Source organism: Legionella sp. JM-2024 (assembly GCF_055389095.1).
The window spans coordinates 777,843-893,185 of the sequence record NZ_AP039388.1 but is presented as its reverse complement, the minus strand read 5'-3'; the positions used below and the strand labels follow the sequence as shown (position 1 = coordinate 893,185).

Genomic DNA, 115,343 nt, shown 5'->3' with positions numbered 1-115,343 from the left:
TCTGCTAATCGCTTCTTAGGATCACTTGGTACAGCCATGTAGGAATGTACGAAATACACTGATGAATTTACAGGGACATTTTTTAATATTGTGCCTTCCCAATCCTCTCCAAAAGGAGTTGTAACCAACTCATTCCATCCGATATGTGGGATTTTATGCTGTTGACCATCAACTCCATGTATTGGGATGTTAACTACTTCTCCAGCTATTAAATCAAGTCCTTCATGTTCACCAAACTCCATGCTCTTAGTCAACATCAATTGCATACCAAGACAAATTCCCAGAAAAGGTTTTCCACTATGTGCAAATTGCTTTATAGGTTCTATAAAGTTTAAAGTAGTTAGCCCCTTCATCCCATCTTCAAACGCGCCTACTCCTGGTAAAACCAAGCGATCAGCACGCATAATTTCTTCTGGGGTATTTACAAAATTAACTAGGGTATCAAAATACTGAAACGCTCTTGCTACGCTTAATAAATTACCAATACCATAATCTACAATTGAAACTGAACTCATATTGTTCTCACATGAATACCTTTAGCTAATGCATAATTTCGTATCTCTGACAAACTAAGTCGCTTATAATGCAATACATCGGCCATCGCTACTGCATCAGCTTTAGCACCACAAACTACATCAGTTAAATCTTCCAAACATCCCATTCCACCACTTGCAATCACGGGAATTGAAACCGCTTGAGAAACTTGTTTCACTAATTCCAGATCAAAGCCTTTACGAGTGCCTTCCTGATCAATAGAAGTTAAGAGAATTTCACCTGCCCCAAATTCCTCGCCATTTGCAGCCCAATCGACAACATCCATTCCTGTGTGTTCGCGACCATTATCTGTCATTACTTCCCATCTTCCATTTGAAGTTCGCTTAGCTTCGATTGATAAAACCATACACTGCGAGCCAAATCTTCTTGCTATATCAGATATAAGAGTGGGATTTTTAGTTGCAGCTGTATTAACTGCCACTTTATCAGCACCACAGCGCAATAATTGCTTTACGTCATCAACACTCCGAATACCTCCTCCAACGGTGATGGGTATAAATACATTTTCAGCGGTCTTTTTTACAATTTCAGATAAATTATTACGCCCATACAACGAAGCAACCGTATCCATGTATATTAATTCATCAGCACCTTGTGCATAATATGCCATAGCATATTCATTAGGATTTCCTACAACCCTCAGACCCTCCAAATGTACCCCTTTAATCAGATTAGGACCTTTGATATCGAGTCTTGCAATTAAACGGACATTACCCATTAAACCGTCTCCAGATAATCTCTAGTTTGTTTCGCGTGATTAGTAACTTGATGTCTCAATATCCATTGATCACCCTCCTTTTTCCATAAATGAGGTGATCTGAAAGTGTCCGCCAAAGCCATGAAGTATGCTCTGTCCATAATCGGTTGCTCAAACATTTTAGAAGCAATTGGAAACTCTTTAGGATCCATACTTAAGTATTTAAAGATTTCTTCAGCAAAACGCTCAGGAAACTCTTGATCAAAACGTTTTACCAAGGCAACACCTTCTTCACGGGTAATATCCCCTGAACGTATTTCCTGAGATGCATCGTATGTTGCTCTGCCTATACCAAATTTGGTTAACGTAGTGTAATAATGAAAATCATCAATTTTATCATCAATGCTATTGTATTTACTGTAGGTTCCAGGGGTTCGCTCTGGAGACGCTTCAAATCCACCGTGCTCTACCGAATAATAATAGCAACTTTGTGGATGCCACTTCAGATAATAGCCTAAATAATGCACTTCCACTTGTTGATCTTCAATATGTTGTGGGTCTGCTGGAAGATAGGCATCCAAATCATTATCATTTAAGCCGAAATCACTTTTTAACTCTTGAACAGAGGTACCACCTAAAAAGATTTTACTTTTATCCTCTGCAGTAAAATATTTCCAGTCTCTTTTAGCAGATTCAGTATCACCTATCGGATTACCATACTCCGCTTCATTTTCTCCATAAACTACCAATTTGATTTTATGCAATAAAGCCATTTTGGGAGCATAGGCTTTTTGACCTATCATAAAAGGCTGAAAGGGATGGAACAAATTTTCAACCGCAAGTCTTGTCAATAATCTATGGACTCGACCATTAGGAGTAAACAGGAAATTATCAAATCCGGCATGTATCCAGGATTGAAAATTCCTCCACCCCCAAGGGGTATACATATGCGGAGCCCAAGTAACAGTTAAGGGGGTCATCCCATATTTATACTTTAATACATGGGCAGCATAAAAACTATCTTTTCCACCAGAGCCAGGAACAACACAATCATAGGAACCATCTTTGCTTCTGTAACGATCACAAAGCTCCCTCAATTGCCTATCTCGCTCTTCCCAATCAATAGTTGATTTTTTGCGTTCTGCCACACGGCAGGCATCACAAATACCATGCTCATCGAAATGTATAGTGTGTTTTTTTGACTCTTTCTTATGTTCATACTCAACAGCGGAATTAGGCCTTTGATTTGAAATAACACAACTTCTGCAAAATTCTACATTATTGGGCAACCCATATTTTGTTTGAAGCTTTTCATCTGGAAGTTGAAAACTTGATAAATCAATGGACTTTGGTGAATAAATTTTGCTCATATCAATTCCTATCCCGACTTTATATATTTTTATAAAAACGGCAGTATACAATAAAAATTACAGGTATTAAACAAATCCTATTTTCACTGTGTGAAGTCCGTTAAAAACAAAAGATTTCTCAAAATCAATAGTCGCCAATCGCCGCCTTTAAGGATATACTTGAGAAATCGTATTAAACAGGAATTTTGCATGTCCTTGCGGGCCATGTATAACCAAATCGCTGAAAATTACGCGACAGCTAATCGTTTTGGTTCAATTAGCGAAAGTCATCACGTTGCCATTGAACAGATGAGGAAATTTCATTTGGGGTTAAAACCTCATTATAAAATCCTTGATCTGGGAGTTGGTAATGGATCGTTTCTGCAAAAATTACACCAATTAATGCCAAAAGCCGATTTCACGGGGATTGATGTTTCATCAGAAATGTTGAAACGAGCGAGTGAAGCATTGCCTCTAACAACTATTGAAGGGAGCGCTGCGGAAGCCAATAAGTTTTTGCCCGCACATAGCCAGGATTTGGTTCTGGCTCATTTTATTAATGCCTACATCCCTATTAATGTCCTCTTTGATGAGGCGAAATATTTAACACGAGCCAACGGTCACTTTTCTTTAATCACAACTACGTATGACTCTTTTCCTGTAGCCCAACAACAGTTGGCTAAATTTATTGCTCAGGATACTATATTAAGCAGGGTTGTTGGGCATTATTATAAATCCATAGTCAAAAATACAACCGTTGCTGCAAATCGTGAAGAGCTCTTGCTGGCCTTCAAGCAAAATCAATTTAATATCCTTGATCATCAACGCATTGAAATACCCATTACTCTTAATAATATTGATGAATTGGCACTGTTTGGTATCGAGGGCACCTGGTTTCTTAATACTTTATCGATACGTATGCTACCAAAATATTTTTTAATTCAACGCCTTAAACGACTTTTCAGTAGGATATTTACTTTTCCTTACCATGACACTCATATTATTGATGTAGTTCTTGCCAAGAAATGATAACCTTGAAGACTGATGTATCGATGCATTTTTGCAGTCATCATCTCAAGCACTCCAGGGTATCGGGGACAAACATCAGAAAAAATGTCATTCTGAGCAAAGTGAAGGATCACACTCTGAACGATGTCATCCTGAATGAAGTGAAGGATCTCACCACGAATCAGGAGATCTCTCGCTAACGCTCGAGATGACAAGAAAATTTATATCTTGATATTAGGAATGAGGTGTGAAATTGATTTCTCAAGTAGTTAAAAATTATCTTCCAGAACTAAGTCTTCGCCAGAAACAAACCAATAATATTATTTTTATTACTTTTTGGAGCCAATTTTCTGTTTATGCCCTAAATACGGTTCTGGTTTTATTTTTAACTCGTCCTTTAATAGCTCAGGGACTAGGCTACAGCCAAGCCAAAGCCTATGCTTTTATCGGTGTCACCCAAGCGACAGGATACTTAATGCCTATTTTGGGTGGCTACATGGCAGATAACATCGTTGGCGTCAGAAGATCTATTCTCTTGGGTAGTATCATGCTGGCATGTGCTTATTTATTAGTCATGTTAAGTGGATACACTATCAGCTCCCTTGGGGATCAATTATTTATTATTGCCTTTGCCTTTATTCCAGCAACTAACTCCTTGTTAATGGGAACAGCATCAAGCATGGTTTCTCACATTTATTCCGATGATGCCATTAAAGCCAAATCGGCCATGACTTATTATTATATGGCCATTAATGTTGGTGCATTACTAGCCACTATGATCGCACCCGTGTTATTGGAAAGTCGTTATGGTCCACTTTCTGTGCTTACCTTAACTTTTATTGGTAAATCGATTGCTGCCTTGAATTTTGCAAAACGTTACTCGATATATGACAGTGTGATTTGGGGTAAGGATAAATCCCAATTTTCTAATCAAGGCCTATTGCGCTTGATAGCTTATATTGCAGCCATCTACTCTCTTACCTTATATGCCTATACCCATGTTTATATAGCCAGTACATTAATAGGTGCAGGATGCGCGTTAGGAATTCTTTGGTTTTTAATCAAAACCATTATGCTTAAAGGAGAAATTCGTAATAAACAAATGATAGCTGTATTACTGATAATCGAAGCGATAGTATTCTTCATTATATATAACCAAATGAATAGTACCTTGGTTTTATTTGCAGAAAGCAACTCCGATTTAAGTCTTCTTTGGTTTAAAATTTCTGCAGCTCAATATCAGATGCTTAATCCCTTGCTCATTTTACTGATTGGCAGTCAGCTTCCCCGTTTTTATAGATTTTTTTCTAGCTTCACTATTCCCTATCAATTTTCTGCAGGCACCATGCTTTCCGGCATTGCCCTGCTGGTTATGGCCTTTGCAGCTCAAAACGCTACGAATGGATTAGTTAATGGCAATTATATTGCTTTGACTTATATTTTAATTTCAATTGCTGAATTGTGGGTCAGTGCCATTGGTCTTAGCATGATTGGATTATATTGTGATGGACGTGCTATAGCCTTTGCCATGGGAGTATGGTACTTGGCCAGCTCCATGTCCAATGCCATTTCAGGACGAATAGCGGGTTGGGTTGCCATACCGGAAAATATTAATTCTGCTATTGAGAGTTTACCCTATTATAAAAATTATTATTTGATTATGGGTATTAGTGCTTTAGGGATTGGCCTGCTGATGTATTTTGTAGCTTATTATTTACATAAAATCATGAAAAGACGAGGTATTGAGTTAGCGTAACGTAAAAGTTGAGGGCGAACTTTGTTGCATTCGTGTATGCTTCGAGACGGTGCTTCGCACCTCCTCAGCATGAACGGATCGATAAAATATCTAATTTATTCAATTAATTATGGATAATTGGAAGAGGGTTCACATAAAAACCCAAGGGCGAATTACATAAATTGGATTTCTCATCAGGCCGTTCATGCTGAGGAGGTGCAAAGCACCGTCTCGAAGCATACGTAACATTAAGTATAGGAAGTTGGCCAAATGTTTTGGGTTTATATTCTTCAATGCAGTGATAAAAGTTATTATACAGGTCAAACGGATAATCTGGAAAAACGCCTTGCGCAACATCAAGATAAAATGATTCCTGGTTGTTATACAAGCACAAGATTACCGATTCAATTAAAATACAGTCAAGAATTCATATCTCGTGAAGAAGCCTTGATTGCTGAAAGACAAATCAAAGGATGGAGTCGGAGAAAGAAAGAGGCTTTAATAAATGGGGATTGGCAAGCATTATCAGATTACTCAAAACGTAAAAGTTAAGAGTGTATCGTGTTACATTTGACTGTGCTTCGAGACGGTGCTTCGCACCTCCTCAGCATGAACGGTTTAACGGTTTAATAGAATATCTAATTTATTCGATTAAGAGGAAAAATTATTTATGCCAATTGGAAAAATATAAACAGGACAATGTGCTAACATCAAACATCAAGTCCTAAATTATCCCTCTTGAAAACTCGGTCAGCCCTATAGCTTGATCGAACCAAGGGACCTGAAGCCACTTCAAAAAAATCTTTTTTCAAACCTATTTGTCTTAGTTCAGCAAAAGTTTCAGGAGTTACATAACGTGCTATAGGTAAATGATTTTTAGTGGGTTGTAGATATTGTCCCAGAGTTAAAATATCCACATGATGGGCACGCAGATCATCCATCGTTTGCACAATTTCCTCATCGGTTTCACCTAATCCCAGCATTAAGCTGGTTTTGGTCAAAACATCGGGTCGATATTTTTTTGCAAAAGCAAGAACATTCAAGGTTTGCTGATAACCCGCACGGTTATCTCTTACCGGGTGAGTCAAGCGCTCAACAGTTTCTACGTTTTGCGCAAAAACATCGACACCGCTATCCAGCAAGACAGCAACGTCCCTCTCATTACCTTGAAAATCTGGTGTTAAAGCCTCTACTTTAGTTCGAGGTGAACGCTTTTTAATCGCTCTAATGGTTTGTGCGTAATGATTCGCTCCTCCATCCGGTAAATCATCCCGATTAACGGAAGTTAAAACCACATAATCCAGATTCATTAATGCAACAGTATTAGCGGTATTTTCCGGCTCTTCTGCATCAAGCCAACCATGAGGATTTCCTGTATCTACAGAACAAAATCGACAAGCACGTGTGCATACTGATCCCATTAACATAATGGTTGCTGTACCATGAGACCAGCATTCAGAAATATTCGGACATTTTGCTTCTTCGCAAACTGTTGCCAAACGATGCTTTTGAACCTGTTCTTTAACTTGGTGATAAGCAGGAGTTGTATGGTTGACGATACGTAACCACTTTGGTTTTGGGATTCGTTCATGACTTTGGCCAGAGGACTTTACGCCATCTTTGATAGCCGTAACACCCTGTGATGTCTTGTATTTTTGCCCACTTTCCACTACCACGGGAATATCAATCAGTTTGCTCATGGCACCACCTGAAATAAATAATTTACGATGATCCCAAATCATAAGCACAAGATCAAGTTCATTTACAAACGATATCAGTCTAGAGTCTTATCCTTCAAACCGTATACTCTAAAATATTTGGAATATATTCCACTATAACACTTCAACCCTGTTTCTCCCCGCATTTTTAGCTTTATACATAGCATTATCTGCGCGCATAAATAAGGATTCAATGTCATCACTTTCAATAACAGTGGTTAACCCAAAAGAAACGGTAACATCTACTTTTTTGTCACGATAATAAAACAAACAATCTTCCACTAATTTACGTAATTTCTCCAAAACTCTGAATGCTTCCTTACTGTTAGTTTGTTCAAAGATAAATACAAACTCTTCCCCTCCAATTCGGGCTATAAAATCAACGGTCCTGGTTGACGATTTAAAAATCATAGCCACCTTTTTAAGAACTTTATCTCCTGCAAGATGACCAAAATTATCATTAATACGCTTAAAATGATCGATATCACATACAGCGAGGGATAATACTTTTGAACTTCGTTTCCAGCGCTGCAATGAATCCAAAATATGCTCATCATACGATTCGCGATTAGGCAAACCAGTTAAACTGTCATGGTTGATTCTATATTTCTGAAAAGAAAGCAAATTCTTTATTTCATCAGCATTTTGTTCGGATTCCTGCAATCTTGCCTGCAACTCAGTCACTTGCTTTTCATACTCTTCCTCTCGGATTTTTTCATTGTGGCGATATTCCTTTAACCTATCACCAATCATTTTTATATTTTGACTGACCTTGGAGGATAACTCCTCAATTGTTTTAGAACTGTCAAGATGGTTCTTAATCTGATCAAGATTGTCTTGGATTCCTGATTCTAACTGACGACTGTCTTCAGAAGCCTTTTTACGAGAATCACAGGATGCTCTTAAATAGAGATCGAAATCGTTTAACTGATTGGTCAACTGTTGAAGAAATCCTTTGAATCTGTTCTGTTCAACATTAAATGCATCAACTACCAACTCCGTTAAACTGTCAATAACTTTAGTAAGTTCTTCATCAGTTAGGCCATGTTCTAAATTAACTTGTATGTTTACTCTCTTGGAATCCAAATCCTGAGGAATAGATAAATGATTAAGTAATTGCTGCAAGCTGTCATTTACTTTTAAGCTAATCTCATTTTGAACGGTTTTTTTGGAACCATTTGCCGTTGCTGTTTGTGGTAACTCTTCCAGATCTTTAATAATTGAAGAAACACATTGCGTTAAAACTTGATTAAAATGGATCAGGATCGCATGACTTTCCATCTCGGTATCCAGCATTTTTTGTAATTTGGTAACAGCCCTTTTATCTTGAGATTTATTAGCAATACGACTAATAGATTCAGTCCCTTGTCTAATTAGTCCATTAACCAGGCGTGAATTTTCTGCCTTTTTCTTTTGCATCCTGGAAAGCATTTCTGCTAAACGCTTCACCTTTTTTTCTATCACGACAGGATCAAACTCAGTATCTAGATAATTTCTTAATTGTGAAAGACGATCATCCAATTCATAGTTGATTCCAATAGGATTGATTATCAATTGATTAATGACACTTCTCAGTGTATTAATTTGGTTTTGCATTTTGTCGCATTTGTGTTCATATTGACTGATTGTGTTAACAATCTTTTTCTTTAATTCGTGATCTATCATTTAAGGATTCCCTTCCAGTTCATTAGACTTCTTTCTAAATTCTACTGCAGTGGGAAATTGCTTCGTCGATACAGTGCTCAAATTCTCATATACTAAGGTGTACACTCCAGTTCCGTGCTCCGTTTCTAATCGCACTTTCCCACATCAGCAAGTTTGGAAAGCAGTCTATTTTTTTTGCCTATTTTTAACTACTTCAAGCAAAATTTTTGCATGTGATCCATCACAAAAAGGTGGATTTTTGGTTTGTTTGCAATTACAAAAATAAACCTCCTCTGTTAAGTCCGCTATAAAAGAAACTGCTTTCTCACCACAGTTCTCTTTATCACAGAACGGTTGCGTTTCGCTTTTACCACAACCACACCACTTGTAGCTCCTTCCTTCTACAACATCCACAGCAATTGGAAATAAATGCTTAAATTCTGAATTATCATCCATGGTCAGTATTTCTCCATAAGCTATAGACTTATGCGACACCCAATTTATGTTAATTGTATGCCAAAAATATAAAGATAATCAGAGTTTACAATTTATTTTTAATCCTTTTAAATTTCAACTATTTCTGGATTTATTAAACCAGGTTAATAACAAACCCGAAATACTTAAAAGGACAATTAAAAATAATGATAATGCCAGGTTAGATAATGCATATGGATAAATTATTAACAAGAATGCAATAGCTAAAATATATAACAACCCGATAGTAGCTAATTTTGGCTTAAATTTTTCGAAAAAATGAACCTTGATTAAAACCAAATACAATCCCATCAGAATAATTAAAGGTAAGACGTACATCATCTGATAAATAAATTGATATAGTCCGGCTCGAACTCCTGATATGTTTTGGTTATGTACCCATTGTTCAAAAACATAGGACCAATTCATCAAACAGGTTTGTTGAAACAGTTGAACCATAAGTGCTAATAAACAAGCCAACACGATAGATAAATGCTGAACGGAGCGTTTTCTATGGTATTGGCCAGTAAAATAAAAGGCAAACAAACCTATCAATGCTGCTGGAACACGTAACCATGGGAGCAATTCAAAAAATACATTTGGATAGACCTGTTGGAAATAATGAACAACCCCAACCGTTAAAATAAATATTAAGCCTGTAATTAATTGAAGCTTTCTCCTGTCCAGCATAAATAAAAAAGCGAAAAATGCTGCTATGGTAAAGAAAGCGCATGGGCTAACTGCATCGATTAAAGCCACAACAAAAATAAAAGTATTTGCAGTCGGAGCCCCAGTTATACTGGAGTCAAATAAATTCGCATTTCCCCATCGGTTTAGCACACTCTCTGTGGCAGAGGTTAATTTTCCATTTTTCTCAATTTCCTGTTTACAGTATTTAATGCCATTTAACAGATCTTTCCCAGTTGTCTTTGCAGTAGCAAATCCAACCCAACGTGAATTACAAAAAAATATGGAAGGTACTGCAAAATCATATCGATTAAGTTCTGTTAATAAATTACTAAAACGCTCTAAAGCCTTTTTATCTTTATCAATGGTATAACGCTCCACATGCAGCCACGGATAATCTGTTTCGATTTCCTTGAAAAATTCATCCGCCTTATGGCAATGTGGGCAAGTCGAAGAAAGGTATAATTCCACATTAATAACAACCCCTTTGCCTTTTTCTTCTGAGTACCAGGGAGATGAAGATTGAATTGCCCATAACTGGCTACTGAGCAAAAGAAAAACAAGTGTCCATCGAAAGATTAGCTTCATAGTTTCAGGCATTATTTATAGTAAATGATTACTATAGCACTGTGTTTCGATTAGATAAAATAGTCCTGCCACGATAACAGGGCAAAATCATATTTTGCCTACAATATAAACAAAACGATGTCATCCTTAGCGAAGGAAGGATCTACTGAAGATAATATTCCAATGTTCAAGTGAGGGGAGTTTCTTCGTTTCGCTCAGGATAACGATTACTAGAGCAAAATAAAGGCATTAAATTAACTCAAAATGGTATGATCTTGCCCTGGTCAGGGTAAAAGCTTAATTTAATATCTCACACATAAGGTTGTCATTCAGAACTCTTCTTTAGTTAAGGAAAGAGCTAGAGAACCATATGATTTAATTTGACTGAAACAGATCAAATATATTGATATATACACAATTTCCACGTCCCTAGGTATAGGCATTTTAGAGTATATTATAAAATGAAATGTCAAAGAGACTTTAATTAATCCTTAAAATAAAATCTTATGACTCATTATTTAAATAGAAGAGTTTATCGATTACGTATGAATATAGTTTTCTAAATGCTCAATAACCCTCATTTTATCTTCCAAGATATGATACAACACATCCCCAATTGACAATATTGCTAATAATTCACCCTCTTCTTGTATTAACACATGCCTTCTTTTGGTTTCTGTTATGACTTGCATGGCTTTTTCTACAGAATCATGTGGACTTAAAATCGAAACATCCGTATAAACAACATCAAGTACTTTTGCAGTTTCCAAATTAAGCTCTTGATGAAAATAGCAACGAAGTATATCTCTTTCACTCACTATACCAATCAAGTTACTATCATTATCAAAAACAACTAAAGCACCAATATCCTTTTCTACCATCAGTTTAATACATTTTTTTACACTATCTTCCGGATGAATATAAGCAATTTTCCTTGGAGGGACTGGTAATATACTATGAATTAAGTGAGCCATTTCACTCTCCCTGAGAAAAACTAAATTAATAACTCGCTGTATAAATATAGCACAAAACAAGGGCTGTTAAGTCCAATTGATGAAATAAGGAAGCTTTTTTTCTAAGAGAATTGACAAGGAACAGAAGGAGTGGAACATGATTAGACTTCTTTCCAAACTCTATTGAGGTGGGAAAGAAGTCTATTGCTGGGTCTAACGACTACCCAACAATCGTAAGTATGAATTAATTCACAACACGCCAGGACCCGTCAGCCTGACGACAGGCTTTACCATAAATTTGCTGGGTTTTACCACCAATCATAGCTTTTGTGATGTATTCTCGACAAGGTTGCTGAGCTTGATAGTAAGTTCGTGTTGGTTGTACGGTATAACGATAACCTGTGTCTGGATTTGACCATGCCACAGCCTTACCAGTTGGAGCTGTTTCCAAGGCTCGCTGCATTTCAAGCCTGTCTACTTTGTCCATAGTCTTTCCAATTTGACCACCCAGGAAAGCCCCTAATAATGCACCAGCCCCAGCAGCTGCAACCTTACCTGAACCACCACCAAACTGGCTACCAAGCAATCCGCCTACTACACCACCAGTAATTGTACCCACGCCTTCCTTATTCATCGGAGCGCAGCCAACTAACATAAATGATAAAGATAACGATGCAACAGTTAATTTTTTCATTACAGTTCACCTGATTAAAGAGTTACAAAATCGGTTGCCATTCTATCATCACGAACAGTTATTATCCATAGTTTATTTATAGCGCACTCGTTCAGAAATTTGACACAACAATTCATATCCTATCGTCCCCGCTGATTTGGCGATACGCTCCACTAAAATATGAGTTCCCCAAAGTTCAACGGGATCCCCAATTTCAACATCGGTATGATTGGTCAAATCAATAGCCAGCATATCCATAGAGACTCTACCCACAATAAAAACTTCTCTTCCTCTTACCCAAACAGGGGTATTCTCGGAAATATGTCTTGGATACCCATCACCATAACCTGCCGCAACAATCCCGATTCGCGTGGGTTTATCGCTTTTCCAGGTTCCACTATAACCTACTTGAGCTAAAGAAGGATTCTCATGAATCGCGCTAATTGCAGAAATAAAGCGCATAACAGGAATCAAGCCTAAGTCTCTGGCTGTTTGATTGGCAAAAGGAGAAACACCATACAACATAATTCCCGGCCTCACGACATCGGCTTGCGAGTCAGGAAAAGAAATGATTGCAGCAGAATTAGCAATACTACGTTGGCTAAATCCAGGGATAGATATCTCCTGAAACAAAGAGATCTGTTGTTGATTTTCAGGTCTATGGGATTCATCAGCACAGGCTAAATGGGTCATTAACCCTATCTCTTTATCCACCCAAAAACAGGCCTGTAATGCCTTCATCACTTTTTGCAATTCATGAATTTTAAATCCAAGCCTGTGCATGCCAGTATTGACCTTAACCCATATTTTTAATGGCTTAGGTAGTGAGGTATTGATTAGCCATTGTACTTGCTGTGGGTGATGGAGAACGCAGGCGAATTCATTCTCAGCTGCTACCAACAACTCATCAGAACTAAATACCCCCTGAAAAAGAATACACTGGGTTTCAACCCCTAAAGCTCGAATAGCAAGCGCTTCCTCAAGACAAGCCACACCAAAAGCGTCAATACGCCCATCAAGAACAGGGGCAACTTCCTTTACCCCACAACCATAGGCATTCGCTTTAACCATAGCGATAATTTTCTTGCCTGGAGCCAAATGTTTTATTTGTGATAAATTATGCAATAAAGCACTAGGCTCTATTACCAAACGTGTAGGTCTTGACACCCTATTCTACCCCTTGATAACCATTAAATGCCAAATCTTCAAATCGCGTGTATTTACCCAAAAAGGCCACTCTGACTTTGCCTATAGGTCCATTTCTTTGTTTGGCAACAATGATTTCAGCAGTACCTTTATCAGGACTGTCTTCATTATATACTTCATCTCTATAAATAAAACAGATTAAGTCAGCATCTTGCTCAATTGCTCCTGACTCTCTTAAATCGGACATGACTGGTCTTTTATCTGCTCGCTGCTCTAAACTTCGGTTCAGCTGGGATAAGGCAATCACTGGAACTTGCAGCTCCTTTGCCAGAGATTTTAAACTACGGGAGATTTCGGAAATTTCAGCTGTTCTGTTGTCAGCATTAAAACCAGGTACTTTCATCAATTGCAAATAATCCACAACAATAAGTCCCAATGAGCCTTGCTCTTTTGCTAAACGCCGAGATCGAGCTCTCATTTCCCCAGGACTTAAAGCAGGAGTATCATCTATAAATAAAGGAGCTTCAGAAAGCATATGTACTGCCGACGTCACACGAGGCCAATCATTGTCATCCAATTTACCAGTACGAATCCGATGCTGATCGATACGTCCCAGGGAAGACATCATTCGCATTGCCAAGGAATCAGCTGGCATTTCCATAGAGAAAACCAATACGGGCTTACTGGCCTTTATTGCGGCATGTTCAGCCATATTCATTACTAAAGTTGTCTTTCCCATTGAAGGCCGACCAGCAACAATAATCAAGTCAGAAGGTTGCAAACCTGAGGTCATTTCATCCAAATCAGATAAGCCTGTGGCAAGACCTGTAATGGCATCACCATTATGATAAAGGGCGTCAATTTTTTCTACTGCCCGAACCAGGATCGATTTAATATTCTCCGGGCCACCATCACCTGCTGTCTGTTCCCCGATAGCAAAGACTTTTGTTTCTGCCATATCTAATAATTCAGGTACTTCTCTTCCCGCAGGATTATAGGCAGAATCGGCAATTTCCGTTGCTACGGCTATAAGTTGTCTTTGTACTGATTTTTCTCGAACAATATCAGCATAGGCCGTCACATTAGCCACGCTTGGAGTATTATTAGCCAATTCAAATAAATAGGCTTCTCCACCAGCATCATCCAGCTCATTATGAGATTTCAAAGCATCAAGAAGAGTTACCACATCAAAAGGCTGATCTTTTTTAGCTAAAGCAGAGATGGCTCTATAGAGAATTCTATGTTCTGTACGATAAAAATCGGCTTCACATAGTTTATTACTTACCTTATCCCAAACCTGGTTGTCCAACATTAAACCACCAATGATGGATTGCTCAGCCTCAACCGAATGCGGGGGACGTTTTAGTGGATCAACTGTTTTTTTGGGTATTTGCAAATCAAGCATGGTAATAACAATTTATTAGGGAATTAGTGAATAGATAATCTATTTAAAAATATTCTTAATTCAAACTCAAATTATAATAACACCAAAAGCAAAATGCAGGTTAGTGTTTAACTCTGGTTAACGGAGAGTTTAGCACTAACCTACACTCATATGTTAAAAAATCTTAAAAACGACTTTTATCGAATCCAGGTTTGAGTACGTCCCAGAGCAGATATTCCAACATATCCTCTTACATAAAGCTTATTACCTTCCAGTGTCATTTTGGCTTTATAAATTTTTCCTGTTTTAGGATCAAGGATAGAGCCGCCACTCCAAACCCCGTTGCCTTCGTCTTTCAATCCCCAAACAAAAGTCATACCTTGGATTTTTTTATCTTTAAATGCGCCAGGACATTTAGAGCAAATTCCGGTATCGCCGGGTTGAGGATATACTTTAACGATAGTGCCACTTAAAGTACCATTTGAAACATGAAGATTAACTACTGCCCTTTTAGCTCCTGTTTTATCATCAATAGTTGTCCAGGTACCTGCAGGAGACTGTGATGCTGCAAAGGCTAATGGTAAATAACATACAGCAATTACAAAACTACACAACACTTTCCATAATTTCATAACCGATCTCCGTAATTGAATCAATAAGCCTTTGCATAATTGATAGATATTTCTGGAACTAACGTAACTTACACAAAAGCTTAATAAAGCATAAGCTATGATAAACAACTTTGCTACTGAAATCTTTAATAAATGTATGGCGGATGTTAGGCCGCATTATCCGCTCCCTTACGGTCGCTGCTCGGTTTGATTCATAATCTGAGCCGCGACCGCCCGGTTTGAACCATAATCTGAGCCGCGACCGTAAGGGAGCGGATAAGAAGCTCTATCCACAGTTATTTTTATTCATAAAGGCATAAAAAATTGATTCAAATCGTCTTCACTCAAACTCATTGATTTAGAAGCATCGGCAGACAAGATTCCATCGACTAACTGCCTTTTCTTCTCTTGCATCCCAAGAATTGCTTCCTCTACAGTTCCTGATGTAATCAATTTATAAACAAAAACAGGGTTTTCCTGTCCTATTCGATGTGTTCGATCGGTAGCCTGATCTTCAACAGCAGGGTTCCACCAGGGATCATAATGAATTACTGTATCCGCTCGGGTTAAATTAAGCCCTGTACCACCAGCTTTCAAACTAATTAAAAATATTGGTGTATTACCTTGTTGAAATCGCTCTACCAAAGCCTGCCTGTTTTGCGTTTGTCCAGTCAATTTTAAATAATCATATTGCTTTGCGATTAATAGTTCTTCAATTAACTTCAGCATGGAAGTAAATTGTGAAAACACCAATACCCGTCTTCCTTCTTCGACTAAATTATCAAGTAACTCCATTAAAGCATCGAGCTTGCATGATGTGCCATGAGCAATAGCTGCTTCAGACATTGATAACAATCTTGGGTCACAACACACTTGGCGTAATTTCAGTAATGCATCAAGTAATAATATATGGCTTTTTCCTAAGCCTTGTTTTGCAATAGCATCTCTGACTTTCTTCTCCATACTCATGCGGATTGCTTCATACAAATCTCGTTGTGCACCCACTAATTCTATAGTTCGAGTCATCTCCGTTTTGGGTGGTAACTCATTGGCTACTTGATTTTTGGTTCGACGTAACAAGAAAGGCTGTACTCTTCTTGCTAGCAAATCTCTTCTTTCCATATCCGCATATTTTTCTATAGGTGTTCTGAACCAAAGTCTAAATTGCTTTGCATCGCCTAAGAGTCCTGGCATTAAAAAATGAAATAAAGACCACAATTCTCCTAAATTATTCTCTAAAGGAGTTCCAGTAAGACATAAACGATGTAAAGCCTTTAATTGCTGAATGACTTGAGTAGTTTTTGTCCGGGCGTTTTTAATAAATTGCGCTTCATCCAAAATAAGATAATAAAATGGGTAACCAACAAATTTCTCTTTATCCCGGTGGATTAATCCGTAAGTAGAAATAACCAAATCATAGTCATCAAAATTGTCCTGATGCCTATCAATACCGTGATAGACTAATACCCTTATATCGGGTGTAAATCGCTTGGCTTCTGCCAGCCAATTACCAACAAGACTGGTAGGAGCTATTATCAAACTGGCTTTATTTAGCCTTGATTGCTCCTTTTCATATTGTAAGTGAGCAAGCGTCTGTACCGTTTTACCTAGTCCCATATCATCCGCCAACACACCATTAAATCGACTGACACGCAAAAACTGTAACCAGTTTAATCCGTAATGTTGGTAATCTCTTAAATGAGCTTTTAAACCAGATGGAGCTATTATTTCTGGTAAATCGGTTAATTTGACTAATTTCCTTAACTCTTCTCTTAACGACTCTGCCCCTCGCCAACGCGATTTAGTGGCAGCGATAGCTAACTCCGCTTCCTGCATTAATATGAATTGGTATTTATCAATCTGCAATTGTTGGTTTTGATCAATTTGTCGCAAGCCAAACTGTAATAATAAACGTACCAAGGGTTTAATTCGCCCCATTTGCAATTGCAATAAACGACCATCCTGCAATGGAAGTTTCACTAATTGATTATCAGGCAAATTATCTAAGTCATCTCCTCCATAGCGTTGAATTAAGTCAGCAACCAGAGGCACAATACTCACTGGCCTGCCCTCAACCAGAATACCCAGTTGATAAGAAAAAAAATCGGTCGTACTTTCCTGTAAGTCGGAATACCATTCCACTTCATCAGCGGAAACAACCTCTTGATAAAATGGGCTTGCAAACTCCACACGCCATCCCTGACTCTTTAAATACGGTAGTGCTTGGTGGTAAATACTTTCCAAATCAGAAACTGTCTCCACATTTTTTAAAACAAAGATGGAGTGTTCAGGCAAATCCCAATTATATTTTTCCCACTGATGAAACACTCCCAAATCAATGGAATTTTTCAACTCTTCAATTTTCAACTCTTCAAATTTTTGATCACGTTGATATTCAATTAAGACTCCTTCTTTCAAAGAAACCACTTTGTCACATTCTTCTTCAAATGGTATGAGCAGTCCTTCGTAATCAAAAATAATTTTTGCAATATAAAGTGGTGCATTTTCTTCTTTATCATAAATCCAGCTGTCCTCATCCGGTTTATTTACTGTATCTAAAATCAGCACGGGAACAGGCTTTACTTGTCTCGTTTCCTTTTTATTAAATACATTTGGCATGGGAAATTCAGGACAATTTTTGGCCATTTTTTTAGCCAATAACTCAGATTGATCAAGGGGAATGGGAGGAGCATCTAACAAATGGCGTAATTGTTTCACTGGATATGGAGAATCCAAGTGCCCCATTACTGAATTTGTAATATCAAAATACCAACTGTCATCCAATAATAATGGCTCGATATCTTGATTATCATGTCTCAATTTTAAAATCTGATTGCCATTCCAGGATAAAATCCACTGGCATTTACCTGTCAATCTGGCTCCTTTCTGAATAGGGGTATCCTCATTTTCAATAAAAAATGCTCTTCCAGTTGAAATGATCCTGTCAAGAAGCTCACTATTCCGAATCGTAAGATTGTCAAACCAGCCAGATACATTACATTTAAATAACAACTGCGCCACTATGTCATTATCATCGCCTATAAAATGTTGTTTTTTTGAATTCGCCAAAGTATTGAAAATTATTTTTTTTCCATAACCGCCTCTTTTTAACAACTTGGCCAATGCTAATTTGATGCTTACCTTGTGTTCGTAACCCCCGAGTTTTAAATCAACTAAATAAGTTAGATGATGTGTGGCCTCTTGCTTTTTTATTTCTGAGGCTTCCTGGGCACGCAAATTTTTTAACCAGGTATCTAATTTTCTATCTAACTTATTAGATGTATGTGACTGCAAACTAATTTTTTCTCTATCACGTAGGGCGAAAAGACAAGCTGCTGCATGTTTACAATTATATTGATAATGACATGTACATCGAGATGGTTTCGTTGGCCATGATTTTAAGTCCATATGCACATCATAAATTTGGCTCGAACTACCTTTCACTCTCCCTTTGATAAGCCCTTCACTTAATCGAATATTGAGTACCTGACCTTTTTGAAAATACTCTTCCCCCCGAAGCAATATTTTAGCTTCAAAAGCCTCTGGCATTGTTGATATTGCTTCATTTAACATACTTTGGATTTATCTAGGAAAAATCGTATATTGTAGTCACTTTTTAAGCTTATTGACAATTATAGAATATCAATATTGTCATGATTGGCTGATTTTTTCTGCGAAATTGGTTTCATTTATCCACTCCATTTCGGTCGCGGATCGGGTTCCAGCTCAAATCGAACCACTTAGGATTATGGCATAAACCGAGCCGCGACCGTAAGGGAGCGGACAAAATGCAAATCCCTTTCGTTCAACGCTAACTGACTGCAAAAAATAAAAAATTGTTAAATTAACACGAATGACATCACCTCAAGTTGTAGCAATATCAATGTCCCCTAAGCTACAATTTCAATATACCAATTATTTAACAGACTTTCATGAATGCACCCTTGACAGTACTTATGGCTCAAATCAATCCTACGGTAGGAGCTATTGAAGCGAACGCCAATAAAATTATCGAAATAATCAAAACCCACCAAGCGAATCATGATGTCATTATTTTTCCAGAATTGGCTCTATCCGGTTATCCAGCAGAGGATCTTCTCTTTCGTAAGGAATATCATGATAAAATAATGCAATATCTCAAGAATATTCAGGATACCATCAAAGATTGTTATGCTGTCGTTGGACATCCAATGATGCATAAAGAAAACTGCTACAATAGTTTCAGCATTTTTCATCAAAGGCAAAAGATTAGAGAATATCATAAGCAAAAACTCCCCAACTATGGAGTCTTTGATGAAGCCAGATATTTTACACCTGGTATAAAAGATCCTTGTGTATTATCAATTAAAAATCATAAATTGGGGATCTGCCTATGCGAAGATCTGTGGCAAAAAGGTCCTGTCGACGATTTGATTAAAAGTGGTATTTCTGTTTTAGTAAGCTTGAATGCCTCTCCTTTTGATTATCGTAAGTACCAGTTCAGAGAAGAACTTTTAAAATCCTATGCTCAACAAGGAGTTTCAAGCATTTACGTCAATCAAATAGGTGGGCAGGACGAATTGCTTTTTGATGGACAATCTTTCGCTATGGATAATCAAGGCACCATCTGTGCCCTTGCTCCAGCCTTCGAAGAGAATTTATGTACTGTTCATATAGATAATACCAGGGTAAAAGGGCCAATCACCCCATACCTGGACAAAGAGGCCCTAATTTATAAAGCATTGGTTTGTGGCACCAGAGATTATGTCAGAAAAAACAATTTTCCTGGTGTATTGCTCGGTCTTTCGGGAGGTGTTGATTCCGCCTTAACATTGGCAATAGCTGTAGATGCCCTGGGAGCAGAACAAGTTCATGCGGTCTTGATGCCTTCTCAATATACCGCTTCCATCAGCAATGAAGACGCTTTAGAGCAATTGATGACACTTAAGGTGGCTTATTCTATTCTACCAATTGAGCCGGTGTTTCTATCCATGATGGAAACACTCCATCCTGTTTTTAAAGATTTACCTGCTGATATCACCGAAGAAAATATTCAAGCAAGAATACGTGGCATGTTGCTTATGGCTTTATCTAATAAAACTGGGAAAATGGTGCTTACCACCAGTAACAAGAGTGAGACTGCTGTTGGTTATGCTACTTTATACGGCGATATGGCTGGTGGATTCGCCGTATTAAAAGATGTGCTCAAAACTCAGGTGTATGAATTAGTAAAGTATAGAAACCAAACTTCACCTGTCATACCTGAGCGCGTCATTACCAGACCTCCTTCCGCTGAATTGAGACCAGACCAGACTGACCAGGATAGTTTACCGGAATATAATATACTTGATGCCATTATCATGGCTTACATGGAACAGAATTTAAGTCCCACTGAAATTATCGCGAAGGGATTCGAACCCCAAGTGGTCAATAAAGTCATTCAATTAATTAAACGTAACGAGTATAAGAGACGCCAGGCTGCTCCAGGGATAAAAATCAGCAACCTGGCTTTTGGTAAAGATTGGCGATATCCTATAACCAATGGTTATAATTAACCTGGGTTCAATCTAAAAGCCATTCGATGGCTTTTAGATCACTAAACAGATGTTATAGATCCATTACTCAGTTTTGATTGTTGGCCTTCTTGTTGCTCTATGTCTTTAGCCCGGTTACTAAACAGGGTAGAAAGATTTTCATATTTTTTTAGATTAAGTTTTTCTGGATTTTTTGATCCAATCTTTTCTTCCTGTATTTTACTTAGCTTACCACCCAAACAACGCTCAATATCCCCAAATAAACGCAAATCCAATTTTTTCACAGTTGTAGTTTTGATTGTGCTACTAACAGGAGGTATTTTCGATTTTGGCCCAGCAGCTAAACATTCTTGCAATTGAGCTTTAAATTCCTTCATATCCTCCTTGACATCAATGGACTTGATAGTATTTACATTCAATAAATAAGTCTTAAGTTGAGGAATATGTTCTTCCTTTAACGGATGACTTTGATCATTTAACCATTTTTTCATTGATGAATAGGATTCTAATGAAATTTCATGTGCGGAACCTAATGTATTTATCCACCAGAGCGAATACTCATTAGGTTTACCGCGCAAAACAAAAGTAGCGGAAGTACCATTTTCTTTTAACATATCATTAGTCAGATCAACTTGAGACCTCGGATCTTTCGGATTGATCAGTAGTTGAACTCGTCCTAAAAGTGTCTCTCTGGCTTTTACACATTCTTGTTTAAGCTGCTTCAAATGCAAAACACTTAGATTATCAATATCCTTGATTTTTCCATCTATTAGAATTTGAATTAACTCTTCCCCGGGCTCCAGAGCATACACTTTCCCTGTTGCATCTATCCAGGAAAGCTTCCAAATATCATTTATAAAAATCAAACAAAATTGGATAACACTCTTATTTTCTTTTGCTGATTTTTTAGCTGATTCCAAATTATTAGCAATCGAAACATTATCGACAAATTTCTGAGCACTTTGATGGGTCTGTAACAATTCTCGCTTTCGATCTTCTATTAATTTTTGATTGACTCGGAATTGCGACATAAACTCATCAATTCTTTTATTTATTTTTTCTCTGAGCTTTAAAATAATTGGATGCACTAATTCGCTTTCCAAGGGTTGATACCCAGGTACTAATTTTATCAATTCATCAAATAAATAATAATTAAATGAACCATGGTTCCACTCACCTTTCCCGACCAATAACTTAAATTCTTGTAATCGGGTATAGGAGTCGGGGTCTGCCTCAATGCCCACAATAGCAGAATCGATCTCTTGCCCACGAGTGCGGGTAAATTTATAAATCCAACCCTTGATCCAGGAATCGATAGGTTTCTTGTAACGTTCCTTTGCTGCGTCGATAGCACTAATTAATTGCTTACATCCCTCTTCGGACTCATCAGCAATTCGATTCAATAATTTTTCAGCAAATTCGTTTAAATTGTCTACTATATCCAGTAATCTCTTTCCATCCTTTGAGGGCATATAACACTCCTTGTTCCTAGTCCAAATTTCATCTTACCCTAATGAGATTTTTATACAAGTAACAAAATCCTTGAACTAACTGAGATTTAAAATTTAAATTGCGCAATAAAGCACAATAGAAAACTTGCAAATTTAAGGCAAACCGCTAACATGAATCAGTTAAAAATAATAATAATAAAAAAAGGGATGTCATGAGAATTACATTACTTACTACAGCTTTATTAGCTACTGGTGTTGCTTCTGCTGCAGTACCTGTAGACGGGTGGTATACCAGCGTCTTTGGAGGTTATACTTATATACCCCCTAATATATACAATTTTGCTTATGGGGTATTCCGCGATGAAGTAGGATACAATAACGGCTATAACGCCGGGGGACGAGTAGGCTACCAAAGCAACCCCATCCGTTATGAAGTAGAATACACTTACCTGAGAGCTGAAACGAAGCATTTTAACCTTAATTTTATTACGCAGCTTGGTGTTACAGGCTTTACAGCCGCCAATCTTATCATGGCCAATATATATTATGACTGCCCAGAAATGTTACCCGCCATTTCACCATTTATTGGTTTGGGTATTGGATATGCCAACCTTAAAGCAGAACTTGACAGCATAGGTCCATTTTTCCCTTCCTTCTTTAGCACCACGGATAGCGCTTTTGCCTACCAGGGGACTGTTGGCTTGACTTACAATTTTTCAGAAAATTATGCTGCAAACCTGGCTTACCGCTATGTTGCAACGGATAATTCAAGTAATTTTGGAAAAGTATACCAGGCTCATATGGCCAGCGTGGGGGCTATCTATCGTTTTGATCAAGGAAATTATAAGTAAGGATGCGTGATGAAGCAGTTAATTCAACTCTCGGTACTATCCAGTCTGCTATTAAGCAGTTCAACTTTTGCTTTCAACCAGCCTCAGGGTTTTTATGTTGGAATATTAGGTGAAGTCAGTCATGGACCTTCTGGTGAAGATATCATGTTTACTTATGAAGATAATAATATATATACGGGAAGCATCAAATATAGCTCAATTTCTGGAGGGGGAGGTGCTGTTTTAGGTTATAAAATAAGTCACTACCGTATTGAAGGTGAAATACTCTATAACCGAATATCAACTGGTCCTTTAACTATAAGCTCATGTACTCTGCAAAGTCCCAATGTTCTAACACCAACTGGATTTTGCCCTCCTGGAGCCCCCCCTGGGGGATATGACAATTTTCAGGTGAATGGAACAGGTTATGATGGGAGTAGCGCGGCTCTCTATGGCCTGCTCAACCTGTACTATGATTTTTTTAGTTCGGTACAGGAAAGTACTTATGTCCCTTATATTGGTTTAGGGGCAGGGCAAGTGCGCATCCAAAACAGAAGTAATTTTGTAAAAACAGTATTAGGCCGTCTACCACCCTCTTTTGGAGCTAGTGATACTAAAGTTACTGGAGCTGGGCAAGGCATTATAGGTGTAGGCTATCTGATGGACGATTTCGCCTGGCTTGCCATGGACTTCCGCTTTCTCACGACCAATAGTATGTCTGACTTCAATAACAAACGATATACTCTCAGTACGTTCAATGTCGGTATCAACTTTACCTTTGACAAATCAACTTGATGCTCGTCTGTGGCCTTGTGGTTCCTGCCACAAGGTTACAAACAAAACCATCACCATAGGACCTAAAAACAAACCTAATAAACCCAAGGTCTCAACACCGCCTAAAATACCGAACAGCACGGCCAGAAAAGGCAATTGTATGGCTCCACCTATTAGCACCGGCTTTACAAAATGATCAGCAACGAACATAACCAGTGTTCCCCAAACCAGCACGATAATGCCACCGACCAAGCTGCCGACTGAAAGTAAGATCAAAGCTACAATAACGAAAACCACTGGAACGACAAAAGGGATCATGGCGGCTAATGCTGTAATAAATCCAGTTAATGTAGGCGCTGGGAAACCAACCAGGGCATAACAAACCCCCATTAATACACCGACCCCTATACCAACCACGATCGTTCCATTTACAGTACCTCGTAGTGCACTGGGAAGCCTATCGGAATAGCGGAACCATCTGTCCCCTAGACAATATTCCCCTACGTGCTGAATTTGTAATAGCAATTTATCCCCGTCGCGATAGAAGAAAAAGAGAGTCAACAAGGTGAATCCTACTTGAAAACTACGATGAGCCAGATTGACTCCAATTTGTTTAATGTAATAACTGGTTGGGGTTAAAGTTAAATGCAAATTGGATAAGAACTCTTTGATATTTCCTGGCTTACCAATCTTTTCATCCCAATATTGAATTAAATCACTTCCCACCAATGGAATATTTTTAAAAAATTCAGGGGCGGCACCTCCCTCTTTATTAATATGTTGCAAAAAATTAATAAATAATTGAGATTCTTTAATCAGAATCCCTATCAGCCAACTCAAAGGAATAAGAAAAAGCAAACCCATCAATGTAGTAAATAAAAAAGCAGATACATTGTGTTTTTTGCCAAATAATTTACGCCATCTCGCATACAAAGGATACGTTGCTATCACAATAATAGCAGCCCAAATCATGGAAGGGATGAATTTATGAATGATATACAGTGAGAAAATAATAATACCAACTGTTAGCCCTATACTAATCAGTTCTTTATGATTCTCATTCATCAAGTGAGGCTCCAGGCTAAAATTTGCATAATACACCAGGCAGGTACAGCAGCTAAAACATCATCAAGCATGATCCCCAATCCTCCATGCACCCGTTGATCTATCATACGTATTGGCTGTGGTTTCCAAATGTCAAAAATGCGAAATAAAATAAAACCGGTTAACATCCATGAGAGTCCTTTGGGGGCTAAGAACATAGTCAATAAATAGCCAACGACTTCATCCCACACAATTCCCTTGTAATCATGCACACCCAGATCGCTTGACACTTTATCACTTACCCAGACTCCTAGCACAAAGGCCAAAATAGCCCATAATAAATAAACGCTCCAGTGCGCGTCTATCATTAATAAATAAAGTGGAATTGCCGCCAAAGTTCCCCAAGTGCCTGGAGCAATTGGCATCAAACCACTTCCAAAACCAAAAGCGATGAAGTAAATAGGGTCCTGCCATACTCGATTTGCTAAATTCACTTGGTTCATACTCGCCCCCTATTCTAACTGCCGCTATCACACTATTCCCAAATTTTGCTGTTATACTGTCATCCCGAGTGTTAACGAGGGATCTCCAAAATAGCCTCGCGGTAACTCATGGAGGTCTCTCGCTAACACTCGGGATGGCAGACTTGAGGATTCCAGTTAAAAATGTCGTAGAAACCTCTCATGAGCAAACGTCAACATACCAACATCTCGTCAGCATTTACAACTAAATTGTCAATACACCTTACTATAGAGGCGAGATTTAAAAATGTGAATAGCCCCTTGGTCTCAATTTTTCACTTTGGCTACCAGAGGATTGTATTCTTAATCCTGGTTTCTCTTCTATCACACCGATAGGAAAACAAACCAAATTTTCTTTTTGAAGTTCCCGATTAAAAGAATCCAGTTGTTGTGCTGATACTGTAAAACATAATTCGTAATCATCACCTCCTGAAAGAGCCAAGTCAATAGCTTGTTCAGGGCAATATTTATTTAATAAAGGATGCACTGGTATCGCTTCTTTAAACAAACTGGCTCCAACACCACTGGCAACACAAATGTGATTTAAATCAGCACTCAATCCGTCTGAAATATCAATAGCAGCAGTGGCGTATTTCCTTAGCAAAGGACATAAATCAATGCGTGGCTTGGGGTGTAATAGTTTATCCATTAACTCCATTTTATCTTTGGAGTTCACTTTTTGATCATCTAGCAATTTTACAGCTAATCCTGCAGCACCCAGCTGACCTGAAACCAGGATTACATCACCTGCCATTGCTCCACAACGTCTGATTGATTGACCTTGAGGTGTAATGCCCATTATGGTCAACGTCATTGATAATGGACCCTTAGTGGTATCACCACCGATCAGATCGACATTAAATAAACCAAGTGAATCTTTTATTCCTTTTGCAAAGGAATCAAGCCAGCTTTGATTCAATTCGGATAAGGTCAATGCAAGAGTTATCCAGCAGGGCTGTGCTCCCATTGCAGCCATATCGCTGATGTTTACCATTACTGCTTTATAAGCAATATCGTAGGGATTCCACTGGGGAAGAAAATGAACTCCTGAAACCAAGGTATCCGTGCTTACTAACAAATTCATCCCTTCAGGTATTTGCAAACACGCGGCATCGTCCCCTATCCCCAAAAGAACATCATTTCTCTTAGGTGGAATGGATTTAAAATAATGTTCAATAAGACTGAATTCATTCATTATCAATGCTGACTTCAACAGAACGAACCTGTTTTGCCAAATTGTTCAATACACCATTAACGTAGCGAAATCCTTCTTGAGAACCAAACTCCTTGGTTAAAGATACCGATTCATCAAGAATGACTTTGTAAGGTATTTCCGGACAATGGAACAATTCAAATGCTCCTATTCTTAAAGTGGTCAGCTCGATGGGATTCAAGGCATTAACTTCTCTATCTAGGAAAGGGAGTAAACTCGCCTCCAAAGCGTCTACATGAGTGGGGACACCATATAACAGTCGGCAAAAATAGTCACCATCTACCTTATCCATATTATTAATTGCTCTAAATTGAGCTTCAATTTCATGAAGATCGGTGCCAGACATTAGCCATTGGTAAAGGGCTTGCAATGCAAGTTTTCGAGCTCGCCTTTTTCCACGAATTGATTGTTTTTCCACAATTACCTCATATTTGTTTTAGGATTTAGCCAAGACTTCTCCTTATCTACTTTGTGGCTATTCACCTGGAATTTTTTTCTTCTATAATCTTAAAAAATCCGAGTCACGACCGTAAGGGAGCGGATGGTCTTACATCCGCTCCCTTACGGTCGCGGCTCGGATTAATGCGCCCGGATTATCAAACCTTAACTTATCCTACCTTCCTTTAAATTATAAGAGTCGCATAGAGAGTCACGGTTAACTGTTATTCTTCTTTTTTCATTTGATCTATTGTTTGCCTAAAATCACTAACGTCTTTAAATCGTTTATACACCGATGCGAAACGCACATAAGCAACGTGATCAAGTCTGAATAATTCCTTCATTACTAACTCGCCAATGACTTGGGAATCCAGCTCTCGATCACCTCTTCTGCGAATTTCCTGAGTAATGGAAATGATGGCTTTTTCCAAATCATCGACGCTAACAGGCCTTTTCTCCAAAGCCCTTAACATACCCGAACGTAAGTTCTCAATGTTGAATGGTTCTCTTCTTCCATCGCGTTTTATAATTAATGGCATAATCAGCTCAGCCGTTTCAAAGGTAGTGAAACGCTCATGACACTCTAAACATTCACGTCTTCTGCGGACCTGAGCACCATCAGCAACCAGACGTGAATCGACTACTTTTGTTTCTTCTGCATGGCAAAATGGACAGTACATGATTAGGCATAAACCGGAAATTCACGACATAAAAGCAATACTTGAGTTCTCACTCTGGAAATATTGGTCTCATCATTAATATTATCAAGTACATCTGCAACCCAGTTAGATAAGAGAGTAATTTCTTTTTCTTTAAAACCTCTTGTAGTTGCAGCGGGAGTACCTAATCGTAAACCACTGGTTACAAAAGGTGAACGTGGATCATTTGGAACTGAATTTTTGTTTACCGTTATATTGGCTCTGCCTAAAGCAGCATCGGCTTCTTTGCCTGTAATTTCCTTATTAATTAAATCAACTAGCAGAAGATGATTATCTGTTCCACCAGACACAATATCGTACCCTCGACTTTGCAACACCGAACACATAGTTCTGGCATTGATCAAGATTTGTTGTTGATAAGTTTTAAATTCTGGTAATAGGGCTTCTGCAAAAGCTACTGCCTTAGCTGCAATAACATGCATTAAAGGACCACCTTGCATACCGGGAAATACAGAAGAATTCAACTTTTTTTCAATTTCTTCATTTTCTTTACAAAGAATTAAACCACCTCGAGGCCCCCTTAACGTTTTATGGGTTGTAGTAGTGACCACATCCGCATAAGGTAGCGGAGAGGGATATAATCCAACTGCAACCAACCCTGCAACATGAGCCATGTCGGCCATCAAATAAGCCCCTACTTTGTCTGCTATCGCTCTAAATCTGGCCCAATCTAAAGTTCTTGAATAAGCTGAAAAACCAGCTATGATTAATTTCGGTTTATGTTGAAGAGCAAGTCTCTCCAATTCATCGTAATCAATCAAGCCTGTATTAGTATCAACACCATATTCTATAGATTGATATAATTTACCTGAAAAATTTACTTTTGAACCATGAGTCAAGTGTCCACCATGGGGCAAAGCCATGCCAAGAAAGGTATCGCCTGGAGATAGCAATGCCATCATAACGGCCGCATTAGCTTGCGAACCAGAATGTGGTTGAACATTGACGTAATGAGCTCCAAAAAGCTGCTTTGCTCTTGAAATAGCCAGCTCTTCCGCCACATCAACAAACTCACAACCACCATAATAGCGTTTACCAGGATATCCTTCAGCATACTTGTTGGTAAGCACAGAGCCTTGTGCTTGCAACACTCTAGGACTTACGTAATTTTCAGATGCGATTAATTCAATATGTTCTTCCTGACGTCGTTTTTCATCAGAAATTGCTTTAAAAAGAACATCATCAAAATTTTCTATAGTATAACTTCCGTTAAACATGAATGTTCCTTGGTTTAGGGGTTATATTTACCTTGATTTTACAATAATGTCGTTACGAACGCTCTTAACGCCATCTACACCTGCTGCGATGATACCTGCTCGTTTTTTTATCCTTCGGGAATCAACAAAACCACTAAGCTGAACTTGATCCTTATACGTTTTCACTTTTACGGCAAACCCTGTAGTTCCCAATTGATCAACCAAACTGGTTTTTACCTTGGTGGTTGTCGTTGAACTATCAAGATATTCCCCTGTACTTTCTGACAGAGGGGAAGCAGCGCATGCAATAATTATCATGGATATAGATCCCACTAATAACATCTTAAGTGAGTCACGCATAAAGGCCCCTTAAAGATAAAAACGTTATTAGAGTACCATAAAATTTATCCAGATACGAAGAGGATAATAGTACAATTTGAGTTCTTATGAGAAAAAAATATCCCACATTTAACCGCTTTAACTCGTGTTAAGCGAGGCCTTAAATGTCAGCTATGCCCATGAATTTTTTTCCGCTCCTCGGGAGGTGCCCCATAAGATGGCTCTACCTGGACTGTTGCTCCCTGATTTGTATCATGCCCATGAATATTAGAATTGGGATGGCCATGGGTAGTGCCATTATTAGAAGAATGTCCGTGCACATAACTATTATTTGTATCGTGCCCATGAACATTTTTCTGGACTTCTGCTCTAGCTTGCGTTGGAGGAGGACTGACTGCAACAGCATTACCTCGAGTTTCAACATGATCATGATAAACTCTTGCTTTTGGCGCTGTATAGTATCGATTATTACTATGATATCGCTGATTGTAATGGCGATGATTATGTCCTTGGGGATAATACCGATTGACCTCGACCCGAGGAGCAGGACCCCAAAATTCTGGTGGATAAATATCTTCTTGGACAACAGTACAGGATGAAAGCAAGGGAAAAAATAAAACGCAGGGAATGAGGTATTTCATGTACAACTCCTCAAAAAAGAAGGGAAAGCTCTCAAAGAATCAAGCTTCCCCTATTTTCATGAATTATCTGGTGGATAATTCAGCTTTAGCTTCTTTCAAGTAAGGAACAACTCGGATGGTGCTGTTAACATTTGTCCAACCGGAATAAATAGTGTAATAAGGAGATTGGATAGTAATGTACATACCACTATGGCAATAGAAATTATAAAAGAGGCTTATATAATGAGGTGACTCATAGCGATAAATATTAAAATCCAACGTTGAGCCATCGTCAAAAGTACCGAATACACGAACGTCTGTGAAGCTTTGATTAATGATTTCAATTTGACAATAACCAGGATAGGTTACGCTTTTTTGTATTGATTTCTTGTCTGCATTATCAGCTTTAGGATGTAAATGAAGATTGGCAGCGAAAACATTAGAGAATAAACTGAAACATACAACAAATAACAATGATTTTAACTTCATGTGCTTCCCCTTAGTAAGATGGAAGTCGCATAGTATCAGAGTATCCAATTTAGTCAATAGGATTTTTTTGTACCCATAAAACAAGCCTTCTTCACAAGTCCATTCTGTTAATAATCGCGGCACTAATAATCAGGAAATTGCGCTCCTCCTCAGTGCTCAGCCTGAACGGTTTCGCGATAATTTCATTCTAAAATTCGTAGGTATAAGTCAGCTCAGGATGACATCGTTTTGTTTATATTGTAGACAAAATATGATTTTACCCTGTAAGTATTCATAAACAATAAGGTGATAAAGTATATGTTTATGTTATATTTGATAAACAGGACTTACGAAAGACTCCAATCTCTTCATCAAAAAGGTTTTTAATTCGGCCATTTAGTTTATTTAAACTCCCTCATTAAAAATTTTTTTGCCTCGACCTTGGCGTTTTTCGTAAGTCCTGTAAACTAATTTTTTTTGCATCTCTTCACCGCCTTTAAAATCCTGGTGAGAAGCCAGACTTGAGTGTAGCTTGAGCACCAAATGCGGCTTTTCGGTGAACTGTGCTGAATAATTATAATTTTTTTGAGTATTAACAGGGGAAGAAAATGAATAAGCGATTGACTATCATGGGGATAACCTTATTGGTTGTTTTCGGTGGAATCATTGCTTTTAATCTAATTAAGGCATTTATGATTAAACAATTCTTCGCCAGTTATGAACCTCCTGCCGTTACTGTTTCGTCTGCAGTTGCACAATCAGTGGATTGGAAGCCAACCATTGATGCTGTAGGCAATTTCGTTGCAATCAATGGAGTAGATGTGAACTCCGAGGCATCGGGTAATGTCGTTAAAATTCATTTTGAGTCAGGTCAATACGTAGAAAAAGATGAGCCATTAATCACTATTGATGACAGCATTGATCAAGCCTTGCTTAAATTTAACCAGTCCGAATTAACTCTGAAAGAGCTTAGTTATAAACGGCAAGCTGATTTATTTAAACGCGGCGCTACCCCAAGCTCCAGTGTTGACGAAGCCAAAGCGAACTTGCAACAGGCACAAGCAAAAGTAGAACAAATTCAGGCTCAAATTCAACAAAAACATATAGGAGCCCCCTTCTCTGGTCGCCTTGGTATTCGCCAGGTCAACCTGGGTCAATACGTCACACCAGGCCAAACCTCCATCGTCTCTTTACAATCACTAGACCCACTCTATCTAGAGTTTTATTTACCTGAGCAATATTATAAGAGGGTTCATGTGAATCAACCTATCACCTTCAGCGTAGAGGAATTCCCTAATATTCTTTTTGAAGGAACTATTTCTGCAATCAACTCTAAAGTCGATTTAACCACTCATAACGTTCAAGTTCAGGCCATTTTGCCAAACTGTCCTGCTGATGCAATTAAAGACCCAACCAAATCACCTCTTATCAAAACACGTAAACAAATTAGAGGAGATAAACTCAGTGTCAGCTGCAATTCAGAATTGAACAAGCAAAATAAAATAAAGAACTTTGTCTTTATACCCGGTATGTTTTCCTCTATTGAAGTGGACCAGCCTGCCGAACCGAACACGATTATAGTACCATCCACAGCAATTTCTTATAGTCTCTATGGAAATGCTGTCTATATCATTGAAAAAAACAAAGAGGGCAAGAAAAATAAGGATGGCACTGATCAATTGGTTGTAAACCGGATTTTCGTCACTACTGGGGAACAACAAGGAAATTATACAGTCATCAAGTCAGGCATTAAGGCAGGTCAATTGGTTGTAAGTACCGGTGACTTAAAATTACAAAATGGAACACCTATTGTTATTAACAACAGTGTTAATCTTGATTCTGACAGTGAGCCAAATAAGATAGGGCAATAGACCGTGTTGATAATTCGGTTTTTAAAATTCTTTAAGATATCAACGTGCCCAAATAATAAGCTCAATTGTTTTTTATTCACAATTTGGATCATCGTCAGTTTTTTAGCAGGATAACTTATGAAATTCACAGATCTATTTATCAAACGCCCAGTTCTTTCCATAGTGGTAAGTCTGCTGATTTTTTTATTCGGGATAAATTCCATATATAAAATGCAAATTCGTCAATATCCCAGAATGGATAATACTGTCATAACTGTTATGACCAGTTATCCTGGTGCTGATGCTGAACTCATAGCAGGATTTATCACAACTCCACTTGAAAGTGCGGTTGCCAGTGCTGAGGGAATAGATTACATGACCTCTTCCAGCGCCCAGGGACTGAGTACAATTACCTTAAATATAAAATTAAACTTCGATCCCCAGATCGCTTTTACTGATGTCATGAGTAAAGTACAACAAACTCTCAACCAATTGCCCAGGGAGTCACAACAACCAGTCATCTTAAAAAAATCAGACTCGTCAACGGCATTGATGTACATTAGTTTAGACAGTAAGGATATGACTCCACAACAAATTACTGATTACGCCACTCGAGTAGTTCAACCACAACTTCAAACCGTCGCAGGTGTTGCAAAAGCCGATATTTTAGGAGGTCAAACCTACTCCATGCGGATATTTATGAATCCAATTAAAATGGCTGCTCTTAATGTCACTCCTTCTGACGTATCAACCGTTTTAGCGAGCAATAATTTCCTGACTGCGGCTGGAAGTACCAAAAGTGAATATGTAGCAATTAATTTGACTGCTAAAACTGACTTGAATAATGTTGAAGGATTCGAAAAACTTATCGTCAAAAGTGATAAAGGCTCAATAATAAGGTTACGAGATATTGCCAAAATAGAATTAGGTTCTCAAAATTATGATAGCTCAGTGACTTTCAATGGTAAAAAAGCTGTATTTATATCAATTACTCCAACACCAACAGCAAACCCGCTTACAGTAATTAATGAGGCAAGAAAACTATTCCCTTCAATTGTCAAAGAATTTCCACCGTCCTTAACAGGTACCATAGTTTACGATGCAACTGCCTTTATTCGAGCTTCCATTCATGAAGTAATAGAAACAATCGTTGAAGCTGCGGTGATTGTTATTATTGTTATCTTTTTATTTCTAGGATCTATTCGCTCGGTTTTTATTCCGATAGTTACCATTCCACTATCATTGATTGGCGTTTGTACTTTGATGCTCATGCTTGGCTATAGTATTAACCTGCTTACCCTTCTTGCTTTTGTATTAGCTATTGGATTAGTAGTGGATGATGCTATTGTCGTGGTAGAAAACGTTCATCGACACTTGGAGGAAGGAAAAACTCCATTTGAAGCCGCAATGATAGGTGCGAGAGAAATAGCAACCCCAGTTATTGCAATGACCATTACTCTAGCAGCTGTCTATGCACCGATAGGATTTATGGGTGGCTTAACAGGTGCCTTATTCAAGGAGTTTGCTTTTACATTAGCCTGCGCAGTTATTATTTCGGGAGTCATCGCCCTAACGCTTTCTCCCATGATGTGTTCCAAAGTTTTATCTATAGAAGCCAGTAGTGGAAAATTCTCTCTTTTTCTCGATGATTTTTTTAACAAACTTAAAAATATATACAAAAATACACTTCACAATTTATTAAACACACGAGAGATTATACTTCTATTCGCAGCAGTAGTTATTTTAATGTTACCTTATTTATACACTAATACTGCTGCCGAAACAGCGCCAGATGAAGATCAAGGGTTCTTTTTTGTGATAGCCAATGCGCCGCAATATGCGACATTAAATTATATAGAGGCGTTTACAAAACCCTTTGATTCTATTTATAAAAGTTTTCCAGAAACAGAAAACTATTTTACCGTTAACATGAGTCAACCCATTTCTGGAATGGTTCTAAAACCTTGGGATGAAAGGAAAAAAAGTCAATTTGCTTTAAAAGAACCTTTACAGAATAAATTATCTCAAATTGCTGGACTCAAAACCTTTGCTGTTGTCCCTCCCCCACTTCCAGGCGGCGGTGGTGGTACTCCCGTGCAATTTGTTGTTACAACAACCAATGATTTCCAAAGCTTAATGGACGTATCTAATAAATTAGCAGAAAAAGCAAAAAACAGCGGCCTATTTATTTATATAGATAACTCTCTTAAATTCAACCAACCACAGATTGAATTTGACATTAACCGCGCTAAAGCATCGGAAATGGGCTTGGATATGCGAGATATCGGAAGCAGTTTAACCAGCGCTCTTTCTGGCAATTACATCAATTATTTTAATCTGGAGGGCAGGAGTTATCAGGTAATACCCCAACTTTCACGTAAATTTCGCCTTACCCCAGAGCAACTGGGTCAAATTTATGTTAAAACATTAAACGGAAAAATGGTTCCATTATCAACAGTAGTAACCCCTGTGGAAAAAACACAACCAAATGCGGCAACTCATTTCCAACAATTGAACTCCGCAACTATTCAGGCGGTTATGATGCCTGGTAAAACACTAGGGCAAGGATTGGAATTTTTGCAACGAGCCGCAGCAGAAGTTCTACCCAAAGGATTTACTTATGATTATGGAGGTGAATCCAGACAATTTATACAAGAAGGTAGTGCCCTGGTTTTTGCATTCCTGTTTGCAATTATTGTTATCTTTTTAGTGCTTGCAGCCCAATATGAGAGTTTTCGCGACCCATTAATTGTTCTAATTAGTGTACCGATGTCCATATGTGGAGCCCTGATTCCCCTTAATTTAGGACTCGCTACAATTAACATTTATACTCAAGTTGGTTTAATCACTTTAATTGGGCTCATCAGTAAGCATGGAATATTGATAGTAGATTTTGCCAACCACTTACAGCGCGAAAAAAATCTTGATAAACGCACTGCCGTTGAGGAGGCTGCTGCCATCCGATTGCGACCTATATTAATGACTACGGCAGCTATGGTATTTGGAGTAATACCTCTGCTTATTGCAAGTGGGGCAGGAGCAGTAAGTCGATTTGATATAGGATTAGTTATCTCTTCAGGATTATTAATTGGGACATGCTTTACACTGTTTGTGGTACCTACTATGTACACTTATATAGCTGAAGATCATAGACCTAAGCCCAGTGAACCAGCCGAAATAGCATAATCATAGAAAAAGCGATTCAAAGCTACTGCACTTGCCATGCCTTGTACTGCTTTTTCCAGGATAATTTCACTTTTTTAAAAATGGCTAAATTCCCGTACTCTATGATAAAATTCTAAGTTTTTACCAGTACAGGCTTTACAATGATGGATAAAACCTATTCTCCCGAAGCAATAGAACAATCAATTTATAAGAAGTGGGAAAGTCATCATTACTTTCAACCCCGTGGTGAAGGTAAACGATTTTGTATTATGCTGCCGCCTCCCAATGTTACTGGGAGCCTCCATATGGGTCATGGATTTCAACATACTATTATGGATGCTTTAACCAGATACCACCGTATGCTTGGTGATAAGACTTTATGGCAACCAGGTACTGATCATGCTGGCATCTCAACTCAACTTGTTGTAGAACGCCAATTAGAAGCAGAAGGAATTTTAAGGAAAGATCTGACTCGTGAACAATTTCTGGATAAAGTGTGGGAATGGAAAAATGAATCAGGTAATACCATAACTCAACAAATGAGACGTTTAGGTGCTTCGGTGGATTGGAGTCGAGAACGTTTCACCATGGACGAAGGATTATCTGCAGCTGTACAAAAAGTGTTTGTACAACTTTATGAAGAAGGTTTGATTTATCGTGGTACTCGCCTGGTGAACTGGGACCCCAAATTAGGTACCGCCGTTTCAGATCTTGAGGTGCTGTCCGAAGAAGAAGATGGATTTCTTTGGCACATTCGTTATCCAGTTGTTGACTCTAAAGAGTTTTTGGTAGTCGCTACAACACGTCCTGAAACCTTGCTTGGGGATTCTGCTGTAGCAGTTCATCCTGATGATTCACGCTTTAAACACCTAATAGGAAAACAAGTTCAACTCCCTCTATGCGACAGAACAATACCTGTAATTGCAGACGAGTATGTTGATAAAGAATTTGGGAGCGGGTGCGTTAAAATCACCCCGGCTCATGATTTTAACGATCATGAAGTGGGAAAACGTCATCAATTACCACAGATTAATATATTCACTAAAAAAGCAACCATTAACAAAAATGCCCCTTTAAAATATCAAGGCATGGATAGATTTGTTGCCAGAGATCAAATCATTAAGGATTTGGAAAATGAAGGTTTTCTGATTAAAACAGATCCTCATAAATTAAAAATACCCAGAGGTGAAAAATCCAATGTTATTATTGAGCCCTTATTGACTGATCAATGGTATGTTAAAACCAAGCCACTGGCTGAGCCTGCCATTGCAGCCGTAAAAAAAGGAGACATTCGCTTTATTCCTGAAAGTTGGGATAAAACCTATTTCCAATGGATGGATAATATTGAAGACTGGTGTATCAGCCGCCAACTTTGGTGGGGGCATAGAATTCCTGCATGGTATGATAATCACGGTAATATTTATGTAGGTTATAGTGAAAACGACGTCCGTTTTAAACATAAGATTGAAGAGTCTACGCCTCTAAAACAAGATGAAGATGTTTTGGACACTTGGTTTTCATCAGCCTTATGGCCCTTTTCAACATTAGGTTGGCCAGAACGTACCCCTGAGCTGGAACAATTTTATCCTACCTCTGTATTGGTAACCGGATTTGATATTATATTTTTCTGGGTTGCCCGTATGATCATGATGGGCTTAAAATTCACTGGAAAAATTCCTTTTAAGGAAGTGTTTATAACGGGTTTGATTCGTGACAGCGAAGGCCACAAGATGTCAAAATCCAAAGGCAATGTATTGGATCCTCTGGATATTGTTGATGGAATTGATCTTGACTCTTTAATAGCCAAACGAACTTCTAATCTTATGTTAAACTCAGTTCGCGATAAAATTATAAAAGCAACCCGCAAAGAGTTTCCTGAAGGAATCAGCGCTTATGGGACAGACGCATTACGATTTACTTATTGTTCTCTAGCATCAACTGGACGTAACGTACGTTTTGATGTAGGACGAGTCGAAGGATATAGAAATTTTTGCAATAAATTATGGAATGCTGCTCGTTACGTTTTATTAAATACTGATGAAGAGCAGGTTGACTTTGGAGACGGGGCCTTTCAATACAGCCCAGCGGATCAATGGATATTATCCCGTCTACAAAATACAATTAGTAAAGTACATCATTATTTTGAAACTTACCGGTTTGATCTGTTGGCAAACACACTTTATGAATTTGTCTGGCATGAATACTGCGACTGGTATCTGGAACTATCCAAGCCCATACTACAAGATGAACAAGCTTTAAGTGCCATGAAAAGAGGCACGCGAAGAACGCTAATTCATGTTCTGGATCAAATATTAAAGCTACTTCATCCTTTGATGCCATTTATTACCGAAGAAATTTGGCAAAGGACCACAAAATTTACCAGTGAAAATGGGATCAGTATTATGCTAAGCACTTATCCCAAGGTCAATGAAGAGTTCATAAATCCCTCAATAGAGGACGAATTGGATTGGCTAAAATCAGCAATTCAGGCTCTACGCACCATACGTAGTGAAATGTCCATTTCTCCTGCCAAACTAATACCATTACATATACGTAATATTACTCCTTTACTTAAGGAGCGCCTTGTAAAATATGAAAAGCTCCTAAAGACTCTTGGTAAGATAAATAACATCAATTATTTAAGTTCAGATGAAAAAATCCCGGTTTCGGCAACCGCCGTATTAGGTGAAATAGAATTACTGATTCCAATGGCGGATTTGATTGATAAAGAAGCAGAATTATCAAGACTGAATAAAGAACTTGCGAAACTGGATAAAGATATTGATCTTGCTCAAGGAAAGTTAAATAATCCTAAATTCACTGATAAAGCTCCTGATGAAATCATTGCCAAAGAGAAAGAAAAATTAGCCCAGGCTCAATTGGCCAAAGAAAAGCTATTACAACATAAAATCAGGATTGAATCATTGTGATTAAATGAGTTAGAACTCACATTCTAATGGATAATCAAATAAATTATCTCTAAGAAGGCACTCATTCAAAAGTGCGGCTCGGTTTAAATCATAATCCGAGCCGAGCCTGTAAAGGAGCGGACAGCGTAAACAATTACCATTATTTTAAAGAAAGGATGTCTTCCAGTGACAACTCAATTTAACACTCTTAAATCCTATATTTTTCCCATCATTTTACTTTTGTCTATTCTACTTGGGGGATTATCTGGATATGTTTTCAATCAAAATGTTGCGTGGTTAAAACCATTTGGTGATATTTTCCTTAATTTGATTTTTACTACTATCGTACCTCTTATTTTTTTCAGTGTATCCTCCGCCATTGCAAGAACCGGCTCTTTTGGAAAGCTGGGTAAAATATTTTACTCTATGGCAGTTGTGTTCCTATTCACAGGCGTAATAGCTGCTCTTTATGCCATTTTTATTGTACAGCTTTTTCCTCCTGCGCAAGATATGTCTTTGCCCTTGGAAACATCCAAGCAGCTTTCCTCCATCAATATCTCTAATCAATTTATAGACATTTTTACAGTTTCTGATTTTTCAAAGTTATTCTCACATGAACATATTCTGGCATTAATCCTATTTTCAATATTAGTAGGATTAGCTGCGGCCCATTCCAAAGACAAAGGGGCTATTTTTAATTCCTTCTTAAAAGCAGGTGAAGAGATATTCATGTATGTGTTTCGCCTGATTATGTATTATGCTCCTATCGGTTTTTTTGCCTATTTTGCAGTCATAGTCAGTGAAATCGGACCTAAATTATTGGAGAGTTATCTACGCATCGCCATACTCTATTATTCTGCTTCAGTGGTCTACTTCTTTCTTGCTTTAACAGGATATGCTTATTTGGCTGGAAAATCTCAAGGCATCCGGCTATTTTGGAAAAATATCTTCCTTCCTGTGGTTACTTCAATCGCAACATGCAGTAGTGCTGCCAGCATCCCTGCTAATTTGATGGCAACAAAAGCCATGCGTGTTCCTCCCGAAATTTATGAAACCACAATTCCTTTAGGTTCTATAATTCACAAAGATGGATCAGTAATAGGTGGGGTTTTTAAAATTGCCTTTTTATTCGGAATATTCCATTTACCTTTTACCAGCCTGCCGGTCCTTTTTACAGCACTGGGTGTTTCCCTTTTAGTTGGTACAGTTATGGGAGCCATACCAAGCGGAGGTATGCTTGGAGAGTTGTTAATTCTGTCAGTTTATGGGTTTCCTCCCTCTGTTTTAATTGCGGTAGCTGCCATTAGCATTATCATTGATCCCATAGCCACAATGGTCAATGTAACATGCAACAGCGCTTGCAGCATGATGATTGCACGCTTCGTTGAAGGTAAAAATTGGTTTCTGAAACCCTCCAATGGAAATAGCCTATAATCTATATATCATAGGCCCCATATACAAATCACGTCATGTTTTTTATAAATGGGCTGTTTGGAGGAAGTAGTAATGAAAAAGATATTATGGATTATCCCGAATCTTTTATTTATCTCAAGTTCTTTTGCTATTGAAATGCCTGCGAATATTCAAAACCCCAATAAAGAGTTACTGCCTTCACCTTTTCCAGTTTATGTCATTGAAGGTTCTGGGGTTATCAATCATCCTTATCCTGGAGCAAAAAAAGTACTCTTACCTACCGACAACAGCTACACGGATTATCCAGGATGCTATATTGCTTGTTATTCTCATAATAGTGGTGCCTATGCCATTTCTGCGACAATCTCAGTCATGGGACAAATACGAGTTAAAGGCGAATACGAGGCTCGAATTTGTCAGCCTGATGGTTATAAGAATCAAGACATTAGTGCATCATACCAATTCAAGCAACTTTGTTCTGAAAAAATTCCCTCTTGCAGCAATAACAGCTGTTGGGCTGGTGGCGATACTGGTGGGTGGTTTGGAATTCAATAAAGAGACAATAGGATAATATAAGAGTTTATTAAAATGTGTTTCATCTGTCCGCTCCCTTACGGTCACGGCTCGGATTATAATATCAACCGAGCCGTGACCGTAAGGGAGCGGATATGAACTAAATTATTTAGGATTTAGGCAAAATTCCAAGATCGAGGCAAAAAATGTTTTTAATGAGGGAGTTTAAACTAAATGACGAATTAAAAACATTTTTTAACAAAGAGATTGGGATTTTGCATCCTATTATTGACTTTAATAGGGCGTAAGCTCGTCCCAGTCCACACGACACTGACCTACAATAAATAAAATCGTCAGAAATGATTAATCAATTAACTCAGATTTTACTTCTACATACGCGACGATTTATCCACCATGCTAGAAGAATAGTAGAAACCACACCTAAATATACGCCATAATGTTTCCACGAAGATCCAACCAATTGTAATGCATCTGGACTATGAAAAATAGAAAATGGTATAGCCAGTAACACATCCATGATCGCTGATCCTGCCACTAAACCACAGGCAATAAGAGTACCTTTTTGTTTCCTAATTATAGATTCTTCCGATGTAATTTTCACTCGCCCTAAACGTTTTTGAACAAATAACGCAATCATTCCTCCAATAAACAAAGGAAAGGAGGAAGAAAGAGGTAAATACATGCCAATTGCAATACCTAAAATTGATAAATTAAGAAAGCGCTTTATATTTAAAATTCGATTGAGAAAAATAGCCAGTAAAATAATACAGGCTCCAGCCAGCATCATATTCCAAGGTAATGAGTTTCTAAACACTGCTTCAGTAATAGCAGCCATTAATGCAGCCGTTGGGGCAGGCAACGATTGCGCCACATCCATACCCGCACGCGGCATTACCCCTGCGATACCATAGACATTAAACAGAATCTGCATTACTGGAGGAATGACCAACGCAGAAATAATGACCCCCACTAACAACATGACCTCTTGTTTCCATGGAGTTGCGCCGACTAATTGCCCTACCTTTAGATCCTGAGTATTGTCATTAGCTATGGCCGCTATACCCGTCACCACTGCGCCAATGATAATCGTAATAGCTTCTGCTGCCTGAATTTGTTGCAGGCTTAAAGGAAGAGGTAATAAATGGTTAATTGCAGAAACCAATAACCATGCCGCAAAAAGCATACCCGAAATAACTACTGAACTTCCCGGACTTGCAGTCACACCTACCATTCCGGAAAAATAAGCTGTAATTACTGAGAATAAAAAACCTATGACTAAAACATAAATCACGCCCAAAAATACTATGGTTGGTGAATAATCATTCTCTAAACCAACTTGCCCTAATGGAAAAATAACTTGAAAAAACAAAAACATTATTCCTGCCATTAATCCAATACCCATTAGTATAAATGGCATAGGAATATCTTTCTCAGTACGTGGAAATTGCTCTCCAGTCCTGCTCTTGGAGATGTAAGACCTGAATGATGTTCTAACACTTCTGGCTAATGGCTTCACTAATTTTATAAAGGTCCAAATACCAGCAAACAGCATAGCTCCTATTCCCAAATAGCGCATTTCGCTATTCCATAATAAGGTAGCAGCTTGCTCTGCTGGATATTGATTTAAAAATTCAGGATAAAATTGACTAACTATGGGCAAAGCAACCAACCATGAAATAACTGCTCCCAGAAAAATACTAATTGCCATATCATGGCCAACCAGGTATCCAGCACCAATCATGGTTGCTGAGAAACCAGCACCTAACCCGAAAAGCGATCGCTTGACGACAAACCAATAACCCCAGCTGTTAGCAATTAACTTGAATCCAACTTGCAATAACTCAATAAATCCACCTACAACACCACCAAGAAATATGTCTTTAATACCCACCTTATCGGCTGAGGATTTCAATACTTCTGCAATAGCTCTTCCTTCAGGAAATTTGAGTGTTTCATCGTTCACTAAAATACGCCGCAAAGGAATAGAAAACAGAACACCCAAGATCCCACCACAAACTGCAATAAAAAAGTTAGTGATGTAATCAAAGTGATTCCAAAAACCAATGATAATGAGAGCAGGTATAGTATAAACAATGCCCCCTGCGACCGCCTCACCGGCTGAGGCTGCTGTTTGAACTGCATTATTTTCAAGAATAGTCGAGTTCTTGAAAAATCTCAGAATTCCCATGGAAATGATGGCTGCTGGAATGGAGGCCGAGGTTAGTATTCCTAGCTTTAAAGCCAGATAGGCATTTGACATTGCCAATAACACAGTCAAAATTATTGCTAATAGAATGACTCTTAAAGTTAATTCAGCTACTTTTGCATTAGCTGGAATAAAAGGGGTATCAGACATTAATTACCCCACACTGCTTTGGAAATTTCAGGTTTAACCATAGAAGAAATCAGTGATAATGGAACATTCACTGTTTGCTCACCATAAACGTAGGCTGCTACTTGATAAGTGTTAAATACGATAGCGATTCCATTTTTAGTGAAATGCCAAATACTATAATTTTCCACAGTAGGCTTAGTACCATCCTTGATCCAGTTTTCGTCTGAAATCTTTTTTTCAGTCATTTCTTTTTCGGCGAGCTTAGAGATTGGTTGTAAATAATCCGCACCTGAAACGAACAAATCGGCTAACTGCACAGGTTTCCCCTTAATAAAATTCAAAATCGCTACTGAATTGGAAGGATGTGCTGCACCTCGATGATAAATGGAAACATTAAACCAAACACTCAATGCATTTGTTGATTGATAAGGAATTGTATAGGTAATAGTTAAGCCAGTTTTACCAGGAGCATCGGCTGGGGTATCCGCATCCTCTGATAATTCATTCATAAAACTCTTTTGCTGATTAGTAATAAATTCCTTTACCGTCTGATTTACTCCATTAGTTGGCAATCCCTGAGGATATTTAATATCTAATATATAATCCGCAGTTTCATTTTTAATGACTTCCGTTGTAACCGCTGTAGCAATCAATGAATAACATAAAATACTAAATGCCAGACCAATTTTATTCATTAAATTCAATCGTATAAGCATCTTTTACCTCCGATAAAATATCCTTTCAGGATATCCATTCTCCAGCCACCATAGTTTGGTGCGGTAATGGATACGCAAAATAATAACATAGTGCCGCACTATCTTTTACAGACCATAAAATCAAATCAGCCATCTGACCTATCTCAATGCTTCCAACTTCCTTTTCAAGCCCCAAAGCCCTCGACGCCTGGTATGTCACAGCCGATAAGACTTCTGGAATAGACATCGAAAAAAATTGGCAAGCCATGCTCATCATTAATAATAACGACGTTGTTGGTGAAGAACCCGGGTTTGAATCAGTAGCAATCGCCATACCAACACCTGCTTGACGTAACAAATCAATGGGTGGTTTTTGCTTTTCTTTAAGAAAATAGAAAGCGCCTGGTAGTAAAACAGCTACAGTATTGGCTTTCGCCATAGTCAAAGCGCCCTTTTCATCCAAAAACTCCAGGTGATCACAAGATAACGCCCCGTATTGAGCAGCTAATGCGCTGGCGCCCATGTTGGATAACTGTTCTGCATGACATTTTACAGGTAAGCCCAAATCCTTAGCGACTTGAAAAACTTGTTCTGTTTGTTTTAAAGTAAATGCTATGGATTCACAAAAAACATCCACGGCATCGGCCAAGTCCAGTTCTCTAGCAGCAGGCAACATCTCTTTGCAAACAAAATCGATGTAAGCCTGACTATCTCCCTTAAATTCAGGGCCTATCGCATGAGCCCCCAGAAAAGTGGTTTTTATCCTTAATCCGGACATCACTCCTAGTTGCCTCGCAACTCTAAGCATCTTCAATTCGTTTTGCAAATCAAGGCCATAACCTGACTTAATTTCGACGGTAGTTACCCCTTCATTTTTTAGAGCAAGAATTCTTGGCAGGGATTGCTCAATCAATACTTCTTCCGAAGCCTCTCGAGTCATTTGTACCGTTGATAAGATGCCTCCCCCGGATTTAGCAATATCAGTATAACTGACTCCCTCCAATTTTAATCGAAATTCAGCCGCCCTATTACCTGCATAAACCAAATGGGTATGACAATCAATTAATCCCGGTGTAATGAGTTGTCCTCGACAATCTTTCTTGGATTTGGCATTTTCATTAAAGCCAGATGGTAAATCTTGCCCAGGCCCACACCATACAATTCTCCCTTTTCTGATAGCAATAGCCTGGTCAAAAAGTTGTAAGCCAGAGGCATTAATAGTAGTAGCATTTAGCAATAATTTATCACAGGCAAACATTAAAAATCCCAATGAAGAACTTGATGAGGTGGTTTTAACCAAGCAGAATGGTGGGTGGTATCATATATATCCCATTCCTTAGATACATAAGTTTTTTTATCAACATCCAATAACAACCAAATAAAAAATTCAGCCACTGTTTCAGGTGATATCAGACGATTATGTTCTTTTAGGCGTCGATAAAAATTCACCTGCTCCATATCCAGATTAAGTCCCTGTCTTGCTATTGCCTGCATATGAGTATCAATAATCCCTGGCATCACACTGGCAAATGCAATAGACTCCGATTCAATCTGCCAGCATTGGGTCAACATGGCCAATGCGGCTTTGGATACGCAATACGTACCCCAACCTTTGATAGGGAAATACGCCGCACCTGATCCAACATTCAACACCCGCCCCCCTGATAATTTATCATATAGAAGTTGTGGCAAAAAAAGGGCTGGGTCTACATTAGTATTTAACGCCTGATGCCAATTACCAAAAGATATTTCCTTTAATGGAACTGTCGGCTCTAAAGTACCTGCATTATTGATTAAGGCATGAATGTGGGGAATATGGTTCAAACCGGATTTAATTAACTCTCTGCCTTGAAAAGTAGAGACATCAGCACACAAATAACCAATATTTGAAGACAACGAAGCTGTTTCTTGTAATAAATTTTCCCTGCGACCAATAATGAATACTGGTTTATTACGCTTTGCCAATGCAAGCGCAAGAGCTTTTCCTATACCGCTACCACCACCAGTAATAAGATACACAATTCCCTCATCCACTAGAAAGCAATAGGCGCAATCATATCAGACATTGAACCTCTTGCATAACCTGTGGGCTTTGTTTTAAAGCAAAAAATGAAGTAATCACTTGAGAATTTGTTATTTCTCCCGGAAACTGAGCTTTACCAAGATATTTCAAAATGCGATATTTTAAGGCATATACTTTTTACTTCCATGGTTTTGGAAAAAACAAGAAATAGTCAGCTCTATTGAGAGTTTCTTCCAAAACCATGGGTGGAAAAAATATCTATATAGTCACATTTTGTGAGTTTCTTAGTAATTTACCTTAGGACTTACGCAAAATTCCAAGATCGATGTAAAAAATGTTTTCATGAGGGAGCTTGGATAAACTAAATGACTGAATTAAAAACATTTTTTAACAAAAAGATTGGGGTTTTGTGTAAGTACTGTACCTAAAAGGAGAATTGGATGTTTGAAGACTTAAGCAACTATCAACCGGCCAACCCTTCACTTTGGCAAGGCCGAGAAGATACCATTAATCAAGAACGTTTTTTTCAAAAAATTTCTTTTATTGAAAATAAAAATGAACTCATTACAAACGACAAGAAAACAATATTTATTGGATTTGCCAGTGATACAGGCATCAAACGCAACTTAGGCAGAACAGGAGCAAAACTAGGACCTGATCAAATTAAAACTCAACTAGCTAAACTACCATGTCCTAATAATAAGATTTATGTCGATATTGGTAATATTGTTTGCCAAAATGATGATTTGGAATTAGCACAATCTGATTTGGCAAAAATAATCCATTTTTGTCATCAAAATGGCCATCAAACCTTTGCCTTTGGTGGTGGTCATGAAATAGCATGGGGACACTATCAGGGATTATCTACACTATACCCTAAATTAGGGGTTATCAATTTTGATGCTCATTTTGATTTACGCCCACATAAAAAAGGTGAACCAGGTACATCAGGAACCCCTTTCTCTCAAATTGCTGCTTATTGTAGAGAAAACAAAATGCCCTTTCATTATTGTTGTATTGGAATACAAAAATTTGGCAACACCCCATCTCTTTTTGAAAGAGCCAGGGAATTAAATATTAGTTATCTATCCGCTGAGGATCTTTATGAACAAAGTCAAGCCTGGCAAATGGCTTTTCTTGATGATTTTATCCTCAATCTTGATCATATCTATTTAACGATATGCCTTGACGTTCTTGCCGAATGCTATGCACCAGGCGTTAGTGCCCCACAGGCACTAGGTCTTTCCCCCTGGCAAATATTACCTCTGTTGAAATACCTCATACAAAGTGGCAAAGTAGTAAGTTTAGATATGGCAGAACTTTCACCGCCACTCGATCCGGAACAAAAAACTGCTAGACTAGCGGCGCTTATTATCGCAGAATTGTTAGATACTAATTGAGGAGTACATTTCATGAAGAAGACTATGCTGTGGGGTGCTTTATTTACTCTAATCACTACTCAAGCGAATTCTGAAGCAACTCAGCAGGCGACATCAACACAAAATCCAGGTTCTACCAGCACAAATGTAGTTTCTGAATCTACTAACCAAGTCCCTGCCACCAATCAAAACATACAAAATTCACAGCAAAACCAGGTTAAACAGCCAGTACAGACAACAGGACAACAACCGACACAAACCATTCAAAACAATCAACAAAATCAACCGACACCAACCATTCAAAACAATCAGCAAAATCAACCGACACAAACCATTCAAAACAATCAGCAAAATCAGCCGACACAAGCCATTCAAAACAATCAGCAAAATCAGCCGACACAAACCATTCAAAACAATCAGCAAAATCAGCCGACACAAGCCATTCAAAACAATCAGCAAAATCAGCCGACACAATCACAAGCACCAACTCAACAAGCGGCACCAGTTATAGATTGTAATTACAAAATTTCGGCTGAAACAAAAACAATCGATCAATCTCTAATATTAACCTGGTCAGAGAAAGCAACAACTCAGGCCTTTGATTTTGAACCAACTACTATTGATGTCCAATTGCAAAAATTGCAAGCCTGTTTTACCGATCAAGGATGGCAAAGTTTTAATTCCGCCTTGCAGAAATCAGGCAATCTTGATGCAATTAAATCTCAAAAGCTACATGTCAGCAGCCAACTCGATGGTCAACCACAAATTACGGAAGCATTAGAAAATCAATGGAAAATAACCTTGCCATTACAAGTTGTCTATCAAAACGACAAGGAAAAAGTAACTCAGTTACTCAATGTTAACATAACAGTAGGACGAAAAATCTCAGGTGATTTAGGAATCAATCAAATGATTGCTACGCCCCGCTCAGCTACGACTTTACAACAAACCAATACCTCTACGAATACCACAACTCCAACAACCACAACCCCATCCAATCCACAAGATGGAGCACAGGTTGACACAACAACTACCACTACCCAGAGCAATACTGGAACGCCAACTGATACGACAACCACTCCCAACCCCAGTGGTGGGGCAACTACTAATACCCCAAATCAAACTCAATAGCTAATACAGTGCTTTCTATAGTCAGAACGCTATCAAAATAATAGGAAAATCATGCGAGTGATACGTACAGGAGTATTGTGCCTTTTGGCCTTTAATGCACAAGCAAACGTGATACAATATTTTGCTGGAATCAGTTATAACAACCCTGCTGATTTATTTAAGGTAAAAAATGCCCTCTTGCTTGTTGGTGGTACAGGTTCTTATGCCGACTTACAATTTAAGGGAAGCGCTTTAAATTTTAACACTTTTCAATACGAATCAGGTATTAGTCACTCGCGCACTTATACTGTGTTACCGTATGGACGTGTTGCCAAGCGACTTAATGATAAAACTGTAGTTGCAATTGATCTTACCGAGCCTTTTAATTCCAATCTGGATTGGGGGACAAACACTTTTACAAGATATGCCGCAACCCAAAATTATCTGACCGATGTGGATGTAAGCCCTAAAATATCTTATTCCATTAACAAAAAACTACAGGTTGGTGGTGGTTTAAACTTCAATGAATTACTAAAAAATGAAGTGAATTGGGCTTTTCCTACCGGTCAATTGACTTATGCCAATTTAATTAATCGATCCTCAAGTTTTGGTGTAGGGTATAATTTAGGGGCAAACTATGTAATTAATGATACCAACTTCCTTGGTCTTACTTACTATTCAAAAATCCGACAAAAAACTACTGGAATCAGTTACCTGGGTCTAGCTGCTAACCCTGATTTTCGATTTAGTTTTACTATGCCAGCAACAACAGTGCTAAGTTATGTTCATATTTTTAATCCAAAATGGCTAATTAATTTACAGATTTTTCAAAGTGAATGGAACGCAAACCAAAAAGTAAGACTTTTTAATACTGCTGCTCCACCTCCATTTACTAACTTTTCCTTTGATATGAACTTTGATCCATCCTATGCCTATCTTGTTGCAATACGTAAACAAGTTTCTGATAAATTAGGTATTACACTGGCAGGAATGATTGACGATGGTCCCGAAGAAGATGGCCTTAGAACTATTGTCTTTCCTTCTGATACTCAATATTTTCTGGGTTTGGTCGGTGATTACCGCTTTACAGAGCATGCATCCTTAGAGCTCATATTAGGACGTGTATATTCTCATCCCAGTATTCAAAATAAAGTGAAGGTCAACAACGTACCTGTTCCTTTTACTACAGGTCAAGTAACAATCAATGCTAATGTTTTGGATCTTAAAGTTAAGATTGAAGGTTGATATCTCAATTTTTGGTGAAATAATGGGATTTAAAGCTCTCTAGCCCGATATCATTAACTTTATATCAGGATTTAATATTAGATTTCTTAGGAAATTCGCTCCAGTGTGTGAAGTGAACTGGAGTGTACTCGCCAAGTACATAAGGATTCGAGCACCGTATCGACGAAGCAATTCGTCACCGCAATAGAGTTTCCAAGAGGTCAATTCTTTTGCGGAGCTCAAAGGAACCAGATCTACGTTTGTTATGTCACGATATAGATTGTACTTAGTCGCATATTATTATTTCTGGACAGTCCTTTTTTTAAACAACCAATAATAAGCAAATGATCCTGCTACCATACCAATTACAAAATACATTGGATCCGAATTAAAAGTAGTCAAAGCAGTGATAGACGGGCCTGGACAATACCCTGCAACACCCCAACCAATTCCAAAAATGATACTTCCTAATATTAATTTTTTTTCAATGTTTTTTTTCTCAGGTAAATAAAATTGATTGCAGAATACTGGCTTGTCAAACTTCCTTACCAGTTGATATCCACAAAAAGTAACAATAACTGCCACTGCCATTACAATCAGTAAGCTTGGATCCCAATATCCTGTAATATCAAGAAAATTTAATATTTTATTAGGATTAATCATATTTGAAATGGTCAAACCAGCTCCAAACAACAAGCCACATAAAAAAGACATGATGTTATACATTAATATACCCCTCCAACATGTCTTATCAGATACACAGTAATCATTGCCGATAAGATAAAAAGTAGTGTCGCTATGAAAGAACGCATAGAAAGTCTGGCTAACCCGCAAACCCCATGCCCTGAGGTACAACCTTGACCCATACGAGTTCCAAAACCCACCAGAAATCCGCCAATTAATAATAGGAATGCTGGATAATGTGCTCTTAAGGGAAACTGAATTACGGGGATCACATAATATATAAACCCGGCTATTGCCAAACCGAATAGAAAAGCAATACGCCACGTTGAAATCGGTTTCTCAGGAGGGCAAAGGCCATGTATCATTCCACTGATACCTGTAACTCGACCATTCAGCCATAAAAAAAGGACAGCACTTAGGCCAATTAGCAATCCCCCGATGGCGCTTCGATAAGGAGTAAAAGAAGTCACATAGTCCATATTTAAATTCCATTTCTATTCACAATTTCATACAACTGAATTGAGACACTTTACAAATTAAAGTGTCTCTCAGGTTGCAGTTTGCCCTGAAACTACGATGGCCTGAATCTCACTCAATGTTTTTCTAACGAAGACATGGTTTTCACGCCATTTTGATCAGGGTAAGCTAATACTATTACCTTGGTCCCTACCCGCATGAATTCTTCATTTAACCATTTGGCTGCACTGGGGAACACTCTTACACAACCATGACTGGATGGATGTTCAGGCACTTCATAAGCGGCATGGATAGTAAATCCTCTATAAAAATACATACAATAAGGCATTTTTGCCCCACCTTTAGTATCCACAGGGTATTCACCAGAACGGCAATCTATACCGCGCTTGTTATAAAGTCGAAATGTACCTGTGATCGTTCTGCAAGACTGATTAGGGTTCTCTTCACAAACATCTATACCGCCAGAGCCAGCACCAGTCATTACCCGATTACCTTCCTCGTCATAAGCAGCCCATGAAGATGCCTTTGGATCAAAAACAAATAATCTTTCCCCTGGGGCTTTAATCTGCATCGGGAAATAATTACGTCCTCTTTTATCCCTTAAATAGTGAACTGTTCTATGCACATAACCGGCATCATCCGTAATTAAAGTTGATTCATCAAACTCAACGCACGAAGTCAATCCAAGGCAAAGTATCAAACCAGCCCAAAAAAATTTTTTCATTTAGATTTTATCTCCACAATAATAAGCATGGTACTTTTAGGGTCTGTTGACAACTCTACTATCTTTGCCAAAATGGTGTGATTTTATGCGCTCCGATACTCACATACTTCGTGTATGCTGCATTTCGGAGCGCATAAAATCACACCATTTTGGCTCAATCTGGCGAATTGTCAACAGACCCTATATTAATCACTTAACTTTCTATATTTAATCCGTGATGGTCGGCTTGCTTCATCGCCCAAGCGACGTTTTCTGTCCGCTTCGTATTCACTATAATTACCCTCGAAAAAGGTTATTTGTGAATCGCCTTCAAAAGCCATTAAATGGGTACAAACTCTATCTAAAAACCATCTATCATGAGAAATCACTATAGCACAACCAGGAAAATTAAGAATCGCCTCTTCCAGTGCTCTTAGTGTCTCAACATCCAAGTCATTACTTGGTTCGTCAAGTAACAAAACATTTCCACCACTTTTTAATAATTTTGCCAAGTGAACCCGGTTACGCTCTCCTCCAGAAAGTTGCGACATTTTCTTTTGTTGATCAGACCCTTTAAAATTAAAACGCCCAACATAAGCACGGGAAGGCATTTGGAAATTACCTACTTGCATGATGTCATGACCATCTGAAATTTCTTGCCAGACTGAGTTGTTGGGGTTTAGATCATCTCTCATCTGATCAACATAGGCCAACTTTACAGTTTCTCCAATACGAACAACTCCCTTATCAGGTTCCTCTTGGCCAGTTAACATTTTTAAAAAGGTTGACTTGCCTGCCCCATTTGGACCAATAATTCCTAAAATACCACCCTTGGGAAGTTTGAAATCAAAATTATCTATCAAAATTCTATCACCAAAGGATTTACATATTTTTTCACCTTCCAGAACTAAATCTCCTAAACGCTCACCTGGCGGGATATAAATCTCATTCGTTTCATTTCGCTTTTGAAATTCTTTGGAATTCATTTCTTCAAATCGAGCTATTCTGGCTTTATTTTTAGCATGGCGCCCTTTTGGCGAAGTTCTAACCCACTCCAATTCTGCTTTAATAGCACGCTGCAGGGCATCTTCCTGTTTCTTCTCCATAATTAACCGTGCTTCTTTTTGCTCAAGCCAGGAACTATAATTGCCTTTATAAGGAATACCTTCACCTCGGTCTAATTCTAAAATCCATTCAGCAGCATTATCGAGGAAGTATCTATCATGTGTAATAGCCACTACGGTACCAGGGAAACCCTCGAGATAATGTTCTAGCCAAGCCACACTTTCCGCATCCAAATGGTTAGTAGGCTCATCAAGGAGTAACATATCCGGGTTTGACAGTAAAAGCCGACAAAGAGCTACACGCCTACGCTCACCGCCTGATAATTTTCCTATTACGGCATCCCAGTCTGGCAACCTTAATGCATTGCTGGCCACATCAAGTTTTCTCTCTAAATCCCAACCACCGCAGGCTTCTATTTCGTTTTGTAATTCCCCTTGTTCTATCAACAAGGTATTCATCTCGTCATCACTCATCGGTTCAGCAAAGCGCATGCTGATAGCATCAAAGCGAGACAATTTATCTTTAATTTCTGCCACACCTTCTTCAACGACTTCTCGGACAGTTTTATCTAAATCAAGTTCAGGTTCTTGAGCAAGATAACCAATTTTAATTCCTGGTTGAGGCCGCGCCTCTCCTTCATATTGTGTATCAACACCCGCCATAATCCGCAATAAAGTTGATTTTCCAGAACCATTTAATCCTAATACACCAATTTTTGCCCCGGGGAAAAAACTTAATGAAATATCTTTTAAAATAAATCGTTGATTCTCAACAATCTTGCTCACTCGATTCATAGTGAAAATATACTGCGCCATACTCGCTCCAACTCTCTAAAATCAACATAACCAGCACATTCTTCATAATCTCATCCGCTCCCTCATGGTCGCGACTCGGTTTTCACCATTATATCTGAGCCGCAACCGTGAGGGAGCGGATAAACAATAGCACCAAACTATTGATCTACACTATACAGATGGCCAACCGTTACATACTAACCACATTACCAGTTCAGAATCACCTTTCCTGACTGACCAGATGCCATAATTTGAAACGCGTGCTGATACTCATCTACCGGGAAATTATGGGTAACGACTGGAGAAATATTTAAACCACTTTGTAACATTGCAATCATCTTATACCAGGTTTCAAACATTTCACGACCATAAATACCTTTAATAACCAGCCCCTTAAAAATAACCTGATTCCAATCTATAGGGGTTTCTTGTGGTGGAATACCTAATAAAGCAACATGGCCGCCATGGTTCATGGCTTTCATCATGTCATTTAACGCGACAGGATTGCCAGACATTTCAAGACCAACATCAAATCCTTCTATCATACCTAATTCATTGGCAACATCACTTAATTTTTGATATTTGACATTAACGGCTCTGGTAACACCCATTTTTCTTGCCAATTCTAATCGATGGTCATTAATATCAGTAATAACCACATGACGCGCCCCAATGTGCCTCACTATCGCTGCAGCCATTATTCCTATAGGACCTGCCCCGGTAATCAAAACATCTTCTCCTACCACATCAAATGCCAAAGCACAATGAGTAGCATTCCCAAAAGGATCGAGAATAGCAGCTTGTTCCCCTGTAATATTTTCAGGAAGTGCAATAACATTAGTAGCCGGAAGCACCAAGTATTCGGCGAAACATCCTGGTCGATTTACTCCAACTCCTAGAGTATTACGGCATAAATGACGCTTGCCAGCTCGGCAATTTCGACAAAAACCACAGGTAATATGACCTTCACCAGAAACTCGTTGTCCAATTTTCAGGCCTTGTACTTCTTTTCCAATCTCTACTATCTCTCCATAAAATTCGTGGCCTACTGTCATAGGAACTGGAATGGTTGCCTGTGCCCATTCATCCCAAGAATAAATGTGAATATCTGTACCACAAATTGCAGTCTTTTTGATTTTAATCAAAACATCATTTACTCCATACTCAGGAACAGGAACATCCTGCATCCAAATCCCAGGTTCTTTTTTAGCTTTAACCAATGATTTCATGTAATACCCCAGATTAATTAGGTAATACCGTCATTCCACAGCTTCGTCTTTTTTGCGCAAAATTAAGAAAAATCGCCTCTTGCTCATTTATTTGGTATATAAATCCCTCTTTTCGAGTCAATTTTTCTCAATTTTGCCCTAAAAAATACTATGCTGCAAAATGTCGGGTAATGTGTTTTTAGATTACAGAAAATTCCTTACCAACTGTTTCAAATGCTTTTAAGGCTTTATCCAAATGATGCAATTCAAGTGCGGCAGACATTTGGGTACGAATCCGTGCCAACCCTTTTGGTACCACGGGATAGGAAAATCCTACAACATACACACCCAGCTCTAATAAACGATTAGCAATTCGCCCAGCCAAACTGGCATCTCCCAACATCACAGGAATTATAGGGTGTTCACCTGGTATTAACTCAAAACCTAATTGAGTCATACCTTCACGAAAATAATGGCTATTACGCTTTAATTTTTCAGCAAGAGAATTACTTTTAGACAATTTATCCAGCACGGCACAAGAGGTATGGGCAATGACAGGAGCTAATGTATTAGAAAATAAATAAGGTCTGGAACGTTGGCGTAACCAATCAATCACCACTTGATTTGAAGAGGTATATCCTCCTGATGCACCTCCTAATGCTTTACCAAGTGTGCCCGTTATAATATCGATTCTATCGCTGACTCCAAAATGTTCTGGAGTTCCTCTTCCTGTTTTACCCATGAATCCAACAGCATGTGAGTCATCGACCATGACCATTGCATCATATTTATCAGCCAGTTCACAAATGGCAGGTAAGTTAGCCAAAATACCGTCCATTGAAAAGACACCGTCTGTTGCAATTAAACGGAATCTCGCATTTTTTGCTGCGATTAATTGTTCTTCCAAAGCCTTCATATCATTATTGGCGTATCGATACCTCGCCGCTTTACATAGCCTTACTCCATCGATAATACTGGCATGGTTCAGAGCATCGCTGATAATGGCATCTTCTTCAGTGAGTAAAGTTTCAAATAATCCTGTATTGGCATCAAAACAGGAAGAATATAATATAGTATCTTCTTTGCTTAAAAATTGACTTATTTTTTGTTCCAATTGTTTATGAGGAGTTTGCGTTCCACAAATAAAACGGACAGAAGCCATACCGTATCCATATTTAGCTAAGGCTGTTCGCCCTTCAGCAATTAATTCAGGATCATTAGCCAAACCCAAGTAGTTATTCGCGCAAAGATTAATAACTTCTTTGTCATTGACTTTGACATCAGCTTGCTGCTGGCTGGAAATAACGCGCTCTGATTTGTATAAACCTTCTGCCTTGAGTGTTTCAAGTTCATTCTGCAAATAATTAGTGAATCGCTCAAGCACTATACTCTCCTATAGATCTGGATAAAGTTATAAATAATACCAAATTTTAAACATTCTCACCATGAGATATTATTAGGACTTACGAAAAACGACAATGTCATGGGATATAATGTTTTCAATGAGGGAGATAAGAGGTACTAAATGACCGAATTGAAAACATTATATAACGAAGAGACCGGGGTTTTGCTTAAATCCTGATGATCAAGAAAATTTCACTTTCCGACATTAATGCTTAGCACATCCATTGAATTCTTGCTAAAATTGCCCCAAAGTTTTAACCTATCAAATGATTATTAAGACGGTAGAGCAAATGAACCATAGTGCACGCATAAATATGATCAAACAACAGTTACGAACTGGCGATGTATTAAACGAATCCATTCTAGACTTATATGAAGAGATCCCGCGACATGAGTTTGTTCCTGAACCCTTCGCACATTTTGCCTATTCTGATATGCAAATTCCTTTAGCACATGGCCAGAGAATGTTAACGCCATTGGAAGAAGGAACAATATTACAAGCTCTGGAGCTTAAGGGTAATGAAACAGTATTAGAAGTTGGCACAGGCACTGGTTTTATGACAGCCCTGCTTAGTAAATTATGTAAAAAGGTAATTAGTATAGATTATTTTTCCGAATTCACTACTAATGCAAAAAATAAGCTGCAAGCGCATAATCGTAACAATGTCGAATTAATCACCGGAGACGCCTGTCGTGGGTGGTTGGAAAATGCCCCATACGATGTTATCGTATTCACCGGCGCATTGGAAAAACTGACAGATACTCATAAACTACAAATTTTACCTGGCGGGAAACTATTTGCTATCTTGGGTAAATCCCCTGTCATGAAAGCTTATCTTTTTCACCTGGATCATAATGCAGTCTGGACAGAATCCATGCTTTTTGAAACTGATATACCTCCTTTAGTAGATCAGCTAAAGCCAAAAGAATTTGTTTTCTAGGATAAACTCGAATGAGAAAGTCTCTGCTTTGTTGTATGTTAACTTTAGGTCTTTCGTCGCATGTATTTGCCACGGATCTAATGGATATCTATCAACAGGCCCTTGAAAATGATACAACCTTTAAAGGAGCATATGATACTTATATGTCCAGCACAGAAGCAATTCCTCAAGCTCGTGCTGCGCTTTATCCCCAAGTAGGTCTTGGCGCACAAGCTGGCCGAAATTATCAGGATGCCGTTGCTGGTGCTTTCAGCGCCAATCAATACTATGGAAGTCATATGTGGCAAGTCAATGCTTCTCAGGCTATCTTTAATTATCAAGCCTGGGCTAAAGTATCCCAAGCCAAAGCTTCTGTTAAAGCAGCTCAAGCTACTTTTAATGATGCAGCACAGAATTTAATTTTAAGAACAGCCAAAGCGTATTTTGACGTATTATTCGCTAAAGATACTTTAGACTTTTCAGAAGCAAAAAAACGCGCCAACAAAAGGCAATATGATCAAGCAACTCAACGATTTCAAGTTGGTCTGGATGCCATTACTTCTGTCTATGAAGCCAAGGCAGCATATGATCAATCCATAGCTACTGTTATCGCCGCCCGCAATAATCAGATTAATCAGAACGAAAATTTGCGAAAATTAACGAATCACGTATATGAATCACTATCCCCCCTCAAAGACAGTCAAATCCCCCTTGTTAAACCTGAACCAAATGACGTGGATCAATGGATAGATATTGGACTTAAACAGAACTATAAATTATACGCAGCGAAATATAACCTTGAGGTAGCTAAAGACAATGTAAAAGCTCTCTCCGCAGGCAACTGGCCAGTTTTTTCGATACAAAGCAATGCTACGCAAGTGCACAATAACGCATCAGGCAATAATGTTTTTATTCCATCTAAACAAACGCAGGCTAACATTGCAATCGCAATGAATTTCCCGGTTTTTCAAGGGGGCTTAGTTCAAGCTCAGACTCGCCAAGCTCAATATAACTTTCAATCTACCAGTGAAAAACTTGAGGAAACCTATCGAGATGTCGTTGTGAACAGTCGCATTTCCTTCAATACAATCATCGATGGAATCAGTAAGGTCAAAGCAGACAGGCAAACAGTTATCTCAGTGCAAAACTCCTTACAAAGCACAGAAGCACAATTTGAAGTAGGTACCCGTACCATGGTGGATGTTGTCAATGCCCAGCAACGATTGTTTGAGGCACAGGAGCAGTTAGCCCGTGATCAATATGATTTGATTAATTCCATACTCACGTTAAAATACCTGGCAGGTACTTTAAACGTTAATGATCTAGAACAGATTAACTCATGGTTAGCAACTACACGTGTTAATGGATTTTCACCTGTCGATAACAAGGCCTCCAAATAACAAATTTAGGTTGTTTTATGTCCTCTAATCCTTCCTTAGTTGAAAAGAAATTGCTTCATTATACAGGTAAAGCCATCGCTGATTTTAACATGATTCAACGTGGTGATAGAGTAATGGTGTGCTTATCAGGCGGTAAGGACTCGTTTACTCTATTAACTATACTTAACCAGCTTAGAATCAAATCTGGAAACAAATTTGAAATTTTTGCCTTTACTCTGGATCAAGCTCAACCTGGCTGGGATGACACCAGTTTACGTCAATGGCTCACTGAAAAATCCATTCAGCATGAAATACTGACTCGCGACACCTACAGCATAGTTAAGGAAAAAGTTCCTGAAGGTAAAACCTATTGCTCTTTATGCTCAAGATTAAGACGCGGGATTATTTATAGATACGCAGAAGAACACCAGTTTAATAAAATTGCATTAGGGCATCATCGAGACGATCTGATTCGTACGTTAATGATGTCAATTTTATATAACGGCGACATACGCTCCATGCCACCCAAGTTACTAAGCGACAATAAAAAACACATCGTTATTCGCCCAATGTGCTATGTACAAGAAAAAGATATTATTGCTTTTGCAAAGGAGCAAGCTTTTCCAATCATTCCTTGCAACCTCTGCGGATCCCAGGAAAATCTGATGCGTAAAAAAGTTGCTTTATTAATTGATCAACTCGCAGCTGAAAATCCCAAAGTTCCTAGTAATATGCTCCATGCGCTGCAAAGTTTGAAGCCGAGCCAATTGATGGATCAAAATTTTTGGAATTTTAAAAATTTGGAAGAGAGTCTAGACACCTCACAGCCAATCCAGTACGACGAAATTTTTAATTCTCAGGAATTTGAGTCAGCGAATGAAGAAAATTGACTTATAAAAATTATCATCTAATATTTCTTTTCATTTTTGCAATATAATGAAATAATTAACATGCAAAATAAGTTTATTATTTTGACAAAAAGCCTTAAACATAAAGAAACAGGTTTATAAATTACCACACATTATATGAGGCTTAAGATATTAACTTGGTACTGACTCAAAATATAGGAACTTTAGATGATTGAAAGAAATATAGTTAATCTGCGTCTATTTCGTATCTACTCTAAACGTTATTTAAAATTTGATTTTGTTGCCGGAATCGTTGTATTCCTTGTGGCTATCCCTTTATGTTTAGGTATTGCCCTGGCTTCTGGTGCACCGCTTTTTTCCGGAATATTAAGTGGGATCATTGGCGGTATTATAGTTGGTATATTTAGTGGATCACAAGTCAGCGTAAGCGGTCCGGCTGCAGGTATGGCTGCGGTTGTATTAGCCGCAATTGCCCAACTTGGTGATTTTAATACTTTCTTATTGGCCCTTGGTCTGGCGGGTTTTTTACAAATTATCATAGGAGCATTGAGAGCTGGGTTTGTGGCAGACTACGTTCCTTCCAATGTGGTTCAAGGGTTACTTTGTGCTATAGGGATTTTGCTAATAATCAAGCAATTACCTCTCGCCTTCTCCCTCTCCGCAGACTTTGATGAACTTAAAACTCATTTATTGGAAACTACAGAAGGATTTACAGTCAGTCCTTTACTGGCTTTATCACATCACATCAATGAAGGCGCACTAATCATTACCACTGTTTCATTAGCCATTTTAATTTACTTTGATATTACAAAAAATAAAATACTAAAAGAAATTCCAGCACCAATCCTTGTCGTTATTGCTGGAATATTATTAAACGAACTTTTCATCTGGGCTAATTCCAGTTTGGTGCAAAACTCCCCCCAACTGGTTAATATTCCTGATACAAATGGATTATACCAGTTTCTTAGCCATCTTGAATATCCTAACTGGTCTGCATGGACTAATCCTAAAGTATATCTCTATGCGCTAATAATATGTATTGTAGCTTCTTTGGAAACACTTCTTAACCTAAAAGCATCAGAAAGACTAGATAAAAAAAGAAGGCATAGCTCAAGTAATCAGGAATTAATTGCGCAAGGTTTAGGTAACCTGACAGCAGGACTGGTGGGTGGAATCCCTGTTACTTCTGTCATAGTCAGAACTTCTATCAATATCCATGCTGGTTCAAAAACCAAATTTTCCGCCATACTTCATGGTTTTTTCATTCTGTTTGCCGTCATGTTAATACCCGGTGCTTTGAATAAAATTCCTTTATCTTCACTCGCAGCCATTTTAATTTACACAGGCTATAAATTAAATAAACCTGCCATTTATACTAATATTTTGTCACAAGGCAGCGACCGCTTTATTCCTTTTATAGTGACCGTGATCAGTATTATTGCCTTCAATCTTTTGGCTGGTATATTAATTGGTCTGACAATCAGCCTCTTTTATATATTAAAATCCAATAGTCAGGTTCGTATTGATATTATTAAAGAAGTTTACCCTAATGGAGAAACCTACCGTTTGTTTCTACCGCAACAGATGACTTTTCTTAATAAAGCAGCATTAGTTGCTGAGTTAGACTCAATACCCAAATATTCTCAATTGATTATCGATGCCCGTTATTCGCAATATATTGATAAAGAAATTCTGGAGCTATTGAACGAATTCAAAGAAGAACAAGCACCTAGTAACCAAATTGCTTTAAACTTCACTGGATTCAAAGAACATTACAACATTCATAATTACATTGATTTCATTACGGTTACAACCTATGACGTCCAATCCAATCTGACACCTGCTCAGGTATTAAATATTTTACTTGAAGGAAATCAACGTTTTCTAGGTGATAACCGTATTCATAGATCCAATAAAATTGATGTCCAATACACAGCAAAAACACAGCATCCCATTGCAGTCGTTTTAGCTTGTATCGATTCAAGAGTTCCAGTTGAAACAATTTTTGACGTGAGCTTTGGTGACATTTTTTGCATACGGATCGCTGGGAATGTGGTTAATGATGATATCCTGGCTAGTATAGAATACGCCTGCAATGTGGTTGGTACAAAATTAATTGTAGTTCTTGGTCATACCCGATGTGGTGCCATTCAATCCGCTTGCGATGGCATTGAAAAAGGCCATATTACTCAATTACTTTCCAAAATAAAACCTGCGGTCAATGCAGAAAAAGAAACCAAAACGGATCGTAATGGAAAAAACACAACTTTTGTCAATCATGTTACTGAATTAAACATTGCGAATACCTTGCAAAATATTTACAACAAAAGTGATATCATACGAACTATGATAGACAGTGATGAAATTGGCATAGTTGGTGCCACTTATGATGTAAACAGTGGTAAAGTGAGTTGTAAAACATTTGCTGATGAGTTGTCTGCTCTTGATGGAAAAGAAAGTAAGCTATTAGCCCAAAAATTTGCAAAAATTCTTCTGGAAGCTAAAATAAATTGAAGAATTTTATAGACTTGCTGTCAAGCATCTATAGAAACGAAATATCACGTATTACAGGAATAAAATAGGGAATACTGCTAAAATTAACCTTACCCAAGGATGGTGTTTTTCATGATCTTAGGAATAGCTTGATTTTTATAGAGTTACGATATGAAGGCTAAAATCATCACAGGTAAAAAAATTATTTTTTCACCATCAGTGGAAAAAGATCATTCCAAAGATTTGTCAGGATTTTTATCAGAAAGGTTTTATTCCGTAAACCAAAATCACAACCAAGCCATTATTATCGGTTCAAGCCTTGCTCATCAAGATCAAGATATGGAGCATGATACTATACTTGATAGTTCTGGAGTATTAATTACTACAGATAAGATTGGCGTTATTAATGGCGCAAGAATTGCGATTAGTGATGGTTTGGGTGGAGGAAATGGCGATCAACAAGAAGATGACAATATCCATAGAGTAGCCCATTCCAGTTGTGAAGCATTTTTGGATTACGACAACGATTTAGATACGACTCTCGATTTGATTAGCCAATCAACCTCTTCTACAAAAAAACATGACAGATGGAAGAAGGACAGCGCACATGCTTCTCTTGGGGCTTTTATCTATCAATATAATCAACGAGAAGGATATTCTGGTGAGTTTGCCAATATTGGTGATGGATTAATTATTGTTTTAGATAAACAATATAAAATAAAGCACATGATATCTGCACGTCATGTTTATCGAGGGTTTGGTATGTGGACTCCACCATCACTACAAACTCTGACATCGACTGCCAATAGAGATGACGTACTCATCAGAAAAACACTTGAACTGGCAGAAGGGGATATTATAGTCTCGATGACGGATGGAATTTGGGGGGAATTGCCCTCAAGTTTGATATCTCAAACACAAGATCAACGCAATATTGGGATTGATAAAAAACCATTTGAAGCGCTCTTTGAGGAATTGATGGATATGCCCTATCCCTCTTCATTCGATATCGCTCGGATCATCACAAGTCATGCCATGTCACAAAGCTTGGAACGCAGGAAAATATTAATAAAATTAATGAATGAAATAGAGCAACAACACTTTAAAGAAAAATCAATAAAAACCATTAGTGAGGTATTAGCCTATTTTATTAAGTCAGGTAATCCTGACATAGCAAAGACATTACGGGCTATTCTTTTTGAACAAGGCTTGAATGATGGGATAACTTATTTTGATAATGTTGAGATCCCACTGGATGTCGTGATGCAAGATTTAAAAAGTCGTACCGTCGGGGATTGTTCCACAATCAACGTCACTCGCATTCCTTATCATTTAGACGAGTTAATACGATGTTATATAACTTACCCAGAGAAAGGCCAGTCTCTGGCTCCGCAATTTAAAGCGAATGTTGGCTCTGAGACTGACTTGGAAGAAGCATTTCAGCGCTTATCACTCGAAATAAAACAAACGGAGGTTGACTGCAAACTTTCTGAAGCACATTTTGAAAAAGTGTTTAAAAAGGACACTCTTGATAAAGCTCAAGCTATCTTAATTCACTATTTTCGTATATCCACTCATTTAGATAGTATAAAGAGCTATCAGGAGCGGTTAACTTATTTAAGTACTTACCTGACAAAAGAAGTGTCTTTGGAAAAAAATGATATCCGCTTGTTACTAACTATGTTAGAGGGTGAGGTTAAACCTAAATCAGGTTTTTTTCAAACCTTGTTTGGGGAAAATCAAAACAAATTATACAATGCATTTCATAAACAGATTGAGTTACAATTTCCAGATGATGAAATAGATAATGAAAATACATTGAATTAGATAACGCTTCCCACCTGGTCAAAACCTAAAGAACTACCATTTTATTTTCAAGGATGAGCCCACAGACTCCTGAATTGAGGTTTTATTAATTTTCCTCGAAATGTCTTGATTTTTAATTAATAATTTTATGTCCTCATCAAAAAGTTTTTGGCTTTTATGGATTTGATCTTTTCCTTCTCCAGGAAGACTACTTAGCAACTCTGTGAGGTTACTATCATAGAGATCCTTTAATACTGATAAAACCTTATCATGCGCTTTGGCATCGTTTGATTTACCTTTAAAAAAGGATATTCCTACTTGTGGTGCATAACCTTTAGGGGCTCTGATGTCATTATTTTTGATTTGTACGTATAAATCATTAAGTTGCGCTATTGCAATTAAAGGATTTCCATCCAGTTTTTTCTCCAAAGCTTTTTTAAATTTAAAAGGATGATCTAAAATAAAATCGGCATCAGAATGTTTAAGGAATTTTGAGGGAGATGAGACATTAGTATGGGCACCCTCTTTCATCAATTTTACAGATAAATGATAATACTGCTTGGATAAAGCGATATCTAATATCGTTTTTCGATTACAATCTTTTGCATTTAAATCCACTTTTTCTTTTAAAAGAAAATCACTGAGCTCCATAAATCGAATTTCCTCTTGTTCTTTTGAATAGGGAAACGAACGTACGTCATGTAGTGCCTGGTGTAAGGAATTTCTTCCTTCGGAATTTTTTCTGTGAAGTAAAGTGCTGTCTTTTTTTATAATATCCATGATGATTGGCAAATCGCACCTTCTCATAGCACTATGCAAAATATTATTTCCAAATTTGTCTTCGAAATCGACCTTTGCTCCTTTTTCTAATAAGAGCTTTGCCATTTTCAAATCATTAACTACCACTGCATTATAAAGAGGGGTATTTCCATTGGCATTGGGTTTATTGACTAACTCGTCATCTTTAGCAGTGATGATATTAATCAGCGCTTCTCTGTATTCTGGCTTTGTATAAAAAACATAGTGTAAAGCAGAATTCCCACTAGTATCAGTCAAACGTGTATTAGCGCCTTTTTTCAATAAATAACTTACTAATTTTAAATTGCCGGAACTTGTAGATAACAATAATGGAGTGGCATTTTCTTTATTGAGTAGTGTATCGATATCCATGCCAGCATGCAAAAACTGTCTAACCAGACTGATGCTTCCCAATGAAACAGCGACTCTGAATACCTCTTTACTTGAAAGAATTTTTTCATTTTTAGCAATAATTTTGCCTAATGTCTCTTTATCCCTCCGTGCCAATATTAATTCGAAAATTTCATCGCTAATATCTGCACCAGAGTTTAATAGCTCATCAAAAATGTCTAATTTATGATTTTTATACGCCAGAGTTATAGCAGAGGAACCAGTGTTATCTGGTTCATTAATCTTAATCACATCGGTAGTGGTTAAGGCTGATACAATCTCGGGAGTTCCACTTTCAGCAGCATAATGGAATGCCGTTTTGCCATTATTGTCTTTAATATTCAATACATTGATGGCATCCTCCTGACTTAACACAGCCTTTAATATTTTCCCCATTATTTGCATATTTCCATATTCTGCAGCATAGTGAAGAGCCGTTTTCCCATCATAATCTTGAAGTGATAAATCAACTTTTTTGTCGATCAGTTCATCAATCATTGCCATATTGCCAGACATAACAGCCAAATGAATAGGCGCTTTACCAACATAAAGTGGTGGTGCCCCCTGCTCTATACGTTGATTAATCTGGGATTCTTTAATAGATATCAACGCGTTGATATCACTTGGATCGCTAAGATATATAGCGCCTCTATGCAGTGGGTATTGTTCATCTAACGTGGATAAGCATTTTTGTGTTTTCCGTTGAAGCTTTTCTGAATCTAAACCTGAGAAATCAATGCGTTGAACTTCCTCGTAAGATGGGCTATCTAACATCTCACGAAACTTGGTTTGCTCTTCTAAACTGGAATGATAGCCGTATAAAAAAATTGGGCTGTTTTTTTTACTTTTTTCAATAATCTCCACCGTATTAAAAATTGCTTCCTTAACTACCTCTACCAGCTCATCGGCGCTATATAAATCAAATACATTGGGTTCATAAAACGTTGCGGGTGGCAATCCTTGCTGCATTAAAAGAATATTTAATAAATTATTTACAAAAGTTCTGCCATTGGCGTCTTTAAAGGGATGTAATACCTCGTATAGTCGAATATGCTTAACGATAACTTTGAGTTTTTCATCAGTTGTCCTGGCCGTTTTAATTTCCTTATTATAGGATTGGGTAATTCTTTCCAGGTAGACATCAACATTTTTCCTTACTGCAAGATAGAAGTGGTTTGTATTGCTATGCCCATATTGAAACATATCTTCATATATTTGCTTAGCAAGTTCAGGTATTTTCTCTGGGGCCAGATTTTTAAAATAGTTATTATCAAAGCTTGGGCCAAACGGCCCAGGTTTGCCTATGCCAAATTCTGCCTCACCTTCTGTAAGGAACATAAAATTCAGAAATTCTTCAATACCCTTAATGGAAGCACGATTAGCAGGAATACCGAATGAAACAGGCTCATCTGTTCTAATTTCACCTGGACTTTTATCCTGTAACTCTTCTACCTTCTTCCCGCACTTTTTATGTATTTCCTTTATTAAATCAACACTTAATTCAAATTCACTCTCTTCCTGATCAACTTGCAAAGCGGTCGAGCATAAACTCTCTAAAGCGGCACTAAGAGAACCCGGCTCTCGCGATTCATAACCTTGCCAACCTTTTTCTTTTGACCAGAAGCGTCCATCAACGAATAATCTCCATATTTCTTCGCGTGGATAAGCTTTTAGAAAAAATAAACCAGGCAAATTTGGCATCACAATTTCCAAGATGAGCGCAAGCTTATCTATAATTGTAGGTCAAAAATAATTAATACGTAGTTTTATCGGTCGAAGAATAAAACAGTTGATAATTTTCTCAATTGAGCTTTTTAAATGCTACGCATTTTAGGGGATAGCATTTCGTTTAGCGATATAAAAGCCATCTCCATGTTTTTTATATCGATCTCACATTAATTACTAAAATATGTGTTGTAGATATTTAAATAGGATCCGTCTTCTTCCATTTTTAATAGAGCGCTATTGATTTTTTTGATTAAAGGGGCGTTTTTTTTAAGTGCTATTATCCCGTATCCATTTCCGAGAGGAATTTTGTCACCTACTAATTTTAATTCAGCCGGAGTATTATATGCAACGTATTTAGCGACTCTATCAGTTAGAATAACGGCATCAATTTCCTCATTGGTCAGTGCATTAGCCATATCCATTACGGAAGTAAATTCTATTAACACAAATAAATTGTGATAGCTTGCTTCTATTAACGCCTCGTACAAAGTGTACTTCATTACACCTACTTTTTTACCTTTCAGGTCACTAATTGCCTGTATATCACTATGTGCCTTAGTAGTTATAAACTGAGCTCTGCTCTCCAAATAGGGGAGGCTAAAAATATGATTCCCATTAGAAGTTGATGCGATTGGAGCGGGAACAAGAATAAGATCAATATTTCCATTATCGAGATTGGAATATAACTCTCCAATATCCATACCACGGTATTCACATGGCGTACGAATTTGTTTGCAAATAATATTCATCAAATCAACATAGAATCCATAAAAATATTTTCCTCCGCTAGACGATGAGACAAAAGGAGGAGCATATTCTGGTATACCTATGAGGATTGGTTTAGCATAGGTACAAACATGACAAACAAACAAAATAAAGAGCACAAACCGTTTCATGTATTCAGTCCTTTGGATCTACTTAAAATCTAGGTAGTGCAATTTTATTTGTCAAGTTGACTATAAGTTATTCTAATTTTCTCTTTTCTAATGAAATTACTGGTTAATTTAGTGGTATTTCCTAACCATTTGAATTGCTTGAATACATCTATTTCAAACAGCACTACTTCTTTTACCAACTTTAAAATAAGCAGATATTGAGATTCAATACATTACTGCATCTAAAATATCGCAAATTCAATAATGATAAGTATATAATATTCGACTTATTATTTAGACGAATCCAGGAAAAGAAATGCGCGCATCCCAATGGTTTTTAGCAACTCAAAAAGAAACTCCCAATGACGCTGAAATAGCATCTCATCAATTAATGATAAGATCAGGAATGATTCGTAAACTTGGCTCAGGACTTTATACATGGATGCCCCTTGGACTTAGAGTACTGCGCAAGGTCGAAACCATTGTTCGTGAAGAAATGAATAAAACCCATGCAATGGAACTGCTTATGCCAGCAGTACAACCTTCTGAATTATGGCAGGAAACAGCACGATGGGAATCTTTTGGTGGCCAGTTGCTGAAAATGAAAGACAGCAATGAAAGAGAATATTGCTTTGGACCAACCCATGAAGAAGTCATCACGGATATCATGCGCAATGAGCTACAGTCCTATAAACAATTGCCACTCAATTTTTATCAAATCCAAACCAAATTTCGTGATGAAATAAGACCACGATTTGGGGTAATGCGTGCTCGGGAATTTATCATGAAAGATGCTTACTCCTTCCATCTCAGCCTTGAAAGTTTGCAAGCAACTTATCATGATATGTATCAAGCTTACTGCAAAATTTTTGATAGAATGGGGCTTAAATATCGAGCAGTTGAAGCCGACACTGGAGCAATAGGTGGTTCCGCTTCCCACGAATTCCAAGTATTAGCTGATTCCGGAGAGGATCTGATTTTTTATAGCGACGCCAGCGATTATGCCGCAAATATTGAGCAAGCTACCAGTTTAAGACCACCCAAAGCTAATGAACCAGGTAGTGAAACTATAAAGCTAGTAGATACTCCAAATCAAAAAACAATTAATGAAGTAGCGCAATTTCTGGGTATTGCTACCAATCAAACGATCAAAACTTTGATCGTAAAAGGCAAAGAACATCCTATGGTCGCTTTAGTTTTAAGAGGAGACGATGAACTCAACGAAGTCAAAGCGACAAAGCATCCTTTGGTCCACTCCCCTCTATTGTTTATCGATGAAGAACAGATTTTAAAATCTCTGAAAACTCCATTAGGGTCAATAGGACCAATTGAGTTAAACATTCCCGTTATTGCTGATCATCATGCCTTGGCCATGCCTTCTTTTGTCTGTGGTGCCAATCAAGCAGATAAGCACTATATCCATGCCTCATGGAACAGGGACGCTAAATACGATGAGTCCTATGATTTGCGTAACGTGAAAGAAGGTGATCCCAGTCCGGATGGTAAAGGAATGCTTCATTCCTGCCGCGGAATAGAAGTAGGACATGTTTTTCAATTAGGTGATAAATACGCTAAAGCTATGAATGCTTCTGTTATAAATGAACAAGGTCAATTGCAGACATTGATTATGGGCTGTTATGGACTAGGTATTACGCGTGTGGTTGCTGCTGCTATTGAACAACACCATGACGAGCACGGAATCATCTGGCCACAAGCATTAGCCCCTTTTCAAGTCAACATCATTCCGATTAATGGAACAAGATCTGAACTGGTTAAAGAGAAAGCGGAAACACTATATCAGCAACTTAGCTCTCAAGGCATCGATGTACTAATTGATGATCGTAACGAAAGAGCGGGAGTATTATTTGCTGATAATGATTTAATAGGAATTCCACACAGATTGGTTGTGAGTGAAAGAAATCTTGAGCAAAGCTGCGTTGAGTATAAAGCACGAACTTCAAATGAAACACAGCTGATAAATCTGGATAAGGTAATTCAATTTATCGTGGATTTAGTGAATAAATAATAAAAGAGCTCTAATATGAGCTCTTTTATTAAGCTCTAAGAGAAGATTGTTTTAAAAATTCGTCAAGGCTTTCAGATTCATCCTCATCACTGGATGAAAACGTAATGTCTTCAGACTCTATTTGCTCTTCCATAACCTCTTTTCCTGGATGCAGTGCTTTATAGTTTTTTAAATCTGCTTCAAAAGCATACAGTTCATTAAGATTTCCAAATCGTTTGACACTCACGCCCGTCTTATTTTCTTCTTCAAGAATCTTGTCAGATAAAAACTCAATTTGTTCACTGGTTGAGTCTATTTGTTGCGCTACCTCTCTCTGCACCAGAGCCAATTCGTTAATCAAATCATCATATCGCATGGTTATTTCTTGAGTTAAAAATTGTTGCAAAGACCCATCTGATCGTCCTTGTAATTCAGCAAATTGATAACGCCAGTCTTCATCAGTCTCTACTACCCTAAAAGGAGTGGTGATAAAATCGATCACCGCACCCAAAGAAAACCATGATTTGGGTTGCTCAACATTGATCTTATGAATTTTATTATATAACTCAGTAAGCTCTGTCTTTAATTGCACATTCTTTATCTGATTGATTTGCTCCATAGTCATAGTACTACTATCCATAGCTTTAATTCTATTTCTATCAAGAAAATGATTTTGTATTTCTTCAGGAAACCTGCTGAGATCTTCAGGTAATCGACCATGAGCAAACTCTTTTAATACTAAAATCTCCTTGACCCTACTTTGGTACTGTTCGGGAAATAATTCTGGTTGTGGTTGAACCTTCACTCCTGGCTTCAGCAAAGGTAACTGCTCTGTTTGGCATTTATTTAAATTCAACAATTGCAATTTACTTTGATCCAGCGAAACCCTTAGTTTCTGAAGTGCGTTTGTTAATTCCGGCAATCGTGATTGATATTGAGTAAAGTCATCAAATAAAGGTATTGTTCCTGTTCCTTCAATGATTAGATCCAAATAATCATTAAAGCCAGTATGCTCCATTTTTACTGTCACACCATCTACATGATACCCATCTACTCCCTCCAAATCTTTTTTAATTTTTTGAGCTTTAAAATCAAAATATTTTGATTCACTCAGTAACTCTTGATGTTGTTCCTGAAAGTTATTCCAAATGGTGCGAATGGTTCCCCTTATTTGAACTAAGGGTTGACGTAATAAAGAAGATGAAATTGACAATTCGTTTATTTTTTTATTAAGTACATAATACATTTCATTAAATGCATAAACATTATTATTTTCATTCTGTATTTGCTGAAGTTGTTGCTTGATAGATTGCCATTCCGAATGACTATTCAAAATTTTACTATTATTCTTTTCTAATTCTTTTAAAAAGGAGTTAAATTTTTCTTGTAATAAATGATATTGCGCTTCTTCTTTACATTCCTGAATAAAATCAGCATCCAAGGTTTCTTCACCGCAACCAATGACCGTTAAACCATCTATTGTATTTAATGTTTGATTGATCAAATCACGTGTATTTTTATGGCCAAATGAAAATATCCAAACGTCCTCTAACTGGGTTTGATGTTTAGATAGCACTCTATATAATTTCTTCAGTGCCGCTTGCTGAGAGTAAGAATCACTTGCTTGTTTTAATTCATGCACCACAGCTAATATCTCATTCGCTGCTGTTTTGACAGCTGATCGCTCAATCCAATACCAAAACCCTCTATTTTCAGGCTTAGCCCAGGCTAGTGTGTTTTCAAGATTATGAATGATTTCTGTTGCTGCGTTATCCAGATAAGTTTCTTTTAAAATGTTCAACTCTTTATTTTCTTCGAGTCCTGCAAGTTTATACACCCTTAATATATCGCTAATAATCGGCTGCATACGGAATTTTTCAGCAAATTTATTCTTATTTAACCATCTGTTTTTGTAGTCAATTAATACCAATTCAAGACTAATTAAATTATCAGCATTATTAACTCTGTCTATTAGAGATCTTTTTACACTTGTTGATAAAGAACAATTGTTAATAACCTTACTAATGTCTCTGGCAAATCGTTTCAGTTGGCTATTCACAAAAGGTAAACGGTATGGTTCCAAATCACCATCATAATAGCGCAGCATGGCACCATTAACGTCTAATGCAGACTCCAGGTAACGATGACTTCGTTTCTTTTCTTGAGCAATTTCCTTTTTATTCTGGCGAGTTGTCAATTTATCCCATTTTATTTGCTCTTTTAACTCAACACATTCCAAATGCCGGCACCGTTCAGCATTAACAGAACCTTCGGGTAATCTGTTTTCTGTTTTTGCTTTTAACTGGATTCGACTCTTACTCCAGATGGTTGCAACTGATTTTTCATATTCTTGTAATGCCAATTCCAGTTCTTTTGTTTGTAAGCGATGATAAGCATCCCTGCGAACATAAGGATTAAGATACGTTTTTTTAAGATCAGAATCTTCCAGACATTTTCTCCATTGTTCCCTTAATGAGGTAATCAGATCTTCTCTTTGTACAAATAATTCATTATCCAACTGTCTCCATTCTGATTTAGGATAAATGAGGTGTAAGAAGGCCTGCCATTCTTCAAATTGCCTCAATACTACTTGTTGGATACTGGAAACGGACTGCTTGAAATATCTTTCAATCGCAGCTTCTTCACTTCTTCTGTACTGAATTTTCTCCAAAAACAGAAGAATATTTTGTTTATCCTCTTTCGTCTGAAAAACCCAAGAACGTGATTTGACAGGATCTTCTTCATAAACAGCGACGTATTGTCCTGGTTTACCATTTCTTGATACACGATTCAAAATCTTTTTGGTCATGCCAGGTGTGTCTAAATAAGATTGTATTGTTAAAAACCCCTTGGGATGCTTAGTATCAAAATCTGTCACATAACCTAATATTGAAGAAGAAGTCGTAATGGTGATGGTATTGGCATTGCCCGACTGTTCTTTAATCCATTCCTGTCTTTTTTCTTCTGACTCTGCGCCCGTTAAAACTCTTATTTTGTATTTTTTTCCGTCTTTATTTAATTGTAATTTCAATGCATTATATAATTCAGTAACCTGGTTGGCATCTTTTGCAATTAAAACTATTGGCTGTCCAGGCTCAGCATTAATGATGCGATTCTTAATTACATTGATACGCTCAAGAAGATTTGGTACTTCATGCGTATCTAATGCCTCATATAAATTCTTTTTATAAGGCAAAATACGATAGGCCACATCCATTTCAAATTTTCCACGCTGTCCAGGCAATTGGTGTGCTCCCGGGCTCTCCTCAACTCTTACGATACGCCCATGTTCCTTGTAAAAATCAAAATTCGAAGAAAAATTAAATAAAGTTCTATCATCCAGAGTGGCAAAATCACAGCCATGAAGAATAAGATGGCTGGAAACAGGTCGACCGTATCGATCAACTGACAGTTTCTCATCTTCTATATTGGCGTGAGAACAATACGAAACCAAATTAGGAATTGTAGAATAATTGATACCGCCAACTTGATAAGAACCTGCTATAGAATTAGATTCTATAGCAGCAGAAGGAATACCCAGATAAATAAAGAAATCTCTTACTCCCTTTTCTTGATAATCCTGAATCAATAATTCGTTGTTAGCAGTGCACACATCAACTGTTCCACCGTTCGCCAATACCCACTGCATAGCAGCAAGAATTGCAGTAGGGGTCCTCTTACCTTCTTTGGAATTCATTTCCATTAATAAATTATGTTCTTGATGATACAAGGAAAGTAAAACAGAAATAATTTGCGTAGTATTAATAAATAAACCCGTGCTACGAAAATACTGCTCGCGCATCACTGCCAACAGATTTAATTGAGCTCGTAATTTATCCTGTTTACTAATATTTGGTCTTCTAATCTCTGTAATTAATAAATCAGACAACTCCCGTAACTTACTCCTGCCTAGATCGGTTAAGTTTGTATACGTTTTGTCACCTACTTTTAAAGGATAATTCTTACCTATTGCATTGATATAAACGACTTGTTGAGCCAATTTATATTGTTCTTTACTTGATAAACTGGCTCCATCAATTATGCTTTGAATCGCTGCAATTACCTTTCGAATTTGGCCTGTTTCAAACTGATCCTTAAGAATTTGTTCACTGGATTTAACTAAAATACCCTCTTTATTAAATTTTGGCTCTCTTGCGCCTTTCGGGTCTGCATCAAAAGAATCAATATAGGCTTTCAAATTTCTTGAATCTTTATGCAACTCCTCAACAAAAACATCCAGAGCTGGGTAAGGAGGGTAGCGAAACAAAGTAGCAATATCCTTCAATATAACGCTATGGAATTCAAGACCAGATTGAACATCGAGTAATAATCTTATGTTTTTAGACTCTGCGTTTTCACCCAGTATTACGAGTATTTTCATCCATTGCTTTAAAGTTTCATCATCAGTTTTTTGCAATTTATCAATAAGACTACAATATCTCATCAATTCTGATTTGGTACCATTACTGCATGTTTTCATGAGTAATGTTAGCAAATGAACTATCTCAGGCGATGTTTTCATTTTGGATTGTATAACAGCTGTTGTCACTTCAACGACTCTTATAAGCAACTCATCTTCAACATCCGTACCAGCCTTTTCCACAACATCAATCGCTGCATTAAACAAGGCTTCAGACTTGTCTTTATCCACTCCATCCAGTGTTTTAAACCCTATTAATTCTTTTACAGGAAATACAGTCAGATTATTAAAAGCTACTGATATTCTTTCAGGAAAAATCAATCGTTCTTTAGAATGCTCAGAAAAACTACTTCTCTTGTTGAATAAATAAATATTATTTAGGAGTTGCTCTAGTTTTTTCTGCTCGGTATTTAAATTCTCAGGCATTAAACGTAAATCATATAAGCGACCAGCATTTGGTCTTAAAAGGAATTGAACCAGCTCCTTAGCACTTTCAGATTCATAAACATCATAGCTTATTAATAAGTTAACCTCTTTAGAATTAGACTCAACTTGTTCATAACTCCTTGCTAAATAATCAATAAATTCCTTAGCGTTATTAAAAACCAATTGTTCTAATATGATTTTCATGTACTGAATTCCCAGAAAACGATAGGGTAAGCCTATCAGATATAAAATGGACAAAATATAGCATATAAATGCTTAAGAGAACCTGAAATATTATTCGATGTCCAATACAGCATTTAATAGCTGTTTGGTATAGGGATGTTCCGGTTGCTTAAGTATCGTATTGCACGCTCCATACTCTACAGCCAAGCCGTCCTTCATAACTAACACATCATCAGCGATGTAAGACACAACCCCCATGTTATGGGTTATAAACAAATAGGAAATACCTCTTTGTTGCTGTAATTCTTTTAATAAATTAAGAATTTGTGCCTGAACTGACACATCCAATGCGCTCGTTGGTTCATCACAGATTAAAATATCAGGCTCTGTTGCCAAAGCCCTTGCAATGCATATCCTTTGTCTTTGTCCGCCAGAAAACTGATGTGGATATCGATGCAAACTAGTACTTGGTAAATTAACTTGCTCAATAAGAGATTTTTGTTGCATCCTAATGTAGGAAGACTTCATCCCCTGCGCATGCATTCCTTCAGCTATTATCTCTCCAACAGTCATACGTGGGTTCATAGAAGAAAAAGGATCTTGAAAAATAATTTGGACTTTTTTTCTGTATCTTCTTAAGGCACCACCTTTAAGTGATAAAACATCCTGATCGTTGTAACTTATTTTTCCCCCTGCCACTGGCAATAACCTTAATAAAACGCGACTTGCTGTTGTCTTCCCACAACCTGATTCTCCAACTAATGCTAAAGTTTTACCCTTCGACAGAGTAAAAGATAAACCATCTACTGCCTTAAAAATTATTTTATTTCGATTTAGAAACTTTTTTTTATGTATAAAATGAACTGACAAGTCTTCCACTTTAAATACCACCTCTGACTTTTCATCGGAAAGAGCCCAAATAATTTTATTTCTATCCAGTAATGGCAGCTCTTTAATATCAGGGTACAAGTGACATCTTAAGAGACGATTATCAATTTCTTGTAATTGAGGTTCTTCATGATGACATCGCTCAAAAGCGTAAATACAGCGGGTGTGAAAACGACAGCCTGATGGCATAGATTCTAAAGAAGGTACTGTGCCTGCAATAACAGATAATTTTTCATCTCTTTTAGCGAAAGAAGGTAAGGACGCCAAAAGTTGTTGAACATAGGGATGACCGATTTTTGAAAAAAAATCCTTTACGGAGGCTTGTTCTACAACCTGCCCGGCATACATCACACAAATTCTATCCGCCATGGCCTTAGCCACGCCTAAATCATGAGTGATCAATAGCAAACTCATACGATGTATTGTTTGTATTTTTTTTAATAAGGCTAATATTTGGGCTTGGATAGTAACATCCAATGCAGTAGTTGGCTCATCAGCAATAAGTATATCCGGATTACAAGCCAAAGCTATAGCGATAACTACTCTCTGTTTCTGACCACCAGATAATTGGTGTGGGTATTGATGAATCCTCATTTGAGGCTGAGGCATTTCCACCTCATTTAATAGTGAGATCACTCTTTCTTTTATTTCATCATTTGTTAATGACTGATGCCTTTTTAAAACTTCTGCTATCTGCTCACCAATTGTTAATACAGGATTTAAAGCAGTCATTGGCTCTTGAAAAATCATAGCAAGCCTACGTCCCCGTAACTGCCTCATCATTTTTTCTGGTAGATTTAAAATATCCACTCCATGAATATTAATTTGGCTATCAATCCCATATACTCCGGCTTGAGGTAATAACCTCATCATAGCCAACGAAGTTAATGACTTCCCACAGCCTGATTCTCCCAATAAAACAAGAGTCTCACCTGGCTTTAAATAAAAACTCAATTTATCCAAAGCAGGGATTATTTTATTGGGGCTTTGAAATGCAACAGATAATTGATTGATTTCAGCAGTATTTTGCATAGTTTATTATCACAATAATAATATCTACACTCTAGCAAGAGTAAGGTTGTTATAGCAAACAAATATTTATGGTAAAATACCTTTGATTAATTTCAAAATTCTAAAATAAATGATTGAATTCATGTGTTCTATGGATGTTCGCTCCCTTACGGTCGCGGCTCGGATTATAGTTCAAACCGAGCCGCGACCATGAGGGAGCGGATAGGATTATAAGTTCAAAACCGAGCCGCGACCATGAGGGAGCGGATAGGATTATAAGTTCAAAACCGAGCCGCGACCATGAGGGAGCGGATAGGATTATAAGTTCAAACCGAGCCGCGACCATGAGGGAGCGGGTAGGATGGATAGCTAAACCTTGTTCAAATTGATAGATAGATATATGAGTGAATACCCATGTCAGAAAACTACACTGCCGAAGCGATTGAAGTCTTAAGTGGCCTTGAGCCTGTTCAACGACGTCCCGGTATGTATACCGACACGACTCGTCCAAATCATCTGGCTCAGGAAGTCATTGATAACAGCGTGGATGAAGTGCTCGCCAGCTTTGCCAGCCGTATTATTGTTACCCTACACGAAGATGGTTCCATTGAAGTCGAAGACGATGGTCGTGGCATGCCTGTCGATTTGCATCCTCAACTCAGTTTAAGTGGTGTTGAGGTCATTATGACCAGACTTCATGCTGGAGGTAAATTTTCAGATAAAAATTACAGTTTTTCTGGAGGTTTGCACGGTGTTGGTGTATCAGTAGTCAATGCCTTATCAGAACGCCTGGATGTGACCATCAAGCGCAATGGAATTATATATCAAATGACCTTTGCCAATGGCGAAAAATTATGTGAATTGAATGAGACTGGAATTACAAAAAAAAGAGACACAGGCACTATCATACGTTTCTGGCCCAATAGCAAATACTTTGATACAACACGAATCTCCGTAAAGCATCTTACTCACGTATTAAGAGCAAAAGCAGTATTGTGTAGTGGTCTGTCCATGACCTTTATTAATAAAGCCACCAATGAAGAAATGCATTGGTGTTATGAACAGGGTTTAACGGATTATCTAAGCCAAACCTTACCTGCTGATTACTTACCTGAAGAACCTTTTTCTGGCGAATTCAAAAGTGATGAAGCAACAGTTGACTGGGCTCTAGTTTGGTCAGATTCTGCCAATAGCAACTTGAATGAAAGTTATGTGAATTTGATCCCAACAATACAAGGAGGTACCCATGTCAATGGATTACGTTCCGGATTATTTGAGGCTATGTCTGAATTTTGTGAGTTAAGAAACTTGCTTCCTCGTGGCGTAAAATTAACGGCCGATGATCTTTGGGAAACATGTCAATACGTTCTATCAGTCAAAATGAAAGAACCACAATTTGCTGGACAAACCAAAGAACGATTAAGTTCACGTCAAACCTCAGGATTAGTTAGTAATGTCATTAAAGACGCTTTTGCTCTTTGGTTAAATCAGCATCGTAATCAAGGCGAAGCCATTGCCGCCTTAGCTATAGAACGAGCCCAAAAACGCTTAAAGCAAGCCAAGCAAGTTGCTCGTAAACGAATCAATCAAGGTCCAGCTTTACCTGGGAAATTAGCCGATTGTTTACAAACTGACTTAAATCAGGCAGAGCTGTTTCTCGTGGAAGGAGATTCTGCTGGTGGTTCGGCTAAACAAGCCCGCAATAAAGACTATCAAGCTATTTTACCTTTACGCGGAAAAATACTTAACTCTTGGGACGTGGATTCCTCTCAAGTCCTTGCTTCTCAGGAAATTCATGATATTTCTGTTGCCATAGGCGTTGACCCAGGCTCTGGAGATCTTAGCGGTCTTCGTTATGGAAAAATCTGTATTCTAGCCGATGCAGACTCAGATGGAGCCCATATTGCCACTTTGATATGCGCTTTGTTTTTACGGCATTTCAAACCTTTGGTAAAAGCAGGCCATGTTTTTGTAGCCATGCCCCCACTTTATCGAATAGATGCAGGAAAACTTGTTCACTATGCCCTGGATGATGAGGAAAAAAACAGAATTGTTCAACATCTTACTCAAACCACAAAATCAAAAGTGAATGTTCAACGATTCAAAGGATTAGGTGAAATGAATCCTATTCAACTTAGAGAAACGACTATGGATCCCAATACACGACGTTTGGTGCAACTTACTCTTGACGATGAAGACCAAACAGAAGCAATTATGGATATGATGCTTAACAAAAAACGGGCTTCAGACCGAAAGATTTGGCTAGAAACAAAGGGAAATCTCGCTGAAATTTAAACAGATTTCTTCACCAAATTATCAAACTCATTTGTCGCAATCGCTAATACAATGAATTAAAGTAAATTTTTTCTATATTTTGGCGTAGCAATCTACGCCAAAGTGGAATTAAAAATTATTCTATTTTTTGATATCGAACCAGACTATTTTGGAGTAGATCCCATATGAATGCTGCGTATCCTCGCTTTCACTGGGGACAAGCTTTACGGAATAACGTTCGTTTAGCGATATAAAAGACATTTCCTTGCCTTTTATATCGAATTCACGTTAATTATACCATTTCAATAAAGGTATTATATTTGAATAGTCATCTGTCCATAAAAATTGATTATCATCTGCCACAAAACGCCAGTTAGTTCCCTTCATGATTTTAAAAGCTAACGATTGATCCGACGTTAGTAAAGCCCACTCTGAATTAAATTGCCCTAATTTTCTATCCCCTTTATGCTGTAAAGATAAAGTGATCATATCCAAAGAGCGCCCTATTGCATTTAGAACGGGGAGTAATTGGAGATGTCTGTTACTTAAATTAACTAAAATGACTCCGTCTTCTACAATTTTTTTCTTATATAATGTGAATGCTTCAAGTGTCATCAAATGAACAGGAATAGCATCTGAATTAAATGCGTCCAGTATTAACAAATCTTGCGAAGCGTCTGGAATATTTACTAAAGCCAATCGACCGTCACCCTTAATAATCTTGGTAGCGGGAGGACAGTCATTCAGATACGTAAACAATTTGGTGTTTTTGGCCAATTCAATAACTTGCTGATCGATCTCAATAACTTTTACTTCATCAGTAGCGCGAAATTGGCACAATAGTGTTCCTATACCTAATCCCATAATAGTCACAGACAGAGGATGATACTCCTGCTTCAGAGTTTCAACTACTGGAGATATGGCTCCATAATATGATCTTAAACCATTGGCCGATTTTTCCCCATTCATTAATTGCATCCCATGAAGAGTCGATTGGCTGATCAACACATGCATATTCTCTTTTTCGAATACTTGTTTTACACCATAAAAATTTCTTTCCTGCAGTAAAATGTGTTTATCTTGCAAGGGGGGAAAATAAATAAATACAAATAAAATCAGCATGGATAAAATAAGATTCATTTTATTGTGATGCCAAATCATAATGATTCCAAGAGACACAATGGCTAATAAATGAAAGTTGGTTAAAGTCTTAATCCAGGGGAGGATAGGAATAAAATAATGAATCGATAACAAGCCTAACACAACTAATGGTACCCACCAGCCTCGGGTAGTTTTTGGTAAAGGAAGGATCAATAAACTTAATAAAATTGCCAAAGGATACTCATAAACGTGGTTAAACCAATTTGGTGCTAAAATTCCATTAAAAACCCCAGCTAAAACCCCTCCTAAAGACAAACAAAAATAAAATAATGTCAATAGATGTGGCTTGGGTCTTCTAGCAAATAACTGACCATGACAAAGTAAAGCCAGAATAAAAAAACTTAATAGATTAAATAATATCAATTGCCAGACCCTTATTTGACTCACTCCTAGAATGAATCCAATAATTGGAAACACAAGGAAAAAAAGACAATTACGAGAAATCCATTTTTGCGGAATAAGCGGATTGGATGTAAAGGTAAATACAAAAGACAACAAATAAAGAGCTAAAGGCAAAACCCAAAATAATGGTGTTGCAGCAACATCCGTGGTTATGTACAAAGTAACACCCAACATCAGGCTACAAGGAACAAAACTCAAAAAAATCCAATACGCGATCTCTCGCCAGGGGAGAAAATCCACTTCTTCTTTTTCAACCAGCAAGGGTTGGTATTTTGTAAAAAATAAGACTGTTACTAAAAGCAGTAAATAAATTCCAAATCCAACGTTCCAGAAATAAAATTGATAGGTCAAACCAATAAATCTTTCGATAACCCAGGGATAAACAAGTAAAGCAATCAAACTACCCAAATTACTGGATATATATAAATAATAAGGATCTGCAGCCCCTTTGCTTTGTGTCTGGCTATAAGCAAATTGTAATAAAGGGGCTGAAGCACCAATAACTAGTAATGGTAAACCTAATTGAGTTAACAAATTATGTAAAATAGCCCATTCAGGTTGCCCGGCCGCAACGACAGGATGAAACAATAAAGGAAATGCAATAAAACTCAAAACAACCAATGCCATATGGATTAGACGCCAAATAGCAGGCTTCTTAATTTGACTTAAAAGCCAAACATAACCATAAGAAATCAACAGAATAAATTGAAAAAAAAGGACACAAACAGTCCATACTCCAGGTGTACCCCCATAGGCTGGTAGCATGGCTTTAGCCACCATAGGTTGAATACTGAACAGAAGAATAGCGCTTATAAAGAGACTAACAGGAAATAAAAATCGAAACACAACGCAATCCTTAGCTAGAATGCTACCAAATCAATGAAAGGATCATTCTACGATTACGCTTCTATTCATACAAGAATGAATTATTATTCGGTAATAGACTTTTTTCGAAGCGCTACTACCATCGTGGAGAAGTCTAATGAAATTATTTACAGGAACCATAATCTCACTAAAATGGATTATCAATTCGCCGCCTTCAAACTGTAAACAATTAACGAGGATTAGTTTCCTGATCTTTAAAAGGATGTTTGACAAACACACATTGAGCTATCTTGGCAGCTGACAAAATCCTTTTATGGCTTTTGAAGTGTTTGTAAACATCCCATTATTTAGAAGCGAACACGACTATTGGTCAATTAGTACTTATAGCAAAGAATATTTTATTTCTTTTCCTTTGAGGCCGATAACATCCAATGTGCTTTTTCATGAGCTGCCACTCTATCACTCAGTATAGTGACAGTGCCTTCGTCTTCATTTTCCTGTGCGATTTTAATTGCCTGATTTAAGTCCTTTACTATCATCATATTGTCTTTAGCTAACTCACTCACCATTTCATTAGCACTCACCCCGGAATCACCATCTTTAATCGTTTTTAATTGATTAAACTCAGCGAAAGTAGCAGGAGCCTTATGACCCATAATTCGAATTCGTTCTGCAATTTGATCCACAGCTTCAGCTAATTCTTTATATTGCATCTCAAATAATTCATGCAAACTTTTAAATTGAGGTCCAGTAACATGCCAATGGTAATTTTGTGTTTTCAGATACAATGCATAGGTATCAGCAAGAGCCACTTCCAGTTTTTTAATTACTTTACTCATTGTTCTTCCCTTATTTTTTATTTATGTTATTTAAGGATAGTTCAAAATTTCTAAAGAAAAAATCAATCAGAATTTTCAACAAATTCTCTTTCACTTCAGTAAAAAATTTTTAATCTAGAACTTAGGATTTTTTGTAAGTCCTGTCAATGTATTATTAGTTCTATTTTGAATGGGACTCAGGAAAAACTCCAAGGTCAAGGCAAATAAGTTTTTTAATGAGTGAGTTTATACAAACTAATTGACTGAATTAAAAACCTTTTTAACGAAAAGATTGGAGTTTTTCGTAAGTCCCGTTGAATACTTTGAAACAATAAAAAACCCGCCTTATGGCGGGTTTTCAATGGATAACCGGGGAGAATTACATCATTCCGCCCATGCCACCCATGCCGCCCATGCCGCCCATATCGCCGGCGCCTACACCGTCGTCTTTCTTAGGCAGATCAGCAACCATACACTCAGTAGTCAACATTAAGCTGGCTACGGAAGCCGCATTTTGTAGAGCCATACGAGTTACTTTAGTTGGATCAAGAATACCCATCTCAACCAAATCACCGTACTCACCAGTTGCAGCATTAAAGCCGTAGTTGTCTTTGTGTTCAGCTACTTTATTAACAATAACAGACGCTTCGTACCCTGCGTTACTTACGATCTGGCGCATTGGAGACTCAATAGCTCGACGTAAAATATTGATACCCATATTTTGATCATCGTTATCGCCTTTTAGTGCATCCAAAGCTTTCTGGGCACGAATCAAGGCAACACCACCACCTGCAACGATACCTTCTTCTACTGCAGCACGAGTAGCATGAAGAGCATCTTCAACACGTGCTTTCTTCTCTTTCATCTCAACTTCAGTAGCAGCACCAACTTTGATCACTGCAACACCACCAGCTAATTTAGCAACACGCTCTTGTAATTTCTCTCTGTCGTAATCAGAAGTAGTTTCTTCCATTTGAGCACGAATTTGAGTAATACGAGCATTAATTTCTGTTGCCTTACCTTCACCATCGATAATAGTAGTATTTTCTTTGGTAACAACGATACGTTTTGCACTGCCAAGATCTTCTAAAGTAGCAGCTTCTAGGCTTTTGCCAATTTCTTCAGAAATCACTTCGCCTTTAGTTAAAATAGCAATGTCTTGTAACATCGCTTTGCGACGATCACCAAAACCAGGCGCTTTAACAGCACATACTTTTACTATGCCACGCATGTTGTTAACAACCAGAGTAGCCAAAGCCTCACCCTCAACATCTTCTGCAATGATCAATAAAGGACGACCAGATTTAGCAACGCCCTCAAGTACAGACAACATTTCACGAATACTGGAAACTTTTTTATCAACCAATAAAATGAATGGATGTTCCAGTTCACAACTCATGTTTTGTTGGTTGTTGATGAAGTATGGAGAAATATAACCACGATCAAATTGCATACCTTCAACAACAGAAAGCTCATTCTCCAGTCCATTACCGTCTTCAACAGTAATAACACCTTCTTTACCAACTTTTTCCATTGCTTCAGCAATGATAGAACCGATCGCTTCATCAGAGTTAGCAGAAATAGTACCAACTTGAGCAATGGCCTTGCTGTCTTTGCATGGCTTGGACATTGATTGCAATTTCTTGGTAACAGCCAATACTGCTTTATCAATACCACGCTTGAGATCCATTGGATTCATACCAGCGGCAACTGCTTTGTGTCCTTCAACAAGGATAGAACGAGCCAATACAGTAGCAGTAGTAGTACCATCACCAGCAGTGTCAGAAGTTTTAGAGGCAACTTCTTTCACCATTTGAGCGCCCATGTTCATGAAACGTTGTTCAAATTCAATTTCTTTAGCAACTGACACACCGTCTTTGGTTACAGTAGGAGCACCATAAGACTTTTCTAATACCACATTACGACCACGTGGTCCCATTGTTACTTGAACAGCATCTGCCAATGCATTTACACCAGCAAGCATTTGTAGGCGAGCATCGTCACCAAAACGTAATTCTTTAGCCATTATCATTGTCTCCTTAAACAATTAGATTACTTCTCGATTACACCCATGATGTCGTCTTCGCGCATCACAACTAATTCTTTACCATCGATTTTAACTTCGGTGCCAGAGTACTTGCCAAACAGTACCACATCACCAATTTTCACTGCTAAAGCGCGAACATCGCCATTTTCCAACACTTTACCAGCACCTATTGCAACGATCTCACCACGCATAGGTTTCTCTGTAGCACTATCTGGAATAACAATACCACCAGCTGTGGTACGCTCTTCTTCCATACGACGAACAACAACGCGGTCGTGTAAAGGACGAATTTTCATACTTTTCTCTCCTGATTAAATTAAACTTTAAATTATTTAGAAGCTGTTGAGATTTCACTAATTTGAGTCTGAATATCAACAGTCCCGAAGTACTGGTTGTCCTTCTTCAAGGCAAACAATACCGATGACAGACATATGGGGATAAGAAACAAACTTTCAAGGGTAAAATCAAAAAAAATTTTGGATTTATGATTTCAGAGTCTACAATAAGTTTATTAATCACGGTAAAAAGACATCGAATGAAACAATGGCTCCTATTATCAATATTATTTTTAACTTCTCTTTTTGTTCATGCTGAACCCTTGCCAGCTTCTGAGGTATTCAAGGTTGATGTCAAAAAAATAGATCCTAACACTTTCGCCATTCACTGGGATATCATGCCTCACTATTTTTTATATAGTGATCGTATCCAATTAAACACAACAAATGATGACATTGTTCAGTTAGGAAATCTCCGCTTTCCTACCCCCTTAACCAAAACCGATAAACAAGGACGAATTTTTACCGTATACCGAGATCAGCTCACTCTTCCTGTAGGGGTACTTGGCATTACACCAGGAGAAACAATAATCAATTTGCATTTTCAAGGGTGTGCGGACGATGGCTTTTGTTATCCGCCTGAAGTAAAACAAATTAAACTGGCCATTAACGACAAATTAGCCCTTTCCCAAGTTGATTTGGAAACAATTAATGCACCAACTCCACAAACAACGACTAGTGAAGAAGCAGAAAAAGACATCGCTAGTATTTTTGCGAATCACAACTGGATAATGATTCTGCTCATTTTTTATGGATTTGGCTTGCTCTTATCCTTTACCCCTTGCATATTGCCTATGGTTCCAGTGCTATCTGGAATTATAGTTGGCCATGGGAAAACCGCAACAACCAAAAAAGCATTTTTCCTTTCATTAAGCTATGTGCTTAGCATGTCAGTAACTTATGCAGTGGTTGGAGCAGTAGTTGCTTTACTGGGAGCGAATTTACAAATTAGTATGCAATCACCTTGGGCTATCAGCATATTCAGTTTAATATTCGTCTTGCTTGCTTTGTCGATGTTCGGCTTTTATGAATTCAAATTACCCGATGCCTGGCAAAGTAAAATTGTAGGCTCAAGCCGTGAGCAACGTGGAGGACACTATCTCGGAGCCGCCATAATGGGATGTTTGTCTACCCTGATTTTGTCCCCATGCGTCACGGCACCATTAATCGGCGTTTTAACTTATATAGCGCAAACCGGGAATATATTCTTAGGTAGTATTACTCTATTTGTATTGAGTCTTGGCATGGGCACTCCATTGCTATTGATAGGCACTTCTGCAGGCAAATGGTTACCTGAAACCGGTGGCTGGATGAATGCCGTTAAGGCTTTTTTTGGTATTTTACTTCTTGCTGTAGCTATTTATTTAATGTCACGTATTCTACCCCCTGGTTTTGTAATGATACTCTGGGCGTGCTTACTTATTTTTTCGGGTATTTATTCGGGTGCACTGACTCCATCTAATACCAATCAGGAAAAATTGTATCAAGGTGTTGGAATCATTTTATTAACCTATGGATTATTAATACTTATTGGAGCAAGTATGGGATCATCTAATCCTTTACAACCTCTGTCCAATTTACAAGCTGCTCCACTTATTAGCTCATCATTAGAAACCCCTAAAGAACAAACCCTTAAAAGTGTTGAGCTGGCCTTAAAACAAGCCTACGGAAAACCGGTTATGCTTGATTTTTATGCGGACTGGTGCGCCTCATGCAAGGTAATGGAAAACACCACATTTAAAGATCCTCAGGTACAGCAAGCCCTGAGCCATTTTGTAGTGATGAAAATTGATATTACTGCTAATAATAAAGACAATAAAATATTAATGGAACATTTTCATGTCGTAGCCCCCCCAACTTTTATATTTTTCAATGCTCAAGGTGAGCAGCTTAATGATTTGAAAAGGGTTGGTGAACTTAATGCAGACGAATTCATGAAAACAATAAGTAACATAGGTTTGGATTAGAATAGGTTCTGTTGACATTTCTACTATCTTGGCCGAAAAAACTTGATTTTCTGCGCTCCGTCGCTCACTACCTCTATGTACGCTCCGCCACGGTACTCGAAAATCAAGTTTTTTCCACTCAATCTAGCGAAATGTCAACTGAACCTGGTCATTATAATTAATGGCTTTTCTATGAAAGCAGTCGACAACTCAACCTATTAAGCAGTATAATTCGTTCATTTTTTTTACATATAGAATTTTATGAATCATAAAGTAGGATTTGTGAGTTTAGGATGTCCTAAAGCATTGGTTGATTCTGAACGAATCATTACTCAGCTTAAAGCGCAAGGCTATGAACTAGTTCCAACGTATCAGGACGCCGGTGTTGTAGTGATTAACACTTGCGGTTTCATTGACAGTGCTGTTAAAGAGTCTCTGGATACTATAAAGGAAGCCATGACTGAAAATGGACGAGTTATTGTCACAGGATGTCTGGGAGCCAAAGCGGATATCATAAAAAATGCATGCCCTGATGTCCTGCATATCAGCGGTGCGCATGCTTACGAAGAAGTGGTCAATGCAGTACACCAACACTTGCCTCCCCCTACTGATCCTTTTACACAACTTATACCTCCTCAAGGAATAAAACTGACACCTCGCCATTATGCTTATTTAAAAATATCAGAAGGATGCAATCAAAAATGTACTTTTTGCATCATCCCTACGATGAGGGGAAAACTGCAAAGCTATCCAATGACTCAGATTCTTACTGAAGCTAAAAAATTAAAACAAGCCGGGGTAAAAGAATTATTGGTTATCTCGCAAGACACCAGTGCTTATGGAGTTGATACACGTTATCAGCCTGTAGAGTGGCAAGGAAAAACAGTAAATACTCGCTTTTACGATCTATGTGAACAATTAGGTGAATTAGGAATTTGGGTCAGGCTTCATTATGTGTACCCTTATCCTCATGTCGATGACATTGTTCCTCTAATGCGCGATGGGCTGATTTTGCCCTATCTGGATATACCATTGCAACATGCCAGTTCACGCATCTTAAAAGCCATGAAAAGACCTGCCAGTAGCGAAAATACGTTATTACGTATTGCTTCATGGAGAGAAATTTGTCCTGACATTACACTACGTTCCACATTCATTGTAGGCTTTCCTGGTGAAACAGAAGAGGAATTTTCCGAGTTATTAGATTTCCTTGAAGAAGCACAATTAGACAGGGTAGGATGCTTCAAATACTCACCTGTTGAGGGAGCAAAAGCGAATGATTTGGATAATCCTATTTCTGAAGAAATTAAAGAAGAACGTTATCATCGCTTTATGCAAGTACAAGCAGAAATTAGCCGTAATAAATTAAAAAATAAAATTGGCAGCACTCAAACCGTTTTGATTGACGATATAACAAAAGATCAGATCATAGCTCGTAGCAAAAGCGATGCCCCAGAAATCGATGGCTTGGTTTATTTGCCTAAAATACCCGGCATTACCGTAGGATCTTTCGCTGAGGTCGTCATCACTGATAGCGACGATTATGATTTATATGCTTCTTTAGCCTGAGAAAATTACATTAAAAATTTTTTTACGTCTGGAAATAGGTTTCATCTATCCGAGACCGTGAGGAATGGAAAGATAAATTATCGGTTACGTCCTGATAAATCCCCACGAATTTTAGAATGAATTTATCCCAAAACCGTTCGCACTGAGGAGGAACGCAGCGCTGAGAGCTCCTCCTCAGCATGAACGGTTTCGGTTAGAATAAAAAATGGAATAGTTATTTTAATCAAATAGATACGGTTATGTTTCGTGGAGATACATCTGTTCGGAATGACATGCCTGGCTGAATAGAGTTTTTGATTCTATTGAAGTTAAAAATTTCGTAGGGATTTATCAGGTTACGTCATAATCCGAGCCGCGACCGTGAGGGAGCGGAAGATAAGCTGGGTGCCTGATTAGTGACTAACAACAACTGGAGAAACCATTTGTTAATATGATTTTCTATGGGGACTTTTCTGATTTCTACCGCACAAAATGTCTCTTAAATCGCCAGGTTGCCAAAGAAATCATTGCAAGACAATAAGCAAGTAGCGGCCATAAATTTGCCCAAATTTCACTAAAATCATTTCCTTTTAACATAATGCCAAAGATAATTTTAAAAAAATGAGTCAATGGCAAAAATAATCCTAGATATTGTGCCCATTCAGACATTCCAAATATTGGAAAAGTAAATCCGGTTAATAAAATAGAAAAAGCAATAAAAATATTGATCACTTGTACCGCTTCAAATTGTGATGTGCAAAAAGTAGCGATAGTTAAGCCCAAAGATAACTCGGCTACAATATAAGGTAGTGTACATAAATATAAAAGAAGAGGATTACCAACAAACGGAACATGGAATAAATAATAAGACAAGATAAGACCAAAGCTTAATTGCAAATAACCAATAATAATATAAGAAAAAATTTCACCTAATAAAATTTCAGATGGGCGAGTAGGGGAAGCTAATAAATAGTCAATAGTACCGCCTTGAACATCTCTAAAAGCTACTATTACTGTAATCAATAACATGGTTAACATCAGTACCAAGCCAATCATTCCCGGAACAACATAAAATTGAGTAACCCGATCCGGATCATATAATCGATGATTAATAATCTGGAAATCAGGCCAATGGCCAGGTGTATTTATCTTCCCTTGGCCAATTTTCTCTAAAAAAGATGATTTCAATCCAGCCAAAGCAATGATGGCTCTACCTGAAGCAAGAGAATCAATGCTGCCGTCTTCTAATAAGAGAGCAGGATTTTGGTTTCGGCGTAGTGATTTCGTAAAATTTGCCGGAATAGTCAATACTAATATTGCCTTACCCGTTTTCAATAAATGGTATGCTGATTCTGAATCATCCGTCGAACTAACAAATGAAAAGTATTCTGTATTTTGCATCTCTCGAATGAGTTCACGTGTTACATCCGTATTATCAAAATTGATTAACACCGTGGGAACTTTTTTTGGATAGGTATTTATGGCATATCCAGCTATACAGACTAAAATCAAAGGCAAGATCGCCATAATCACGATAGTAGCAGGATCACGTTTCATTAATATGAATTCTTTTCGGATAATAGCCCACAAACGCTGAATTGAAAAATGCATCGTCACTTTCGGTTCCCTTCTTTCATAATTTTATAAATGAAAGCATCTTCTAAAGTAGTATCTGTTTCTTTGACTTCATAATTTTTCAAAACTAATGGATCCAATATCTCATATATATTCGGCTCTACTGTACTAATGCGAATTTCATTACCTTTTTCAATACTTTGAATCTTGGGATAATTAACTAATATTTCCTTCAATCCAGAAAAATCGCTCCCTTTAACGCTCCAGGAATGCAAACCAGTAGATTTAATAATCTCAATAACTGATCCCCGCGCTAATATTTCACCTGCGGACATATAAGCTAATTGATGGCATCTTTCTGCCTCATCCATATACTGTGTACTGAGCAAAACAGTTACCCCTTGAGATACTATATCTTGTATATGATCCCAAATTAACAAACGAGATTGAGGATCAATACCTGATGTTGGTTCATCTAACAAAAGCAAGCGTGGTTTATGTAACAAAGCAGCTGCCAATGCAACTCTTTGCTTCCAACCACCTGACAAAGTGGATGTAATCCTGTTTTGATTTTCATTTAATGTCAGTAATTCTATAATTTCCTTTAGTCTCTCTTTCCTGTTTTTTAATTGATATATTCTTGCAATAAAATCCAGATTCTCATAAACAGTCAAATTTTGATAAAGGCAGAAGTGCTGTGGCATATAACCAATCTGGGCTTGGATCAACTTGGTTTGTGTCATTAAATTCCAATTGAGACATTTACCCTGACCCGTATCAGGGATAATTAATCCACTTAACAATCGTAAACTAGTGGTTTTCCCACTACCGTTTGGTCCTAAAAAACCAAAAATTATCCCTTCTTGGATTTGTAAGTTTAAGTTGACTACGGCTCTCGTGCCATTAAATGATTTAGCCAGTCCTGACACATCAATGATGGCTTGCTTTGGGCCTGCTTTACTCATAATTGATTTCCACAGGCTGGCCTGTTTTTAATAAATCCCTTAATTCATATGATAGGTCTGCTTTCACTTTATAAACTAACTTATAACGATTATTTTCACTAAATAGAGCATCAGGAGTATATTCCGCCTGATTAGATATGAAGGTTATTTTGACTGGATATCTTTTTTCATCTAACAAAACGTGGATTTTTTTACCTAATTTTATTTTATCCAAATGACTTTCCGGAACATAAAACAGGATTTTCATTTGCGAAGGAAGAAAAAGGCTAGCAATAGGAGAATTAGGAGGCACATATTCGTCCTTTAAATAATAACGCTCCGTCACTATAGAATCTGCTGGTGCTTTTATTGAATTTATTCCGTTAAGGGTTAAAATTTTATCCTCTTTATGAAGCAATTGACCTTCGTGAACATACCATTCTTTTAAATACCCACCTTCCGGACTTGATACTATAAATAACTGAGACTCAACATAACTTGTAGTTTGGAATGGTGATTGTTCCTTTTTACAACTCAGTAATGTGGAACACACTGATAAAACCAAGATTGCAATCCCTGTTTTCATACCTATTATCCTTTTGCCATCAGTGTTAGTCATCGTATCGGCAAAGCACTAACCATTGGAATATCATCTAATATGTAAATCGCTCATCCAGCCAATCAAAAATTATTTGTTGAAATTGACCATTGGCATCGGCCTCGCAATGCATTCCTGCACCCAGCTTTGCCTCAAACGCAACATATGTTTTCTCACAACTCAAAGCGTCATATAATGTATTCCCACGATTTGATATCTTATCACTCGGATTATCACAAACTAAAGTTGGGCATTGGATCCCATTGACCTTATCAATAAAGGTGTAAGCAGATAAGGCTTGCAAATATTCAAAAGGAGAGGATAGACCATGTGTGTACATTCTTGATTTAAAATAAAATTCTTTCATCGGATTTTCTGAGAACAATTGATAAAAAATGGCATTGAGTTCCTCAGCCCTCCCCTCTTTCAATAGCATCATGAGGTTTGGTTGTAAAATTTTATCAAGCGATCCTGCAATATCCATTTGTCCCGGGTCACAGATTAATGCGGCCAGTCGCTTTTCACTACAAGCAGCCCTGGGCGCAAGATAACCTCCAAAACTCCTTCCTATTAAAACATAATCGGAGGTACCCAGTTCATTTTGCCCATCTAGCCAATCCAATACTTGAGAAATAACATGCTCGAAATCAGCCCTCATATAAAGCTTTTGTCGGCGTAAGACATGCCCTTGACCTGGACCATCAAAAATCAGAATATTATATCCATGTAAAAGTGCCGCAGGAACAAGAGAGTAATTTTCTTCAAAAGTACTGTCATAACCTCCTGGCACAATTAATGTCGCTTTTGAAGACTTGTCACTACAAAATAAATAACCACACAAGGTCTGATTATCATACGGTATTTGTGCCTTTTTAGAATGAGGATGCAAGCTAAGCATCGCTCGTTCAAAACAAAATTGCAATTGATCAAAACAAGGAATCACTCTGGGATCGTTCGGATTTGCCCGTAGAAAAAATTCACTTGCTCGGTAATACTCTGCAGCCCTTAAATAGGTATAGGCTGCCGTTATAAAATGATGAGCCTCCCAGCTGATATTTGCCTTCTCTTGCAATATACTGGCTATCTCATACCAAGCCTGGTACCAACTATCTCCATTTTTATCGGTTATTTTGGACAAGGTGGTATAACATTCACCAACATCGGCGCATTGTACATAGCTTTTCCCAAGAGTCCTTAAAAATTGTCCAAAATACTCATCGCTAAAAACCCCAATTTTTTGATACGTATCATAATAATTAATTTGCATAATAAGTAAAAAAACCTTAAAAATTACAGAGTAACTGAAAGTAGATTTTAATACTATGCTTGAGAATATTGATAATTATCCAATAAGTCTTGCCAAGTTTCTTAGGTATAATACTCAGGATAATTTTAAAAAACCAATGGTCAACATAATCTAAGAGGACTCATGAAAAACCCAAGGTCAAGACAAAAATGTTTTTAATGGAGGAGTTTAGATAAACCAAATGACCGAATTAAAACATTTTTAGCAAAGGAGTGGGGGGGCGTAAGACCTGTCTAATTACTATAATGAGCCTTACACACCTCCAACACTTCATGATGTATTTCTTCACCATTAAGAACGTCTGATTGCACAATTTTCTGATGCATTAAATAATGAAAATACTGATACGCCTTCTTTAGAGTTATAAATTGAGGTTTTGTAAGCACATTCACTAAAAACAAATGTTGAAGTTGGCTTAAAGTATTTGTATAACGAGAAAACGTAGGATCCCTCAGATTTAATATGAGGAACTGAACTAAAAACTCCAAATCCAATAACCCACCTCGAGCAAGTTTTACTTCATCCGATTCTTGAAATTGATCTATTTTAGCTCTCATAGTCAATACATCCTGCTGCAATAACTTACTATCCCTTGATTGGGACAAAACCGATTTTTTTAGTTGGGAAAATCGGTTTTTAATTTTTGAATTCCCGGATAATATTCGAGCCTTTAACAAAGCCTGATGCTCCCAAGTCCAAGCTTGAGTTTTTTGATACTCAACAAACGCATCAACATGACTTACCAATAATCCTGCTGCCCCAGAGGGTCTTAATCGTGTATCAACATGATACAAAACTCCCATTTGCGTGCGAGTAGTTAACATATGCAGTATTTTTTGAGTTAATCTGATAATTAATCCTTCTTCAGAAGGGTTGGCAGTATGTAAAAAAACTAAATCCAGGTCTGAAGCGTAATTCATCTCCCTACTGCCTAATTTTCCATAAGCAATAATAGCGAACTGAGATTTAATTCGGGCCATTTCAGGATAGCGCACGCATAACTGCTCGCTTGCAATAATCAAAACCTGATTAACGATGACTTGTGCTACATTAGAGAGAAATTTACCTATTCGAACAGCATCACATAATCCATATAACTCTGCTCTAGCCGCTACCATCCAGTTTGTTAATTTAAATTGACGAAGTATCTCCTCCTGCAGTTCCACATCATTTGTATGTTTTAATTGTTCAGTTATTATTTGTTCCAATTGCTGTAGAGTATCAGGTCTCCAGCCCTTTTCTTGATCCAGTAATATCTCTAATAAAAAAGGCTGACTAACAAATAAAGAAGAAATAAAAGGGCTATTAACAAACCAAAACAATAATTCTCTTAAAGCATGGGGATTTTCTGTGAGTAGAGCAAGATAGGCACTGCGCCCTACGATGTTTTCAAGTAAATGAATTACTTGCAATAATACCTCATCCGTCTTAGGGCAGTAGGTCAGTTCCGTAAGCAATAAAACCATAAAACGATCAAGACGAATGCGAGCCCCTTGAGGTAATCTTCTGCAACGTGGTCCATGTCGAAAGGCATGGATCATTTGGTAGCAATGTTGTGCGTTTTCATACCCTAAGCTAATCAATAAATTCACGGCCATATTACTTTCAACATGGCCTTGCCAAAGACTGGATAATTGATTACTCAACAATCTTTTTTCATCTTCATAATCATCCACCTTGCCAAGGATAGAATGAAAGAAATTGCTAACAATTCGTTGATATTGTTGTAATTTATCCAGAAATTCTTTCCAGTCGAGATATCCCATTGCTATGACAATCTGTGCTTTTTTCAACTGATCTTCGGGTAGAGTATGAGTTTGCTGATCATTCAGGCTCTGTAGAACATTTTCCAATTTTCTCAAAAAAAGATACGCTTGTTTCAAAGCATCGCATCTAGGCAATAATTTTTCCTGTTTTATAACAGCAAGGGCAGACATAGCATTTTGTACTTGCAACTGAGGCAATCGACCCCCACGAATTAATTGAATGTTCTGAATAATAAACTCTATTTCCCTAATGCCACCTCGACCTCGTTTAATGTCGTTTAATAACGGATTAAGTTGTACCTCGCGCTCTATCATTGCCTTCATCCCGCGTAAGGACTCTATCACACCAAAATCAACGTACCTCCTATAAACAAAAGGGTTGATCAAGCGATTAAACCATAAAAATGGTTCATCCAACGTCTCGGCAATTACTCTTGCCTTAACCATCGCATAACGCTCCCAATCGCGTCCCTGTTCCTGATAGTAAGTTTCCATAGCTGCAAAACTCGAAACCAGTGGTCCGCTGTCTCCATTGGGTCGCAATCTTAAATCTACTCGAAATACAAAACCATCAGGTGTTACAGTTTGTAACAAATGAACAAACGTCTGCACCATCTTGCTAAAATAGTGCTGGTTCGCAATCTGCTCATCGCCATCAGTAACACCCACTTCACTGTAGGCAAAGATTAAATCAATATCAGAAGAATAATTGAGTTCCCTTCCACCAAGCTTTCCCATTGCAAGGGCATAAAATGGTATCTCCTTACTCTCCTGGCTTCTGGGTACACCGTAGCGAGTCAGCAAAGAAAATCTAATATATTTTAAAGTATACAAAACTACAGTATCTGCCAGATCAGACCAGGATTTCATGACCTTCTCTGTCGAAGCAAAACCGGCTATTTCAAGCAGTAATAATCGTAAAAAATGAGTATGACGAAACTGGCGCAATTCGCGCATATATTGGGTTTGAGATGCTTCAAGATTTATCTGATTGATGGCATGAAAATAGCTCTCTCGAGACAATAAAAAATCACACGAATCTTTTTCTAAAAGGGTAACTAACAATTCAATTTGCCTACAGGCATAATCACTAACAAGCAGCAGTTTTTCGACACTGTCTTTCAATGGATGGTGCAAATGAGCAACATATTTTTCAATAAACCAGGATTTTGCAGAAATTAATACATCAATATCACTCTTTTGGATCATAAATTACGCTATTTTTAATATAAAAACATAACACTACCATAGGTTTAATCTATTTATTTCATATTTAATACTTTAAAACTCACATTTCCCGTTATAATCTTATAAGATACCCTAACAATGTTTTGGTGACGATACCAATGAAATTTATTAAAGGACTGTTGTTATTCGCCTTCATTTTTTTTATTTCCCCTCTCTACTCACAAGGTGAGACTTTGAAAGTTGGAATAGGCGGTTTTTATCCACCCTTTATAATGCAAGGAGCACATCGCGAGCTCTTTGGTTTTGATATTGATACAATGACAGAACTCTGTAAAATAATGAACCGTCATTGTGAATTTCATACCTTGAGATTTCGACAATTAATCCCAGCCGTAGTGAACAAAGAAATTGATGTGGCAATCAGCGCAATGTCAATCACTCCGGAACGTTCAAGCCTAGTTAATTTCAGCATACCCTATTTATTAAGTTATTCCAGATTTCTTACAAACCATGCTGCTTATACTCATCAAACTTTTAGTTTAATGCTCTTAAAAGGTAAACGAATCGGTGTAGAAGAAAATACTGTCTTTGTCCAACAAATTAGGGACATGGGAATAATAGACCCCATTGTAGTTAGGTTTGACAGAACTGTTGAAATGTTAGAAGCATTGAGTGATGATAAAATTGATTTTATTCTGCTGGATAATCCTTCTGCTCTTTATTGGGCGGCCAATTCATCAGGAAAATTCATGGTAATAGGCAATCCCATGCTGTATGGCTATGGTTTGGGAATAGCGATCAATCGGGAAAACTCAGCATTGCTACAATCAATCAATAATGCTTTGTTACGATATCAACACTCTGAGAAATATAAAGAAAATTACAATAAATATTTACTGCACTTTTAAGAATAGATATTTATCAATCGTGCTAAAACCACCTGAACAAGTTCTTAAACTGGTTGACAAAGCACTAGTGTAAAGTTTGGCCTTGGGTAATACACCGGCTAATCACTTGCCTGGTAACAAAATCACCCTGACTGGCTCCATATAATGAAGCGAAATGTTTTGCCAAAATGACTACCCAACCAGACAAGCGAAAATTCATGCGTTTTTCATTTTGATCCACTACAATTTCGAAAAGCCCTAATGAATCGCTATCCCGATCATTCGCATACTCTTCCATTATCACTCGCGCAGTTTGCAAATCTTTATCTCTGGTAGGCCAATTTTGACTCATAAAACACTCCCTAAAAACATGAGCAAGACTGTAATGATTTCTACAACATTGGGGCAATTTTATAAATTGCAAGCTGAGAAATAAATAAACATTATCTCATAAAGTGAACAAATACTCAATATTGAGGCTAATTTTTATACCAAATTCAAGCGTACAAATCCTGGGATACTTATTGTGACAAATGAGCAGAGAAGCCCATAACCATCAAGCTAAGGGAGTGTATTTTTAATTTAACGAGAAGATAAAAAAATTAGATAAGCCAGGCTTCCTTATTCGTTTAGCGTCCAACATGAGATTAAAAATATAGAAATTAAAAATCGCTTCCCTTAACACCATTGCGTTCAGAGCTTGGCAGCGGTACATTAAATACATAGAATCGCTGTGAATGGATGTGAGTCTTGAAAATATCGCATCAAACAGGATGAAAAACCATGCATAAAATGATTAGTGGCGATATGATAGGCGTTGGTTTAAGAGCCCCACATTATGATCAAATACTAGAAAAAAAACCTGCAATTGACTGGTTTGAAGTACATACAGAAAACTTCCTTTTAAACGGAGGGCCAATATTAGAGCTTTTATTTTCCATTAGTCAGTATTATCCACTAAGCTTTCATGGAGTAGGATTATCTCTAGGCTCAGCCAAAGAAATCAGCAAAGAACATTTAAAACGAATTAAAACTCTCGTTGATCGCTTTGAGCCTGTTTTCCTTTCAGATCATTTGTCATGGAGCAACATAGGGAATACCTACTTGCCGGATTTATTACCTATTCCCTATAACGAAGAAAGTTTAACGATTATCACCAATAATATTGATAATGTACAAAATTATTTACAGAGAACTTTATTAATAGAAAATCCCGCTTCTTATTTAGAGTATCGAGCCTCAACTTATGAAGAACCTGAGTTTCTAGCAGAAATAATCAAACGCACGGGCGCTAAAATGTTATTGGACGTTAATAATGTTTACGTTTCTTATTCAAATAATAAGCGAGATCCGTATCAATATATTCAAAAAATCCCTCACAAAGACATAAAAGAAATTCATGTAGCAGGACATTCTATTTCATTGCAAAACCAAACGAATATCTTGCGAATAGATACACACAATGATCATGTCTGCCCGGAAGTATGGGATTTATATCGATATACTATAAATCACACTGGTCTTGTTCCAACTTTATTAGAATGGGACTCAGAAATACCGCCTCTGGATGTTTTAATCAATGAAGCAAAAAAGTCAGCTCATTATGCCTACCATTAAACAATTACAGGAAGCTTTTTTTGAGAGTGTATTCAATAAACAAGATACCACTATTTTTGAGCAATTTTGTCATAATGAAATTGCTCCTGAATTTCGCTTTAATATTTATCGTAATACTATTTTACAAAACCTGCGTAATTCTTTAGAAATGACCTTTCCGGCAATTTGGAAGTTGGTCGGAAAAGTATGTGCCGATGCTTTGGCTCTAGCGTTTGTTCAAGACCCCTGTAATTTACCAAAGACTAATTGTTTAGACGATTGGGGTGAAAAATTCCCTGCTTTTTTACAAAATAATGAAATGGTTAAACATCTTCTTTATCTAAAAGATATCGCCGAAATAGAATGGTTGAGGCATTTAAGTTATTGCTCACAGGATTATCTTGTTCTTGACTCCAGCGTACTCAAAAAACATATAAATAATTCCGTGGACAAATTATGTTTGATATTTAATCCATCGGTATTTTTATATTCATCCCCCTATTATTTAAAAAATATCTTTGAGTTAATAGAAAATCCTTTTGAAATAAGCACCATAAATTTTCAACATTTACCAAGTTATGCTGTTATAGCACGTCAAAAAAAACAAATATTGACACATTGGATTACTAATGATCTGTTTCATTTCTTATGTCATATAAAAAAAGGGAGTCCACTTGGACAGTCTTATGAAAGCACTTTAGAAAATCATCCAGATTTTAATTTGTTTTCAGGCTTACAATTTTTGCTACAAAATGAATTATTAGAACATTATTTCATTTATCCACTCCCTCACGGTCTTGACTCAGATTGTAGTTTAACCTGAGCCGCGACCTGATAAATCCCCACGAAAATATACAATTTTAGTAATGCCTCTGTTATCCCTTAGATTCTGTCATCCCTGCGAAGGCAGGGATCCATTTTGCAATGTACACCCTAAGCTTCATTAGGGTATTCTATCCTGCCAACTTCGCAAAAAACTCTACATCATATGGAAAAACAATATTATGTTTATATTCTTGCCAGCAAAAAATATGGAACTTTATATGTAGGCTTTACCAGCAATTCGACCCAACGTATTTACGAGCATAGGGAAAATTTAGTCGATGGATTTACTAAAAAAATATCATGTACATGAACTGGTTTATTTTGAAGTTCACTCTAATGTTTATGAAGCAATTACTAGAGAAAAACAAATAAAAAGATGGAAAAGATAATGGAAAATTAACTTAATTGAGTTAAACAATCCTCAGTGGATTAATTTAAGTTACTAACTATTTTGATGGATGGATCCCTGCCTTCGCAGAGATGACAGGGTCATTTATAATTGTACGAATTCGTGGAGATTCATCAGGCCGCGACTGTGGAGGAGCGGATAATAAATTCAGAAGGATCTTTTTTATAACGAATTCATGTTATTTTACCAAAGCCACCAAATCCAGAGGACCTTCCACACCCCCCACATTCCTTGCTTTAAGCTCTTCTTTAGGTATATCGCTCTTATAGCCTTGTTTTAATGCTTCTACAAAAGTATTCTTAGTAGTCAAAGCCTGAGTTTTTTCTTCTTTATTATGTTTTTCAAGCTTGGCTGCCAAATTAACAGTTTCTCCAATCACTGTATACTCCAAACGATTTTCATGACCAATCACACCAATTACCACTTCACCAGACGACAACCCAATTCCTACACCAACTACTGTATCTCCCTTTTGTCGTCGATTATCACTCCATACCGTCATTGATGATATGATTTCATCAACGGTTCTTAAAGCATCAGCAGCATAGGTATTAGATGGAGCCACAGCACCAAAACTTGCCAAAATACCATCCCCCATAAACTTATCAATACTTCCATTATTTTTTTGAATGATTGGTACAACCAAATGCTGATATTCACCCAATAGTCCAATCAGTTCACTAGGAGACAGTTTAGCTGATGCTTTGGTAAACCCCCTCATATCAATAAACATAACAGCAGCCTGACGTAATTCGCCATACCCCGCTTGTAATGACTTTTCAGAGGTCGTTATTTTTTCTACAACACTTGTATCAAAAAACCGAGATAAGTCTTTTGCGGCACTTGTCTGCTCCACTGCTTGAAAAAGAGTGCGTTTGGCACGTGTCAGCACCAAGGCAATAATTAATGTTACTAATATCACCGACAAAATAACATCAAATACAGCACCTAAATAGACACTCCGAGTAGATGCAAATGTCACATAATCCCATGTAATAACTTTCATGCCTGAACTGGATAAAGTTTGCCAAGCGATAATACCCCACCCAATAGCCGCAGTAAGGCCTGAGAGTATTACCCATATGGGTTCAAACCGAAGTGCGCGTAATGCAATCAAAATATAAACATAATTAATATGTGGGTTTTTAAGATTGATGGTCGGTGTTGTTTCAAACTGAAGATAATATGTCCATATAATAAATAATAACAGAGCCATTTCAGCAACTATGGAGAAACCAAGAAACATTGAATTCAATTGATTAGTATAGACAAACCACAATCTTACCAATACTAAAATAGTAAATAACCACAAGCCTAAGGAAGAAGATTGAACCGGAGCACCAGGAGAATATCCCGCTGAAGAAAAAAAATTGATAATACTCAGTAGTACAATAACACCTAATTGCACACCAGTAACCAATAATTCACTTGTGTATTGTTGAGCCTCAATCTCTTCCCTGATACGAAGAGGTAATTTAGAGTAACTATACACTCCTTCCTCCCACTATACGTTCACACAAACCTTTAGGCAGCATGATAAAAGCTTCTGGATCACGATCCTTCGTTGATTGTGAGGCACAAGAATGTTGTGAAGTAGCGCAATCATTTTTCCCTGCACGCGCCACATTATAACAACGCTCTCGTTTTACATCGATTTCTTTAGATGAAAACCAATTGGTATACGTATATACGGAGGCAAGAGCGGCTCCTAAAGCAGCTGCAATTACCGCCGTATTTTGTATCTGACGTTTATTCATATTATTTTCCAACTATTTTTAAAAATGACTCCCAATTTTAAGCCAAATAATCTGCGACAACTTCTCCATAAGGTAATGTTAAATCGGTAATAAAATGTGAAACGGATACAATTTTTTTGATATGAAGATTGGAAATAGGAGCCAATGCATGCGGATGGAACTCCAGGCTACCTGGTCCCGTCCATGCCCCTTTCACTGTAATGTCTGTCAAATAAGTCTTAGTCAATTGATTAATTAAAGGAGTACCATCCACATCAGGAACGTTCTTAAGCAAAAAGACTGGTTTTTTTACTGATTCCAAAACCTTTTCCGTATCTAATGGTCGATGTTTATATCCCATTGTCGCAATGGCAATATCTATGCTCCCATACTTAAGGATACCAACGAGTGTGTCCTCTTCAACAAACAATTTTGGTTTGGCCAATTTCTTTGGAAAACCCCATATTTCTCGACCTCCAGCAATCGGAGCATGGCAATCAAGGAACATCGAAATAGTAAAGCCTCCTTCTTCACCTTTATATCTCACCGGCACAACTTGGCCTGATTCGGTGTAATCACCAAATCCAGTTGAATCAGGCATACGAATAAATTCAAATTTGACTATGGGCTCTATTAACTCCATATCTGGAGGAAGAATGGCTTTCAAAAGTTCTGGATCGGTTTCATAAGCGATAATAAAAAATTCGCGATTAATAAATCGATAAGGGCCAGATGGATAAGTATTTAGCCAACGAGGAACAGGCATATCAAATTCATTATTGATAATACTCTCTGAAGAATTAGCAGCAAATTTCTTGTCCATTAGTCCACTCCCTTTGTATTTTCTTATAATCCTGGCAAGGTTATATTAATCTCGATTCGCCATAAGCCCTCAAACCAATTAACTGGCTCCTGAGTTATCTCCCGTCTTCGATGAATCATCTGTAATAAGCAAATTACTAGCACGAAAAGTATAATAAGACCAAAGCCAATTTAAAATAACACTTAAACGATTTCGAGAGCCAACCAGGAAAAAGACATGCACCCCTCCCCAAAACCACCATGCCAGCTCTCCGCTGATTTTAAAACTATTAAACTCCGCAACAGCTGCTTTACGGCCAACAGTAGCGAGACTCCCTAAATGAACGTATTTAAAAGGTTTATGTTTTGATTGGTTATTATAAATCCTTTTAGAAATTACTTTACCCACATAAACGCCACCTTGTTTAGCGGCAGGCGCAATACCAGGTACTGGCTTACCTTTCCAGGCATTTGAAGCAGCGGTATCGCCTATAACAAAAATATTTGAGTAATTAGCCACTGTCAGATCGTCATTCACTTTGACACGACCTGCTGGATCAGCTTCTACTTGAAGCCATTTTGCGGCCGGAGAAGCAGCAACACCCGCCGCCCAAAAGACTGACTTAGAATAAATTCTTTCATTATTAATAATCACACCGTCACCATCAATTTGCTCAACCATGCTATTCACTAAAACTTTAACACCCATACTTTCTAAAAAGCTCTGTGCTTTTGCCGAGATTTTTTCTGAAAAGGTGGGCAAAATGCGAGGTGCTGCCTGAACCAGGATAATATTTGCTGACGAAGGGTCAAAATGACGGAATTCTTTTACGATCCCAAATCGTGCAAGTTCCGCTATTGCCCCAGCGAGCTCAACACCAGTGGGTCCTGCTCCCACAATGACGAAATTCAACAATTGCTTGCGTTCTTCATCATTTTGAGCAAGCTCAGCCAGTTCAAACGTTCTAATGATGCGACTACGCACTGAGGTACCATCATTAATTGTTTTTAAACCTGGCGCATAAGGAGCCCAATTATCTTTACCAAAATAACTATGGGTTGCTCCTGTCGCTATCACCAAATAATCATATGGAATTGTAAAATTATCAGCTAAAACGAGCCTCTCCTCTTTATTAATATCTGTAACATCTCCCAATAATATTTCTGCATTAAATTGTTCTAAAAATATGGACCGAATCGAAATAGCAATATCTGCTGGCGAGAGACTTCCTGTAGCAATCTGATATAAAAATGGTTGAAAAAGATGATAGTTATGTCTATCAATCAAAGTTATTTTGACTGGCATATGACGTAATGCTTTAGCGCAGGCGATACCCCCAAACCCTGCACCAATAATAACTACGCGTGGTAAATTATCCAGGCTAAATGCCGGTTTACCAGAAAGCTGTGGGTAATGTTTCTTCAAAGCATTAAAAATCAAATGATCCAATGATAAGACTCCCGGACCTGAAACAAATAAAATGGCCATCACCATCATCCAGTATAAATAAAAACCCGTTACTTCTGGGGTAAAGCTAAAAAGAACAACTATTAATCCCAGAATTGCAACAAATCGGGTAGCAAAGCCAAATCCCAAAAAAAGGGCAATAAATAATGAAAAATGGCTAAAAACTATTGATGCTGAACTTAAAGGCAGCCAAGACATAAGAGCTTGTAACTTGTCAGGAGAAATTATTTCGACATATTGATTGACTAACAAAAGCGAGATCATTAACCAAATACGTATAAGAAATAAAAACAAGCTTGAAAAAAATCCTCTGGTTTTCTCTACAAGGGTCACAATCGACATGGCAAATGGCAAAGGACTGCGGCTAAACCCTTGTTCGAATAAATTATCCAGAGAAAGCGGACCAGGCCCTCTCAACACATAGCCCAGCATTAATGCGATCCAAAGCAAATTAAGATCTATGGGTTGATAATAAATTTGGGTCATAACAGAGAATACTGCAATAACCGCTGCCCCGCATCGGGTAAATAAGCCAAAAAGAAGGGAAATACCGCCAACAAATTGTGCCAATATTCCTAACAGAGCTTCCCATTCAGGAGATAACCAGGGAACTGGATATTCATTTTTGGCTAAATAAACGGCAGTATCCCAATGGTTAGCCAAAAGAATTGCAGAGACTAATACTTGCTGTGCAATCCATATTCGAAATGCCAAATCAATAACAGGCCATCCAATCCGTCCAAGAAAGTCAACAGAATCGGTAAAGACATCAAAAAACCTTGCTACATTTCTTGAGAACGTATTGCTTTTTTGAGTTGTCGATACCTGATTTGCTTGCTGCATATAAAAATCCCTTTCAAAAAAGTTTAAAAAATACCTGTATTTCTAATAACTTTGGATTTAATTATAGCCACAAATTTAAAATTATGTTGTGAACCATTGTTGTTACCTAAAATTACAAATATTCCTCAAGATCAATAGTTGTCATTTTCCCAAGGTGCTTAAAATTTTCCTTTAACCATTCAGCTCCCTTGTTACGTCCTTCCTCATATAGATGTTTAATAAACGACCACTCCGGATTTAATTTACTAGCTACAGTAGAAGATTGCATTGATACATCAGCACGAATTGCATGAATATAAAGTTTCTTAAGGTTATTTTTATATTCTTCTTTAATCCAACCACTGTCTATTAATTTAGTTACAAACGCAATTGCCCGCATTTCACGCATTAATGAAGAATTAAAACTAATCTCATTGACCCTATTTAGAATTTCAGTTGCGGTTTCAGGAACGTGCTCTCGATAAATGGGATTGATATGAAGAATTAAAATATCTCTGCAGTCGGAATTATAAATTAGAGGAAAAATGGCTGGATTTCCCATGTAACCACCATCCCAAAAAAAATCTTTCCCAATATTAACTGCTTGGAACATAAAGGGGAGACAAGCCGAAGCCATAACAGCATCTACTGAAATTTTTTTATTATCAAATACACTAATCTTACCTGTTTGAACATTCGTAGCAGAAACAAAAATTTTAATACTTTTACAAGATTTGATTTTTTCAAAATCCACAGTTTGCTCTAAGATTTCTCTAAGTGGATTAAAGTTAAGAGGATTGAATTGATAGGGTGAAAGAACTTTGGTCATCAGGTCAAATATAAAATAGGACATTGAATTTTCAATTCCTACACCAAGCAGCTCTTCTAACGGAGTTTTTTTGAGTGGATTGTATATTTGCCCAGCATCACTAACCATCTTCCAAAATTGATGTAACGCTTCTCGAGCTCCTTCCTTTCCACCCGTTGCCAATCCATGAGCAAGTACTGCGGCATTCATTGCTCCGGCACTGGTAGCGGAAATAGCATCAAAACTTACACGGCCATCTTCAAGAAGTCTATCGATAATACCCCATGCCAGAGCGCCATGGGCACCACCTCCTTGTAAAGCGAGGTTAATCATTTTGATATCCTTTGCCATAATAAAATACTCCTCGTCCTTTAGGTATGATTTATTAAAGTATAAGGTAAAGATACAAGAAATGTTTTCTATTTTATTGATGACGAAGAAAAATAATGTCAAATAACTCCTTTCCCCATCTTTTAGAAATTCTATTTATATTCTGTAACAAATTGAAAAATGATACTATACTAATTACGTTATTTTATTAAATAACATATGGATTAATCACATATAACAAAGGATATGCATTATGAATAATATTTCTAAAATAACAATGGCTGCCGTTATGGCCGCTGGACTTTCAATTGCTACAGTCCCAGCCAGCGCCGATACTCCAAATGATATGGAAAAATGCCAAGGTGTGGCTAAAGCTGGCAAAAATGATTGTGGTACCGCGCAACACGCTTGTGCCGGTCAATCTAAAACAGATGGCTCAGCAACAGACTGGATTTACCTGCCCAAAGGTACTTGTGAAAAACTTGTTAACGGAACAGTTAAAAGCTAAGTAGAATGGCGAATAATAATTCTATTAATCAAGCCGCATGTTTTTCCGGATGTTCAGGCATTGGACTGCGGCTTGAACATATAGACAACATCTTAAATCGACAGCCTTCTGTCGATTATTTTGAAGTTCTCGCTGATAATTATATTCAGCAATCAGGAATTCAATTTAAGCAATTACTCAAAATTGCAGAACTTTATCCACTGAGTTTACATAGCGTTGGATTGTCAATTGCCACGTCCTCTGAACCAGATTATCAATATTTGCAACAAATAAAGGATTTAGCTCATTGCTTGAATTCTAATCTAATATCGGATCATCTCTGTTGGACTCATGCCAACAAATTTTTTACTCATGAATTAATCCCATTTCCTTATACTGAGGAAACATTATCATTCATCATTGAAAAAACAAATCGAGTCCAGGAATATCTCAACCAAACAATAATGTTTGAGAACGTTTCACGCTATGTAAGTTACCAACAAAACACTTTAACCGAAGCTGAATTCCTTAATGAGCTGAGCACAAGAACAGGTTGTGGAATTTTATTGGATGTCAATAACTTATATGTGAACTGGTATAACCATAACGACGATCTGGACAAATACCTTCAATCAATAAATGCCAAACACGTCTGGCAGATGCATCTTGGAGGCTTTTCAAAACAAGAGGGTTATTTACTGGATAGTCATAGCGATAGAGTTTATCAAGACGTTTGGCAGCTTTATGAAAAAGCTCAAACCCTCTTTGCAAATACCCCCACAATCATCGAATGGGATAATAATTTACCTGATTTTTCTCTATTATACGAAGAAATGTGTAAAGCGAAAGCCATAATAAAACGAGTAGCAGAGAGGAGTCTGAATCATTATGCGTAATACTCTCCTTGAAACGATTCAGCATGAATGGATAGCACAGTTTAGAACGGAAATTCAGTCAAATCCGCTATCCAACCGGTTCCTTCCATCAAAATTTGATGGTATTGGTGTGTACTTGGAAAGCCATCATGCCACTTTATTCAATCATTTGAAATCAACTTTCCCACTCTGTTTGCGTTTAGTGGGCGATGCTTTCTGGTATGCTTTATTACATCGTTACATAAATGCTCATCAATCCACTCAATACGACCTCAATCAATACGGTGATAGCCTCTCTCGATTTATTGCTCATTTCGAGCCGGCTAAAGCAGTACCCTACTTATATGAGTTAAGCAGCATTGAATGGCATTGGCATACATTAAAAAGCCTCTCTCCCGCTTGCCCTTTTGATTTTGAATCCTTTTCACATCTGGATGATATTGGTTTTCAATCATTATGTTTTCATCTGGCACCAGGTTTAAAAATACTCAGCTCTGAATACCCTATTTACCAAATTTGGGCCATGAATTACTTTCAGGAAGATAAAGAAATTCAAATATCAGGCTGCCCTGAAAAAGTTGTTATTTATCAACATAATGAGTTACCCTGTATTATGCTAATCAGTAAGGAGGAGCATGTATTTCTGGAATTTTTATCCTCTGGAAACCAGTTAACATGGCAAACAGCAGTGGCTGAGTTAAGTAAATGGATTAGTGAAGAGAAAATTGGCGATCTTTTAACTAAAGCTCTTCACTATCAATGGATTAATCGTTTTTCATTGGAGGCTATATGAAAACATTTATAGCAAAAATTTATTTATTGGCTGACAAGTTCTTTGATTTCCTTGCTCCAATATTCATTCTTGTGACAAGACTTTACCTGGCTCAGGTTTTTTTCCTGTCTGGCTTAACCAAAATCAGCAATTGGCAAGCAACTATTTTCTTGTTTCAGAACGAGTACATGGTACCTGTCATATCCCCCACTTTAGCTGCCTATCTGGGAACGGCCTGCGAATTAGGCTTTCCTGTATTAATTGCTTTAGGGATAGGTTCCAGAGCCGTTTTATTCGCACTTTTCCTATTTAATTTATTTGCAGTATTCTCTTATAAATTTTTATGGACCCCGGATGGGGCTGCCGGTCTTACCGATCACATGCAATGGGGTATAATGATTTTAATGCTTCTATGTACTGGTCCTGGGAAAATATCGATAGATTATTTAATTAGACGATTCTATTTGAAATTAGATAAATAATTAAGTCCTGGGTAGAAAAGAAAGCTTCTTAATCTTCAGCATTAAGTGTATTACGCTATCCGCGATTGTGAAATGCGGATAGTCGTGATTTTTAATTTCAAGAAATCCAAAGCAGAGCCCATTATGTTTCTAACAGTTTATGACTCTGGAATGTTTACCAAAGTCAGCTTATCATATATAAAACTAACACTTGAATAGCAACATCATGACATTCCAAATATTGCCTTCTTTACTGTCCGCTGATATGACCCGTTTAGGCGAAGAAGTAAACGCCGTTATGAAAGCTGGTGCTGACTTCATTCATTTTGATGTCATGGACAACCATTATGTACCTAACCTGACCTTTGGCCCTGCTTTCTGTGAAGCGCTAATCAAAAAATTCCCTCACTTGCCTATTGATGTACATTTAATGACAACCCCAGTTGATGCACTTATTGAAGCATTTGCCAAAGCAGGGGCAAAACGCATTAGTATTCATCCAGATGCTACCATTCACCTGGATAGGAGTTTGCAGTTAATCAATAGTCTCGGATGTGAAGCGGGTCTAGTGTTTAATCCAGCAACTTCCATCGACATACTAGCCTGGTGCGCCCATAATCTAAAATTTGTTTTAGTAATGACGGTTAACCCAGGATTCGGAGGTCAAAAGCTTATCCCTGAAGTGGTGCCGAAACTATCAAAAATTCGCCAAATCTATCCAAATCTCGACCTTTGTGTTGATGGAGGTGTCACTTCTCAAAATATTGCTTCTTTAGCACGTGCCGGAGCTAACCAATTTGTTGCAGGTTCTGCTATATTCAATAGCAGTAATTATAATGAAACCATTAAAAATATGCGTGAACAATTAGCAAGCATTTAAACCTAAATTCGGTAGTTGAATCGTAGCGATAACAGCTAATGTGCTGAAGATTAAAGTTCAGTGCAGTAGCTGGTCATAATAGATTCAACTGTCGAATTTAGGTTAAGTGCCAAATAATTGCCCTCAAGCCTTATCCAGAGGAATTATGAAAAGATTAGTAATTTTTTTATGTGGGCTGCTCTGTTCTTTGAACTTGTTTGCTTTATCTGGACAAGCATACATGGACAGGTTCAATGCCTATCTGACATGGTATGAGAATCTTCCTATCACACCCTCGCCTGAATTTTTAGAATTTGTAAAAGAAAATACTCCTCTAGCTAATAAACTACGAGATAAATGGTTATATGAATTGGCCCGAATCAAAGACTGGACAACCTATAATAATTATTACCAACCCTCCAAAGACATGAACCTCAGATGCTTCGCTCAAATTGCGAAATTTAATTTAGGTTTATATAAGGAAGCTATAACGGGCTCTATTCCGATCTGGCTAACAGGAGAGTCCAGGCCTCAAGCTTGCAATACACTGTTTGATTTACTTTTAAAGCACGATAATTTCGATCAAAAATTTATTACTCAACGCATAACGCTTGCTCTTGAAAAACGCAATTTTCACCTTGCTCGATACCTGTTAAAACAATATAAAACACCACATAACACTGAAATAGATAATTTAACTAGTGTTTATCAAAATCCCGCTAACATCACTAAATTAAATCCTGGTCAAATGAACGATTACTTCTATCTTTATGGATTAAAACGATTAGTATCCATTAATATGGATAAAGCCCTTAATTTGTGGCGGCAGGATAAAACCAAAATCATGTTAAATGAGCAACAAAAACAAGCTTTTCTTGCTCATATAGCCCTATATAAAGCCATGAGAAATCATGCCGATGCTCAGGAATGGTTTGCCAAAATCAAACCAAAATACTATAACGACGTATTGGTTGACTGGCAAATACGCTTCGCTTTGAAAAACAAAGACTGGAAACAGGTTGAAATATTAATTAACAATTCCAAAAATAAAGATACGCCTTGCTGGCAATATTGGTTAGCCCGAGCCTTGGAAAAACAAGGTAAAAAAGCAGAAGCTATTACAGTCTATGAACCACTATCCAAAAACCGGCATTATTATGGCTTTCTAGCCAGTAAACGTTTAAAGAAAACTCCCAGTTTTGATAATGAAAAACCCACTACCAATACAGCCATCCTTAAGCCATATCAACCCTTTATAGAGCAAGTTAGAGCACTTTACAACTCTAAACAAACGGTGCAAGCATCTCGTTTACTTAATGACTTTATTAGCGAACTGCCAAAAGAGGAAGCCAGTGCTCTAATCTATTGGATAGCCACCGAGCTGAAATGGCATGGCAAATCAGTTTACTTAAGCAATAATGATACCCTTAACAATCAACTATTGTTAAGATTTCCATTGGCCTATAAAGACACAATAAAAACCTATGCTTCAAAATATGCAATCCCTCCTGAGCTTGTATTTGCAATCATTCGCCAGGAAAGTGGGTTTAGAGAAGACGTCACATCTATTGCTGGTGCCAAAGGACTTATGCAAGTAATGCCTCAAACAGCAAGTGCTGTCTCTAAAACCAGCAAAATACCCTACTCGGATCAAAAACAATTGTTTTTATCACAAAAAAATCTCAACATTGGGATTGCTTATTTACAGCATTTAACCAAACGATTTAGTAACCACCCGGTTCTTGTTGCCGCCGCTTATAATGCCGGCCCCAGACAGGTGGTATATTGGCTTAAAAATCATCCACCAAAAGAAATAGACATTTGGATTGAAACCCTTCCTTGGCAAGAAACACGAAACTATCTAAAAAATGTCATCGCCTTTTACGTTGTTTATCAGTACCGTTTAAACCAAAAACCTGACCTTAATAGGTTTCTAACTCCTTTGTAAAAAGGCTTCTATTAGTAAGATTAGTCAGTAATATGCGTACTTTTAATTTAAAGGTTTGATTCAATTTGAGCAAAAACTGGCGATATTCTGTTGAAGGAACAGAACAGTGTCATAATAAAATGTTTGATCTCGCTAATGGTATTGGATACGTCTTGATGTTGTTAATCCAATCCAGTTGTTTAAAATAAAGTTATTAAAAAAATACAATAATAAAAATCAGATCTATAATTGCATTAATTACTATTAATAAAAGAAAATTCATGGTCGCTTGGATAATATGGTTTGTAGCCGCTTTAACCTATTTCCATCAATATTTTTTACGAGTTTCTGTAGGATCCTTGTCTGGCTATCTTATGCACGATTTTTCTCTGACTATTTTACAATTAAGCGATTTGGCAATTCTCTTTTTTCTTTCCTATGTTTGCATTTTGCCTGTCTCTGGAATTTTAATTGATCGATTTGGGGTGAGAATCATGATGCCTTTGGCATCCCTTGCAGCGGGATTGGCTTGTTTTCTTTTTTCCCAAGCGACATATTACAGTGAATTGGATATGGCTCGCTTACTAATGGGAGCAGCCGCAGCTTTCGCATTAATTGGAGCTCAGACAATTGTTAGAATGTATTTTCCTGACCATTTATTTTCAATACTTTCTGCACTGACCATTTCTATCGGCACTATTGGAGCAATTTCTAGTGGCATGTTATTAGCGTGGGCTAGTAGCTATGAAAACTGGAGATTAATAATACAATACGCAGGTTACTTCACTGTGATTTTGGCTTTCTTACTCTTTATTTTTCTTAAAAAAGAAGAAAAACATGATAATCCTCAATCTGGGATGAAAAAAATATTGGATGATTTTAGCATATTTTTGAGAACCAGAAGAGCCTGGATTCCAGGAATTTATGGGGGGATTATGCTGACCCCCATTATTGCTTTTGCTAGCTTTTGGTGTGCTCCTTTTATGATGACTAAATATCGATATGATCTTGAATTCAGTGAATTTTTGTCAGGATTAATTTTTATAGGCTATGCTTTAGGTAGTCCTATTCACTCAATACTTGCTAAGAAATTGGGTCTAAAATTGATAATGATTTGCTCTCCCTCTCTGGCCACGATTTCTTTATTGTTACTTCTATACTTTAATTTGCCTTTATTGATATCCATAGTATGTCTTCTGATTTTAGGCATCACTGTAGGAGCATTTGTTTTAACAATAGTCATAACCAAACTGTGTACTCCCCCTGACATCGCTGCGAGTGCATTTAGTTTCAATATTTTAATATCTCAACTTGTAGGGGCAGGGGTATTATGGAGTATTGGACGTATCCTCTATAGTTGGCATCATGTCAAAATAGAGGAGCTTCACTCTTATTCCATTGGAGTATTACAAAGTGCTATGTCTTTATTAATCGTTGTTTCTTTCACTGCAATACTGATTGCATGCTTTATTATTCCCCCGGAGAAAAAAACTGAGATTCCTGTTTGATTCATTTCATCGACGTCGCTTGTTGCAGCCAGGACTCTTTTCTATTTGATTGTCTTATTTGAAAGCTCCTACTTTAAGCCTCAAAATTTTCCCAGCCTCCACCAAGAGCTTTATATAAACTGATCAACGCGGTTAATGAAGACACTTCAGAATTAATTTCTTGAATTTCTGTGTTTAAAAGAGCACCCTCGGATTGCAAAAGTGATAAATAATCGTCCTCTCCATATTGAAACCGTTTCTTGGCAAATCGAACTGCTCGTTCATTAGCTATAACAGCAGAACGCAAACTGTTGTTCGTATCAATGGATTGGCTATACCGAGCAAGGGCACTCTGAGTCTCTTGCAATGCCTGAAGGATAATCTTTTTATATTGAAGCGCTGCCTGTTGAGCACTCTCCTTTTTACTCTCAACATTAGCTCTTATTTGCCCGCCATGAAATATTGGTAAACTGACCTGAGGGCCCATGATCCAAAATCCACTGCTGGATTTAAATAAAGTATCAAGTGATGTACTCTGAAAAGCAAGATTAGAAACTGAAAGTTTGAATTGCGGGAAAAAATCAGCGACCGCTACACCAATTTCCGCAACTGCAGACGCTAATTGCCGCTCTGTTGCTCTTATGTCTGGACGTTGGCGCAGAATATCTGAACGCAATCCCATAGGTACTTTTTTAGGTGGCTTGGGTAAAGGGCGAACTTTTGAAATGTCCTTAAGAATTGCCTGCGGCTCTTTACCTAACATAACGGCAATTTGATACGCATTCACCTGCATTTGTGCAATATAATTAGGTAAAATAGATTCTGTGTTTTTTAATTGGCCTTCAGCCAGGGAAACATTTGCTTCATTAGTGACTCCTGCTTTGTATTGTTGACGAACAAGTGATAGTGTTTTTCTCTGTAATTGCACATTTTTTTGTGCCACAGCATATAATTGCTGGGCTCCTCTCAACTCAACATAACTTCTTGCAATCTCAGCTATGGTAGATAATAAAATTGAACGACGTGTTTCATAGGCCTCTTCAAGACTTGCTTTACTAGCCTCAACCTTTCTTCGTGTTTTACCAAATAAATCCAATTCCCATTGTGCATCAAAACCTAAATTATATATCCATTGATTTCTATCAATGAGAGTTAATGTTGATGTATTTGAGGTAAAACCTTCCAAAGTACCTTTACTGATTTGTAAAGAGTTCGCACTGGCAGACCCATTTATCATTGGATAAAAATTTGCTATAGCCATTTTTTTCATAGCTCGAGCTTGACGGATACGAGCTTCTGCCACTTTGATATCAAGATTATTCGTAGCCACTTCATTAATATATCGATCAAGCAATGGATCATGAAATGATTTCCACCAGGTTAAATTAATAGGGGAGCTATTAGACGTTTTGCTCTCGACTTTACTTGTTGGCCATTTCTCCTGAACTTTAATTTCTGGGCGTTGATAGTTAGGGCCGACAGTACAGCCAAATAATAGAGAAATACTGAATAGTAGCACTAATTTTCTGTCCATACTGTTCCTTACTCCATACGCTGTTTAAAAAACCAGCCAGCAATAAATAATGTAACAGCCCCTACCAATAGAAGTGGCCACGTTGTGATAAAAACCTCTAAAGCTGGCATGCCTTTTAAAAAAATGCCAATTACCGCTATTAAGGTAAATTTTAAAGGGTTAAACCATGTTAAATCCTGAAGCCATTCCGGCATATTTTCAACCGGAGAAGCATAACCAGAAAGCGTTACAACAGGCACCATATAGATAAACACACCCAAAATTGCCTGTTGCTGAGTTTTACACATAGAAGAAATAAATAGCCCAACACCCACAGTTGACATAATGAAAATAAATAAAATATAAACCATAAGTAAGGATGAGCCGTAAAAAGGAACTTTAAATAACCAAACAGCAGCAGCCCACATTATAAGACCTTCAGCCAGCCCAATTATAATAGCCGGAATGGTCTTACCTATCAGAATTTCATAGGGAGTCAGGGGGGACACCAATAATTGATCAAAAGTTCCCAGTTCTCTTTCTCTGGCCACAGATAATGCTGTGATCACCAGCGAAATCAACATGGATAATATGCACACCAAAGAAGGAACTGTAAACCACATATAAAGTAAATTCTCATTAAACCAGCTACGGGTTACCATAACAGGGGGTGTCATTGTTGTGGCACGACTTGTTTTTTGTAGTTCCTGAGCGTAGTTCCCAATAATGTTATTGATATAACCGTTCACAATTTGAGTGGCATTGGAACGGCGTCCATCGAGAATCAATTGAACATTAGCTTGTAAATTGGCTTCTATTTTACGAGAAAAATCTTGAGGTATGGTCATTACAACCATTGCTTTTTGATTATCAATTATCGATTGAATATCCGATTGTTTTTGAATAAAAAATACTCTTGAAAAAGTTGGCGAACCTATAAAGCGTTGAATAATTTCATAACCATGTTTTCCAGAGTCTTGATTAAAAATTCCGAAAGAAACGTTTTTAATTTCCATTGTGGCAGCAAATGAAAAAACAAACAATTGCAGAAGCGGAGGTCCTATTAATACCAATCTCCCCTTTGGATCTTTGAATAAAGTCAAAATTTCCTTAATTACAAGGGCAAAAATTCTTGTTGATGGAGATAATTTTCCCATTAATCTAGCCTTTTTCTGGTGTTACGCGCTGTAATAAAAAAGAAAGCAAATCCAATCAATGCAATTGCAAAAAGGCAACGAATCAAAAGAGACCATATAGTACCAGTTAAAAATAAGGTTTGCAGACTTGTAACAAAATAACGTGCCGCAAATAAATGAGTAAGTAATTGTATCACTTTTGGCATCGAATAAATTTCAAAAATAAACCCTGAAAGAATAAATGAAGGCAAGAAAGCAGACATCAAAGCCAATTGTGAGGCCACAAACTGGTCTTTTGCAAGAGTGGAAATTAATAATCCCTGCCCTAAAGCAGCCACTAAAAAAACAGCAGACACTAATGTTAGGGCCAAAATAGTTCCCTGAAAAGGTACTCCATAATATAAAGTCGCGATAATGGTGCATAAAAACATAGAGCCCATTCCTAACACAAAGTAGGGTATTAATTTACCTAAAATGATATCCACAATAGAAATTGGAGTTGCCATCATCGCTTCCATAGTCCCCCTTTCCCACTCACGCGCAATCACGAGTGATGTAAGTAGGGTTCCAATTAAAGTCATAACAATAACAATCGAACCCGGGATAAGAAAATTTCGGCTTTTTAACTCCTGGTTGTACCAATATCTTGGCTCTACATTAATGCCTGATTTGATTGTCGTTTGGCCATGTTCATAGGCTTGTGAGCTAAGCCAGGTTTGCAAAACACCAAGAGCATAATTTTCAGCAAAACCGGCAACTTGAGGATAGGAACCATCTACAATAGTTTGTAAGGATGGCTTGGGATTCCCACTCAACATATTTGCAGTAAGTCGCTGAGGAACATCAACCAAACCGCGAATCGTACCATTAACCAATCCATGACTAAATTCTTGCCTGCTGGTTGCATTGGATACATCCAAAAATCGCGAACTGTTAAAAGCCTGTGAAAAACTGATGGTTGTGGAGTCATAACTTTCTAATGAAAGACCAAACTTGACACGGTCAGTATCCAAATTAACACCATATCCAAAAATGAAAAGTAAAATTAAAGGGAGTATAAATGCAATTAATATAGTACTTGGATCACGGATAATTTGTAGGGTTTCTTTAATAACCAATGCTTTTATAAAACGAATATTCAACCAATATCCCCCTAATGCACCGGTTCTTGTAATTCATCCAAACGAATTAACTCAATAAAAGCATCTTCCAGTGTAGGATTTTGCAAAGTCGAGTTTCGTACTTTATCCTTTAAATCATCAGGAGTTCCTGTAGCAATATTTTTCCCTCTATAAATCAGTGCAATACGGTCACAATATTCTGCTTCGTCCATAAAATGAGTAGTCACCATAACGGTAACCCCTTTATTCACCATGCCATTAATATGCGTCCAAAACTCACGACGAGTCAATGGATCAACACCGGAAGTCGGCTCATCTAAAAACAGCACATCCGGTTCATGCATCACGGCACAAGCCAGAGCAAGGCGTTGTTTAAAACCCAAAGGAAGATCCCCGGAATTTTGCTTTAAATGTTTTTTAAGATCAAAAATTTCAATCATACTGTTTATTTGTGCTTCTTGCCTTTTTCCTGACAAACCATACAAACCTGAAAAAAAACGCATGTTTTGCAATGAATCCAAATGATTGTATAGTGAAAATTTTTGTGCCATATAACCAATAAGACTTCTAGCTTCTGATGAGGAGGTTTTCAAATCAAGCCCCATCACAAAAGCTTGTCCTTCTGTGGGTTGCAATAAGCCACACATCATTTTAAATGTCGTTGATTTACCTGCCCCATTAGGACCTAATAAACCAAAAATTTCACCGCGTTTGATTGTAAATTCATTATTTGAAACAGCAGTAAAATTACCGAAGCGTTTCGTTAGTTTTCGAGCCTCGATAATAGGTTTGTCACTATG

At 37.6% G+C, this 115,343-nt stretch carries 90 protein-coding genes (2 of these 90 cut by a window edge); 34 read left to right on the top strand and 56 right to left on the bottom strand.

Annotation, left to right across the window (positions count from 1 at the left end; all coding sequences use genetic code 11):
• The 3 genes in view from hisH to ACZ5EK_RS03890 are tightly spaced (each overlapping or abutting the next) and all read right to left on the bottom strand, a layout consistent with a single transcriptional unit that may run on beyond the window.
• Window positions 1-515, bottom strand: the 5' portion of a protein-coding gene (gene hisH / locus ACZ5EK_RS03900) for an imidazole glycerol phosphate synthase subunit HisH (protein ID WP_464431494.1). 127 nt of this gene lie to the left of the window's left edge; only the first 515 of its 642 coding nucleotides appear in the window; its start codon is at window positions 513-515; its stop codon lies off the left edge, out of view.
• Window positions 512-1,273, bottom strand: a complete 762-nt coding sequence (wbuZ, locus tag ACZ5EK_RS03895) for a glycosyl amidation-associated protein WbuZ (protein WP_464431493.1) — start codon at window positions 1,271-1,273, stop codon at window positions 512-514. Before wbuZ ends, hisH begins: the two co-directional genes overlap by 4 nt.
• Window positions 1,273-2,622 carry an N-acetyl sugar amidotransferase gene (locus ACZ5EK_RS03890; protein ID WP_464431492.1) on the bottom strand — a complete coding sequence of 450 codons (1,350 nt, stop codon included), beginning with the start codon at window positions 2,620-2,622 and terminating at the stop codon, window positions 1,273-1,275. Before ACZ5EK_RS03890 ends, wbuZ begins: the two co-directional genes overlap by 1 nt.
• A 189-nt stretch (window positions 2,623-2,811) precedes the next feature.
• On the opposite strand from ACZ5EK_RS03890, the gene ACZ5EK_RS03885 reads away from it, so the two are divergent.
• From ACZ5EK_RS03885 to ACZ5EK_RS03875, 3 genes are all read left to right on the top strand, one after another.
• Window positions 2,812-3,630: a methyltransferase domain-containing protein gene (locus ACZ5EK_RS03885; RefSeq protein ID WP_464426655.1), complete on the top strand. Its 819-nt coding sequence runs from the start codon at window positions 2,812-2,814 to the stop codon at window positions 3,628-3,630.
• A gap of 226 nt (window positions 3,631-3,856) precedes the next feature.
• Window positions 3,857-5,365: a peptide MFS transporter gene (locus tag ACZ5EK_RS03880; RefSeq protein WP_464431491.1), complete on the top strand. Its 1,509-nt coding sequence runs from the start codon at window positions 3,857-3,859 to the stop codon at window positions 5,363-5,365.
• 249 nt (window positions 5,366-5,614) lie between these two features.
• Window positions 5,615-5,896: a GIY-YIG nuclease family protein gene (locus ACZ5EK_RS03875; RefSeq protein ID WP_464431490.1), complete on the top strand. Its 282-nt coding sequence runs from the start codon at window positions 5,615-5,617 to the stop codon at window positions 5,894-5,896.
• A gap of 158 nt (window positions 5,897-6,054) precedes the next feature.
• On the opposite strand, the gene lipA is transcribed toward ACZ5EK_RS03875, so the two are convergent.
• The 10 genes from lipA to ACZ5EK_RS03825 form a co-directional block, all read right to left on the bottom strand.
• Entirely contained in the window at window positions 6,055-7,044 is a 990-nt protein-coding gene (gene lipA, locus ACZ5EK_RS03870; RefSeq protein WP_464431489.1) for a lipoyl synthase, read from the bottom strand.
• A 132-nt stretch (window positions 7,045-7,176) separates the two neighbouring features.
• A complete protein-coding gene (locus ACZ5EK_RS03865; RefSeq protein ID WP_464431488.1) occupies window positions 7,177-8,727 on the bottom strand; it encodes a GGDEF domain-containing protein in 1,551 nt (516 codons plus the stop codon).
• 165 nt (window positions 8,728-8,892) lie between these two features.
• Entirely contained in the window at window positions 8,893-9,162 is a 270-nt protein-coding gene (locus ACZ5EK_RS03860) for a CDGSH iron-sulfur domain-containing protein (RefSeq protein ID WP_464431487.1), read from the bottom strand.
• A 114-nt stretch (window positions 9,163-9,276) separates the two neighbouring features.
• A complete protein-coding gene (locus ACZ5EK_RS03855; protein WP_464431486.1) occupies window positions 9,277-10,455 on the bottom strand; it encodes a thioredoxin domain-containing protein in 1,179 nt (392 codons plus the stop codon).
• A gap of 518 nt (window positions 10,456-10,973) precedes the next feature.
• Entirely contained in the window at window positions 10,974-11,408 is a 435-nt protein-coding gene (locus tag ACZ5EK_RS03850) for a CBS domain-containing protein (RefSeq protein WP_464431485.1), read from the bottom strand.
• 223 nt (window positions 11,409-11,631) lie between these two features.
• Window positions 11,632-12,081, bottom strand: a complete 450-nt coding sequence (locus ACZ5EK_RS03845; RefSeq protein ID WP_464426641.1) for an RT0821/Lpp0805 family surface protein — start codon at window positions 12,079-12,081, stop codon at window positions 11,632-11,634.
• Window positions 12,082-12,153: 72 nt separating this feature from the next.
• Window positions 12,154-13,227: an alanine racemase gene (gene alr / locus ACZ5EK_RS03840; protein ID WP_464431484.1), complete on the bottom strand. Its 1,074-nt coding sequence runs from the start codon at window positions 13,225-13,227 to the stop codon at window positions 12,154-12,156.
• Window position 13,228: 1 nt separating this feature from the next.
• Window positions 13,229-14,611, bottom strand: coding sequence for a replicative DNA helicase (gene dnaB, locus ACZ5EK_RS03835; RefSeq protein ID WP_464431483.1), 1,383 nt, complete (start codon window positions 14,609-14,611; stop codon window positions 13,229-13,231).
• 176 nt (window positions 14,612-14,787) lie between these two features.
• Entirely contained in the window at window positions 14,788-15,222 is a 435-nt protein-coding gene (locus ACZ5EK_RS03830; RefSeq protein WP_464431482.1) for a DUF2147 domain-containing protein, read from the bottom strand.
• 285 nt (window positions 15,223-15,507) lie between these two features.
• On the bottom strand, window positions 15,508-18,774 hold the full coding sequence (locus ACZ5EK_RS03825) for a DEAD/DEAH box helicase (RefSeq protein WP_464431481.1): 3,267 nt from the start codon (window positions 18,772-18,774) through the stop codon (window positions 15,508-15,510).
• 359 nt (window positions 18,775-19,133) lie between these two features.
• Here ACZ5EK_RS03825 and ACZ5EK_RS03820 point away from each other — a divergent pair, with 359 nt between their 5' ends.
• A complete protein-coding gene (locus ACZ5EK_RS03820; RefSeq protein WP_464431480.1) occupies window positions 19,134-20,735 on the top strand; it encodes an NAD+ synthase in 1,602 nt (533 codons plus the stop codon).
• Window positions 20,736-20,776: 41 nt separating this feature from the next.
• Here the strand turns inward: ACZ5EK_RS03820 and ACZ5EK_RS03815 are convergent, their stop codons facing one another.
• Window positions 20,777-22,186 carry a hypothetical protein gene (locus ACZ5EK_RS03815; protein WP_464431479.1) on the bottom strand — a complete coding sequence of 470 codons (1,410 nt, stop codon included), beginning with the start codon at window positions 22,184-22,186 and terminating at the stop codon, window positions 20,777-20,779.
• A gap of 191 nt (window positions 22,187-22,377) precedes the next feature.
• On the opposite strand from ACZ5EK_RS03815, the gene ACZ5EK_RS03810 reads away from it, so the two are divergent.
• Complete coding sequence (locus ACZ5EK_RS03810) at window positions 22,378-23,016, top strand: outer membrane protein (RefSeq protein WP_464431478.1); 639 nt, start codon at window positions 22,378-22,380, stop codon at window positions 23,014-23,016.
• 9 nt (window positions 23,017-23,025) lie between these two features.
• Entirely contained in the window at window positions 23,026-23,790 is a 765-nt protein-coding gene (locus tag ACZ5EK_RS03805; RefSeq protein WP_464431477.1) for an outer membrane protein, read from the top strand.
• On the opposite strand, the gene ACZ5EK_RS03800 is transcribed toward ACZ5EK_RS03805, so the two are convergent.
• From ACZ5EK_RS03800 to ACZ5EK_RS03760, 9 genes are all read right to left on the bottom strand, one after another.
• The gene (locus tag ACZ5EK_RS03800; RefSeq protein ID WP_464431476.1) at window positions 23,782-24,834 is read right to left on the bottom strand and encodes an AI-2E family transporter; all 1,053 of its coding nucleotides are present in this window, start codon (window positions 24,832-24,834) and stop codon (window positions 23,782-23,784) included. The genes ACZ5EK_RS03805 and ACZ5EK_RS03800 overlap by 9 nt on opposite strands.
• Window positions 24,834-25,316, bottom strand: coding sequence for a phosphatidylglycerophosphatase A family protein (locus ACZ5EK_RS03795; protein WP_464431475.1), 483 nt, complete (start codon window positions 25,314-25,316; stop codon window positions 24,834-24,836). The genes ACZ5EK_RS03800 and ACZ5EK_RS03795 overlap by 1 nt, the downstream gene beginning before the upstream one ends.
• 259 nt (window positions 25,317-25,575) lie before the next feature.
• On the bottom strand, window positions 25,576-26,529 hold the full coding sequence (gene thiL, locus ACZ5EK_RS03790; protein WP_464431474.1) for a thiamine-phosphate kinase: 954 nt from the start codon (window positions 26,527-26,529) through the stop codon (window positions 25,576-25,578).
• Window positions 26,522-26,965, bottom strand: a complete 444-nt coding sequence (gene nusB, locus ACZ5EK_RS03785; RefSeq protein WP_464431473.1) for a transcription antitermination factor NusB — start codon at window positions 26,963-26,965, stop codon at window positions 26,522-26,524. The genes thiL and nusB overlap by 8 nt, the downstream gene beginning before the upstream one ends.
• A 244-nt stretch (window positions 26,966-27,209) precedes the next feature.
• Window positions 27,210-27,665: a transcriptional regulator NrdR gene (gene nrdR / locus ACZ5EK_RS03780; protein WP_464426618.1), complete on the bottom strand. Its 456-nt coding sequence runs from the start codon at window positions 27,663-27,665 to the stop codon at window positions 27,210-27,212.
• 2 nt (window positions 27,666-27,667) lie between these two features.
• Window positions 27,668-28,921: a serine hydroxymethyltransferase gene (glyA, locus tag ACZ5EK_RS03775; protein WP_464431472.1), complete on the bottom strand. Its 1,254-nt coding sequence runs from the start codon at window positions 28,919-28,921 to the stop codon at window positions 27,668-27,670.
• A gap of 27 nt (window positions 28,922-28,948) precedes the next feature.
• Window positions 28,949-29,260 (bottom strand): BON domain-containing protein, encoded by a 312-nt coding sequence (locus ACZ5EK_RS03770; protein WP_464431471.1) that lies wholly within the window; start codon window positions 29,258-29,260, stop codon window positions 28,949-28,951.
• Window positions 29,261-29,406: 146 nt separating this feature from the next.
• Window positions 29,407-29,880, bottom strand: a complete 474-nt coding sequence (locus ACZ5EK_RS03765; RefSeq protein WP_464431470.1) for a hypothetical protein — start codon at window positions 29,878-29,880, stop codon at window positions 29,407-29,409.
• Between the two features lie 63 nt (window positions 29,881-29,943).
• Window positions 29,944-30,348: a hypothetical protein gene (locus tag ACZ5EK_RS03760; RefSeq protein ID WP_464426612.1), complete on the bottom strand. Its 405-nt coding sequence runs from the start codon at window positions 30,346-30,348 to the stop codon at window positions 29,944-29,946.
• 587 nt (window positions 30,349-30,935) lie between these two features.
• On the opposite strand from ACZ5EK_RS03760, the gene ACZ5EK_RS03755 reads away from it, so the two are divergent.
• From ACZ5EK_RS03755 to ACZ5EK_RS03735, 5 genes are all read left to right on the top strand, one after another.
• Window positions 30,936-32,198: an efflux RND transporter periplasmic adaptor subunit gene (locus ACZ5EK_RS03755; protein ID WP_464431469.1), complete on the top strand. Its 1,263-nt coding sequence runs from the start codon at window positions 30,936-30,938 to the stop codon at window positions 32,196-32,198.
• 117 nt (window positions 32,199-32,315) lie between these two features.
• Window positions 32,316-35,363: an efflux RND transporter permease subunit gene (locus ACZ5EK_RS03750; protein WP_464431468.1), complete on the top strand. Its 3,048-nt coding sequence runs from the start codon at window positions 32,316-32,318 to the stop codon at window positions 35,361-35,363.
• A 143-nt stretch (window positions 35,364-35,506) separates the two neighbouring features.
• Window positions 35,507-38,272 (top strand): valine--tRNA ligase, encoded by a 2,766-nt coding sequence (locus ACZ5EK_RS03745; protein WP_464432451.1) that lies wholly within the window; start codon window positions 35,507-35,509, stop codon window positions 38,270-38,272.
• 165 nt (window positions 38,273-38,437) lie between these two features.
• Window positions 38,438-39,685, top strand: coding sequence for a dicarboxylate/amino acid:cation symporter (locus ACZ5EK_RS03740; protein ID WP_464431467.1), 1,248 nt, complete (start codon window positions 38,438-38,440; stop codon window positions 39,683-39,685).
• A gap of 72 nt (window positions 39,686-39,757) precedes the next feature.
• Complete coding sequence (locus ACZ5EK_RS03735) at window positions 39,758-40,219, top strand: hypothetical protein (protein WP_464431466.1); 462 nt, start codon at window positions 39,758-39,760, stop codon at window positions 40,217-40,219.
• Window positions 40,220-40,553: 334 nt separating this feature from the next.
• Here the strand turns inward: ACZ5EK_RS03735 and ACZ5EK_RS03730 are convergent, their stop codons facing one another.
• The 4 genes from ACZ5EK_RS03730 to ACZ5EK_RS03715 are packed head-to-tail and all read right to left on the bottom strand — an operon-like array spanning window position 40,554 to window position 45,247.
• Window positions 40,554-42,554 carry an OPT family oligopeptide transporter gene (locus tag ACZ5EK_RS03730; RefSeq protein WP_464431465.1) on the bottom strand — a complete coding sequence of 667 codons (2,001 nt, stop codon included), beginning with the start codon at window positions 42,552-42,554 and terminating at the stop codon, window positions 40,554-40,556.
• Window positions 42,554-43,249 carry a DUF3298 and DUF4163 domain-containing protein gene (locus ACZ5EK_RS03725; RefSeq protein ID WP_464431464.1) on the bottom strand — a complete coding sequence of 232 codons (696 nt, stop codon included), beginning with the start codon at window positions 43,247-43,249 and terminating at the stop codon, window positions 42,554-42,556. Before ACZ5EK_RS03725 ends, ACZ5EK_RS03730 begins: the two co-directional genes overlap by 1 nt.
• Before the next feature lie 25 nt (window positions 43,250-43,274).
• A complete protein-coding gene (gene hutI, locus ACZ5EK_RS03720; protein ID WP_464431463.1) occupies window positions 43,275-44,486 on the bottom strand; it encodes an imidazolonepropionase in 1,212 nt (403 codons plus the stop codon).
• Window positions 44,486-45,247 carry an SDR family NAD(P)-dependent oxidoreductase gene (locus ACZ5EK_RS03715; protein WP_464431462.1) on the bottom strand — a complete coding sequence of 254 codons (762 nt, stop codon included), beginning with the start codon at window positions 45,245-45,247 and terminating at the stop codon, window positions 44,486-44,488. Before ACZ5EK_RS03715 ends, hutI begins: the two co-directional genes overlap by 1 nt.
• Before the next feature lie 444 nt (window positions 45,248-45,691).
• Here ACZ5EK_RS03715 and hutG point away from each other — a divergent pair, with 444 nt between their 5' ends.
• The 3 genes from hutG to ACZ5EK_RS03700 are packed head-to-tail and all read left to right on the top strand — an operon-like array spanning window position 45,692 to window position 48,985.
• Complete coding sequence (gene hutG / locus ACZ5EK_RS03710) at window positions 45,692-46,651, top strand: formimidoylglutamase (protein ID WP_464431461.1); 960 nt, start codon at window positions 45,692-45,694, stop codon at window positions 46,649-46,651.
• Window positions 46,652-46,663: 12 nt separating this feature from the next.
• Window positions 46,664-47,761: a DotI/IcmL family type IV secretion protein gene (locus ACZ5EK_RS03705; protein WP_464431460.1), complete on the top strand. Its 1,098-nt coding sequence runs from the start codon at window positions 46,664-46,666 to the stop codon at window positions 47,759-47,761.
• Window positions 47,762-47,812: 51 nt separating this feature from the next.
• On the top strand, window positions 47,813-48,985 hold the full coding sequence (locus ACZ5EK_RS03700; RefSeq protein WP_464431459.1) for an OmpP1/FadL family transporter: 1,173 nt from the start codon (window positions 47,813-47,815) through the stop codon (window positions 48,983-48,985).
• Between the two features lie 279 nt (window positions 48,986-49,264).
• Here the strand turns inward: ACZ5EK_RS03700 and ACZ5EK_RS03695 are convergent, their stop codons facing one another.
• The 6 genes from ACZ5EK_RS03695 to ACZ5EK_RS03670 all read right to left on the bottom strand — a co-directional run bounded on the left by ACZ5EK_RS03695 (window position 49,265) and on the right by ACZ5EK_RS03670 (window position 55,279).
• Window positions 49,265-49,690, bottom strand: a complete 426-nt coding sequence (locus ACZ5EK_RS03695; protein ID WP_464431458.1) for a DUF6691 family protein — start codon at window positions 49,688-49,690, stop codon at window positions 49,265-49,267.
• Window positions 49,690-50,127 (bottom strand): YeeE/YedE family protein, encoded by a 438-nt coding sequence (locus tag ACZ5EK_RS03690; RefSeq protein WP_464431457.1) that lies wholly within the window; start codon window positions 50,125-50,127, stop codon window positions 49,690-49,692. The genes ACZ5EK_RS03695 and ACZ5EK_RS03690 overlap by 1 nt, the downstream gene beginning before the upstream one ends.
• A gap of 113 nt (window positions 50,128-50,240) precedes the next feature.
• Complete coding sequence (locus ACZ5EK_RS03685) at window positions 50,241-50,849, bottom strand: L,D-transpeptidase (protein ID WP_464426597.1); 609 nt, start codon at window positions 50,847-50,849, stop codon at window positions 50,241-50,243.
• A gap of 185 nt (window positions 50,850-51,034) precedes the next feature.
• On the bottom strand, window positions 51,035-52,708 hold the full coding sequence (gene ettA, locus ACZ5EK_RS03680) for an energy-dependent translational throttle protein EttA (protein WP_464431456.1): 1,674 nt from the start codon (window positions 52,706-52,708) through the stop codon (window positions 51,035-51,037).
• A 185-nt stretch (window positions 52,709-52,893) separates the two neighbouring features.
• Complete coding sequence (gene tdh, locus ACZ5EK_RS03675; RefSeq protein ID WP_464431455.1) at window positions 52,894-53,916, bottom strand: L-threonine 3-dehydrogenase; 1,023 nt, start codon at window positions 53,914-53,916, stop codon at window positions 52,894-52,896.
• 178 nt (window positions 53,917-54,094) lie between these two features.
• A complete protein-coding gene (locus ACZ5EK_RS03670) occupies window positions 54,095-55,279 on the bottom strand; it encodes a glycine C-acetyltransferase (protein ID WP_464431454.1) in 1,185 nt (394 codons plus the stop codon).
• Window positions 55,280-55,589: 310 nt separating this feature from the next.
• On the opposite strand from ACZ5EK_RS03670, the gene ACZ5EK_RS03665 reads away from it, so the two are divergent.
• The 5 genes from ACZ5EK_RS03665 (at window position 55,590) to ACZ5EK_RS03645 (ending at window position 62,787) form a co-directional block, all read left to right on the top strand.
• A complete protein-coding gene (locus ACZ5EK_RS03665) occupies window positions 55,590-56,240 on the top strand; it encodes a protein-L-isoaspartate O-methyltransferase family protein (protein WP_464431453.1) in 651 nt (216 codons plus the stop codon).
• Window positions 56,241-56,251: 11 nt separating this feature from the next.
• Window positions 56,252-57,619 carry a TolC family outer membrane protein gene (locus tag ACZ5EK_RS03660; RefSeq protein ID WP_464431452.1) on the top strand — a complete coding sequence of 456 codons (1,368 nt, stop codon included), beginning with the start codon at window positions 56,252-56,254 and terminating at the stop codon, window positions 57,617-57,619.
• Window positions 57,620-57,636: 17 nt separating this feature from the next.
• The gene (gene ttcA, locus ACZ5EK_RS03655) at window positions 57,637-58,488 is read left to right on the top strand and encodes a tRNA 2-thiocytidine(32) synthetase TtcA (RefSeq protein WP_464431451.1); all 852 of its coding nucleotides are present in this window, start codon (window positions 57,637-57,639) and stop codon (window positions 58,486-58,488) included.
• A 186-nt stretch (window positions 58,489-58,674) separates the two neighbouring features.
• On the top strand, window positions 58,675-60,981 hold the full coding sequence (locus ACZ5EK_RS03650; RefSeq protein WP_464431450.1) for a bifunctional SulP family inorganic anion transporter/carbonic anhydrase: 2,307 nt from the start codon (window positions 58,675-58,677) through the stop codon (window positions 60,979-60,981).
• A gap of 150 nt (window positions 60,982-61,131) precedes the next feature.
• The gene (locus tag ACZ5EK_RS03645) at window positions 61,132-62,787 is read left to right on the top strand and encodes a phosphocholine hydrolase Lem3 (protein WP_464431449.1); all 1,656 of its coding nucleotides are present in this window, start codon (window positions 61,132-61,134) and stop codon (window positions 62,785-62,787) included.
• 33 nt (window positions 62,788-62,820) lie between these two features.
• Here the strand turns inward: ACZ5EK_RS03645 and ankX are convergent, their stop codons facing one another.
• Window positions 62,821-65,655: a Dot/Icm T4SS effector AnkN/AnkX/LegA8 gene (gene ankX / locus ACZ5EK_RS03640; protein ID WP_464431448.1), complete on the bottom strand. Its 2,835-nt coding sequence runs from the start codon at window positions 65,653-65,655 to the stop codon at window positions 62,821-62,823.
• Window positions 65,656-65,849: 194 nt separating this feature from the next.
• Window positions 65,850-66,578 carry a transporter substrate-binding domain-containing protein gene (locus ACZ5EK_RS03635; protein WP_464431447.1) on the bottom strand — a complete coding sequence of 243 codons (729 nt, stop codon included), beginning with the start codon at window positions 66,576-66,578 and terminating at the stop codon, window positions 65,850-65,852.
• Window positions 66,579-66,873: 295 nt separating this feature from the next.
• Between ACZ5EK_RS03635 and ACZ5EK_RS03630 the strand changes: the two genes are divergently transcribed.
• Window positions 66,874-68,583: a proline--tRNA ligase gene (locus tag ACZ5EK_RS03630; RefSeq protein ID WP_464431446.1), complete on the top strand. Its 1,710-nt coding sequence runs from the start codon at window positions 66,874-66,876 to the stop codon at window positions 68,581-68,583.
• Between the two features lie 28 nt (window positions 68,584-68,611).
• Here the strand turns inward: ACZ5EK_RS03630 and ACZ5EK_RS03625 are convergent, their stop codons facing one another.
• Together ACZ5EK_RS03625 and ACZ5EK_RS03620 are read right to left on the bottom strand one after the other, a co-directional pair.
• Window positions 68,612-73,612 (bottom strand): hypothetical protein, encoded by a 5,001-nt coding sequence (locus tag ACZ5EK_RS03625; protein WP_464431445.1) that lies wholly within the window; start codon window positions 73,610-73,612, stop codon window positions 68,612-68,614.
• Between the two features lie 90 nt (window positions 73,613-73,702).
• Entirely contained in the window at window positions 73,703-75,511 is a 1,809-nt protein-coding gene (locus tag ACZ5EK_RS03620) for an ABC transporter ATP-binding protein (protein ID WP_464431443.1), read from the bottom strand.
• 393 nt (window positions 75,512-75,904) lie between these two features.
• On the opposite strand from ACZ5EK_RS03620, the gene parE reads away from it, so the two are divergent.
• A complete protein-coding gene (gene parE, locus ACZ5EK_RS03615; RefSeq protein WP_464431442.1) occupies window positions 75,905-77,785 on the top strand; it encodes a DNA topoisomerase IV subunit B in 1,881 nt (626 codons plus the stop codon).
• 267 nt (window positions 77,786-78,052) lie between these two features.
• On the opposite strand, the gene ACZ5EK_RS03610 is transcribed toward parE, so the two are convergent.
• The 4 genes from ACZ5EK_RS03610 to groES form a co-directional block, all read right to left on the bottom strand.
• On the bottom strand, window positions 78,053-80,173 hold the full coding sequence (locus ACZ5EK_RS03610; protein WP_464431441.1) for a spermidine synthase: 2,121 nt from the start codon (window positions 80,171-80,173) through the stop codon (window positions 78,053-78,055).
• A gap of 377 nt (window positions 80,174-80,550) precedes the next feature.
• Entirely contained in the window at window positions 80,551-80,991 is a 441-nt protein-coding gene (locus ACZ5EK_RS03605) for a Dps family protein (protein WP_464431440.1), read from the bottom strand.
• A gap of 358 nt (window positions 80,992-81,349) precedes the next feature.
• Complete coding sequence (groL, locus tag ACZ5EK_RS03600) at window positions 81,350-82,999, bottom strand: chaperonin GroEL (protein ID WP_464432450.1); 1,650 nt, start codon at window positions 82,997-82,999, stop codon at window positions 81,350-81,352.
• A gap of 23 nt (window positions 83,000-83,022) precedes the next feature.
• The gene (gene groES / locus ACZ5EK_RS03595; protein ID WP_464426575.1) at window positions 83,023-83,313 is read right to left on the bottom strand and encodes a co-chaperone GroES; all 291 of its coding nucleotides are present in this window, start codon (window positions 83,311-83,313) and stop codon (window positions 83,023-83,025) included.
• Window positions 83,314-83,552: 239 nt separating this feature from the next.
• Between groES and dsbD the strand changes: the two genes are divergently transcribed.
• Window positions 83,553-85,319 (top strand): protein-disulfide reductase DsbD, encoded by a 1,767-nt coding sequence (gene dsbD, locus ACZ5EK_RS03590; protein ID WP_464431439.1) that lies wholly within the window; start codon window positions 83,553-83,555, stop codon window positions 85,317-85,319.
• Window positions 85,320-85,559: 240 nt separating this feature from the next.
• Window positions 85,560-86,867: a 30S ribosomal protein S12 methylthiotransferase RimO gene (gene rimO, locus ACZ5EK_RS03585; RefSeq protein ID WP_464431438.1), complete on the top strand. Its 1,308-nt coding sequence runs from the start codon at window positions 85,560-85,562 to the stop codon at window positions 86,865-86,867.
• A 459-nt stretch (window positions 86,868-87,326) separates the two neighbouring features.
• Here the strand turns inward: rimO and ACZ5EK_RS03580 are convergent, their stop codons facing one another.
• The 5 genes from ACZ5EK_RS03580 to glnE all read right to left on the bottom strand — a co-directional run bounded on the left by ACZ5EK_RS03580 (window position 87,327) and on the right by glnE (window position 94,244).
• Window positions 87,327-88,457 carry an ABC transporter permease gene (locus ACZ5EK_RS03580; protein ID WP_464432449.1) on the bottom strand — a complete coding sequence of 377 codons (1,131 nt, stop codon included), beginning with the start codon at window positions 88,455-88,457 and terminating at the stop codon, window positions 87,327-87,329.
• 2 nt (window positions 88,458-88,459) lie between these two features.
• Window positions 88,460-89,386, bottom strand: coding sequence for an ABC transporter ATP-binding protein (locus ACZ5EK_RS03575; protein WP_464431436.1), 927 nt, complete (start codon window positions 89,384-89,386; stop codon window positions 88,460-88,462).
• Window positions 89,379-89,951 (bottom strand): HlyD family secretion protein, encoded by a 573-nt coding sequence (locus ACZ5EK_RS03570; RefSeq protein WP_464431435.1) that lies wholly within the window; start codon window positions 89,949-89,951, stop codon window positions 89,379-89,381. The genes ACZ5EK_RS03575 and ACZ5EK_RS03570 overlap by 8 nt, the downstream gene beginning before the upstream one ends.
• 67 nt (window positions 89,952-90,018) lie before the next feature.
• Window positions 90,019-91,230 carry an alpha/beta hydrolase family protein gene (locus tag ACZ5EK_RS03565; protein WP_464431434.1) on the bottom strand — a complete coding sequence of 404 codons (1,212 nt, stop codon included), beginning with the start codon at window positions 91,228-91,230 and terminating at the stop codon, window positions 90,019-90,021.
• A 272-nt stretch (window positions 91,231-91,502) separates the two neighbouring features.
• Window positions 91,503-94,244, bottom strand: a complete 2,742-nt coding sequence (gene glnE / locus ACZ5EK_RS03560) for a bifunctional [glutamate--ammonia ligase]-adenylyl-L-tyrosine phosphorylase/[glutamate--ammonia-ligase] adenylyltransferase (RefSeq protein WP_464431433.1) — start codon at window positions 94,242-94,244, stop codon at window positions 91,503-91,505.
• 137 nt (window positions 94,245-94,381) lie between these two features.
• Here glnE and ACZ5EK_RS03555 point away from each other — a divergent pair, with 137 nt between their 5' ends.
• Complete coding sequence (locus ACZ5EK_RS03555; RefSeq protein ID WP_464431432.1) at window positions 94,382-95,131, top strand: transporter substrate-binding domain-containing protein; 750 nt, start codon at window positions 94,382-94,384, stop codon at window positions 95,129-95,131.
• Between the two features lie 64 nt (window positions 95,132-95,195).
• On the opposite strand, the gene ACZ5EK_RS03550 is transcribed toward ACZ5EK_RS03555, so the two are convergent.
• Complete coding sequence (locus ACZ5EK_RS03550; protein WP_464431431.1) at window positions 95,196-95,462, bottom strand: hypothetical protein; 267 nt, start codon at window positions 95,460-95,462, stop codon at window positions 95,196-95,198.
• 431 nt (window positions 95,463-95,893) lie between these two features.
• Here ACZ5EK_RS03550 and bufB (ACZ5EK_RS03545) point away from each other — a divergent pair, with 431 nt between their 5' ends.
• The 3 genes from bufB (ACZ5EK_RS03545) to ACZ5EK_RS03535 all read left to right on the top strand — a co-directional run bounded on the left by bufB (ACZ5EK_RS03545) (window position 95,894) and on the right by ACZ5EK_RS03535 (window position 97,841).
• A complete protein-coding gene (gene bufB, locus ACZ5EK_RS03545; RefSeq protein ID WP_464431430.1) occupies window positions 95,894-96,727 on the top strand; it encodes an MNIO family bufferin maturase in 834 nt (277 codons plus the stop codon).
• A complete protein-coding gene (locus ACZ5EK_RS03540; RefSeq protein ID WP_464432448.1) occupies window positions 96,714-97,529 on the top strand; it encodes an HvfC/BufC N-terminal domain-containing protein in 816 nt (271 codons plus the stop codon). Before bufB (ACZ5EK_RS03545) ends, ACZ5EK_RS03540 begins: the two co-directional genes overlap by 14 nt.
• Before the next feature lie 165 nt (window positions 97,530-97,694).
• On the top strand, window positions 97,695-97,841 hold the full coding sequence (locus ACZ5EK_RS03535; protein ID WP_464431428.1) for a GIY-YIG nuclease family protein: 147 nt from the start codon (window positions 97,695-97,697) through the stop codon (window positions 97,839-97,841).
• A 277-nt stretch (window positions 97,842-98,118) separates the two neighbouring features.
• Here ACZ5EK_RS03535 and ACZ5EK_RS03530 read toward each other — a convergent pair whose 3' ends face one another.
• From ACZ5EK_RS03530 to ACZ5EK_RS03510, 5 genes are all read right to left on the bottom strand, one after another.
• Complete coding sequence (locus ACZ5EK_RS03530; protein ID WP_464431426.1) at window positions 98,119-99,432, bottom strand: adenylate/guanylate cyclase domain-containing protein; 1,314 nt, start codon at window positions 99,430-99,432, stop codon at window positions 98,119-98,121.
• A complete protein-coding gene (locus ACZ5EK_RS03525) occupies window positions 99,425-99,697 on the bottom strand; it encodes a BufA1 family periplasmic bufferin-type metallophore (protein WP_464431424.1) in 273 nt (90 codons plus the stop codon). Before ACZ5EK_RS03525 ends, ACZ5EK_RS03530 begins: the two co-directional genes overlap by 8 nt.
• Window positions 99,698-99,734: 37 nt before the next feature.
• Window positions 99,735-100,499 (bottom strand): acetoacetate decarboxylase, encoded by a 765-nt coding sequence (locus tag ACZ5EK_RS03520; RefSeq protein WP_464431423.1) that lies wholly within the window; start codon window positions 100,497-100,499, stop codon window positions 99,735-99,737.
• 78 nt (window positions 100,500-100,577) lie between these two features.
• A complete protein-coding gene (locus tag ACZ5EK_RS03515; RefSeq protein WP_464431422.1) occupies window positions 100,578-102,788 on the bottom strand; it encodes an FAD-dependent oxidoreductase in 2,211 nt (736 codons plus the stop codon).
• A 112-nt stretch (window positions 102,789-102,900) separates the two neighbouring features.
• On the bottom strand, window positions 102,901-103,926 hold the full coding sequence (locus ACZ5EK_RS03510) for a patatin-like phospholipase family protein (RefSeq protein WP_464431421.1): 1,026 nt from the start codon (window positions 103,924-103,926) through the stop codon (window positions 102,901-102,903).
• A gap of 232 nt (window positions 103,927-104,158) precedes the next feature.
• Here ACZ5EK_RS03510 and ACZ5EK_RS03505 point away from each other — a divergent pair, with 232 nt between their 5' ends.
• From ACZ5EK_RS03505 to ACZ5EK_RS03475, 7 genes are all read left to right on the top strand, one after another.
• Window positions 104,159-104,413 (top strand): BufA1 family periplasmic bufferin-type metallophore, encoded by a 255-nt coding sequence (locus ACZ5EK_RS03505; protein WP_464431419.1) that lies wholly within the window; start codon window positions 104,159-104,161, stop codon window positions 104,411-104,413.
• 5 nt (window positions 104,414-104,418) lie between these two features.
• Window positions 104,419-105,288 carry an MNIO family bufferin maturase gene (bufB, locus tag ACZ5EK_RS03500; RefSeq protein ID WP_464431418.1) on the top strand — a complete coding sequence of 290 codons (870 nt, stop codon included), beginning with the start codon at window positions 104,419-104,421 and terminating at the stop codon, window positions 105,286-105,288.
• On the top strand, window positions 105,281-106,060 hold the full coding sequence (locus ACZ5EK_RS03495) for an HvfC/BufC family peptide modification chaperone (protein WP_464431417.1): 780 nt from the start codon (window positions 105,281-105,283) through the stop codon (window positions 106,058-106,060). Before bufB (ACZ5EK_RS03500) ends, ACZ5EK_RS03495 begins: the two co-directional genes overlap by 8 nt.
• Window positions 106,057-106,521 carry a DoxX family protein gene (locus tag ACZ5EK_RS03490; protein WP_464431416.1) on the top strand — a complete coding sequence of 155 codons (465 nt, stop codon included), beginning with the start codon at window positions 106,057-106,059 and terminating at the stop codon, window positions 106,519-106,521. The genes ACZ5EK_RS03495 and ACZ5EK_RS03490 overlap by 4 nt, the downstream gene beginning before the upstream one ends.
• A 205-nt stretch (window positions 106,522-106,726) precedes the next feature.
• Window positions 106,727-107,380 (top strand): ribulose-phosphate 3-epimerase, encoded by a 654-nt coding sequence (gene rpe / locus ACZ5EK_RS03485; RefSeq protein WP_464431414.1) that lies wholly within the window; start codon window positions 106,727-106,729, stop codon window positions 107,378-107,380.
• 145 nt (window positions 107,381-107,525) lie between these two features.
• Entirely contained in the window at window positions 107,526-109,307 is a 1,782-nt protein-coding gene (locus ACZ5EK_RS03480; RefSeq protein ID WP_464431413.1) for a transglycosylase SLT domain-containing protein, read from the top strand.
• Between the two features lie 260 nt (window positions 109,308-109,567).
• Complete coding sequence (locus ACZ5EK_RS03475) at window positions 109,568-110,794, top strand: MFS transporter (protein WP_464431412.1); 1,227 nt, start codon at window positions 109,568-109,570, stop codon at window positions 110,792-110,794.
• A 73-nt stretch (window positions 110,795-110,867) separates the two neighbouring features.
• Here the strand turns inward: ACZ5EK_RS03475 and ACZ5EK_RS03470 are convergent, their stop codons facing one another.
• The 4 genes in view from ACZ5EK_RS03470 to ACZ5EK_RS03455 are tightly spaced (at most 11 nt apart) and all read right to left on the bottom strand, a layout consistent with a single transcriptional unit that may run on beyond the window.
• Window positions 110,868-112,307 carry an efflux transporter outer membrane subunit gene (locus ACZ5EK_RS03470; RefSeq protein WP_464431411.1) on the bottom strand — a complete coding sequence of 480 codons (1,440 nt, stop codon included), beginning with the start codon at window positions 112,305-112,307 and terminating at the stop codon, window positions 110,868-110,870.
• An 8-nt stretch (window positions 112,308-112,315) separates the two neighbouring features.
• Window positions 112,316-113,443 carry an ABC transporter permease gene (locus ACZ5EK_RS03465; RefSeq protein ID WP_464431408.1) on the bottom strand — a complete coding sequence of 376 codons (1,128 nt, stop codon included), beginning with the start codon at window positions 113,441-113,443 and terminating at the stop codon, window positions 112,316-112,318.
• The gene (locus ACZ5EK_RS03460) at window positions 113,443-114,564 is read right to left on the bottom strand and encodes an ABC transporter permease (protein ID WP_464431406.1); all 1,122 of its coding nucleotides are present in this window, start codon (window positions 114,562-114,564) and stop codon (window positions 113,443-113,445) included. The genes ACZ5EK_RS03465 and ACZ5EK_RS03460 overlap by 1 nt, the downstream gene beginning before the upstream one ends.
• A gap of 11 nt (window positions 114,565-114,575) precedes the next feature.
• Window positions 114,576-115,343, bottom strand: the final stretch of a protein-coding gene (locus tag ACZ5EK_RS03455) for an ATP-binding cassette domain-containing protein (RefSeq protein ID WP_464431405.1). 975 nt of this gene lie beyond the right edge of the window; the window shows 768 of its 1,743 coding nt (coding positions 976-1,743); its start codon lies off the right edge, out of view; the stop codon is at window positions 114,576-114,578.

What these genes read in the sequence shown, in the direction of transcription:
- wbuZ (WP_464431493.1), bottom strand. Translation starts at nt 1,273, where the DNA reads ATGGGTAATGTCCGTTTAATTGCAAGACTCGATATCAAAGGTCCTAAT.
- ACZ5EK_RS03890 (WP_464431492.1), bottom strand. Translation starts at nt 2,622, where the DNA reads ATGAGCAAAATTTATTCACCAAAGTCCATTGATTTATCAAGTTTTCAA.
- ACZ5EK_RS03885 (WP_464426655.1), top strand. Translation starts at nt 2,812, where the DNA reads ATGTCCTTGCGGGCCATGTATAACCAAATCGCTGAAAATTACGCGACA.
- ACZ5EK_RS03875 (WP_464431490.1), top strand. Translation starts at nt 5,615, where the DNA reads ATGTTTTGGGTTTATATTCTTCAATGCAGTGATAAAAGTTATTATACA.
- lipA (WP_464431489.1), bottom strand. Translation starts at nt 7,044, where the DNA reads ATGAGCAAACTGATTGATATTCCCGTGGTAGTGGAAAGTGGGCAAAAA.
- ACZ5EK_RS03865 (WP_464431488.1), bottom strand. Translation starts at nt 8,727, where the DNA reads ATGATAGATCACGAATTAAAGAAAAAGATTGTTAACACAATCAGTCAA.
- ACZ5EK_RS03860 (WP_464431487.1), bottom strand. Translation starts at nt 9,162, where the DNA reads ATGGATGATAATTCAGAATTTAAGCATTTATTTCCAATTGCTGTGGAT.
- ACZ5EK_RS03855 (WP_464431486.1), bottom strand. Translation starts at nt 10,455, where the DNA reads ATGAAGCTAATCTTTCGATGGACACTTGTTTTTCTTTTGCTCAGTAGC.
- ACZ5EK_RS03850 (WP_464431485.1), bottom strand. Translation starts at nt 11,408, where the DNA reads ATGGCTCACTTAATTCATAGTATATTACCAGTCCCTCCAAGGAAAATT.
- ACZ5EK_RS03845 (WP_464426641.1), bottom strand. Translation starts at nt 12,081, where the DNA reads ATGAAAAAATTAACTGTTGCATCGTTATCTTTATCATTTATGTTAGTT.
- dnaB (WP_464431483.1), bottom strand. Translation starts at nt 14,611, where the DNA reads ATGCTTGATTTGCAAATACCCAAAAAAACAGTTGATCCACTAAAACGT.
- ACZ5EK_RS03830 (WP_464431482.1), bottom strand. Translation starts at nt 15,222, where the DNA reads ATGAAATTATGGAAAGTGTTGTGTAGTTTTGTAATTGCTGTATGTTAT.
- ACZ5EK_RS03825 (WP_464431481.1), bottom strand. Translation starts at nt 18,774, where the DNA reads ATGTTAAATGAAGCAATATCAACAATGCCAGAGGCTTTTGAAGCTAAA.
- ACZ5EK_RS03820 (WP_464431480.1), top strand. Translation starts at nt 19,134, where the DNA reads ATGAATGCACCCTTGACAGTACTTATGGCTCAAATCAATCCTACGGTA.
- ACZ5EK_RS03815 (WP_464431479.1), bottom strand. Translation starts at nt 22,186, where the DNA reads ATGCCCTCAAAGGATGGAAAGAGATTACTGGATATAGTAGACAATTTA.
- ACZ5EK_RS03810 (WP_464431478.1), top strand. Translation starts at nt 22,378, where the DNA reads ATGAGAATTACATTACTTACTACAGCTTTATTAGCTACTGGTGTTGCT.
- ACZ5EK_RS03805 (WP_464431477.1), top strand. Translation starts at nt 23,026, where the DNA reads ATGAAGCAGTTAATTCAACTCTCGGTACTATCCAGTCTGCTATTAAGC.
- ACZ5EK_RS03800 (WP_464431476.1), bottom strand. Translation starts at nt 24,834, where the DNA reads ATGAATGAGAATCATAAAGAACTGATTAGTATAGGGCTAACAGTTGGT.
- ACZ5EK_RS03795 (WP_464431475.1), bottom strand. Translation starts at nt 25,316, where the DNA reads ATGAACCAAGTGAATTTAGCAAATCGAGTATGGCAGGACCCTATTTAC.
- thiL (WP_464431474.1), bottom strand. Translation starts at nt 26,529, where the DNA reads ATGAATGAATTCAGTCTTATTGAACATTATTTTAAATCCATTCCACCT.
- nrdR (WP_464426618.1), bottom strand. Translation starts at nt 27,665, where the DNA reads ATGTACTGTCCATTTTGCCATGCAGAAGAAACAAAAGTAGTCGATTCA.
- glyA (WP_464431472.1), bottom strand. Translation starts at nt 28,921, where the DNA reads ATGTTTAACGGAAGTTATACTATAGAAAATTTTGATGATGTTCTTTTT.
- ACZ5EK_RS03770 (WP_464431471.1), bottom strand. Translation starts at nt 29,260, where the DNA reads ATGCGTGACTCACTTAAGATGTTATTAGTGGGATCTATATCCATGATA.
- ACZ5EK_RS03765 (WP_464431470.1), bottom strand. Translation starts at nt 29,880, where the DNA reads ATGAAATACCTCATTCCCTGCGTTTTATTTTTTCCCTTGCTTTCATCC.
- ACZ5EK_RS03760 (WP_464426612.1), bottom strand. Translation starts at nt 30,348, where the DNA reads ATGAAGTTAAAATCATTGTTATTTGTTGTATGTTTCAGTTTATTCTCT.
- ACZ5EK_RS03755 (WP_464431469.1), top strand. Translation starts at nt 30,936, where the DNA reads ATGAATAAGCGATTGACTATCATGGGGATAACCTTATTGGTTGTTTTC.
- ACZ5EK_RS03750 (WP_464431468.1), top strand. Translation starts at nt 32,316, where the DNA reads ATGAAATTCACAGATCTATTTATCAAACGCCCAGTTCTTTCCATAGTG.
- ACZ5EK_RS03745 (WP_464432451.1), top strand. Translation starts at nt 35,507, where the DNA reads ATGGATAAAACCTATTCTCCCGAAGCAATAGAACAATCAATTTATAAG.
- ACZ5EK_RS03735 (WP_464431466.1), top strand. Translation starts at nt 39,758, where the DNA reads ATGAAAAAGATATTATGGATTATCCCGAATCTTTTATTTATCTCAAGT.
- ACZ5EK_RS03730 (WP_464431465.1), bottom strand. Translation starts at nt 42,554, where the DNA reads ATGTCTGATACCCCTTTTATTCCAGCTAATGCAAAAGTAGCTGAATTA.
- ACZ5EK_RS03725 (WP_464431464.1), bottom strand. Translation starts at nt 43,249, where the DNA reads ATGCTTATACGATTGAATTTAATGAATAAAATTGGTCTGGCATTTAGT.
- hutI (WP_464431463.1), bottom strand. Translation starts at nt 44,486, where the DNA reads ATGTTTGCCTGTGATAAATTATTGCTAAATGCTACTACTATTAATGCC.
- hutG (WP_464431461.1), top strand. Translation starts at nt 45,692, where the DNA reads ATGTTTGAAGACTTAAGCAACTATCAACCGGCCAACCCTTCACTTTGG.
- ACZ5EK_RS03705 (WP_464431460.1), top strand. Translation starts at nt 46,664, where the DNA reads ATGAAGAAGACTATGCTGTGGGGTGCTTTATTTACTCTAATCACTACT.
- ACZ5EK_RS03700 (WP_464431459.1), top strand. Translation starts at nt 47,813, where the DNA reads ATGCGAGTGATACGTACAGGAGTATTGTGCCTTTTGGCCTTTAATGCA.
- ACZ5EK_RS03695 (WP_464431458.1), bottom strand. Translation starts at nt 49,690, where the DNA reads ATGTATAACATCATGTCTTTTTTATGTGGCTTGTTGTTTGGAGCTGGT.
- ACZ5EK_RS03690 (WP_464431457.1), bottom strand. Translation starts at nt 50,127, where the DNA reads ATGGACTATGTGACTTCTTTTACTCCTTATCGAAGCGCCATCGGGGGA.
- ACZ5EK_RS03685 (WP_464426597.1), bottom strand. Translation starts at nt 50,849, where the DNA reads ATGAAAAAATTTTTTTGGGCTGGTTTGATACTTTGCCTTGGATTGACT.
- ettA (WP_464431456.1), bottom strand. Translation starts at nt 52,708, where the DNA reads ATGGCGCAGTATATTTTCACTATGAATCGAGTGAGCAAGATTGTTGAG.
- tdh (WP_464431455.1), bottom strand. Translation starts at nt 53,916, where the DNA reads ATGAAATCATTGGTTAAAGCTAAAAAAGAACCTGGGATTTGGATGCAG.
- ACZ5EK_RS03665 (WP_464431453.1), top strand. Translation starts at nt 55,590, where the DNA reads ATGAACCATAGTGCACGCATAAATATGATCAAACAACAGTTACGAACT.
- ACZ5EK_RS03660 (WP_464431452.1), top strand. Translation starts at nt 56,252, where the DNA reads ATGAGAAAGTCTCTGCTTTGTTGTATGTTAACTTTAGGTCTTTCGTCG.
- ttcA (WP_464431451.1), top strand. Translation starts at nt 57,637, where the DNA reads ATGTCCTCTAATCCTTCCTTAGTTGAAAAGAAATTGCTTCATTATACA.
- ACZ5EK_RS03650 (WP_464431450.1), top strand. Translation starts at nt 58,675, where the DNA reads ATGATTGAAAGAAATATAGTTAATCTGCGTCTATTTCGTATCTACTCT.
- ACZ5EK_RS03645 (WP_464431449.1), top strand. Translation starts at nt 61,132, where the DNA reads ATGAAGGCTAAAATCATCACAGGTAAAAAAATTATTTTTTCACCATCA.
- ankX (WP_464431448.1), bottom strand. Translation starts at nt 65,655, where the DNA reads ATGCCAAATTTGCCTGGTTTATTTTTTCTAAAAGCTTATCCACGCGAA.
- ACZ5EK_RS03635 (WP_464431447.1), bottom strand. Translation starts at nt 66,578, where the DNA reads ATGAAACGGTTTGTGCTCTTTATTTTGTTTGTTTGTCATGTTTGTACC.
- ACZ5EK_RS03630 (WP_464431446.1), top strand. Translation starts at nt 66,874, where the DNA reads ATGCGCGCATCCCAATGGTTTTTAGCAACTCAAAAAGAAACTCCCAAT.
- ACZ5EK_RS03625 (WP_464431445.1), bottom strand. Translation starts at nt 73,612, where the DNA reads ATGAAAATCATATTAGAACAATTGGTTTTTAATAACGCTAAGGAATTT.
- ACZ5EK_RS03620 (WP_464431443.1), bottom strand. Translation starts at nt 75,511, where the DNA reads ATGCAAAATACTGCTGAAATCAATCAATTATCTGTTGCATTTCAAAGC.
- parE (WP_464431442.1), top strand. Translation starts at nt 75,905, where the DNA reads ATGTCAGAAAACTACACTGCCGAAGCGATTGAAGTCTTAAGTGGCCTT.
- ACZ5EK_RS03605 (WP_464431440.1), bottom strand. Translation starts at nt 80,991, where the DNA reads ATGAGTAAAGTAATTAAAAAACTGGAAGTGGCTCTTGCTGATACCTAT.
- groES (WP_464426575.1), bottom strand. Translation starts at nt 83,313, where the DNA reads ATGAAAATTCGTCCTTTACACGACCGCGTTGTTGTTCGTCGTATGGAA.
- dsbD (WP_464431439.1), top strand. Translation starts at nt 83,553, where the DNA reads ATGAAACAATGGCTCCTATTATCAATATTATTTTTAACTTCTCTTTTT.
- rimO (WP_464431438.1), top strand. Translation starts at nt 85,560, where the DNA reads ATGAATCATAAAGTAGGATTTGTGAGTTTAGGATGTCCTAAAGCATTG.
- ACZ5EK_RS03580 (WP_464432449.1), bottom strand. Translation starts at nt 88,457, where the DNA reads ATGCATTTTTCAATTCAGCGTTTGTGGGCTATTATCCGAAAAGAATTC.
- ACZ5EK_RS03575 (WP_464431436.1), bottom strand. Translation starts at nt 89,386, where the DNA reads ATGAGTAAAGCAGGCCCAAAGCAAGCCATCATTGATGTGTCAGGACTG.
- ACZ5EK_RS03570 (WP_464431435.1), bottom strand. Translation starts at nt 89,951, where the DNA reads ATGAAAACAGGGATTGCAATCTTGGTTTTATCAGTGTGTTCCACATTA.
- ACZ5EK_RS03565 (WP_464431434.1), bottom strand. Translation starts at nt 91,230, where the DNA reads ATGCAAATTAATTATTATGATACGTATCAAAAAATTGGGGTTTTTAGC.
- glnE (WP_464431433.1), bottom strand. Translation starts at nt 94,244, where the DNA reads ATGATCCAAAAGAGTGATATTGATGTATTAATTTCTGCAAAATCCTGG.
- ACZ5EK_RS03555 (WP_464431432.1), top strand. Translation starts at nt 94,382, where the DNA reads ATGAAATTTATTAAAGGACTGTTGTTATTCGCCTTCATTTTTTTTATT.
- ACZ5EK_RS03550 (WP_464431431.1), bottom strand. Translation starts at nt 95,462, where the DNA reads ATGAGTCAAAATTGGCCTACCAGAGATAAAGATTTGCAAACTGCGCGA.
- bufB (WP_464431430.1), top strand. Translation starts at nt 95,894, where the DNA reads ATGCATAAAATGATTAGTGGCGATATGATAGGCGTTGGTTTAAGAGCC.
- ACZ5EK_RS03540 (WP_464432448.1), top strand. Translation starts at nt 96,714, where the DNA reads ATGCCTACCATTAAACAATTACAGGAAGCTTTTTTTGAGAGTGTATTC.
- ACZ5EK_RS03535 (WP_464431428.1), top strand. Translation starts at nt 97,695, where the DNA reads ATGGAAAAACAATATTATGTTTATATTCTTGCCAGCAAAAAATATGGA.
- ACZ5EK_RS03525 (WP_464431424.1), bottom strand. Translation starts at nt 99,697, where the DNA reads ATGAATAAACGTCAGATACAAAATACGGCGGTAATTGCAGCTGCTTTA.
- ACZ5EK_RS03520 (WP_464431423.1), bottom strand. Translation starts at nt 100,499, where the DNA reads ATGGACAAGAAATTTGCTGCTAATTCTTCAGAGAGTATTATCAATAAT.
- ACZ5EK_RS03515 (WP_464431422.1), bottom strand. Translation starts at nt 102,788, where the DNA reads ATGCAGCAAGCAAATCAGGTATCGACAACTCAAAAAAGCAATACGTTC.
- ACZ5EK_RS03510 (WP_464431421.1), bottom strand. Translation starts at nt 103,926, where the DNA reads ATGGCAAAGGATATCAAAATGATTAACCTCGCTTTACAAGGAGGTGGT.
- ACZ5EK_RS03505 (WP_464431419.1), top strand. Translation starts at nt 104,159, where the DNA reads ATGAATAATATTTCTAAAATAACAATGGCTGCCGTTATGGCCGCTGGA.
- bufB (WP_464431418.1), top strand. Translation starts at nt 104,419, where the DNA reads ATGGCGAATAATAATTCTATTAATCAAGCCGCATGTTTTTCCGGATGT.
- ACZ5EK_RS03495 (WP_464431417.1), top strand. Translation starts at nt 105,281, where the DNA reads ATGCGTAATACTCTCCTTGAAACGATTCAGCATGAATGGATAGCACAG.
- ACZ5EK_RS03490 (WP_464431416.1), top strand. Translation starts at nt 106,057, where the DNA reads ATGAAAACATTTATAGCAAAAATTTATTTATTGGCTGACAAGTTCTTT.
- rpe (WP_464431414.1), top strand. Translation starts at nt 106,727, where the DNA reads ATGACATTCCAAATATTGCCTTCTTTACTGTCCGCTGATATGACCCGT.
- ACZ5EK_RS03480 (WP_464431413.1), top strand. Translation starts at nt 107,526, where the DNA reads ATGAAAAGATTAGTAATTTTTTTATGTGGGCTGCTCTGTTCTTTGAAC.
- ACZ5EK_RS03475 (WP_464431412.1), top strand. Translation starts at nt 109,568, where the DNA reads ATGGTCGCTTGGATAATATGGTTTGTAGCCGCTTTAACCTATTTCCAT.
- ACZ5EK_RS03470 (WP_464431411.1), bottom strand. Translation starts at nt 112,307, where the DNA reads ATGGACAGAAAATTAGTGCTACTATTCAGTATTTCTCTATTATTTGGC.
- ACZ5EK_RS03465 (WP_464431408.1), bottom strand. Translation starts at nt 113,443, where the DNA reads ATGGGAAAATTATCTCCATCAACAAGAATTTTTGCCCTTGTAATTAAG.